At 65.1% G+C, this 114,590-nt stretch carries 92 protein-coding genes and 9 tRNA genes (1 of these 101 cut by a window edge); 42 read left to right on the forward strand and 59 right to left on the reverse strand.

The window, feature by feature from the left end; translation table 11 throughout:
• On the reverse strand, positions 1-101 hold the beginning of the coding sequence (locus CAG33_RS08270; RefSeq protein ID WP_085579669.1) for a LysR substrate-binding domain-containing protein. 760 nt of this gene lie to the left of the window's left edge; the window shows 101 of its 861 coding nt (coding positions 1-101); its start codon is at positions 99-101; its stop codon lies off the left edge, out of view.
• Positions 102-213: 112 nt separating this feature from the next.
• Here CAG33_RS08270 and CAG33_RS08275 point away from each other — a divergent pair, with 112 nt between their 5' ends.
• Together CAG33_RS08275 and phnX are read left to right on the forward strand one after the other, a co-directional pair.
• Positions 214-1,323 carry a 2-aminoethylphosphonate--pyruvate transaminase gene (locus tag CAG33_RS08275; protein ID WP_085637709.1) on the forward strand — a complete coding sequence of 370 codons (1,110 nt, stop codon included), beginning with the start codon at positions 214-216 and terminating at the stop codon, positions 1,321-1,323.
• A 141-nt stretch (positions 1,324-1,464) separates the two neighbouring features.
• Positions 1,465-2,292: a phosphonoacetaldehyde hydrolase gene (gene phnX / locus CAG33_RS08280; RefSeq protein WP_085579666.1), complete on the forward strand. Its 828-nt coding sequence runs from the start codon at positions 1,465-1,467 to the stop codon at positions 2,290-2,292.
• A 126-nt stretch (positions 2,293-2,418) separates the two neighbouring features.
• Here phnX and CAG33_RS28200 read toward each other — a convergent pair whose 3' ends face one another.
• Entirely contained in the window at positions 2,419-3,081 is a 663-nt protein-coding gene (locus CAG33_RS28200) for a hypothetical protein (protein WP_139831328.1), read from the reverse strand.
• A 322-nt stretch (positions 3,082-3,403) separates the two neighbouring features.
• On the opposite strand from CAG33_RS28200, the gene CAG33_RS08290 reads away from it, so the two are divergent.
• Positions 3,404-3,952, forward strand: a complete 549-nt coding sequence (locus CAG33_RS08290; RefSeq protein WP_085579660.1) for a cytochrome b — start codon at positions 3,404-3,406, stop codon at positions 3,950-3,952.
• Positions 3,953-3,985: 33 nt separating this feature from the next.
• On the opposite strand, the gene CAG33_RS08295 is transcribed toward CAG33_RS08290, so the two are convergent.
• Both CAG33_RS08295 and CAG33_RS08300 read right to left on the reverse strand, forming a co-directional pair.
• The gene (locus CAG33_RS08295; protein WP_085637712.1) at positions 3,986-4,909 is read right to left on the reverse strand and encodes a 1-aminocyclopropane-1-carboxylate deaminase/D-cysteine desulfhydrase; all 924 of its coding nucleotides are present in this window, start codon (positions 4,907-4,909) and stop codon (positions 3,986-3,988) included.
• Positions 4,910-5,256: 347 nt separating this feature from the next.
• Complete coding sequence (locus tag CAG33_RS08300) at positions 5,257-7,296, reverse strand: FAD-dependent oxidoreductase (RefSeq protein ID WP_085630612.1); 2,040 nt, start codon at positions 7,294-7,296, stop codon at positions 5,257-5,259.
• Between the two features lie 206 nt (positions 7,297-7,502).
• Between CAG33_RS08300 and CAG33_RS08305 the strand changes: the two genes are divergently transcribed.
• Together CAG33_RS08305 and CAG33_RS08310 are read left to right on the forward strand one after the other, a co-directional pair.
• Positions 7,503-8,633: a nitrilase-related carbon-nitrogen hydrolase gene (locus CAG33_RS08305; RefSeq protein WP_085637825.1), complete on the forward strand. Its 1,131-nt coding sequence runs from the start codon at positions 7,503-7,505 to the stop codon at positions 8,631-8,633.
• 2 nt (positions 8,634-8,635) lie between these two features.
• On the forward strand, positions 8,636-9,676 hold the full coding sequence (locus CAG33_RS08310; protein ID WP_085637715.1) for an AraC family transcriptional regulator: 1,041 nt from the start codon (positions 8,636-8,638) through the stop codon (positions 9,674-9,676).
• 286 nt (positions 9,677-9,962) lie between these two features.
• On the opposite strand, the gene CAG33_RS08315 is transcribed toward CAG33_RS08310, so the two are convergent.
• The 11 genes from CAG33_RS08315 to CAG33_RS08365 all read right to left on the reverse strand — a co-directional run bounded on the left by CAG33_RS08315 (position 9,963) and on the right by CAG33_RS08365 (position 20,451).
• Positions 9,963-10,838, reverse strand: a complete 876-nt coding sequence (locus CAG33_RS08315) for a DUF2242 domain-containing protein (protein WP_085630616.1) — start codon at positions 10,836-10,838, stop codon at positions 9,963-9,965.
• Positions 10,839-11,064: 226 nt separating this feature from the next.
• Complete coding sequence (locus CAG33_RS08320) at positions 11,065-12,936, reverse strand: SurA N-terminal domain-containing protein (RefSeq protein ID WP_085630618.1); 1,872 nt, start codon at positions 12,934-12,936, stop codon at positions 11,065-11,067.
• Between the two features lie 230 nt (positions 12,937-13,166).
• Complete coding sequence (locus tag CAG33_RS08325; protein ID WP_008077714.1) at positions 13,167-13,439, reverse strand: HU family DNA-binding protein; 273 nt, start codon at positions 13,437-13,439, stop codon at positions 13,167-13,169.
• Between the two features lie 148 nt (positions 13,440-13,587).
• Positions 13,588-15,984 carry an endopeptidase La gene (lon, locus tag CAG33_RS08330; RefSeq protein ID WP_085579648.1) on the reverse strand — a complete coding sequence of 799 codons (2,397 nt, stop codon included), beginning with the start codon at positions 15,982-15,984 and terminating at the stop codon, positions 13,588-13,590.
• 242 nt (positions 15,985-16,226) lie between these two features.
• Positions 16,227-17,510: an ATP-dependent Clp protease ATP-binding subunit ClpX gene (gene clpX / locus CAG33_RS08335; protein WP_085579646.1), complete on the reverse strand. Its 1,284-nt coding sequence runs from the start codon at positions 17,508-17,510 to the stop codon at positions 16,227-16,229.
• A 113-nt stretch (positions 17,511-17,623) separates the two neighbouring features.
• The gene (gene clpP / locus CAG33_RS08340; protein WP_085579644.1) at positions 17,624-18,259 is read right to left on the reverse strand and encodes an ATP-dependent Clp endopeptidase proteolytic subunit ClpP; all 636 of its coding nucleotides are present in this window, start codon (positions 18,257-18,259) and stop codon (positions 17,624-17,626) included.
• 92 nt (positions 18,260-18,351) lie between these two features.
• Positions 18,352-19,662 (reverse strand): trigger factor, encoded by a 1,311-nt coding sequence (gene tig, locus CAG33_RS08345; RefSeq protein WP_085579642.1) that lies wholly within the window; start codon positions 19,660-19,662, stop codon positions 18,352-18,354.
• Positions 19,663-19,971: 309 nt separating this feature from the next.
• Positions 19,972-20,047: transfer RNA gene (locus CAG33_RS08350), tRNA-His, on the reverse strand.
• Positions 20,048-20,124: 77 nt separating this feature from the next.
• Positions 20,125-20,209, reverse strand: a tRNA-Leu gene (locus CAG33_RS08355).
• Between the two features lie 57 nt (positions 20,210-20,266).
• Positions 20,267-20,342, reverse strand: a tRNA-His gene (locus CAG33_RS08360).
• 32 nt (positions 20,343-20,374) lie between these two features.
• Positions 20,375-20,451: transfer RNA gene (locus tag CAG33_RS08365), tRNA-Arg, on the reverse strand.
• A gap of 275 nt (positions 20,452-20,726) precedes the next feature.
• Between CAG33_RS08365 and folD the strand changes: the two genes are divergently transcribed.
• Entirely contained in the window at positions 20,727-21,581 is an 855-nt protein-coding gene (gene folD, locus CAG33_RS08370) for a bifunctional methylenetetrahydrofolate dehydrogenase/methenyltetrahydrofolate cyclohydrolase FolD (RefSeq protein ID WP_085579640.1), read from the forward strand.
• A gap of 228 nt (positions 21,582-21,809) precedes the next feature.
• A complete protein-coding gene (gene pbpG / locus CAG33_RS08375) occupies positions 21,810-22,748 on the forward strand; it encodes a D-alanyl-D-alanine endopeptidase (protein ID WP_085580083.1) in 939 nt (312 codons plus the stop codon).
• A gap of 52 nt (positions 22,749-22,800) precedes the next feature.
• Here the strand turns inward: pbpG and CAG33_RS08380 are convergent, their stop codons facing one another.
• From CAG33_RS08380 to CAG33_RS08395, 4 genes are all read right to left on the reverse strand, one after another.
• Positions 22,801-23,004 carry a hypothetical protein gene (locus CAG33_RS08380; RefSeq protein WP_085637720.1) on the reverse strand — a complete coding sequence of 68 codons (204 nt, stop codon included), beginning with the start codon at positions 23,002-23,004 and terminating at the stop codon, positions 22,801-22,803.
• Positions 23,005-23,102: 98 nt separating this feature from the next.
• A complete protein-coding gene (locus CAG33_RS08385) occupies positions 23,103-23,774 on the reverse strand; it encodes a hypothetical protein (protein WP_085579636.1) in 672 nt (223 codons plus the stop codon).
• A gap of 476 nt (positions 23,775-24,250) precedes the next feature.
• Positions 24,251-25,000, reverse strand: a complete 750-nt coding sequence (locus CAG33_RS08390; RefSeq protein WP_085579634.1) for a TerC family protein — start codon at positions 24,998-25,000, stop codon at positions 24,251-24,253.
• 28 nt (positions 25,001-25,028) lie between these two features.
• The gene (locus CAG33_RS08395) at positions 25,029-25,268 is read right to left on the reverse strand and encodes a hypothetical protein (RefSeq protein ID WP_085579632.1); all 240 of its coding nucleotides are present in this window, start codon (positions 25,266-25,268) and stop codon (positions 25,029-25,031) included.
• Between the two features lie 150 nt (positions 25,269-25,418).
• On the opposite strand from CAG33_RS08395, the gene nhaR reads away from it, so the two are divergent.
• A complete protein-coding gene (gene nhaR / locus CAG33_RS08400; protein WP_085579630.1) occupies positions 25,419-26,318 on the forward strand; it encodes a transcriptional activator NhaR in 900 nt (299 codons plus the stop codon).
• Here the strand turns inward: nhaR and CAG33_RS08405 are convergent.
• Positions 26,315-27,475, reverse strand: coding sequence for an MFS transporter (locus CAG33_RS08405; protein WP_085579628.1), 1,161 nt, complete (start codon positions 27,473-27,475; stop codon positions 26,315-26,317). The two genes, nhaR and CAG33_RS08405, sit on opposite strands and share 4 nt — an antisense overlap.
• A gap of 336 nt (positions 27,476-27,811) precedes the next feature.
• Here CAG33_RS08405 and sstT point away from each other — a divergent pair, with 336 nt between their 5' ends.
• Positions 27,812-29,044: a serine/threonine transporter SstT gene (gene sstT, locus CAG33_RS08410; RefSeq protein WP_085579626.1), complete on the forward strand. Its 1,233-nt coding sequence runs from the start codon at positions 27,812-27,814 to the stop codon at positions 29,042-29,044.
• A 156-nt stretch (positions 29,045-29,200) separates the two neighbouring features.
• Here the strand turns inward: sstT and CAG33_RS08415 are convergent, their stop codons facing one another.
• The gene (locus CAG33_RS08415) at positions 29,201-29,710 is read right to left on the reverse strand and encodes a DUF1993 family protein (protein ID WP_085630622.1); all 510 of its coding nucleotides are present in this window, start codon (positions 29,708-29,710) and stop codon (positions 29,201-29,203) included.
• Positions 29,711-29,835: 125 nt separating this feature from the next.
• On the opposite strand from CAG33_RS08415, the gene CAG33_RS08420 reads away from it, so the two are divergent.
• Positions 29,836-30,483 carry a YceH family protein gene (locus tag CAG33_RS08420; protein ID WP_085637723.1) on the forward strand — a complete coding sequence of 216 codons (648 nt, stop codon included), beginning with the start codon at positions 29,836-29,838 and terminating at the stop codon, positions 30,481-30,483.
• Between the two features lie 369 nt (positions 30,484-30,852).
• Here the strand turns inward: CAG33_RS08420 and CAG33_RS08425 are convergent, their stop codons facing one another.
• The gene (locus CAG33_RS08425) at positions 30,853-31,671 is read right to left on the reverse strand and encodes a shikimate 5-dehydrogenase (protein WP_085579620.1); all 819 of its coding nucleotides are present in this window, start codon (positions 31,669-31,671) and stop codon (positions 30,853-30,855) included.
• Between the two features lie 256 nt (positions 31,672-31,927).
• On the opposite strand from CAG33_RS08425, the gene CAG33_RS08430 reads away from it, so the two are divergent.
• The 3 genes from CAG33_RS08430 to CAG33_RS08440 all read left to right on the forward strand — a co-directional run bounded on the left by CAG33_RS08430 (position 31,928) and on the right by CAG33_RS08440 (position 32,987).
• Positions 31,928-32,275, forward strand: a complete 348-nt coding sequence (locus tag CAG33_RS08430) for a hypothetical protein (protein ID WP_085579618.1) — start codon at positions 31,928-31,930, stop codon at positions 32,273-32,275.
• Positions 32,276-32,507: 232 nt separating this feature from the next.
• Positions 32,508-32,702 carry a hypothetical protein gene (locus CAG33_RS08435; RefSeq protein ID WP_085579616.1) on the forward strand — a complete coding sequence of 65 codons (195 nt, stop codon included), beginning with the start codon at positions 32,508-32,510 and terminating at the stop codon, positions 32,700-32,702.
• Positions 32,703-32,804: 102 nt separating this feature from the next.
• Positions 32,805-32,987, forward strand: a complete 183-nt coding sequence (locus CAG33_RS08440; RefSeq protein WP_085579614.1) for a hypothetical protein — start codon at positions 32,805-32,807, stop codon at positions 32,985-32,987.
• On the opposite strand, the gene CAG33_RS08445 is transcribed toward CAG33_RS08440, so the two are convergent.
• On the reverse strand, positions 32,984-34,045 hold the full coding sequence (locus CAG33_RS08445; RefSeq protein ID WP_085579612.1) for an AI-2E family transporter: 1,062 nt from the start codon (positions 34,043-34,045) through the stop codon (positions 32,984-32,986). The two genes, CAG33_RS08440 and CAG33_RS08445, sit on opposite strands and share 4 nt — an antisense overlap.
• 158 nt (positions 34,046-34,203) lie before the next feature.
• Between CAG33_RS08445 and yegQ the strand changes: the two genes are divergently transcribed.
• On the forward strand, positions 34,204-35,541 hold the full coding sequence (yegQ, locus tag CAG33_RS08450) for a tRNA 5-hydroxyuridine modification protein YegQ (protein WP_085579610.1): 1,338 nt from the start codon (positions 34,204-34,206) through the stop codon (positions 35,539-35,541).
• Positions 35,542-36,148: 607 nt separating this feature from the next.
• Here yegQ and CAG33_RS08455 read toward each other — a convergent pair.
• A complete protein-coding gene (locus tag CAG33_RS08455; RefSeq protein ID WP_085579608.1) occupies positions 36,149-36,862 on the reverse strand; it encodes a FadR/GntR family transcriptional regulator in 714 nt (237 codons plus the stop codon).
• Between the two features lie 356 nt (positions 36,863-37,218).
• Here CAG33_RS08455 and CAG33_RS08460 point away from each other — a divergent pair, with 356 nt between their 5' ends.
• Entirely contained in the window at positions 37,219-38,565 is a 1,347-nt protein-coding gene (locus tag CAG33_RS08460; RefSeq protein WP_085637727.1) for an MFS transporter, read from the forward strand.
• 13 nt (positions 38,566-38,578) lie between these two features.
• Positions 38,579-39,922 (forward strand): glucarate dehydratase, encoded by a 1,344-nt coding sequence (gudD, locus tag CAG33_RS08465; RefSeq protein WP_085637730.1) that lies wholly within the window; start codon positions 38,579-38,581, stop codon positions 39,920-39,922.
• Between the two features lie 125 nt (positions 39,923-40,047).
• Here the strand turns inward: gudD and CAG33_RS08470 are convergent, their stop codons facing one another.
• Positions 40,048-40,920, reverse strand: a complete 873-nt coding sequence (locus CAG33_RS08470; protein WP_085579602.1) for a LysR family transcriptional regulator — start codon at positions 40,918-40,920, stop codon at positions 40,048-40,050.
• Positions 40,921-41,080: 160 nt separating this feature from the next.
• Here CAG33_RS08470 and ampC point away from each other — a divergent pair, with 160 nt between their 5' ends.
• Positions 41,081-42,247, forward strand: a complete 1,167-nt coding sequence (gene ampC, locus CAG33_RS08475; protein WP_085637733.1) for a class C beta-lactamase — start codon at positions 41,081-41,083, stop codon at positions 42,245-42,247.
• A 69-nt stretch (positions 42,248-42,316) separates the two neighbouring features.
• Here the strand turns inward: ampC and CAG33_RS08480 are convergent, their stop codons facing one another.
• On the reverse strand, positions 42,317-42,886 hold the full coding sequence (locus CAG33_RS08480) for a DUF4174 domain-containing protein (RefSeq protein ID WP_085579599.1): 570 nt from the start codon (positions 42,884-42,886) through the stop codon (positions 42,317-42,319).
• Between the two features lie 211 nt (positions 42,887-43,097).
• On the opposite strand from CAG33_RS08480, the gene CAG33_RS08485 reads away from it, so the two are divergent.
• The gene (locus tag CAG33_RS08485; RefSeq protein WP_085637736.1) at positions 43,098-43,562 is read left to right on the forward strand and encodes a GNAT family N-acetyltransferase; all 465 of its coding nucleotides are present in this window, start codon (positions 43,098-43,100) and stop codon (positions 43,560-43,562) included.
• Between the two features lie 24 nt (positions 43,563-43,586).
• Here CAG33_RS08485 and CAG33_RS08490 read toward each other — a convergent pair whose 3' ends face one another.
• Together CAG33_RS08490 and CAG33_RS08495 are read right to left on the reverse strand one after the other, a co-directional pair.
• Positions 43,587-44,372 (reverse strand): sulfite exporter TauE/SafE family protein, encoded by a 786-nt coding sequence (locus CAG33_RS08490; RefSeq protein ID WP_085580081.1) that lies wholly within the window; start codon positions 44,370-44,372, stop codon positions 43,587-43,589.
• Between the two features lie 201 nt (positions 44,373-44,573).
• Positions 44,574-45,311 carry a hypothetical protein gene (locus CAG33_RS08495; RefSeq protein ID WP_085637739.1) on the reverse strand — a complete coding sequence of 246 codons (738 nt, stop codon included), beginning with the start codon at positions 45,309-45,311 and terminating at the stop codon, positions 44,574-44,576.
• 273 nt (positions 45,312-45,584) lie between these two features.
• Here CAG33_RS08495 and CAG33_RS08500 point away from each other — a divergent pair, with 273 nt between their 5' ends.
• The 3 genes from CAG33_RS08500 (at position 45,585) to CAG33_RS08510 (ending at position 48,147) form a co-directional block, all read left to right on the forward strand.
• The gene (locus CAG33_RS08500; protein ID WP_085637742.1) at positions 45,585-46,733 is read left to right on the forward strand and encodes an aldose epimerase family protein; all 1,149 of its coding nucleotides are present in this window, start codon (positions 45,585-45,587) and stop codon (positions 46,731-46,733) included.
• A 92-nt stretch (positions 46,734-46,825) separates the two neighbouring features.
• Entirely contained in the window at positions 46,826-47,647 is an 822-nt protein-coding gene (locus CAG33_RS08505) for an aldo/keto reductase (RefSeq protein ID WP_085637746.1), read from the forward strand.
• A 29-nt stretch (positions 47,648-47,676) separates the two neighbouring features.
• A complete protein-coding gene (locus CAG33_RS08510) occupies positions 47,677-48,147 on the forward strand; it encodes a DUF1810 domain-containing protein (protein WP_085637749.1) in 471 nt (156 codons plus the stop codon).
• On the opposite strand, the gene CAG33_RS08515 is transcribed toward CAG33_RS08510, so the two are convergent.
• Positions 48,112-50,472, reverse strand: a complete 2,361-nt coding sequence (locus tag CAG33_RS08515) for a DNA polymerase II (protein WP_170929994.1) — start codon at positions 50,470-50,472, stop codon at positions 48,112-48,114. The two genes, CAG33_RS08510 and CAG33_RS08515, sit on opposite strands and share 36 nt — an antisense overlap.
• A gap of 218 nt (positions 50,473-50,690) precedes the next feature.
• On the opposite strand from CAG33_RS08515, the gene CAG33_RS08520 reads away from it, so the two are divergent.
• Complete coding sequence (locus CAG33_RS08520; RefSeq protein WP_085579584.1) at positions 50,691-51,131, forward strand: CBS domain-containing protein; 441 nt, start codon at positions 50,691-50,693, stop codon at positions 51,129-51,131.
• 508 nt (positions 51,132-51,639) lie between these two features.
• Here the strand turns inward: CAG33_RS08520 and CAG33_RS08525 are convergent.
• On the reverse strand, positions 51,640-52,263 hold the full coding sequence (locus CAG33_RS08525; protein ID WP_085579582.1) for a glutathione S-transferase N-terminal domain-containing protein: 624 nt from the start codon (positions 52,261-52,263) through the stop codon (positions 51,640-51,642).
• Between the two features lie 218 nt (positions 52,264-52,481).
• On the opposite strand from CAG33_RS08525, the gene CAG33_RS08530 reads away from it, so the two are divergent.
• Positions 52,482-52,922, forward strand: a complete 441-nt coding sequence (locus tag CAG33_RS08530) for a phage infection protein (RefSeq protein ID WP_085637755.1) — start codon at positions 52,482-52,484, stop codon at positions 52,920-52,922.
• A gap of 74 nt (positions 52,923-52,996) precedes the next feature.
• Here the strand turns inward: CAG33_RS08530 and CAG33_RS08535 are convergent, their stop codons facing one another.
• Complete coding sequence (locus CAG33_RS08535; protein ID WP_085637758.1) at positions 52,997-54,085, reverse strand: DUF1615 domain-containing protein; 1,089 nt, start codon at positions 54,083-54,085, stop codon at positions 52,997-52,999.
• A 151-nt stretch (positions 54,086-54,236) separates the two neighbouring features.
• Between CAG33_RS08535 and CAG33_RS08540 the strand changes: the two genes are divergently transcribed.
• Positions 54,237-55,766, forward strand: a complete 1,530-nt coding sequence (locus CAG33_RS08540; RefSeq protein ID WP_085637761.1) for an FAD-dependent oxidoreductase — start codon at positions 54,237-54,239, stop codon at positions 55,764-55,766.
• 204 nt (positions 55,767-55,970) lie between these two features.
• On the opposite strand, the gene hemB is transcribed toward CAG33_RS08540, so the two are convergent.
• Together hemB and CAG33_RS08550 are read right to left on the reverse strand one after the other, a co-directional pair.
• On the reverse strand, positions 55,971-56,945 hold the full coding sequence (gene hemB, locus CAG33_RS08545) for a porphobilinogen synthase (RefSeq protein ID WP_085579574.1): 975 nt from the start codon (positions 56,943-56,945) through the stop codon (positions 55,971-55,973).
• 194 nt (positions 56,946-57,139) lie between these two features.
• Positions 57,140-57,838, reverse strand: coding sequence for a glutathione S-transferase family protein (locus CAG33_RS08550; protein WP_085637764.1), 699 nt, complete (start codon positions 57,836-57,838; stop codon positions 57,140-57,142).
• 233 nt (positions 57,839-58,071) lie between these two features.
• On the opposite strand from CAG33_RS08550, the gene CAG33_RS08555 reads away from it, so the two are divergent.
• Positions 58,072-58,746, forward strand: a complete 675-nt coding sequence (locus tag CAG33_RS08555) for a histidine phosphatase family protein (protein WP_085637766.1) — start codon at positions 58,072-58,074, stop codon at positions 58,744-58,746.
• Between the two features lie 119 nt (positions 58,747-58,865).
• On the opposite strand, the gene mnmH is transcribed toward CAG33_RS08555, so the two are convergent.
• The 3 genes from mnmH to CAG33_RS08570 form a co-directional block, all read right to left on the reverse strand.
• Positions 58,866-59,969 carry a tRNA 2-selenouridine(34) synthase MnmH gene (gene mnmH / locus CAG33_RS08560; protein WP_085637769.1) on the reverse strand — a complete coding sequence of 368 codons (1,104 nt, stop codon included), beginning with the start codon at positions 59,967-59,969 and terminating at the stop codon, positions 58,866-58,868.
• Positions 59,969-61,003: a selenide, water dikinase SelD gene (gene selD / locus CAG33_RS08565; RefSeq protein WP_085637772.1), complete on the reverse strand. Its 1,035-nt coding sequence runs from the start codon at positions 61,001-61,003 to the stop codon at positions 59,969-59,971. The genes mnmH and selD overlap by 1 nt, the downstream gene beginning before the upstream one ends.
• A 195-nt stretch (positions 61,004-61,198) precedes the next feature.
• Positions 61,199-71,716: an autotransporter-associated beta strand repeat-containing protein gene (locus tag CAG33_RS08570; RefSeq protein WP_085637774.1), complete on the reverse strand. Its 10,518-nt coding sequence runs from the start codon at positions 71,714-71,716 to the stop codon at positions 61,199-61,201.
• 688 nt (positions 71,717-72,404) lie between these two features.
• Between CAG33_RS08570 and CAG33_RS08575 the strand changes: the two genes are divergently transcribed.
• The gene (locus CAG33_RS08575) at positions 72,405-73,364 is read left to right on the forward strand and encodes a nucleoside-specific channel-forming protein Tsx (protein ID WP_085637777.1); all 960 of its coding nucleotides are present in this window, start codon (positions 72,405-72,407) and stop codon (positions 73,362-73,364) included.
• 15 nt (positions 73,365-73,379) lie between these two features.
• Positions 73,380-74,417 (forward strand): purine nucleoside permease, encoded by a 1,038-nt coding sequence (locus CAG33_RS08580; RefSeq protein WP_085579559.1) that lies wholly within the window; start codon positions 73,380-73,382, stop codon positions 74,415-74,417.
• 63 nt (positions 74,418-74,480) lie between these two features.
• Here the strand turns inward: CAG33_RS08580 and asd are convergent, their stop codons facing one another.
• The 5 genes from asd to leuC form a co-directional block, all read right to left on the reverse strand.
• Positions 74,481-75,593: an aspartate-semialdehyde dehydrogenase gene (asd, locus tag CAG33_RS08585; RefSeq protein WP_085579557.1), complete on the reverse strand. Its 1,113-nt coding sequence runs from the start codon at positions 75,591-75,593 to the stop codon at positions 74,481-74,483.
• A gap of 66 nt (positions 75,594-75,659) precedes the next feature.
• Positions 75,660-76,742 carry a 3-isopropylmalate dehydrogenase gene (gene leuB, locus CAG33_RS08590; RefSeq protein ID WP_085579555.1) on the reverse strand — a complete coding sequence of 361 codons (1,083 nt, stop codon included), beginning with the start codon at positions 76,740-76,742 and terminating at the stop codon, positions 75,660-75,662.
• 57 nt (positions 76,743-76,799) lie between these two features.
• Complete coding sequence (locus CAG33_RS08595) at positions 76,800-77,567, reverse strand: class I SAM-dependent methyltransferase (protein ID WP_085637780.1); 768 nt, start codon at positions 77,565-77,567, stop codon at positions 76,800-76,802.
• Positions 77,568-77,874: 307 nt separating this feature from the next.
• A complete protein-coding gene (gene leuD, locus CAG33_RS08600; RefSeq protein WP_085579551.1) occupies positions 77,875-78,519 on the reverse strand; it encodes a 3-isopropylmalate dehydratase small subunit in 645 nt (214 codons plus the stop codon).
• Positions 78,520-78,521: 2 nt separating this feature from the next.
• Positions 78,522-79,952, reverse strand: a complete 1,431-nt coding sequence (leuC, locus tag CAG33_RS08605; protein ID WP_085579549.1) for a 3-isopropylmalate dehydratase large subunit — start codon at positions 79,950-79,952, stop codon at positions 78,522-78,524.
• 141 nt (positions 79,953-80,093) lie between these two features.
• Between leuC and CAG33_RS08610 the strand changes: the two genes are divergently transcribed.
• From CAG33_RS08610 to CAG33_RS08620, 3 genes are all read left to right on the forward strand, one after another.
• Entirely contained in the window at positions 80,094-80,984 is an 891-nt protein-coding gene (locus CAG33_RS08610) for a LysR family transcriptional regulator (protein ID WP_085579547.1), read from the forward strand.
• Between the two features lie 69 nt (positions 80,985-81,053).
• Positions 81,054-84,332, forward strand: coding sequence for a PAS domain S-box protein (locus CAG33_RS08615; protein WP_085637783.1), 3,279 nt, complete (start codon positions 81,054-81,056; stop codon positions 84,330-84,332).
• A 110-nt stretch (positions 84,333-84,442) separates the two neighbouring features.
• Positions 84,443-86,134, forward strand: coding sequence for a molecular chaperone HscC (locus tag CAG33_RS08620; protein WP_085637786.1), 1,692 nt, complete (start codon positions 84,443-84,445; stop codon positions 86,132-86,134).
• Here the strand turns inward: CAG33_RS08620 and CAG33_RS08625 are convergent.
• The 12 genes from CAG33_RS08625 to gltX form a co-directional block, all read right to left on the reverse strand.
• Positions 86,119-88,827 (reverse strand): DUF805 domain-containing protein, encoded by a 2,709-nt coding sequence (locus CAG33_RS08625; protein ID WP_085637789.1) that lies wholly within the window; start codon positions 88,825-88,827, stop codon positions 86,119-86,121. The genes CAG33_RS08620 and CAG33_RS08625 overlap by 16 nt on opposite strands.
• The gene (locus CAG33_RS08630; RefSeq protein WP_085579539.1) at positions 88,824-89,519 is read right to left on the reverse strand and encodes a DUF1266 domain-containing protein; all 696 of its coding nucleotides are present in this window, start codon (positions 89,517-89,519) and stop codon (positions 88,824-88,826) included. Before CAG33_RS08630 ends, CAG33_RS08625 begins: the two co-directional genes overlap by 4 nt.
• A 186-nt stretch (positions 89,520-89,705) precedes the next feature.
• The gene (locus CAG33_RS08635; RefSeq protein WP_085579537.1) at positions 89,706-90,152 is read right to left on the reverse strand and encodes an Hsp20 family protein; all 447 of its coding nucleotides are present in this window, start codon (positions 90,150-90,152) and stop codon (positions 89,706-89,708) included.
• Positions 90,153-90,271: 119 nt separating this feature from the next.
• Positions 90,272-91,231 (reverse strand): tRNA-dihydrouridine synthase, encoded by a 960-nt coding sequence (locus CAG33_RS08640; RefSeq protein ID WP_085637792.1) that lies wholly within the window; start codon positions 91,229-91,231, stop codon positions 90,272-90,274.
• Positions 91,232-91,322: 91 nt separating this feature from the next.
• Positions 91,323-91,772 (reverse strand): thioesterase family protein, encoded by a 450-nt coding sequence (locus CAG33_RS08645; RefSeq protein WP_085579533.1) that lies wholly within the window; start codon positions 91,770-91,772, stop codon positions 91,323-91,325.
• A gap of 48 nt (positions 91,773-91,820) precedes the next feature.
• A complete protein-coding gene (locus CAG33_RS08650; RefSeq protein ID WP_085579531.1) occupies positions 91,821-92,654 on the reverse strand; it encodes an alpha/beta fold hydrolase in 834 nt (277 codons plus the stop codon).
• A gap of 30 nt (positions 92,655-92,684) precedes the next feature.
• The gene (locus tag CAG33_RS08655; RefSeq protein WP_085579529.1) at positions 92,685-93,224 is read right to left on the reverse strand and encodes a TetR/AcrR family transcriptional regulator; all 540 of its coding nucleotides are present in this window, start codon (positions 93,222-93,224) and stop codon (positions 92,685-92,687) included.
• Between the two features lie 181 nt (positions 93,225-93,405).
• Positions 93,406-93,481 (reverse strand) — tRNA-Glu (locus tag CAG33_RS08660).
• Positions 93,482-93,558: 77 nt separating this feature from the next.
• Positions 93,559-93,634, reverse strand: a tRNA-Ala gene (locus CAG33_RS08665).
• A gap of 53 nt (positions 93,635-93,687) precedes the next feature.
• Positions 93,688-93,763 (reverse strand) — tRNA-Glu (locus tag CAG33_RS08670).
• A gap of 80 nt (positions 93,764-93,843) precedes the next feature.
• Positions 93,844-93,919 (reverse strand) — tRNA-Ala (locus CAG33_RS08675).
• Between the two features lie 214 nt (positions 93,920-94,133).
• A complete protein-coding gene (gene gltX / locus CAG33_RS08680; RefSeq protein ID WP_085584319.1) occupies positions 94,134-95,615 on the reverse strand; it encodes a glutamate--tRNA ligase in 1,482 nt (493 codons plus the stop codon).
• A gap of 231 nt (positions 95,616-95,846) precedes the next feature.
• Here gltX and CAG33_RS08685 point away from each other — a divergent pair, with 231 nt between their 5' ends.
• On the forward strand, positions 95,847-96,896 hold the full coding sequence (locus CAG33_RS08685; protein ID WP_085584321.1) for an HlyD family secretion protein: 1,050 nt from the start codon (positions 95,847-95,849) through the stop codon (positions 96,894-96,896).
• Positions 96,897-96,945: 49 nt separating this feature from the next.
• Positions 96,946-98,436 carry an MDR family MFS transporter gene (locus CAG33_RS08690; protein ID WP_170929998.1) on the forward strand — a complete coding sequence of 497 codons (1,491 nt, stop codon included), beginning with the start codon at positions 96,946-96,948 and terminating at the stop codon, positions 98,434-98,436.
• 266 nt (positions 98,437-98,702) lie between these two features.
• On the opposite strand, the gene uvrB is transcribed toward CAG33_RS08690, so the two are convergent.
• A complete protein-coding gene (gene uvrB / locus CAG33_RS08695; RefSeq protein WP_085584325.1) occupies positions 98,703-100,718 on the reverse strand; it encodes an excinuclease ABC subunit UvrB in 2,016 nt (671 codons plus the stop codon).
• Between the two features lie 337 nt (positions 100,719-101,055).
• Here uvrB and CAG33_RS08700 point away from each other — a divergent pair, with 337 nt between their 5' ends.
• From CAG33_RS08700 to CAG33_RS08710, 3 genes are all read left to right on the forward strand, one after another.
• Positions 101,056-102,252, forward strand: a complete 1,197-nt coding sequence (locus CAG33_RS08700) for an amino acid aminotransferase (RefSeq protein WP_085584327.1) — start codon at positions 101,056-101,058, stop codon at positions 102,250-102,252.
• 143 nt (positions 102,253-102,395) lie between these two features.
• Positions 102,396-102,596, forward strand: coding sequence for a hypothetical protein (locus tag CAG33_RS08705; protein WP_085584329.1), 201 nt, complete (start codon positions 102,396-102,398; stop codon positions 102,594-102,596).
• A 70-nt stretch (positions 102,597-102,666) separates the two neighbouring features.
• Positions 102,667-102,742 (forward strand) — tRNA-Asn (locus tag CAG33_RS08710).
• Between the two features lie 121 nt (positions 102,743-102,863).
• On the opposite strand, the gene CAG33_RS08715 is transcribed toward CAG33_RS08710, so the two are convergent.
• A complete protein-coding gene (locus tag CAG33_RS08715) occupies positions 102,864-104,384 on the reverse strand; it encodes a nucleobase:cation symporter-2 family protein (protein ID WP_085584331.1) in 1,521 nt (506 codons plus the stop codon).
• 255 nt (positions 104,385-104,639) lie between these two features.
• Here CAG33_RS08715 and CAG33_RS08720 point away from each other — a divergent pair, with 255 nt between their 5' ends.
• Entirely contained in the window at positions 104,640-104,924 is a 285-nt protein-coding gene (locus tag CAG33_RS08720) for a BrnT family toxin (protein WP_085637795.1), read from the forward strand.
• 3 nt (positions 104,925-104,927) lie between these two features.
• Positions 104,928-105,254 carry a BrnA antitoxin family protein gene (locus CAG33_RS08725; protein WP_085630676.1) on the forward strand — a complete coding sequence of 109 codons (327 nt, stop codon included), beginning with the start codon at positions 104,928-104,930 and terminating at the stop codon, positions 105,252-105,254.
• Between the two features lie 3 nt (positions 105,255-105,257).
• Here CAG33_RS08725 and CAG33_RS08730 read toward each other — a convergent pair whose 3' ends face one another.
• Positions 105,258-106,085 carry an arylamine N-acetyltransferase gene (locus CAG33_RS08730; RefSeq protein WP_085637798.1) on the reverse strand — a complete coding sequence of 276 codons (828 nt, stop codon included), beginning with the start codon at positions 106,083-106,085 and terminating at the stop codon, positions 105,258-105,260.
• A gap of 199 nt (positions 106,086-106,284) precedes the next feature.
• On the opposite strand from CAG33_RS08730, the gene CAG33_RS08735 reads away from it, so the two are divergent.
• Positions 106,285-106,875: a GNAT family N-acetyltransferase gene (locus CAG33_RS08735; protein ID WP_085584340.1), complete on the forward strand. Its 591-nt coding sequence runs from the start codon at positions 106,285-106,287 to the stop codon at positions 106,873-106,875.
• 18 nt (positions 106,876-106,893) lie between these two features.
• Here CAG33_RS08735 and CAG33_RS08740 read toward each other — a convergent pair whose 3' ends face one another.
• A complete protein-coding gene (locus CAG33_RS08740; RefSeq protein ID WP_085584342.1) occupies positions 106,894-108,465 on the reverse strand; it encodes a sensor domain-containing diguanylate cyclase in 1,572 nt (523 codons plus the stop codon).
• 501 nt (positions 108,466-108,966) lie between these two features.
• Positions 108,967-109,635, reverse strand: a complete 669-nt coding sequence (locus CAG33_RS08745) for a ribonuclease T2 (RefSeq protein ID WP_085584344.1) — start codon at positions 109,633-109,635, stop codon at positions 108,967-108,969.
• A 165-nt stretch (positions 109,636-109,800) separates the two neighbouring features.
• On the opposite strand from CAG33_RS08745, the gene CAG33_RS08750 reads away from it, so the two are divergent.
• Positions 109,801-110,283 (forward strand): hypothetical protein, encoded by a 483-nt coding sequence (locus tag CAG33_RS08750; protein ID WP_085584346.1) that lies wholly within the window; start codon positions 109,801-109,803, stop codon positions 110,281-110,283.
• 6 nt (positions 110,284-110,289) lie between these two features.
• Here CAG33_RS08750 and CAG33_RS08755 read toward each other — a convergent pair whose 3' ends face one another.
• Positions 110,290-111,144 carry a LysR family transcriptional regulator gene (locus CAG33_RS08755; RefSeq protein ID WP_085584348.1) on the reverse strand — a complete coding sequence of 285 codons (855 nt, stop codon included), beginning with the start codon at positions 111,142-111,144 and terminating at the stop codon, positions 110,290-110,292.
• A 102-nt stretch (positions 111,145-111,246) separates the two neighbouring features.
• Here CAG33_RS08755 and CAG33_RS08760 point away from each other — a divergent pair, with 102 nt between their 5' ends.
• The 3 genes from CAG33_RS08760 (at position 111,247) to CAG33_RS08770 (ending at position 114,588) form a co-directional block, all read left to right on the forward strand.
• Positions 111,247-111,888, forward strand: coding sequence for an FMN-dependent NADH-azoreductase (locus tag CAG33_RS08760; protein WP_085584350.1), 642 nt, complete (start codon positions 111,247-111,249; stop codon positions 111,886-111,888).
• A 101-nt stretch (positions 111,889-111,989) separates the two neighbouring features.
• A complete protein-coding gene (locus tag CAG33_RS08765) occupies positions 111,990-113,702 on the forward strand; it encodes a copper resistance system multicopper oxidase (protein WP_085637801.1) in 1,713 nt (570 codons plus the stop codon).
• Between the two features lie 10 nt (positions 113,703-113,712).
• Positions 113,713-114,588 carry a copper resistance protein B gene (locus tag CAG33_RS08770; protein WP_085637804.1) on the forward strand — a complete coding sequence of 292 codons (876 nt, stop codon included), beginning with the start codon at positions 113,713-113,715 and terminating at the stop codon, positions 114,586-114,588.
• Positions 114,589-114,590: the final 2 nt, after the last annotated feature.

Below are 114,590 nucleotides of genomic sequence, written 5' to 3' on the forward strand. Positions count from 1 at the left end.
CCGGTGACCGCCGGCTGACTGATGAACAGCCGTGCGGCGGCCCGGGTGAAACTGCCTTCCCGGGCCACAGCGTCGAAGGCCCGGAGCTGGAACAGGTTCATGGATAACCCTCGCTGATGACTGGCATAACAACAAACAATTTGATTGATGGGCCGCCGAATTGCAACGTATGCCCCGTAGCTTCAGCCCACAGCACCCGCGCGAGGACACCCCATGAGTACCGCCGCCCCGATCCTGCTCACCCCAGGCCCGTTGACCACTTCGGCCCGCACCCGCCAGGCCCTGCTGGTGGACTGGGGTTCGTGGGACGAAGGCTTCAACCGGCTGACCGCCAGCCTCTGCGAACAGCTGCTGGCGATCGTCAACGGTGCCGACACGCATCACTGCGTGCCCCTGCAAGGCAGCGGCACGTTCGCCGTCGAAGCCGCCATCGGCACGCTGGTGCCCCGCGACGGCAAAGTGCTGGTGCTGATCAACGGCGCCTACGGCAAACGTCTGGCGAAGATCTGCGAAGTCCTCGGCCGCCCGTTCAGCACCTTCGAAACCGCCGAAGACGAACCGACCACCGCCGCCGACGTCGACCGCCTGCTGCGCGCCGACGTCGCCATCACCCACGTGGCGCTGATCCACTGCGAAACCAGCACCGGCATCCTCAACCCGCTCGCGGACATCGCCGACGTCGTGCACCGCCACGGCAAACGCCTGATCGTCGATGCCATGAGTTCGTTCGGCGCCCTGCCGGTGGACGCGCAGCAGGTGCCGTTCGACGCACTGATCGCCGCCTCCGGCAAATGCCTGGAGGGCGTGCCGGGCATGGGTTTCGTGTTCGTCCGCAAGGAATCCCTGAGCGCTGCCGCCGGCAATTCCCACTCTCTGGCGATGGATCTGGCCGACCAGCACGCTTACAGGATGAAAACCGGCCAGTGGCGCTTCACCCCGCCGACCCATGTGGTCGCGGCGCTGCACGAAGCGCTGCTGCAATACAACGAAGAAGGCGGTCTGCCGGCGCGCCATGCGCGTTACGCCGCCAACTGCCGGGCGCTGCTGGACGGGATGGCCGGGCTGGGCCTGCGCAGTTTCCTGCCCGCCGCGATCCAGGCCCCGGTCATCGCCACCTTCCACGCGCCGAAGGATCCGCGCTACCGGTTCCAGGCGTTCTATGAACGGGTCAAGGCCAAGGGCTTCATCCTCTATCCCGGCAAGCTGACTCAGGTCGAGACGTTCCGCGTCGGCTGCATCGGCCATGTCACCCCGGCGCAGATGCGCGAGGCCGTCGCCGCCGTGGGCGAGGCGCTGCGCGAAATGGAAGTCTTCGACATCTGACCCTCACCCCACCGCCCTTGCAGGCGCGAGCCTGCTCGCGATGGCGGCCCGACATCCGCCGTCGGTGCCGACTGACCCGGCCCCATCGCGAGCGGTTCCGCGCCTACCTTTGAATCGCAACGCCAGCACAGGATTCCCATCATGAACTACACCGCCCCAACCCGCCTGCAAGCCGCCATCCTCGACTGGGCCGGCACCGTGGTCGACTTCGGCTCCTTCGCCCCCACCCAGATCTTCGTCGAGGCCTTCGCCGAGTTCGACGTCCAGGTCTCCATCGAAGAGGCCCGCGGGCCGATGGGCATGGGCAAGTGGGATCACATCCGCACCCTGTGCGACCTGCCGCAGGTCGCCGAGCGCTATCGCAAAGCGTTCGGCCGCGTCCCGACCGACGACGACGTGACCGCCATCTACAACCGCTTCATGCCGTTGCAGATCGAGAAGATCGCCGAACACTCGGCGCTGATCCCCGGCGCGCTGGATACCATCACCCACTTGCGCGGGCAAGGGATCCGGATCGGCTCCTGCTCCGGCTATCCGAAGCAGGTGATGGACAAGGTCGCGGCCCTGGCCGCCGCCAACGGCTACGTCGCCGACCACGTGGTGGCCACCGACGAAGTGCCCAACGGCCGTCCTTGGCCGGCACAGGCCCTGGCCAACGTGATCGCGCTGGGCATCGAGGACGTCGCCGCCTGCGTGAAGATCGACGACACCGTGCCGGGCATCCTCGAGGGCCGCCGCGCCGGGATGTGGACCGTGGCGCTGACCTGCTCCGGCAACGCGCTGGGGCTGGACTACGCAGGCTTCCGCGCCCTGGACAGCCAGACGCTCGCCAGCGAACGCAAGCGCATCCACGCCCTGTTCGAGGGTTCGCGCCCGCACTACCTGATCGACACCATCAACGACCTGCCCCCGGTGATCGCCGACATCAACCGGCGCCTGGCCAAAGGCGAGATGCCGCAGGGCCAATAAGCCTCAAAAAGCAAGAAGCACCACCCGAAACTTACATCGGGCGGTGCTCGTTAGTTGGTTTAAAGCCAAGTATCTTGTGATTTCGATTCGCTCTACAGAGAGGCTCAATCAAACCAGCAAGTTGCCTCAGCCGTCATAACCAAGACCCTCCGGATATTTGATGGAGCCATCGGCAAGTTGCTCTGTTCCATCAGCCCAGACAATGCGTCCATCGGGATATTCAACCGTATCGTCCGGCCAGACGATTCGTCCGTCAGGATACTCGACCCGTCCGTCCGCGTGCTGAACGATCCCGTCCGGACGAGTCACTGCACTCTGTTGCGCGTTGACCACACTGCCGTCGGTCAGCGTCACCGAGCCATCTTGGTTTTTCCGGCTGCCAAGGGCGTTGATCAAATTGATCACGGCCACCGGATCCACATTGACATTCAGTGTCGGCCACGGCATCGGTGGCCTGGCATTGACCGGCGCCACTGGCGGCTTGCCGCCCGGTGCCCCAGGCTTGACCGGCGCCGCAGGTTTGGCGGGAGGCTTGACCGGCGGCGCCGGCTTGACGGGGGCGGGTTTCACGGGGGTGGGTTTGACCGGCGGCTTCGTCGGGGGCACAGGCGGCTTGACCGGCGGCTTCGTCGGGGACACAGGTGGCTTGACCACCGGCTTGCTGGGCGACGTCACTGGGGGCTTGGGTGCAGAGCCCGTCGGCTTGGGCCGCGACAGCGGTGGCTTGGCCATCGCTCTTTTATGCAGAAGTTCCTTTTGTTTCTTATCGAGAAAGATACTGACAGTCATTTTAAAATCCCTTTATTTGATTAATGGCGCCTACGCTGGCGTCAATCCAATCAGTGCCAAACAACTTGCACCGACGACTGAGCACAACTTAATCGCTTGGCCGGCATCGTTCAAATCTCCCCATATACAAAACATGACCAACAACCTGTTACATCCAACATCATCCTAATATAACTGCCCCCTACAACTGACACTTCCTCCTGCCGGGCTTATGACAAAAACCTTAAACAATCTCAGGCGAAACCACGCCGACGCGATTACAGTTAAGGCATGCCGTCACAGAAAACGGCGCGCGTTGGCCCTGACCGTGAGGAAACAAGGTATGCCCTGGACAAGTTCCGAATCACGCTACAGCACTGTGTCAGTCCTGTTGCACTGGTTGATGCTCGCGCTGTTGGTGCTGGTCTACGCCAGCATGGAATTGCGCGGTTTCTTTCCCAAGGGCAGCGGCGGCCGCACGCTGATCCGCGAAGTGCACTACATGCTCGGCCTCACCGTGTTCGTGCTGGTGTGGTTCCGCCTGCTGGCCCGCAGCCTGGGCCCGGCACCGAAGATCTTTCCCGCGTCGCCGCAATGGCAGACCGCCCTCGCCCGGCTGATGCACTGGTTGCTGTACCTGTTCATGATCGCCATGCCGATCCTCGGCTGGCTGATCACCAGCGCCGAGGGCCATCAAGTGATGTTCTACGGTTTCGACCTGCCGCTGCTGGTGCATGAAGACAAGACGTTCGCCAAACAGGTGGAGCACTGGCATGTGCTGATCGGCAACATCGGCTACGGGCTGATCGGGGTGCATGCGCTGGCGGGGCTTTATCACCACTACGTGGTGGGCGACAACACGCTGCTGCGGATGATGCCCAAGCGCGGGTGATCGCCGCCGGGCGATTGCTTCGTTCGAAAGCGCTCAGCGCACCGCGAATCCCCTGCGCCCCTGCAATCCGCCGGTATGCACGAACACCAGCCGCGCGCCGGCGGGAAACCGGCCGGCCTCAACGGACTGTTCAAGCGCGAACAACGCCTTGCCGGTGTACAGCGGTTCCAGCGGAACGCCGCAGGCCTGCTCCGTGCGTTCGATGAACGCCAGCAAGGCCGCATCGACCTTGGCGAACCCGCCGCGGCTGGCGTCGATCAACGCGTAGAGCGGACTGTCCAGCCCGGCCTCGCGGACGATCGCCTCGACCTGCGGCGCCACGCCGTGATCGTCCGGTACCGCCAGCGCGCCGTGCACCGGTCGGGCACCCGCCTCGGCCAGCACCAGCCCGGCCAGGGTAGTGCCGGTGCCGCAGGCCAGCCACCACCCGTCGAAGCCGTCCCAACCGAGCGCGCCGAGCTGCGCGTCCACCTGTTCCTTCAACGCTGCGCAGCCCCGCGCGCCCGCCAGCCCTCCGCCGCCCTCCGGCACCGCCTGCAGCGTCGGATACTGCGCCCGCCATGGCGCCCAGAACCCCGGCTCATGCCGCGCCCGGTAACCGCCATAGCCGAGCCAGTGCAGTTGCATGCCGAAGGCCTTCAGATCGGTCACGGTGGGCGTGTCCTGCGGATGCCCGCGCAACAGGCCGACCGTGGCGAACCCCAGGCGCTTGCCCGCAGCGGCCAAGGCATGCAGATGATTGGAGTGGGCACCGCCGAGGCTGATGATGCCTTCGGCACCGGCCCGGTCGGCGGCCTTGAGGTGTTCGATGAGCTTGAACCACTTGTTGCCGCTGATCAGCGGGTCGATGCGGTCCAGGCGCAGGATCGCCGCCTCTATGCCGGCGCGGGCGAGCCAGTCGAGCTGCAGCCTTTGGAGCGGGGCCTGGGCGAGCCAGTCGGAGGGGGGAAGAAACATCGGTGCCGGTTCCGGAGAAAGAGCCGGCATCTTAAAGCAACTGTCTGGATCCTGCCGCGCGGCGCCCTCGCGGGCGAACCCACTTCCACAAGAGATCAGTGTTGCCCACGCATCTCATGGACGTCACGCAACCCTGTGGGAGCAACTGTCTTGCTTCTGTCCTGCGGCGCCTTGAATGACGCCTTCGCTGGCAAGTCGAGTCGTCGCACCGCAGCTCCCACAGGGAGCTTGGTGGATACAAAAATTGTGACCACTGCAAAACCCTGTGGGAGCGGGCTTGCCCCGAGCGGCGATCCGACGATGGCGTCAGCCCAACCAACCGCTGAGCTGAATGTCCGAACGCTCTGTCAGATCTCGGCCGCCAGGCGCGAGCCCTGGTTGATCGCCCGCTTGGCGTCCAGCTCCGCCGCCACATCGGCGCCGCCGATCAGGTGCACGCTCTGCCCCGCCTCGACCAGACCGTCGTGCAGCTCGCGCAGCGGATCCTGGCCCGCGCAGATCACCACGTTGTCCACCGCCAGCACCTGCGGCTCGCCGGTCTCGCCGATGCGGATGTGCAGGCCTTCGTCGTCGATCTTCAGGTACTCGACGCTATTGAGCATCTGCACCTGCTTGTTCTTCAGACCGGTGCGGTGAATCCAGCCGGTGGTCTTGCCCAGGCCGTCGCCGACCTTGGATTTCTTGCGTTGCAGCAGGAACACCTCACGGGCCGGCGCATGGGGCGCAGCCTTGATCCCGGCCACGCCGCCGCGGGCCTCCAGGTGCGCATCGATGCCCCACTCCTTCCAGAACGCGGCACGGTCCTGGCTGGTGGCCACGCCTTCGTGCACCAGGAATTCCGACACGTCGAAACCGATGCCGCCGGCGCCGATCACCGCGACGCGCTTGCCGACCGGCTTGCGCTCCAGCAGCACATCCAGGTAGCTCAGCACCTTGCCGTTCTCGACGCCCGGGATCGCCGGCACCCGCGGCGCAATGCCGGTGGCCAGGATGATCTCGTCGTAGCCGCCGTCCACCAGTTGCGCCACATCGACGCGGGTGTTCAGGCACAGCTCGACATGCGTGGTCTGCAGCTTGCGCTTGAAGTAGCGCAGGGTCTCGTAGAATTCTTCTTTGCCCGGCACGCGCTTGGCGACGTTGAACTGGCCGCCGATCTCGCTGGCCGAATCGAACAGCGTCACCTGATGCCCGCGCTCGGCGGCCACCGTGGCGGCCGACAGCCCGGCAGGCCCTGCGCCGACCACGGCGATCTTCTTGACCTGCCGCACCGGCACATAGTTGAGCTCGGTTTCGTGGCAGGCGCGCGGGTTGACCAGGCAACTGGTGAGCTTGCCGCCGAAGGTGTGGTCCAGGCACGCCTGGTTGCAGCCGATGCAGGTGTTGATCTCGTCGGCACGGCCTTCGGCGGCCTTGTTGACGAAGTCGGGGTCGGCCAGGAACGGACGGGCCATCGACACCATGTCGGCATCGCCCTCGGCGAGGATCTGCTCGGCGACTTCCGGGGTGTTGATGCGGTTGGTGGTGATCAGCGGAATGCTCACCGACCCGCGCAGCTTGGCCGTGACCTTGCTGAACGCGGCGCGCGGCACCTTGGTGGCGATGGTCGGGATCCGCGCTTCGTGCCAGCCGATACCGGTGTTGATGATGGTCGCACCGGCCTGCTCGATGGCCTTGGCCAGTTGGACGATCTCTTCCCAGGTGCTGCCGCCCTCGACCAGGTCGAGCATCGACAGGCGGAAAATGATGATGAAGTTCGGGCCGACCGCCTCACGCACCCGGCGCACGATCTCCACCGGCAGGCGCATGCGGTTCTCGTAGCTGCCGCCCCAGCGGTCGGTGCGGTGATTGGTGTGGGCCGCCAGGAACTGGTTGATGAAGTAGCCTTCGGAACCCATGATTTCCACGCCGTCGTATTCGGCGGTCTGGGCCAGCACCGAGCAGGTGACAAAGTCGCGGATCTGCTTCTCGATGCCTTCCTCGTCCAGCTCTTTGGGCTTGAACGGGTTGATCGGCGCCTGGATCGCGCTCGGCGCGACCTGCTTGGGGCTGTAGGCGTAACGGCCGGCATGGAGGATCTGCATGCAGATCTTGCCCCCCGCCTCGTGCACGGCGCGGGTGACGATGCGGTGCTTGAGCGCCTCTTCTTCGGTGGTCAGCTTGGCCGCGCCGGAGTACACGCCGCCCTCGTCGTTCGGACCGATGCCGCCGGTGACCATCAGGCCCACGCCGCCACGGGCACGCTCGGCGAAATAGGCCGCCATGCGCTCGAAACCGCCCGGCTTCTCTTCAAGGCCGGTGTGCATCGAGCCCATGAGGGTGCGGTTGCGCAACGTGGTGAATCCCAGGTCCAGCGGGGCCAGCAGGTGCGGGTAGTGAGCGGCGGTCATCGGTAACTCCACAGCGAGCGTTCACGGAAAAGTGCGGGAGCTCTGCGTCCCCCGTCAGTCATGTTCGACAGACTAAGAGTCGCATCCCTGTCACTCAATGACCGTAACTGACAAGTTATTGATCCAAATGCGCAGCGGCCCTTGGCAAGCACCGGCGCGGGCCCTACCCTAGTCGCACACCCTGCACCCGGCTGTCGTTGGTCTTCATGCGCAAACTTCTGTACCTGACTTTTTCCATGGTCATCATCGCCGCCCTTGCCTGGTACGCGATGTGGACCGCCGACCGCCCGATGGGCCATTACCTGTCGGACCTGCGCATCCGGCTGGCGGTCGACCAGGGCACCCCCGCCGACCGGGGCAACCTGCTGGGGATCCAGCCGGAGCTGTTCCCCACCGACTACCAAAGCACCGAGCGCCTGCACCGCAAGCTCGCCGCCTATCTGCAACAGGCCCAGGACCAAGGCCTGCTCAACGAGAAGACTGTGGTGGTGCTGCCCGAGCACGTCGGCACCTGGCTGATGATCAGCGGCGAGAAAGACGAGCTGTACCAGGCCGCCACCCTCCCCGAAGCCATGAACTGGCTGGCGGCGAGCAACCCCTTGCAGTTCGCCCGCGCCTGGCTCAGCGCCCGGGGCGACAGCCGGCTGGACGACGCCCACCTGCGCATGAAGTCCCGGGCCATGGCCCGGGACTATCAGGCCCTGTTCGGCGGCCTGGCCAAGGAGTTCCGCGTCACCCTGGTGGCCGGCTCGATCGTGCTGCCGGAACCCAGCGTCATCGACGGCCAGCTCAAGGCCGGCGGCGGCGCGCTGTTCAACAGCAGCGTGGTGTTCGGCCGCGACGGCGCGCCGATCGGCCAGCCGCAGCGGCAGATGCGCCCGATCTTCGAGCAGAGCGAAACCGGACCCTCGCAGGCCCCGTCACCGGTCACGGTGGTCGACACGCCCGCCGGGCGCCTCGGCGTGCTGATCGGCAACGACAGCTGGTATCCGGACAACTACCGCAGGCTCGACGAACAAGGCGCACAACTGGTGGCGGTGCCCGCCTTCGTCGTCGGCCATGGCGCCTGGGAACTGCCCTGGCGCGGCTATCAGGGGGCGGACGCACCGCACTCGGTGCCTCTCAAGCCCGGCGAGGTCAGCGAAGGCCAGGCCTGGCACCGCCTGACGCTCACCGCGCAGTCGCCCGGCAGCCGTGCGGCGGCCGGCATCAGCGTGTTCCTGCGCGGCCAGTTCTGGGACAAACCGGCCACCGGCCAAAGTTTCCTGAGCAGCAACGGCCAGCAATTCACCGACGGCGACGCCCGCGGCGCGCGCCTGCTCAACCTCTGGCTGTAGCCATGAAGCCGCTGCCGATGCGCCTCGGGGATCTGTCGGTGGGTTTCGTCCACAGCCTGGCCGACGCCATGCGCAGCCACGGCACCGACCCTCAGCCCCTGCTTGAACAGTACGGCCTGGATCCCGCCCGCCTCGCCGAGGCCGGCGCGCGCCTGTCGATCCCCCGCTACATGCGCCTGGGCCACGGGGCGATCCAGTTGACCGGCGATGCGGCGCTCGGCTTGCGCATGGGCCGGCTCAGCCGCCTCAGCCAGGCCGGGCTGGCCGGGGTCACGGCGGCCCAGGCGCCCACCGTGCGCGAAGCCGCCCGCTGCCTGATCCGCTTCGAAGCGCTGTACGGCTCCAACTACCGCGGCCAATCGAGCTTCCACGAAGACACCGACGGCGCCTGGCTGCGCTTCTACTCGATCAGCCCGTACAACGCCTACAACCGCTTCGTGGTGGACTCGATCATCGCCGGCTGGCTGCAGCAGCTCTCCAGCGTCAGCCCCGAACCGCTGCATGCGGAGCGGATCGAGATCGAGTTCGACGCGCCGGATTACCGTGAGGCCTACTCACAGCTCGGCGACTGTCCGATCCAGTTCGGCGCCCAGCAGAATCAGCTGCGCCTGAGCCTGGACAGCCTCGCCCGACGCAATCCGGAACACTGCCCGAGCACCTGGCGGCACCTGCTGCAATTGTGCGAAAGGGAGTTGGAGCAGCTGACCCGCACCCGCAGCCTGCGTGAACGCATCACGCAACTGCTGGGGCCGTTGCTCAATGGCGGCCGGGAACCCGACCTCGCAGAAGTGGCGGCACGCCTGAAGCTGCCGACCTGGACCCTGCGCCGCAAGCTGGCCGAGGAAGGCACGCAGTTTCGCGCCATTCTCAACGACACCCGCCGCGACTTGGCCATGACCTACATCCGCGACACCGAACTGGCGTTCGGCGAAATCGCCTACCTGCTGGGCTTCGCCTCAGCCGAAGCCTTCCAGCGCGCGTTCAAGCGCTGGACCGGCCAGACGCCGGGCGAGTTCCGCCGCAGTCACCGCAAGACGGCCTGAAGCGCCAGGCCGGTGCCTCAGAGCTCGGTGGCGTCTTCGGCCGGCTCCGGCGAGTCCAGTTCAAAGGCCTGCGACTCGAGCAGCTCTTCTTGATAGTCATCCATCGTGTGATCCCCCGCTTGCCGAAAATGGTCTGAAGAACAGACCCGTGCGCCGAGCTTAAAGTGCCCGCATGAAGGAAAAATGAAACACCGCCTTCATGAAACTAACGTAGCAGCCGGAGGGGAATTTATCGCGGTTTTTTGCGGCGCCGTTGCAGGAGCGGACCGACCCGCTCCTGCCCGTGTCACTGGCCGGCGGGCAGCGCCGAAATCGGCTCGGACGGCGGCGCCAGGTTTGCAGGGTTGGCCGGCGGCGTGACGGCCTCCGTGGCGGGCGCAGGTTCCGCGCTCGGCGACGGTGTGACCGGTGCCGTTTCGGCGGTCGGGGTCACCGGTTGCGCACTGACGGGCGTCGCCTCGGCCGGTGCTGGCGCCGCCTCAGGCGCAGCCGGCGTGGCCTGCACCGCCGGAGTGGGGGCCGGTGCCGCCACAGGCTCTGCGGCCGGTGCAGGCGTTTCGGCCGCCGGCGTCGTTTTGGCCTCAGGCACGCCCAGGTCGGTCTTCGGCTTCTCGGTGATGTGCGCTGCCTTCTTGGCGTCCGCCGGCAGGAACAGCTCGACCAACGTGAAGAAACGCTCATAGAACTTCTGCGACGACACCGTCTCGCTGGCCACCTTCACCATCGAATCGTCCGACGAGCCGATCGGCATCGACACCGAACCCAGCACGCCCACCCCCAGGCTGGCGGAGTTGTTGGTCTTCTTCAGCGCGTAGCGGTCCTGCAGGGCGTTGGCGAACACCGTCGCGTGATGGCCGACGCTGCTGTCTTCGGCGCACACGACGTTGAAGCTGATTTCCAGGTGGCTCTCGCCGGTCTGCTGGAAACTCTTGTGGCCGCTGACCAGTTTCGGGTCGCTGCTGGTGATGATGTAGCCCTGGCTGAGCAACGCACGGCGCGCCGCTTCGCAACTGGCGGTGTCGCTCACCGGATAGTTGCGCGAGAACGTGCCTGAGTCATCGAAGTTCTCATGCTCGTAAACGGGCTTGTCCTTGGAGCAGCCGGCAGCGGCGGTCAGCAACAGCGCCAACCCGAAGAAACGCACGGGTATTGAATTCAACATTGAACATCCTGAGGGAAAAACGGTCCGGGGCGTATTGTGCATCAGATCGCCACCCCGCGGCGCATGGATTAGTGTCTTGAATCGGTTACAACTGTACCGGTCATGGGTGGCCGGAAAAAGTCGCACCGACAAACGTACGATGAAAAAACTGTCATCCGCCGCCCGGCGGAAACGAAAAGGCCCCGGATTCTCATCCGGGGCCTGACGTTTTGCGCTCAACCGAACATCAGTAACGCTTGATGTCCGCCTGGCCTTCCAGCTGCTTGCGGTAAGCCGCGAAGTCTTGCTGGCCCTCGCGCGAGGCGAGGAAGCGGCGGTACTGCGCCTTCTCTTCTTCGGTCGGCGCGGCGCCTTCGTTCACGCCGTTCAGGCGCACGATGGTCACGCCGCCGTCCGGCAGGGTGATGCTGCTGAAGGTCGGCTTGTCCTTGGCGGCCGGCTTCGGCATGCGGAACAGCGCTTGCAGCACCGCCGGATCGACGCCTTCCTGGGCACGGGTGGCCGCTTCGGTCACTTTCCAGTTCTGACCGTCCACCGCCTTGTCGGCCGGTGCCTTGCCGTCACGCAGGCTGGCGATCAACTGATCGGCACGGGTCTTGGCGGCAGCGCTGGCATGCTCCTTGACCAACTGGGTGCGGATAGCCGCAGACACGCTTTCCAGCGGCAGTTGAGCAGGCTTGAGGTGCTCCTTGGCGCGCAGCACGATCACGGTTTCCGGATCCAGCTCGATGGCGGTGCTGTTGGCGCCGTCATCCAGCACTTCGGTGCTGAACGCAGCCGTCACCACGGCACGGTTGGCGGCAACGCCTTCACCGCCCTCACGGCCGAATGGCTTGGAGGTGTGCACGGTCAGCTTCAGATCCTGCGCCGGCTGGGCCAGGTCGGAGGATTCGAACGAAGAGTCTTCCAGTTGCTTGGTCGCCTCGACGAAACGCTGCTCGACCTGCTGGGCCTTCAGCTCGCGGGTCAGCTTGTCCTTCAGGCTCGCCAGCGTCGGCACTTCCGGCGCCTCGACGCCCAGCAGCTTGATCAGGTGGAAACCGAAATCGGTGCGCACCGGTGCGGACACCTGATCCTTGGCCAGCGAGTACAAGGCTTTCTCGAACGCCGGGTCGTAGACGCCGGGACCTGCATAGCCCAGGTCGCCGCCGTTGTTGGCCGAACCCGGATCCTGCGAGAACTCCTTGGCCAGCGCTTCGAACTTCTCGCCCTTGGCCAGACGTGCCTGAATGTCTTCGATCTTCGCCTTGGCCTGGGCCTCGGTGGTCTTGCCGTTGACTTCGATCAGGATATGCGCCGCACGACGCTGTTCCGACAGGTTGGCGATCTCTTTCTGATAGGCCGCCTGCAGGTCTTCGTCCTTGACGGACACCTGGTCGAAGAACGAGGCCTTTTTCAGTTCCAGGTAATCGATGACCACTTGATCCGGGGTCATGAATTCCTTGGCGTGCTCGTCGTAGTAAGCCTTGACCTCGTCATCGGTCAGCTTGACGGCAGCCGGGTCGGCCTTGACGCTCAGCGCCGCGAAGTCGCGGGTCTGCTTCTCCAGGCGGGCGAACGCCAGCACCTGGGCGTCGGTGACGAAGCCGCTGCCGGCGACGCCGGCGCGCAGTTGGCCGATCAGCATTTCCTGGGCCAGCATCTGGCGGAACTGCATGCGACTGTAACCCAACTGGCGGATCACCTGGTCGAAGCGCTCGGAGCTGAACTTGCCGTCCACCTGGAACTCAGGCGTCTGCAGGATCACCTGATCCAGCGCAGCTTCCGAAAACGCGAACTTCGACTGTTCAGCGCCTTGCAGCAGCAGCTTACGGTCGATCAGGCCCTTGAGGGCCGAATCGCGCAACAGTTTTTCGTCGAGCAGAGAAGCGTCGAAATCCTTGCCCAGCTGTTGCATCAGCTGACGGCGCTGCATGTCGACGGCTTGGCTCAGCTCGTTCTGGCTGATTTCTTCGCCATTGACCTTGGCTGCCTCATTCTTGTGAGTGGCAGCCTTGAAAATGGCGTCGAAACCGGTCAGAGCCATCAGTACGACGATGACTCCGATGATGGTCTTGGCAATCCAGCCTTGTGAATTGTCCCTGATGTTCTGCAGCATGCGTCCCCCAGAAACGGTTGTACTTCAGAGTGGGCAACCGTGGAGCGTGGGTAGAATCCGGATAGAAGAAAGGCGCACCCGAGGATGCGCCTTCTCGAAACTGGCGGAGCGGACAGGGCTCGAACCCTCGATCCCGGCGTGGCAGGCAACGCTTCGGCTCGCCTGCCCTACCGCCCCGCTGCCAAGTCAGGCATGACCCCGACCCGGATGGGTAAAAACCTGAATCGAACTCAGTTGACAGCTTCTTTCAGGGCTTTACCGGCTTTGAAACCTGGCTTTTTAGCAGCAGCGATTTGCAGCGTCTTGCCGGTCTGTGGGTTGCGACCAACGCGAGCTGGACGATCGGTCACGGAGAAAGTGCCGAAACCAACCAGAACAACGGAGTCGCCAGCCTTCAGAGCGCCAGTGACGGATTCGATTACAGCGTCCAGCGCACGGCCAGCAGCAGCTTTCGGGATATCAGCGGATGCAGCGATAGCATCAATCAGTTCCGACTTGTTCACTCTAAGTCCCCTTATATCTATTTGAGTATGATTCTAAGTTTTTTGGTGAAAGCAAAAACGAGTGCTGAATGGCCTACAGACACTTAAGAGCCGCTTTATAACAAGGGCTCTAAAAAGCTGTCAAGGAAGCCCCCCAGGCAAATGCGTACTAATGCGTGCTAATTCTTTCCTTAGAGTCAGACTCACGTTTTTCGTCCTTGGCAACTATCTCCGGAGCCACATCCGGCAAGGGCTCCGGCGCGTATTGCAGCGCAATTTGCAGGACTTCGTCAATCCATTTAACCGGTTTGATCTGCAGATCCTGCTTGATATTGTCCGGAATTTCCTTCAGATCGCGCACGTTCTCTTCCGGGATAATGACGATCTTGATTCCGCCGCGGTGGGCCGCCAGCAGCTTCTCCTTCAGCCCGCCGATGGCCAGCACCTGGCCGCGCAGGGTGATCTCGCCGGTCATGGCGACATCGGCACGCACAGGAATGCCCGTCAAAGCCGACACCAGGGCGGTGCACATGCCTACACCGGCGCTCGGGCCGTCTTTCGGGGTCGCCCCTTCCGGCATGTGGATGTGGGTGTCGCGCTTCTCGTGGAAGTCCAGCGGAATGCCCAGGCTCTTGGCGCGGCTGCGCACCACGGTCTGGGCAGCGGTGATCGATTCGACCATGACGTCGCCCAGCGAACCGGTCTTGATCAGCTGCCCTTTGCCCGGCACGACAGCGGCTTCGATGGTAAGCAATTCGCCGCCGACCTGAGTCCAGGCCAGGCCAGTCACCTGTCCGATCTGATCCTGCTGTTCGGCCAGGCCGTAGCGGAACTTGCGCACGCCCAGGAAATGCTCCAGCAGGTCAGCTGTCACTTTCACCGAGAAACGTTTTTCCAGCGCGTGCTCCTTGACCGCCTTGCGGCAGACCTTGGCGATCTGGCGTTCCAGACCGCGCACACCGGCTTCACGGGTGTAGTAACGGATGATGTCGCGGATCGCTTCCTCGTCGAACTCCAGCTCGCCCTTCTTCAGGCCGTTGGCCTGGATCTGCTTCGGCGACAGGTATTTGACCGCGATGTTGATCTTCTCGTCCTCGGTGTAGCCCGGCAGACGGATCACTTCCATCCGGTCCAGCAGCGCCGGCGGGATGTTCATCGAGTTGGAGGTGCACAGGAACATTACGTCGGAGAGGTCGTAGTCGACTTCCAGATAGTGGTCGTTGAAGTTGTGGTTCTGCTCCGGATCGAGCACTTCCAGCAACGCCGACGCCGGGTCGCCCCGCATGTCGCTGCCCATCTTGTCGATTTCATCGAGCAGGAACAGCGGGTTGCGGACACCCACCTTTGTCATCTTTTGAATCAATCTTCCTGGCATCGAACCGATGTAGGTTCGACGGTGACCACGGATTTCCGCTTCGTCACGCACACCGCCCAAGGCCATGCGCACGAACTTGCGGTTGGTGGCATGGGCGATCGACTCCGCCAGCGAGGTCTTGCCCACGCCCGGAGGACCGACCAGGCACAGCACCGGGCCACGGATCTTCTTCACGCGCTTCTGCACGGCGAGGTATTCGAGGATGCGTTCCTTGACCTCTTCGAGGCCGTAGTGGTCGGCATCAAGAATGTCTTCGGCGCGGGCCAGATCCAGGCGTACCTTGCTCTGGGCCTTCCACGGCACCTGCACCAGCCAGTCGATGTACGAGCGCACCACCGTGGCTTCGGCGGACATCGGCGACATCTGCTTGAGCTTGTTCAGCTCGGCGGTCGCCTTGGCCAGGGCGTCTTTCGGCAAGCCAGCGGCGTCGATGCGCTTCTTCAGGTCCTCGACTTCGTTGTGGCCTTCGTCGCTGTCGCCGAGCTCTTTCTGAATGGCCTTCATTTGCTCATTCAAGTAGTACTCGCGCTGACTGCGCTCCATCTGTTTCTTGACCCGGCCGCGGATGCGCTTCTCGACCTGCAGCAGGTCGATTTCGGCGTCCAGCAGCGCCAGGACGTGCTCGACCCGGGCCGACAGGTCGACGATCTCCAGGATCTCCTGCTTCTGCTCGATCTTGAGCGCCATGTGCGCGGCCATGGTGTCCACCAGGCGGCCCGGCTCGTCGATGCTGTTGAGCGACGACAGGACTTCGGCTGGGACTTTCTTGCCCAACTGCACATATTGTTCGAACTGCGACAGCAGGCTGCGCACGAACACTTCGGATTCACGCTCGGCGGCGTCGGTCTCTTCGATGAGCGACACTTCGGCGCGGCAGTGACCGTCGACTTCGCTGAAACGCTCGACGGTGCCGCGCTGCTCGCCTTCGACCAGCACCTTGACCGTGCCGTCAGGCAGCTTGAGCAATTGCAGAACGGTGGCGATGGTGCCTACGCGGTAGAGAGCCTCTTCGCCGGGATCGTCGTCGGCCGGGTTTCTCTGGGCCAGCAGCAGGATCTGCTTGTCGCCCGCCATCGCTGCCTCGAGGGCTTCGATGGACTTCTCGCGCCCCACGAACAGTGGGATAACCATGTGCGGATAGACCACGACATCACGCAATGGCAGGAGAGGCAATTCGATGGTTGTCTTCATGATTTCGCCTCTGCGTCGGCCAGATGGCCGTAAAAGGATGGAAGTAAGCTTGAAACCAAGATGGGGGCTGCATCCGAAAAATACAAGCGGATAAAGGATCGGCTTGAAAAATCACGACTTACGCATGCGCACGCAGGGATTGAGTGCCGTGGGGAACAGCCCGGCCCGCTTGCGCCGGATCGCCTGCACCCGAAAAAGCAAAGGGGCCCGAAGGCCCCTTCCTGATCCGGCACGGTGGACGCTTACGCGTCCGGCGCTGCCTTGGCGGTCGGCTCACTGTTCTCGTAGATGTACAGTGGCTTGGACTTGCCTTCAATGACGCTTTCGTCGATCACGACTTTACTCACGTCGGACTGCGACGGGATTTCGTACATCGTGTCGAGCAGCACGCCTTCGAGGATCGAACGCAGGCCGCGGGCACCGGTCTTGCGCTCCAGCGCACGCTTGGCGACGGACTTCAGCGCATCGGAGCGGAACTCCAGATCCACGCCTTCCATCTCGAACAGCTTGGCGTACTGTTTGGTCAACGCGTTCTTCGGCTCGGTGAGGATCTGCATCAGAGCAGCCTCGTCCAGCTCGTCCAGGGTCGCCAGCACCGGCAGACGACCGACGAATTCCGGGATCAGACCGAACTTGACCAGATCGTCAGGCTCGACCTCACGCAGGGATTCACCGACCTTCTTGCCCTCTTCCTTGCTGCGCACTTCGGCGTTGAAGCCGATGCCGCCCTTGGTGGAGCGGTTCTGGATGACCTTTTCCAGGCCGGAGAACGCACCGCCGCAGATGAACAGGATGTTGCGGGTGTCGACCTGCAGGAACTCCTGCTGCGGATGCTTGCGGCCACCCTGCGGCGGAACGGAGGCGACGGTGCCTTCGATCAGCTTGAGCAAGGCCTGCTGCACGCCCTCGCCCGACACGTCGCGGGTGATCGACGGGTTGTCGGACTTGCGCGAGATCTTGTCGATTTCGTCGATGTAGACAATGCCCATCTGGGCCTTTTCCACATCGTAGTCGCACTTCTGCAGCAGCTTCTGAATGATGTTCTCGACGTCCTCGCCCACGTACCCCGCCTCGGTGAGGGTGGTCGCGTCAGCGATGGTGAACGGAACGTTCAGCAGGCGGGCCAGGGTTTCGGCCAGCAGGGTCTTGCCCGAGCCGGTCGGGCCGATCAGCAGGATGTTGCTCTTGCCGAGCTCGACATCGTCACTTTTCTTGTCACGCTGGTTCAGACGCTTGTAGTGGTTATACACCGCTACCGCCAGAACCTTCTTGGCACGCTCCTGACCGATCACGTACTGATCAAGGATGCCGCTGATTTCTTTGGGCGAAGGCAGTTTATGCGCGCTGCTTTCGGCCTGTGCCTCCTGCACCTCCTCGCGGATGATGTCATTGCACAGGTCGACGCACTCGTCGCAGATAAAGACCGAGGGGCCGGCAATCAATTTGCGTACTTCATGCTGGCTTTTGCCACAGAAGGAGCAATAAAGCAGCTTGCCGTTGTCCTCGCCGTTGCGGGTGTCAGTCATTCGATCGATCCAAATCCGATAGGCTTGCAACACAAGATGAAGGCTATTGCGGGCTTTTTCAAGCCCGCAGGTGATCGGACCTGCCGACCTGCCTTGTTTTCGGGCTGCTTGTTTTAAGCGGGACGCTGCTCGATCACTTCATCGATCAAGCCGTACTCGCGCGCAGCGTGGGCGCTCATGAAGTTGTCGCGGTTGGTGTCGCGCTCGATTTCCTCGAGCGTGCGCCCGCTGTGCTTGGCCATCAGCGTGTTGAGGCGCTCGCGGATGAACAGGATTTCCTTGGCGTGGATCTCGATGTCCGAGGCCTGACCCTGGAAACCGCCCAGCGGCTGGTGAATCATCACGCGCGAGTTCGGCAGGCAGTAGCGCTTGCCCGGCGCACCGGCGGTCAGCAGGAAAGCGCCCATGCTGCACGCCTGACCGATGCAGGTCGTCGACACGTTCGGCTTGATGAACTGCATGGTGTCGTAGATCGACATGCCCGCGGTCACCGAACCACCCGGCGAGTTGATATAGAGATGGATGTCCTTGTCCGGGTTTTCCGCCTCAAGGAACAGCAGTTGCGCGCAGATCAGGTTGGCCATGTAGTCTTCGACAGGACCGACCAGGAAGATCACCCGCTCCTTGAGAAGACGCGAGTAGATGTCATAGGCGCGCTCGCCGCGAGCGGATTGCTCGACAACCATCGGGACCAGGCCGCCGGCGGCCTGGACATCAGAGTTCTGCTGAATATAAGAATTTCGGAACATGCTCTGCAGTCACTCCCAAATAGTTATGTCTTGAATGCACATAAGCCAGCGCGAAGGCTGGCTTATGTGTGTACTTCTTAACGCAGGAACAATCAGTCGGCTTTTGGAGCTTCTACCGGCTTGACCGCTTCTTCGTAAGAGACCGATTTGTCGGTCACGCTAGCTTTCTGCAGAACAGTATCCACAACTTGTTCTTCCAGCACAACCGAACGGACTTCGTTCAGTTGCTGCTCGTTCTTGTAGTACCAGGACACCACTTGCTCAGGCTCTTGGTAAGCCGAGGCCATTTCCTGGATCATTTCGCGAACGCGCGCTTCGTCAGGCTTGAGGTCGTTCTGCTTGACCACTTCAGCCACGATCAGGCCCAGCACCACACGGCGCTTGGCTTGCTCTTCGAACAGCTCGGCCGGCAGTTGGTCAGGCTTGATGTTGCCGCCGAACTGCTGGACGGCCTGCACGCGCAGACGGTCGACTTCGTTGGACAGCAGCGCCTTCGGCACTTCGATCGGGTTGGTGGCCAGCAGACCGTCCATGACCTGGTTCTTCACCTTGGACTTGATCGCCTGACGCAGTTCACGCTCCATGTTCTTGCGAACTTCGGTGCGGAAACCTTCCAGGCCCGATTCCTTGATGCCGAACTGGGCGAAGAACGCTTCGTTCAGCTCAGGCAGCTGAGGCTCGGATACGGTGTTGACGGTCACGGTGAACTCGGCGGTCTTGCCGGCCAGGTCCAAGTTCTGATAATCCTCAGGGAAGGTCAGGTTCAGAACGCGCTCTTCACCGGCCTTGGCGCCGACCAGGCCTTCTTCGAAGCCCGGGATCATGCGGCCGGAGCCCAGCACCAGCTGGGTGCCCTTGGCGGAACCGCCGGCGAACGCTTCGCCGTCGACCTTGCCGACGAAATCGATGTTCAGCTGGTCTTCGTTCTGGGCAGCGCGCTCGGCCACTTCGAAACGGGTGTTCTGCTTGCGCAGGATGTCCAGCATCTTGTCCAGGTCGGCGTCAGCCACGTCGGCGCTCAGGCGCTCGACGGTGATGCCGTCGAAACCGGCGACGGTGAACTCAGGGAACACTTCGAATACGGCTACGTATTCCAGGTCCTTGCCGGCTTCCAGGGATTTCGGCTCGATCGAAGGCGAACCGGCAGGGTTCAGCTTCTGCTCGACCACCGCCTCATAGAAGGAGGACTGGATCACGTCGCCCACCGCTTCCTGACGAGCGTCGGCACCGAAACGGCGCTTGATTTCGCTCATCGGCACTTTGCCTGGACGGAAGCCCGCAATCTTGGCCTTTTGGGCAGTCTGCTGCAGACGCTTGTTGACCTGGCTCTCGATGCGCTCGGCCGGCACGGTGACGCTCATGCGGCGCTCAAGAGCAGTAGTATTTTCAACAGAAACTTGCATGGATATTCCTCGTTGCACAGACGTTGGCCGGCCGTTTCCGACCCCAGAATCAAGGGCATGCATTCTAGTGGGTCAAACCCAAGAAGTCACCCTACTGAAATCAGGTGGAAACGCAGCAGGCGGTTTTCCGGTGCGGACGCACGGATGCGCCGCGCTCCGCAGGCGAATACAACAATCCCGCCAGGGGTTCGTGCCGACCATTCTATATATAGAAGAGGCGCGCCAGCATCTCCCTGACAGCCGGCCCGAAACACGGACCGCCGAAACAAAAAAGGCGCCAGACTGTTAAATCTGGCGCCTTTCGAAATATGGGGTGGACGATGGGGATCGAACCCACGACAACGGGAGTCACAATCCCGTGCTCTACCAACTGAGCTACGCCCACCATATTGCGTGTCAAAAAAGCCTTTCAGCCCCTTTGCGATACCTCAACCAAGCCAGCGGCATGAATGAAGCCTTGATTGGTGCGGATGAAGAGACTCGAACTCTTACGCCTCGCGGCGCTGGAACCTAAATCCAGTGTGTCTACCAATTCCACCACATCCGCGACTTGAAGCGGTTAAAGCAAAGGCGCCAGACCGTTAAATCTGGCGCCTTTTGAATATGGGGTGGACGATGGGGATCGAACCCACGACAACGGGAGTCACAATCCCGTGCTCTACCAACTGAGCTACGCCCACCATATCGCGCTACTTGTGCCAATGCTGCCTAATGGCGCACCCGGCAGGACTCGAACCTGCGACCATCCGCTTAGAAGGCGGATGCTCTATCCAGCTGAGCTACGGGCGCCTTGTTAATCTGTACCCTTGGAGGACTACAAACTAAGTGCTTTCCGGCCTTGCAGAACCTTGATTCCGCTCGACTTTCTTAACCAGTGCTAGGCTGTGCCCGACAAGTGCGACGAATAGTATAGAGACACCCGGAGACCGTCAAATCCTTTTTAAAAAAAATTCATTTAATTAAAGGGGTTAGGGGAATTTGCAGACCAAGCGCCTTTGCCCTCACCGCCTGACATGCGAGAATGCGTTCTCATTTTTTCCCCTCTCGATGGTTAATCACGCGCAATGACTGCACAACTAATCGACGGCAAATCCATCGCCGCCAGCCTGCGCCAGCAGATCGCCCAACGGGTCGCAGAGCGTCGCGAGCAAGGCCTGCGCACGCCGGGCCTGGCGGTGATCCTGGTCGGCAGCGATCCTGCCTCTCAGGTTTATGTCTCGCACAAGCGTAAAGACTGTGAAGAGGTCGGCTTCCTTTCCCAGGCCTACGACCTGCCTTCCGACACCACCCAGCAGGCGCTGGCCGACCTGATCGACCGCCTGAACGACGACCCGGCGATCGACGGCGTCCTGCTCCAGCTCCCGCTGCCGGAACACCTGGACGCCTCCAAGCTGCTGGAGCGCATCCGTCCGGACAAGGACGTCGACGGTTTCCACCCTTATAACGTCGGCCGTCTGGCCCAGCGCATCCCGCTGCTGCGCCCGTGCACCCCCAAAGGCATCATGACCCTGCTGGAAAGCACCGGCGTCGACCTGTACGGCATGCACGCCGTGGTCGTCGGCGCTTCCAACATCGTCGGTCGCCCGATGGCGATGGAGCTGCTGCTGGCCGGCTGCACCGTGACCGTCACCCACCGCTTCACCAAGGACCTGGCCGGCCACGTCGGCCGCGCCGACCTGGTGGTGGTCGCCGCTGGCAAGCCGGGCCTGGTCAAAGGCGAGTGGATCAAGGAAGGCGCGATCGTGATCGACGTCGGCATCAACCGCCAGGAAGACGGCAAGCTGGTGGGCGACGTGGTGTACGAGACCGCCCTGCCCCGCGCCGGCTGGATCACGCCGGTGCCGGGCGGCGTAGGCCCGATGACCCGCGCCTGCCTGCTGGAAAACACGCTCTACGCGGCAGAAACCCTGCACGGCTGAGGCGCGTTTTCCGCCCCCTGAGAACCCCGCCTTGCGCGGGGTTTTTCATGCCCTCGAAAAAACCTTTACCGTTCGCCGGAAACCCCTATTTTCACAGGGCTTTTCACGACTTTTTCATGGCTCTCGCACAACCATCGACAGTTCTTCGACCATACTCCTACAATGCGTCGTTTTTACGACACAAGCCGTTACAAAAGCGGCATTTCCAACCCTTATGAGTTCGCCCGCGTGAATATTCGCCTCTCCATCCTGAGCCTGGTTTTTGCATTTTCAGGCACACTCCTCACGCCAACGGCCGATGCCGCCGAAACCACCGCTGCCCCCCGAGACGCCTCGCAACTTAAGATCGCCTCCGGCAGCGCCCTGCTGATGGACATGCAGACCAATAAAGTCATCTATTCCAGCAACCCGGACGTGGTCGTGCCGATCGCCTCCGTGAGCAAGCTGATGACCGGCCTGGTGGTTGTGGAAGCGCGACAGAACATGGACGAATGGATCGACGTCGACATCAGCAATACCCCGGAAATGAAGGGCGTGTTCTCCCGGGTCAAACTGCGAAGCGAACTGCCGCGCCGCGAGATGCTGCTGATCGCGCTCATGTCCTCGGAGAACCGGGCGGCCGCCAGCCTCGCCCACCACTACCCGGGCGGCTACGCAGCGTTCATCGCCGCCATGAACGCCAAGGCCAAGGCCCTGGGCATGACCAGCACCCATTTCGTCGAACCGACCGGCCTGTCGGAGCGCAACGTGTCCACCGCCCGCGACCTGAGCAAACTGCTGGTGGCCGCGCACAAGCATCCGATCCTCAGCGAACTGACCACCACCAAGGAAAAGACCGTGTCGTTCCGCAAGCCCAACTACACCCTGGGCTTTCGCAACACCGATCATCTGGTGAACAAAGCGGACTGGGACATCAAGATCACCAAGACCGGCTTCACCAACCCCGCCGGGCATTGCCTGGTGCTGGTGACCCGCATGGGCAACCGCCCGGTGACCCTGGTGATCCTCGATGCGTTCGGCAAGTACACCCACTTCGCCGACGCCAGCCGCATCCGCAGTTGGGTGGAAACCGGCAAGAGCACCAACGCACCGGCGGCGGCGCTGCAGTACAAGGCGGCGAAGAACCTGAAGAACCGCCCCGGCAACGTGGTCGAAGCATCCAAGTAATCCGCGAAACGACAAAGCCCCGAACGTTCGGGGCTTTTTTTCGTCTGCGGTTTCAATCGTTGGGCAGCGGCATCTGGTCATCGTCGGGGATGCCGTCGCCGGCGCTGGGATCCCGCGTACGCGGCGTCACCACCGCCGGACGGGCCAACGGGTCGCGCAGCGGGCTTTCAGGATCCAGCACCGGATCCATCTCGGGTTCCGCCGTGGTCGGCACGCTGTCGGGTTTATGGTCATCGAAGCTCGAATCGGTACTCATGGGCACCTCGCATCCGGGATACGGCCCGGAACGACCGGGCCTCTGACCATAAGAAACCCGATGCATCACGCCGTGCCCGAGAGATGACGAACGGCGCCTTACTGCGCCCCCAGCGCCTTGCGCGCCTGGGCCGCTTCCTGCTCCTGCCCGGCCTGGGCCAGCTCGTCGGCGGCCTTCAGCCAGCGCTGGCGGTCGACCGAGGCCGGCACCTGCGAAGGCTTCTGGATCAGCACCGCCCAGCCGCCGGCCTTGTTCAGGGCCGACTCGAAGGCGTCGAAGCCCATCAGCTCGCGCCGGTTCATCCCGGCGCGCAACAGCACGGTCTGCTTTTTCCGGTCGTAGCCGGAGAGGATCGCGTAGCGCGGCTCGGCCCAGAAGGCCGAGCCTTCGCTGAAGCGCACCATCACCGGATAGCCTGCGGCGACCTGGGTCAGCAGCGCCGGCAGCCGGCTGTCCAGCGGATAGACCACCATGCCGTATTCCCGGGCGAGGTTCTGCAGGTTCTGCTGCAACTGGTCTTGCGCTTGGGGCAGGCGCAGCGGCTTCTCCAAAAGGCCCGGCGTGATCACGATACCCTGCTGCGACAACAGGCTGGCCAGCACCTGTGGCCCGCTCTGATTGGCCTCGCCACGGTAGAACGTGCCGCTGAGCTCGACCCGCTCCGGCAAACGCTGAACCTCCGGCGCCACACTGCCCGCGCACCCCGCCAGGGCGGCTGCGCAACCTGCCGCCAGCAGCGCCGCGCGGATCCGAGAAAATACCTGCACCATCGTCACTCTCTATCAAAGACGCCGGTCGTCGTGTTCCGGCTTGGCCGACGATCATAGGACGGCGCAGCGCCGGGGTATAGCCCGAAACGGCAGACGCTTGCCGGGCATAGAGCGAATCGGTCGGTCACCCTCGACCTTCGGTCAATGGCCTGAAACACACCAGCGTCTAGACTGAAGCCTGAAGACAGAGAAAGCGTGCGCCCGACGCAGGGCAAAAGAGGAGGCAACGATGAGCCTGACGATGACGATCATGATGCTGATAGCCGGCTGGCTGGCCGTGGCCGCCGCCATGTTGTGGGGCGTGCTGCGCATCGCCCGGCGCCACCACCCTCATCCGCCCCGTCCCGAACCTGCGCAGAAGACGCCAGGCACCGCACCCGCCACGCCACCGCGCACTGACTGGCGCCCGACAGCCCAAACGGAAAAAGGCCGCCCGGACTCGCAAGAGCCCGGGCGGCCTTTTCGTTCAGCGGCGCTTAGCCTTCGGCCGGCAGGCGCTTCTGCTTGGCCCGGCGCGACATCATGTTCAGCACCTCGATGGCCGCGGAGAACGCCATCGCCGCATACACATAGCCTTTGGGCACATGGGCGCCGAAGCCTTCGGCGATCAGCGTCATGCCGATCATGATCAGGAAGCCCAGGGCCAGCATCACCACCGTCGGGTTGTCGTTGATGAACTTGGCCAGCGGATCGGCCGCCAGCAGCATCACCAATACCGACACCAGCACCGCGATGATCATGATCGGCAGGTGTTCGGTCATGCCGACGGCAGTGATGATGCTGTCGATGGAGAACACCAGGTCCAACATCAGGATCTGCCCGATGGCGGCGGCGAAACCCAGGGTCACGGTGGAGCTGGCGGACTTCGGATCCTCCGGCGCCGGATCCATGCTGTGATGGATCTCCGTGGTGGCTTTCCACAGCAGGAACAGGCCGCCGGCGATCAGGATGATGTCCTTCCAGGAGAACGCATGGCCGAAGATCTCGATCACAGGCTCGGTCAGCTGGACGATGAACGCGATGGTGCTCAGCAGGCCCAGACGCAGGATCAGCGCCATGCCGATACCGATGCGCCGCGCCTTCTGACGGTGCTGCTCGGGCAGCTTGTTGGTCAGGATCGAGATAAAGATCAGGTTATCGATGCCGAGCACGATCTCCATCACCACCAGGGTGGCGAGCGCAATCCAGGCGGTGGGGCTGGCGGCGAGTTCCAACAGATATTCCATGGTTCAGTCCTGGTTCTTGTAAGACGTTTTAGATTTCCTGGGAGGACGATTCGGATTTTCCGTCGTCATCCTTCGATTCGTTCTTGCCGGTCAGATTGCCGGTGGCATCACTGAGCGCCTGCTCCGCCGCCTTGTGGGTGTCGTCGATGGCCTGCTTGGCGGCTTCCGCCGCTTGCCCCATCAGTTGCTGGGCGCTCTTTTCCGCTTGGTCGCATCCGGCCAACACCAGTAAAGACGCGATCAGCACCGCCGTGGTTTTGAGTTTCATCTTGTTTCCCTCGAATGGATCAGACATCTGGCCTGACAGGCCCGCCGTCGATGGCTGGGCATTCTAGGGAAGGTGACACTTCAGAAAAATTCGTATTTTTACCGGCTATACTTCGGTTTTTACGAACAAAACATTTCACAGAAGAACGCCATGCTCAATTACCGACAACTGCATTACTTCTGGGTGGTGGCCAAGACCGGCAGCATCGTGCGCGCCTGCGAGCAGTTGAACCTGACCCCGCAGACCATCAGCGGGCAGATTTCCCTGCTCGAAGAAACCTACGGCATCGAACTGTTCCGCCGGGTCGGCCGCCAGCTGGAGCTCACCGAAGCCGGGCGCCAGACCCTGCCTTATGCCGAACAGATGTTTCAGTTGGGCGGCGAGCTGGAACGGATGCTGCGCACCCAGCCCAACGAGCAGCAGATCCTGTTCCGCGTCGGCGTGGCCGATGTGGTGCCCAAATCCATCGTCTACCGCCTGATCGCGCCGACCATGGAACTGAGCGAGCCGCTGCGCATCACCTGCCGCGAAGACAAACTGGAACGGTTGCTGGCGGATCTGGCGATCCAGCGGCTGGACATGGTGATTTCCGACAGTCCGATGCCGTCGCACCTGGACATAAAGGGCTACAGCCAGAAACTGGGGGAATGCGGGATCAGCTTTTTCGCCACCGCCGAACTGGCGGCGCAATACGGAAACGACTTCCCGCGCAGCCTGCACGGTGCGCCGCTGTTGATTCCCGGCGCGGAAACCGTGGTGCGCAGCCGCCTGCAGCGCTGGTTCGCCGAACAGCAGATCCAGCCGAGGATCGTCGGCGAGTTCGATGACAGCGCGCTGATGCAGGCGTTCGGCCAGTCCGGCAGCGGGATCTTCATCGGCCCCAGCGTGATCGCCGATGAGGTGAAGCGTCAGTGCGGCGTCGAAGCGATCGGCCAGACCGACGCGGTGAGCGAATCGTTCTACGCGATTTCCGTGGAGCGCAAGGTCAAGCACCCCGGCATCGTTGCGATCACCGAAGGTGCCCGACGCGAGCTGTTCACCGCCCTTTAGGCCTCGGCGCAGGCCACCCGCGGCTTGAGCGCCATCAGTACCATGGCCAGGACGATCGACAGCAGGATGAAGCCGGCGGCGGCGAAGCCCACGAAGCCCAGGCCGGCGCTGTCGATCACCCGGCCGCCGACCATCGCGCCCAGGCCGATGCCCAGGTTGGCCCCGGCGATGTTCAGCGACGCGGCGAACGCCGGCGCCTCGGGCGCCGCCTTCATCAGGCGCACGTGACTGACCAGGAACAGCGCCGCCTGGGTCACGCCCCAGATGCCCATCGCCGCCGCCAGCCCGACCGGCGAATGGATGTTCGGCACCAGTGCCACCATGCCGGCGATCATGAAGGTGCAGAACATGATCGACGCCACCAGCGGATGACGGTCCACCGCGCGGCCACCCAGCGAGTTGCCGATCAGCCCCACCGCGCCGAAGCCCATCAGGCACCAGCCGACCACGGTGCCGTTGAACCCGGCCAGCCGTTCCAGGATGTCCGCCAGGTAGGTATAGGCGGTGAACATGCCGCTGAACACCACGATCGACAGCAGCACATGGCCCAGCATCAGCGGGCTGCGCAGAATCTTGAACTGCGAGGCGAAACTGACCTGATGCTGGTGCAGGTGGGTCTTGGGCAGGTAGACGAACAGCAGCAACGCCTTGGCGAACGCGATCACCGCCAGGATGGCGAACGCGCTGCGCCAGCCGAACGCGTCGGAAATCAGCGTGCCGACCGGAATGCCGAACACGGTGGCGCAGACGATGCCGAAGCCGATCTTGGCGATGGCGCGGCCGGCGTGGTCGGGGCCGACGATGTCCACCGCCGTTTCGCTGGCCAGGGCCCAGAACACCGGCAGCCCGAGCGCCGGGATCAGCCGGGCGACGGCCATCACCCAGATGTTCGGCGCCAGGGCCGCGAGGGTGTTGGCCAGGCCGAACATGATCAGGATGGTGATGAACAGCCGGCGCCGCTCGAACCGTGCGAAGAACGCCGTCAGGAACGGCCCGAACATCGCCACGGTGAAGGCGAACAGGGTCACCAGCAACCCGGCCTGCGGGATGGTGACGTCAAGGTCTCGGGCGATCGCCGGCAACAGGCCGACGATGATGAATTCCGTGGTCAGCACCGTGAAGCCGGCGGCGGACAACAGAAGGATCGGAAACAGCATGGGAAACTCCAGCGAAACGACGGCACCGGCGTTCGACCCGAAGGCCCGCCGGCAAATCTGAAAATGAGGATGGCGGATCTTAACAGAAGTGTTTGCGCCCAGGCTTGCACAAAGCTGCCGATCTTGCCGGCCGTTCGGGCGGCGGATCGTCACAGGCCTGAAGGAACGCGCCTGTGCTGTGGTAAAGTCCGCGCCCTGCAAAACGTACACCCTGTTCAGCGACCCGTTTGTCGGCGTCGTTGGCTCGCCGACACTTTCGGTTCGTGCGCCGGGCCTGCCCCCGCCTTGTCGTCCGCGCACGCGACCTGCTCCCCATAAAAATTCAGAGATGCCGTTATGACCGCTTCATCCCCTTCTCTATTGCAGCGCCTGAAAAACCTCAGCCTGGTCACGCAGATCCTGATCGGTCTGGTGGCCGGCATCGCCCTGGCGCTGTTCGCGCCGGAAGCGGCCAAAGGCACTGCGTTCATCGGCAAGGTGTTCGTCTCGGCCCTCAAGGCCGTGGCGCCGATTCTGGTGTTCGTGCTGGTCATGGCCTCGATCGCCAACCACAAGCACGGCCAGGAAACCCACATCCGGCCGATCCTGTTCCTGTACCTGTTGGGGACGTTCGGCGCCGCCGTGGTGGCGGTGATCGCCAGCACGCTGTTCCCGTCCCACCTGGTGCTGTCCACCGACAACGTCGCGGTGACCGCGCCCGGCGGCATCGGCGAAGTGCTGCAGAGCCTGCTGCTGAGCGTGGTCGACAACCCGGTCAGCGCCCTGATGAACGCCAACTTCATCGGCATCCTGGCCTGGGCCATCGGCATGGGCGTGGCGATCCGCCATGCCGGCGACACCACCCGCCAGGTGCTGGACGACCTGTCCAACGGCGTGACCCTGATCGTGCGGGTGGTGATCCGCTTCGCCGCGCTGGGCATTTTCGGCCTGGTGGCCTCGACCCTGGCCACCTCGGGCTTCGGCGCGCTGATCGGCTATGCGCACCTGCTGGCCGTGCTGCTGGGCTGCATGCTGTTCGTGGCGCTGGTGATGAACCCGCTGATCGTGTTCTGGAAGCTGCGCCGCAACCCGTATCCGCTGACGCTCAAGTGCCTGCGCGAAAGCGGCATCACCGCGTTCTTCACCCGCAGCTCGGCGGCCAACATTCCGGTCAACCTGGAACTGAGCAAGCGCCTGGGCCTGCACGAAGACACCTATTCGGTGTCGATCCCGCTCGGCGCCACCATCAACATGGCCGGCGCGTCGATCACCATCACCGTGCTGACCCTGGCCGCCGTGCACACCCTGGGCATCGCCGTGGACATCCCGACCGCGATCCTGCTCAGCGTCGTCGCGGCGATCTGCGCCTGCGGCGCCTCAGGCGTGGCCGGTGGTTCGCTGCTGCTGATTCCGCTGGCGTGCAGCCTGTTCGGCATCCCGAGCGAGATCGCCATGCAGGTGGTGGCCGTGGGCTTCATCATCGGCGTGCTGCAGGACTCGGCCGAGACCGCGCTGAACTCTTCCACCGACGTGCTGTTCACCGCCGCCGCGTGCCTGGGCGAAGAACAGAAGGCCCAGCGCCCGGCCTGACGCCAAACCTGTAGGAGCGAGCCTGCTCGCGATGGCGTTCCGGCCAGTACGGCCACATCGCGAGCAGGCTCGCCCCTACAGAAGAACGGCATGAAAAAGCCCGCCAAGGTTGACGCCTTGGCGGGCTTTTTCAATGGTTTTGCGAAGCCGGGCGGCTTAGAACGCGCCCATGTAATCGCGCTTGCCCACTTCCACGCCGTTGTGGCGCAGCAGCGCGTAGGCGGTGGTGACGTGGAAGAAGAACTGCGGCAGGCCGTAGGTCAGCAGGTAGGCCTGGCCGGTGAAGCGCTTCTCTTTCGGCGTGCCCGGACGGGTCACGATCTCGATGCCTTCCTTGCCGTTGATCTGCTCCGGCTTGATCTCGCCGATGAAGGCCAGGACTTTGCTCAGCAGGGCTTGCAGCTCGGCGAAGGTGGTTTCGCTGTCGTCGTACTTCGGCAGCTCGACTTCGGCCAGGCGGGCCGACACGCCCTTGGCGAAGTCCACGGCGATCTGCACCTGGCGCACCAGCGGGAACATGTCCGGGTACAGGCGCGCCTGGAGGAAGGCGTTCGGGTCGATGTTTTTCTCGGTGGCGTGGGCTTCGGCCTTTTTCAGCACATCGCTCAGGGCGTTGAGCATCTGCTGGAAAACCGGGACGGATGCGGCGTACAGGGAAATGGTCATGGCAGTCTCGCGTGGTGGCGGGTGGTCAAACGTGGGCGATTATAGCCATGCCTTGCGCCGGTGCGGCTTGTCTTTTGTCACGCAAGGATTAGGCTAGGCGCCTTCGACTGCACAGGGAGCCCGCGATGACCACCGAATCAGAGACCACTTTCGACGAACCGCAGCTCAACGCCACGGAAATCCGCATTCTGGGCTCGCTGATCGAGAAGCAGGCCACCAGCCCGGAAACCTATCCGCTGACCCTCAACGCGCTGGTGCTGGCCTGCAACCAGAAGACCAGCCGCGAACCGGTGATGAACCTGACCCAAGGTCAGATCGGCCAGAGCCTGCGCGCTCTCGAAAGCCAGGGCATGGCCCGACTGGTGATGGGCAGCCGCGCCGACCGCTGGGAACACAAGGTCGACAAGGCGCTGGAACTGGTGCCGGCGCAGCTGGTGCTGACGGGGCTGATGTTTCTGCGCGGCCCGCAGACCGTCAACGAACTGCTGACCCGCAGCGGCCGCATGCATGACTTCGAAGACGCCGAACAGGTGGTGCATCAGCTGGAACGCCTGATCGCCCGCGGGTTGGCGGTACTGATTCCGCGCCAGGCCGGCCAGCGCGAAGACCGCTACACCCATGCCCTGGGCGACCCGGCGGACATCGAGGCCATCATCGCGGCGCGGCAGAACGCCGGCGAGCGCAGTTCTGGCGGCGGCGTGTCGGTCGAGCGGATCGAGGAGCTGGAAGCACGGATCGCCGCACTGGAAGAACGCCTGGCCCGCCTCGAATAAACACTGCCAGCCCATGTGGGAGCTGCGGTGCGACGATTCGACTTGCCAGCGATGGCGATGGGTCAGGCGATGAAGAGGTTGGCTGTACCGGCCTCATCGCTAGCAAGCTAGCTCCCACAGGATCTGCGGTGGCCTGACATTTCCGCGATCACCGCCGAACCCTGTGGGAGCTGCGGTGCGACGATTCGACTTGCCAGCGATGACGGAGGTACAGACAACAGAAATGTCGGCTGTACCGACCTCATCGCCAGCAGGCTGGCTCCCACAGGATCTTCGGTGGCCTGCCATTTCTGCGAACGCCACCGAACCCTGTGAGAGCTTGCCTGCAAGCGATGGCGGCATGTCAGGCGATGAAGATCCCTGCCGATCTCAACTGCGGGCGAACGCCACCGCCGCCTCGAACTGCTCCGTCGTCGGCCGCACGCCGGTGTAGAGCACGAACTGTTCCAGCGCCTGAATGGCGATCACTTCAAGGCCCGTGATCACTCGCTTGCCTTCGGCCCGGCCACGCACGATCAGCGGCGTTTCCGACGGGATCGCCACCACATCGAACACAGTGTCCGCTGCCTGGATCACCTGCGGCGCGAACGCCAGTTGATCGGCTTCAGGCCCGCCGGTCATGCCGATGGGGGTGACGTTGATCAGCATCTGCGGCCGCTCATCGCCCAGCTCCGCCGTCCAGCGGTAGCCCAGGGAGTCGGCCAGCGCCCGCCCGGCGCGTTCGTTACGGGCGACGATCAGGCCGTTGCGGTAACCGCCGTCGCGCAGGGCGCTGGCCACGGCCTTGGCCATGCCGCCGCTGCCGCGCAGGGCGAAGGTCGAGTCCTTGGGCACCGCATGGGTCTGCAACAGTTGCGCGACGGCGATGTAGTCGGTGTTGTAGGCCTTGAGGTGGCCCTGGGTGTTGACAATGGTGTTGATCGACTGGATCGCCGCCGCCGACGCGTCCAGTTCGTCGACCAGTTCGATGCAGGCCTCCTTGAACGGCATCGACACGCCGCAGCCGCGGATGCCCAGCGCGCGGATCCCGCCTACGGCGCCCGGCAGGTCCTGGCTGCTGAACGCCTTGTAATAGAAGTTCAGGCCCAACTGCTCGTACAGGTGGTTATGAAAACGCAGGCCGAAGTTCCCGGGACGCCCAGACAGGGACATGCACAGTTGGGTGTCTTTGTTGGGGTTCATCTGCATGAAGAATCTCCTCGGAATGCACTTTCGGATGGACGGGATTAGCCAGGCCATCGGGTTCTGAACGATCATGGGCCGGTCTGTTCCGGGCACCGCAGCCGATGCCGCGAAACCGGGTAACCGAGCCGGTACAGACCTTACACAAAATTTACCCAGCGGCCGTGCCGATTTTCAGAAATTCGTTGTCATAGAGGTATCCCCGCGCCATCCCGTGCCTGCTGCAGGCCCGGACGCCGGGTCGAAGAACCGAGGAATTATCATGATTCGTAAACTCCCCATCGTGGCCTTGTTGATTGGTGCATTCGCTGTCACAGGTCAGGCAGAAGCCCACGGCGGTGGCTGGCAGGGCCCGGCGGTGTTCGGTGCGATCGTCGGCTCGGCCATCATCGGCTCGGCGCTCATCAACCAGGACCGGCCGGTCTACGTCCAACAGCCTGTTTACGCTCAGCCGGCGCCGGTGTACGTCCAGCAACCGCCGCCACCGGTCTACTACCAGCCGGCACCGGTGTATGTGCAACAGCCGGTGTACGTGCCGGGCCCTGTGTACTACGGCCCGCCCCGCGGCTACTACGGTCGCCCGCACTACTACGGCGGCCCGCGCTGGTAACCGCCCTGCAAAGAGCCCCGCTTTTGAGCGGGGCTTTTTTATGACCGTCCGTCGGCCGCGTCTGGATACACCGCGTCAAGGTCGCTCCGGAGACAGTCATGGCCGTTAAAGTCGGCATGATGGACAAGACCCGGAGCGCCCGGTCATCCGACGGTCATCCCTTTGTCATGACGGAGCCGCACTCTGAATCCGTCCGCAAACAACAAGGTTGAAAACAACAAGGACGACAGCCATGCCCACACAGAACCCGCACCGCATCGTCGGTCTATGCACCTCAAGCAAGGTCTACAGCGCCCTGACCGAGCTCAAGCACCTGGAAGGCCACCGCAGCGCCAAGTTCCTTTCGCTGCTGACCGAAAACCTGGTGCGCAAGGGCTTGCTCAACGAGCGGGAAGTGGTGCACATGCTCGATCAAGTGGTCGACTGAACAGCCCCCCGCCGGCGTCGATGTCCACTATCGAAAGCGTTGATTTTCCGCCGGGCCGACGATTGCATAAGGTAGCCCCATCGATTGATGGAGGTATCGGCAATGGCTCAGGTTCAAATCATGTCTGTCATCGGCAGCGCCGTCCCCGCCTCGCTCCGCGCCTTGGGGTTGCTCGCTTGCTGGTACGTGGTGCGCGACGGCGAACCGGTGAGCGGCCCGCTGCGCTCGCTGCCGGACGCCCAGGCGCTGTCCCGGGCCATGCTCGACGGCCCGCTCGGCGCCTAAGGCAATTGCACCTTGGGCCGGGTCTCGAGGTACAGCGCCCAGCTCGACATGAACAGCGCCGCGATCAGCGGACCGATCACAAAGCCGTTGAGCCCGAAGACCGCCAGGCCGCCTAACGTCGAGATCAGAATCATGTAGTCCGGCATGCGCGTGTCCTTGCCCACCAGCAGCGGACGCATGAGGTTGTCCACCAGCCCGATCACGAACACGCCGAACAACCCCAGCACCACGCCCTGCCAGATCATTCCGCTCAACAGGAAATACAGCGCCACCGGTGCCCAGACGAGGCCCGCCCCTACCGCCGGCAACAGCGAAAGGAACGCCATCAGCACCGCCCACAGCAACGCGCTGGGGATGTCCAGGAACCAGAAGATCGCCCCGCCCAGCGCCCCTTGCGTGATCGCCACCAGCAGATTGCCCTTCACCGTGGCGCGCACCACGCGGTTGAACTTCAGTTGCAGACGGCGCTTGTGCTGCTCCTCCAGCGGCACCGCCGCGCGTACCTTGCGCGCCAGTTCGGCGCCGTCGCGCAAAAAGAAGAACAGCAAGTACAGCATGATGAAAAAACCCGCCACGAACTCGAACGTGCCCTGACCGACACTGAACGCCTGTGTCGCCAGCGCCTGGCTGCCTTGCAGCGCGGCCTTGACGATCTTCTCGCGCAAGGCGTTGAGCTCACCGACACCCAAGCGGTCGAGCAAGTGCTGGAAGTACGGCGGCAGGCTGTGCTTGAACTGTGCAAGGTAGGCGCCGATGTCGATCTCGCCGCTGTCGATGCCCTTGTAGAGCATCGCCCCTTCCTGCACCAGTAGCCCCCCGATGACGATCACCGGCAAAATCGCGACGACCAGGCAGATGCCCAAAGTGCACAACGCCGTCAGGTTGCGCGGCCAGGCGAACCGCAACTGCAGGCGCCGCTGCATCGGTGCGAACAGGATGCCGAGGATCACCGCCCAGAACACCGCGCCGTAGAACGGCAGCAGGATCCAGATGAAGGCGACGGTCACCAGCGCCAGCAGCACCGTGAGGGATTTGAATTGCAGGCTCTTTCGGTTCATGTGCGATCCACGTCGGCCGGGGCGCCCCGTGCGCCCACCCGGACTTGGTCAGCCCGCTGCGGCACAAGTGCCCTTTTTGTTCATGGAGCATAGATCCAGATCAATGAATCCTCGCCGCCGTTGCCTTACCCTCCCGCGCTTTTGCCAGCGATGCCGCCATGACCGCCACCCTGCCCCTTACCGCCCCGGAACTGCTGGCCCCCGCCGGCACCCTGAAGAACATGCGCTACGCCTTCGCCTACGGCGCCGACGCGGTGTACGCCGGCCAGCCGCGCTACAGCCTGCGGGTGCGCAACAACGAATTCGACCACGCCAACCTCGCCCTCGGCATCCGCGAGGCCCAGGCCATGGGCAAGCGCTTCTATGTGGTGGTCAACATCGCCCCGCACAACGCCAAGCTCAAGACCTTCCTCAAGGATCTGGCGCCGGTGATCGAAATGGCGCCGGACGCGCTGATCATGTCCGACCCGGGCCTGATCATGCTGGTGCGCCGGCACTTCCCGCAGATGCCCATCCACCTGTCGGTGCAGGCCAACACGGTGAACTGGGCGAGCGTGGAGTTCTGGCAGCAGCAGGGCCTGAGCCGGATCATCCTGTCCCGCGAACTTTCCCTGGAGGAGATCGGCGAAATCCGCGAACAGGTGCCGGGCATGGAGTTGGAGGTGTTCGTCCACGGCGCCCTGTGCATGGCCTACTCCGGCCGCTGCCTGCTCTCGGGGTACATGAACAAACGCGACGCCAACCAAGGCACCTGCACCAACGCCTGCCGCTGGAAGTACTCGGCACAGGAGGCCACGCAAAACCAACTGGGCGAAATCGTGCAGACCTGCGAACCGCAGCCGACCCTCGGCCTGGGTGCCCCCACCGAACAGGTGTTCCTGCTGCAGGAGGCCAACCGTCCCGGCGAACTGATGCCGGCGTTCGAAGACGAACACGGCACCTACATCATGAACGCCAAGGACCTGCGCGCGGTGCAGCACGTCGAGCGCCTGACCCGCATGGGCGTGCATTCGCTGAAGATCGAGGGGCGCACCAAGTCGCACTTCTACTGCGCGCGCACCACCCAGGTCTATCGCCGGGCCATCGACGACGCGGTGGCCGGCCGCGAGTTCGACCGCAGCCTGATGAACGACCTGGAGTCGTTGGCCCAACGCGGCTACACCGAGGGTTTCCTGCGCCGCCATGTGCATGACGAGTACCAGAACTACCAGAACGGCAGCTCGGTCTCCGAGCGCCAGCAGTTCGTGGGCGAACTGACCGGCGAGCGCCGGGGCCGGCTGGCCGAGGTCAAGGTGAAGAACCGCTTTGCCCTGGGCGATCACCTGGAACTGATGACGCCCAAGGGCAACTTCCATTTCGACCTGCACCAGTTGCACAACCTCAAGGACGAAGCCATCGACGTGGCGCCAGGGGACGGGCACACCGTTTACCTGCCGATTCCGGATGCGGTGGACCTGCGCTTCGGGCTGTTGATGCGGGACATCGGCACGGCCTGAGCCTGACGGCGCCCTCACCGACGCCATCGCCAGCAGGCTGGCTCCCACAGGAGCTGCGGTGGCCTGCCATTTCTGCGAACGCCACTGAGCCCTGTGGGAGCTGGCTTGCCAGCGATGGCGGCGGAACAGACAACAGAGATGTCGACTGGACCGGCCTCATCGCTAGCAAGCTAGCTCCCACAGAATCTGCGGTGGCCCGCCATTTCCGCGAACAACGCCGAACCCTGTGGGAGCTGCGGTGCGACGATTCGACTTGCCAGCGATGGCGGCGGAACAGACAACAGAGATGTCGACTGGCCCGGCCTCATCGCTAGCATGCTAGCTCCCACAGAATCTGCGGTGGCCTGCCATTTCTGCGAACACCGCCGAACCCGGTGGGAGCTGCGGTGCGACGATGCGACTTGCCAGCGATGGCGGCGGAACAGACAACAGAGATGTCGACTGGACCGGCCTCATCGCTAGCATGCTAGCTCCCACAGAATCTGCGGTGGCCTGCCATTTCTGCGAACACCACTGAGCCCTGTGGGAGCTGCGGTGCGACGATTCGACTTGCCAGCGATGGCGGTATGTCGGGCAACGAAGATGTCAGCCGTACCTCTTCCCCGGTTCAGCCCTGAGCCAAAAACCGGTCCCGGCTGTTGGTCAGGTGCAGCCACATCGCCGCCCGGGCCGCGTCCGGATCCTGGCGCCTGATTGCATTGAGGATCGCCTCATGCTCCTGGCTGGCCAGTTCCCCCAGCTTGCTCAGGTCCACCGCGCCGCGTTCGGCGGCGTTGACCCGGGTGCGCGGGATCATCGCGCTCCCCAGCTGCTGCATGATTTCGGTGAAGCACACGTTGCCGGTGGCCTCGGCGATCAGCAGGTGGAAGCGCCGGTCGGCCTCGACGCAACTGTCGTTGTTGGCCAGCAGGCGCCGGTAATCGTCCAGGGCCTGACGCATCTGCGCCAGTTGCTGCTCGCTGCGGCGCTGCGCCGCCAGCGCCGCAGCCTGGGTCTCCAGGCCCATGCGCAGTTCGAGGATGCCGCGTACCCCCAGCGCGGTTTCGACATTGAGTCGCAAGCCCTGCTCCGGCGCCCGCTCGATCACGAACGTGCCGATGCCGTGACGCGTCTCCACCAACCCCGACGCCTGCAACTTGGAAATGGCCTCGCGCACCACCGTGCGGCTGACGCCATGCTCCCGGACGATGGAATTCTCGGACGGCAGCTTGTCGCCGGGCAGCATCTGGCCGAGCAGGATGCCCTGGGTCAGCTTTTCGACCAGGTCATGGGCCAGGTTGTGGGCGCGCTTGCGGGCGGGGGCGTCGAGTTCGTCTTGCATGGTCGGTTCCGGTGGCGGGGCTTGCGGATCGTAGCACTGCCATGGAGGGGCATTGAGCGAATTTTAGCTCACCACACGACCCAACTTGTATGACAACACTCAAATAATTCATTCATCCGAGCCAAAACCTCACTCCCCACCTCCCACAATCCACCAGACAAAACCGGCCGCAAAGCCACAAAAAAACCCAGCAACCACAGGAAAAAACCTACAAATTGAATAAAGGCACGCCTGCATCAAATCATTTCGTTGGTACTCACAGCTTGTCGGACAAAAAAATCTAGTTGTATGATGTCTATCAACAACGCAACACCCAGACATACCCCGCATAAAAATAACGAGTGGGAGAAAACCAAGTGAAACCAACCATCGCCGGGATGAACGAGGGCGCCGAAACGGCGCTGTCCTCGGCCATCGCCAAAGTCAAACGCCACGTCCTGCCGCTGTTCGTGATCATGTTCATCGTCAACTACATCGACCGGGTGAACATCGGCTTCGTCCGCACCCACATGGAACACGACCTGGGCATCGGCGCCGCAGCCTACGGGTTCGGCGCCGGCCTGTTCTTCATCGGCTACGCGCTGTTCGAAGTCCCCTCCAACCTGCTGCTGCAAAGGGTCGGCGCACGGATCTGGCTGACCCGCATCATGCTCACCTGGGGCCTGGTGGCCGCCGGCATGGCATTCATCCAGAACGAAACCCACTTCTACATCCTGCGTTTCCTGCTCGGCGTCGCCGAGGCCGGGTTCTTTCCGGGGGTGATCTACTACTTCACCCGCTGGCTGCCGGCCGCCGAACGGGGCAAGGCCATCGCGATCTTCCTCAGCGGTTCGGCGGTGGCCTCGTTGATATCCGGCCCGCTGTCCGGCCTGCTCCTGCAGATCAGCGGCCTGGGCCTGCACGGCTGGCAATGGATGTACTTCATCGAAGGGATGTTCTCGGTGGGCCTGTGCGTCTTCGTCTGGTTCTGGCTCGACGCCAAGCCCCACGACGCCCAATGGCTGAGCCGCGCCGAGCAGGACGCGCTGGTCAAGGCCATCGACGACGAGCAACGGGCGCGGGAAGCGGCGACCACCGTCAGGCCGTCGCTGGGCAAGCTGCTCAAGGACCGCCAGATCATCCTGTTCTGCCTGATCTACTTCTTCATCCAGCTGACCATCTACGCCGCGACCTTCTGGCTGCCGAGCATCATCAAGAAGATGGGCGAAATGAGCGACTTCCAGGTCGGCCTGTTCAACTCGATCCCGTGGTTGCTGTCGATCATCGGCATGTACGCGTTCGCTTCGTTCTCGGCCAAGTGGAAACACCAGCAGGCCTGGGTCGCCGCAGCCCTGCTGATCGCGGCGGCGGGGATGTTCCTGTCCACCACCGGCGGGCCGGTCTTCGCCTTCGTCGCGATCTGCTTCGCCGCGCTGGGGTTCAAGTCCGCGTCGTCGCTGTTCTGGCCGATTCCCCAGGCGTACCTCGATGCGCGCATCGCCGCAGCCGTGATCGCCCTGATCAACTCGGTGGGCAACCTGGGCGGCTTCGTGGCGCCGACCACCTTCGGCCTGCTGGAAGAACACACCGGCTCCATCCAGGGCGGGCTCTACGGCCTGGCCGCGACGTCGATCATCGCTGCCGTCATCGTGTTCGCCGCCCGCACCGCCCCCCAATCCTCGCCCGACGCCGTCACCGCCGACGCTGCGCCGAAACACGCCTGAAAGGACACCCGAAATGACCGTACACGACACCGCCAAAGCCCCGATCATCACCGACATGCAGGTCATCCCGGTGGCCGGCCACGACGGCATGCTGCTCAACCTGAGCGGCGCCCACGGGCCGTTCTTCACCCGCAATATCGTCATCCTCAAGGACAACGCCGGCCACACCGGCGTCGGCGAAGTGCCCGGCGGCGAACGCATCCGCCAGACCCTCGAAGACGCCCGCAGCCTGGTGGTCGGCAGCCCGATCGGCACCTACCAGAAGATCCTCAACCAGGTGCGCCGGACCTTCGCCGAACGCGACGCCGGCGGACGCGGCCTACAGACCTTCGACCTGCGCATCACCATCCACGCGGTCACCGCCCTGGAAGCCGCCCTGCTCGACCTGCTCGGCCAGCACCTCGACGTGCCGGTGGCCGCATTGCTCGGCGAAGGCCAGCAGCGCGACGAAGTGAAGATGCTCGGTTACCTGTTCTACGTCGGCGACCGTCGGCAGACCGACCTGGCCTACCGAAGCGAACCGGACGCCGACAACGACTGGTTCCGCGTGCGCCATGAGCAAGCCATGACCGCCGACGCCGTGGTGCGCCTGGCCGAAGCCGCCCACGCCCGCTACGGCTTCCAGGACTTCAAGCTCAAGGGCGGCGTGCTGAGCGGCGATGCGGAAATCGAGGCCGTGACCGCCCTGGCCGAACGCTTCCCCGAGGCGCGCATCACCCTCGACCCGAACGGTGCCTGGTCGCTCAAGGAAGCCATCCGCCTGTGCCGTGACCAGCATCATGTGCTGGCCTACGCGGAAGATCCGTGCGGCGCGGAGAACGGCTACTCGGGCCGCGAAGTGATGGCCGAATTCCGCCGCGCCACGGGACTCAAGACCGCCACCAACATGATCGCCACCGACTGGCGCGAAATGGGCCACGCGATCCAGTTGCAGTCGGTGGACATCCCCCTGGCCGACCCGCATTTCTGGACGATGCAGGGCTCGGTGCGCCTGGCGCAGATGTGCCACGAATGGGGGCTGACCTGGGGCTCGCACTCCAACAACCACTTCGACATTTCCCTGGCGATGTTCACCCACGTGGCCGCCGCCGCGCCGGGCGACATCACCGCCATCGACACCCACTGGATCTGGCAGGACGGCCAGCGCCTGACCAAAGCACCGCTGCAGATCGTCGACGGTTGCGTGAAGGTGCCGCACAAGTCGGGGCTGGGCGTGGAACTGGACATGGATCAGGTGGCCAAGGCCCATGAACTGTACAAAGGCATGGGGCTGGGCGCGCGGGACGACAGCGTGGCGATGCAGTACCTGATCCCCGGCTGGGCGTTCGATAACAAGAAGCCGTGCCTGGTGCGCTGAATCCCTGACCGGACCACAGCCCCTCTGTGGGAGCGAGCCTGCTCGCGATGACGGCGGCACGTCCGGCATCGAGGTGTCGGGCAGACCGCCATCGCCAGCAGGCTGGCTCCTACATGGGATGAGCGTCAGGCGGACATCTGCAGCAACCAGTGCCTGAACGCCGCCATCGCCGGGGTTTGCGGCTTCGACTGCAACCGCGTCAGCCAGTAGCTCCCCGTGGTGATCTCGATCGCGAACGGCTGACAGATCGCCTCCGTCGCCAATTGCCGGGCAAACATCAACGGCGGCGCCAGCGCCACCCCGCTCCCCTGCAAGGCCGCGTCCATCATCGCCAGCGATGAGTCGAACACGATGCTTTGGGGCGGTGCCGCGTGAGTCGCCAGACCCGCCGCCTGGAACCATTGCGGCCATTCATCGCTGCGGTAGGAACGCAGCAGACGCTGTTGCAGCAAATCCCCCGGCGCGTGCAGTTGCCGGGCGATCTCCGGCACGCACAGCACCGACAGCGGCGCCTCCAGCAGACGGGTCGCTTCGATCCCGTGCCACGCCCCCGCGCCGAAGCGGATCGCGTAATCCAGCCCTTCGGCGGCCACGTCCACCCGGTTGTTGTGGGTCGACAGGCGCAGATCGATCAGCGGATGCTTCGCCTGAAAGTCCGCCAGCCTGGGCAGCAGCCAGCCCACGGCGAAGGTGCCCACCGCCCCGACCGTCAGCGTCTCCCGGTACTGTCCGCCCGCCAGACGCTCCAGCATCTGCGCGATATGATCGAAAGACGTGGTCAACACCGGCAGCAGGGTTTCGCCTTCGCCGGTCAGCATCAAACCACGGGGCAGACGCTTGAACAGGATCACGCCGAGCTGCGCCTCCAGGCTTTTCACCTGATGGCTGACGGCGGCCTGGGTCACGCACAGCTCCACGGCGGCGCGGGTGAAGCTCAAATGACGCGCGGAGGCTTCGAAGGCGCGCAGCGCATTCAAAGGCAATTGAGGTCGAATCATGCCATGTCCCAAATTTTTCTAATGGCTCGTCCGAGTTTTCATCGTTTGCCGAATACCGCCGGACTGCCTAGATTTGGCGGCGCCGATCAGCCGGCCCGACGGAAAACGCTCGCAGTGTAGCGGGATTACACCATCAGCACTCATGGAGAGTGGTTCAACCATGCTTTCTATCAACCTGAACAAACTCAAGTCTTTCAGCGCTTTCGGACTTTTCTTCAGCGCCGCCAGTTGCCTGGCAGCCCCTCAGACCGACGATCAGCTGCAGTCGCTGGTCAAGGCCACCGTGACGCCGGTCATGCAGTTGGAGAACATCGCGGGTCTGGCCGTCGCCGTCACCGTCGATGGCAAGGCGCATTACTTTAACTACGGTGTCGCCGACAAGAAGACCGGGCAACCGGTGAGCGAAAACACCCTGTTCGAGGTCGGATCGGTGAGCAAGACGTTCACCGCCACCCTCGCCGCCTACGCCCAGGCCAACGGCAAACTGGACTTCTCCGACAAGGCCAGCCAGCACTGGCCGGAACTCAAAGGCAGCGCCTTCGACACCATCAGCCTGCTACAACTGGGCACCTACAGCGCCGGCGGCCTGCCGCTGCAGTTCCCCGCCGCCGCAGACGCTTCCGACAGGATGCTCGGCTATTACCGACAGTGGAAACCCACCTATCCCGCCGGCAGCCATCGCCTGTACTCCAACCCGAGCATCGGCCTGTTCGGCTATCTGGCGGCGAAAAGCCTCGGCCAGCCGTTCGACCAGCTCATGACCGATACCCTGCTGCCCAAGCTCGGGCTCAAGCACACCTTCCTTTCGGTGCCTGCGTCTGAACAGAAGCTCTACGCCCAGGGCTACGACAAGAACGACCAACCCGTTCGGGTCACCCCCGGCGCGCTCGACGCCGAAGCCTACGGCGTGAAAACCAGCGCCGCGGACCTTTTGCACTACGTCGAAGCCAACCTCGACACGGCCAAGCTCGAAACGCCGCTGCAAAAGGCCATCGCCCTCACCCACACCGGCTACTACACCGTCGGCGACATGACCCAGGGCCTGGGCTGGGAACGCTACACCTACCCGATCAGCCTCGACCGCCTGCTGGCCGGCAACTCGACGCCGATGGCCATGGAGGCGCACAAGGTCAACTGGCTCAACCCGCCGCAGCCGGAACCGGAAAACGTGCTGATCAACAAGACCGGCTCCACCGGCGGCTACGGCGCCTATGTCGCGTTCGTGCCGTCGAAGAAGGTCGGGATCGTGATCCTGGCGAACCGGAATTACCCGATTCCGGAGCGGGTGAAAATGGCGCACAAGATCCTCGGCGCGCTGACCGAGTAACGCCACAGGCAAAAAAAACGGGCGACCTCTTAAGGTCGCCCGTTTTCGTTTCGGCATCACAGGACGCCCTCAATCATCCGGCTGCTCCGGCGGTTTCGTCGGCTTGGCGGGTTTCGCAGGTTTGGTGCCCTTGGCGCCTTTGGCCGGGGCCGGTTCCGTGGCGGTCGGTGCGGTGACCACCGTCGCGGTCATTTCCTTCTCGGCGGCCGGCAGGGCGTCGATGGTGTCGAAGATCTTCTTCAGGTCCACCGTCTTGGTGTCATCCCCCGAACTCTCCAGCTTCTTTTCGCCGTCCTTGCCCACCAGGATCACCTTGGGCAACGCGCCGGCCCCTAGCTTGAGCGCGCGGATCAGGGCCATGGTGTCCTGCTGGCCGAGATCCTTGCCGTCGAGCTGGCCGGACATGTTCAGCACGGTGTAGACGCGGATGTTGCGGTCGCTGACGCCTTGCTTGTTGGCCGGATCCTCCAGGGACTTCTTCAGGCGCAGCCATTCGGAGTCGACGGTGCTGGAGGTGATCACGATCAGTGGCCGGGCGCGCCCCTTGTCGATGTCCAACGGGGAATCGCTGTCGGCGGCGGCGAACAGGGGGCCGGCGAACGCCAGCAAGGTTGTCAGGGTCAGTGACCTGATGAGCATGCGCATCTCCTTTTGATATCCACGCTCTACTGATTGCGCACCATGGCGATCGTTCCGGGTCGGCCCCGGTAAAAGTGTTTCGCCATGTCCCAAGCTTAGGACAGGGCCGACATTGCGCAACCGCACGGCGCCAGCCCCGATGCGAATTTGATTACCGGGCGTGTCCCCATTAGGGTGTCCGCTGCCCCCAACGAAAAGGAGTTCAAGCGGCATGCAGATCGATTACCTGTGCGACCACCCCCAACTGATCGGGGAACTGGCCGAGCTCAATTTCAAGGAATGGGGCCATTACCGGCCCGGCGACACGCTCGAAGCCCGCACCGAACGCATGCGGGCGGCCTGCGGCAAAGGCGCGGTGCCCAGCGTGGTGGTGGCCATCGAAGACGGGACATTGCTCGGCGGCGCCCTGCTGATCGACAGTGACCTGAACCTGCGCCCGCACCTGACGCCCTGGCTGGCCGGGGTCTACGTGAAGGCCGAGCACCGGGGCCGCGGCATCGCTTCGCTGCTGGTCAACCGCATCGTCGAAGAGGCCGCCGCACTGGGCGTGCCGGAACTGTTCCTGTACACCGACGCCTCGCAATCGCTGTACGCGCGGCTGGGCTGGGAGGTGGTCGAGGAGCTGGACTATGAGGGGTTGCCGGTGACGCTGATGAAGTACGCCCTCACCCGCTGAGCCCGCCGCGGCTTCGCGGCGGGGTCAGAACGCCAGCTTGTAGCCGATCAGCACCAGCATGGTCGCCAGGCACGGACGCAGCAGTTCATCGGAGACGCGGCCGGTCAGGTGGCTGCCCAGCCAGATGCCCGGCAGCGAGCCCATCAGCAGAAAGCCCAGCACGCCCCAGTCCATGTTGCCCATGCTGGCGTGGCCCAGGCCCGCGACCAGGGTCAGCGGCACGGCATGGGCGATTTCGGTGCCGACCAGGCGACGGGTCGGCAGCAGCGGATAGAGGATGAACAGCGCGACGGTGCCCAGGGCGCCGGCGCCGATGGAGGTCAGCGCGACCATGGTGCCGAGGATCAGCCCGGTGACCACGGTCATGGCATTGAGGCGCGCACCGCTTGGGTTGTAGTTGCCGCCGGCACGCTTGTGGGCGAAGTCCAGCAGGCGTTTCTTGAACAGGATCGCCAGCGCCGTGGCGAACAGCACGAAGCCCAGGGCCTGCTTGATGATGGCGTTCATCGCGTCCGGCGCGGCGTGGAGGGTGCTGAGGAACCACAGCGTCATCGCCACCGCCGGCACGCTGCCGAGGGTCAGCCATCCGGTGATGGCCCAGTCGATGTTGTTGTTCTTCTTGTGCACCAGCACGCCGCTGGACTTGGTGATGGCGGCGTACAGCAGGTCGGTGCCCACCGCCGTGGCCGGGTTGATGCCGAACCACAGCAGGATCGGCGTCATCAGCGAACCGCCGCCGACACCGGTCATGCCGACGATGAACCCCACCACCAGCCCGGCAACCACCAGGCCGAAATTTGCCAATTCCATGAAGACGCCCAGAAAAGCCACAGGAAAATATGGCCCGCAGCATAGCGAGTTTTCTTATAACTCCCTATATCGATGGGATCTATCGTTATGCCATTTCATTTCACCCTTTGCCCGAAGGAGCAAGCCTGCCCGCAATGAGGCCGTGCCAGCCAAATCATCGCATCTGACCGGGCAGGCTCGCGCCTGCGGGCGCAGGCGTTCCTATTGCACCGGCAGGAAGTTCAGGAACAACAGGCTCTGGGCGTAGTTCAGGCCGATGCGCCGGTAACGCTCGTCGAGCATCTGGGTCAGCAGGTCCAGGCGCGCCACGATCTTGCCGAACTCGGTGGCGAAGCTCAGGTTGCTGCCCTCCTCCGAGATCTCGTTGGAGAACAGCAGCGGCTGGCCTTCCTTGTTCTGCCGTTGGGCCAGGATCCAGGTGGCTTTCTCGATGTTGCGCGCGGCGTTGTGGACGAAGGTCGGGTTGATCGCGTCCGTCATGTAGAACTCGGTGCGGTTGCCGTGGGCGGTGACCAGCATGCTGCCGATGGCGTAGATGAACGCGCCGACCCGGTCGCCGAGAAACTCCGGACTCATGGCATAGCTCAGCGCCGCCAGATCCTTGCGGCCGCCGAGCACCGGCAGCGGTTGTTGCTGTTCGATGGCCAGGCGCACCTGTTTGACGGCGACGCCGATGTTCAGGAATCCCGATTTGCGCAGCTCGTCGGGGTTGCGCAGGTACAGCTTGCCCATCAACCGGTAGAGGCTGTTGAGGTTGTCGCGCATGGCCAGGGAGGCCATGCGGTCGACGCTGGTCTGGAGGAACTCCTGGGGTTGGCCATCGCGGATCTGGCTGATGAAACCGTTGCCGTCCTGGTGGCTGCAACCGCCGAGCGGCAGCGCCGCCAGGCAGGTCAGCAACAGGCACGGGGGTTGAATATGGGCGAACAAACGGGTCATCAATGCTTCGGCAGTCTCATTCCTGCGCGACGGGGCTCGCCGCAACCTGACCATGGATAGAGCCGGGGATCGGGCAAAAGTGCGATGCCTGCATTGCCCAGCCGACCTTTGGCATGTCGCGCCACACAGTCTAGTCAGACTTTTAATTGGACTAACGCAATTTTGCGGCTATAAATTTAACTTCTCGCTTATTTAGTATGACTAAATAAGCGAGTTCACCGAAAACCTTCACCGTTTGACGCCACCGCCAAAACAACAAAAAGGAAGGTCACCATGCTTCAATCCCGTCACCTGCTCCCCGGCCTCGGACTGTCCCTCATGCTCTCGACCCTGCCCGCCCACGCCGCCAGCCTTTCCGGCGAACACAAAGCCTTCGGCAAGACCGATGACGGCACCCCTGTCGAGCAATACATCCTGCGCAACCGCCACGGCATGCAGGCGACGGTGATCACCTACGGCGCCACCCTGCAGGCGCTGCGGGTGCCGGACCGCCACGGCAAGCTCGATGACATCGTGCTCGGTTTCGACGACGTGCAGGGCTACCAGCGCGGTACCGCGTACTTCGGCGCGACCATCGGCCGCTTCGGCAATCGCTTGGCCGACGGTGCGTTCGAGCTCGACGGCCAGCGCTACCAGGTGCCGCAGAACGACAAGACCAACGCCCTCCACGGCGGCCCACAAGGGTTCGACAAGAAGGTCTGGAAGGCCCGCGAGACGAAAGACAAGGATTCGGTGGGCGTGACCCTGACTTACCTGTCGGCGGACGGCGAAATGGGCTTCCCCGGCAACCTCACCACCGAGGTGACCTACCGCCTCACCGACGCCAACGAACTGCGCATCGACTACAAGGCCAGCACCGACAAACCCACGGTGCTCAACCTGACCAACCACAGCTACTTCAACCTGGCCGGCGCGGGCAACGGCGACGTCCTCAAGCAACTCGCCACCCTGCATGCCGGCCATTACACCCCGATCGACGCCAAGCTCATCCCCACCGGCGAACTGGCGCCGGTGGCGGGCACGCCCATGGACTTCACCCGGCCCACCGCCATCGGCCAGCGCATCAAGGACGATCATCCGCAGCTCAAGTTCGCCGAACCCAAGCAGGGCGGCTTCGATTTCAACTGGGTGCTGGACGCCAAGGGCGATGTGGCCAAACCGGCGGCCGAAGTCAGCGACCCGCACTCCGGCCGCCGCTTGCAGCTGTACACCAGCGAGCCGGGGGTGCAGTTCTACACCGGCAACTTCCTCGACGGCACCGTCAAGGGCAAGGGCGGCAAGGTGTACCCGCACTGGGGCGCTTTCACCCTGGAGACCCAGCACTATCCGGACTCGCCGAACCAGAAAGGCTTCCCCAGCACGCGGCTGGATCCCGGCCAGACCTACACCCAATCCGTCGTGTTCCGGTTCTCGGCGCAGTAAGGCCGATTCCCGCCGCAGACCTCCTGCCGGATCAGGTTGGGCTATCCTGCTGACCAACCAAAGTCCCGACCGCTCAAGAACAGGAGGTTTGCATGCGTACACTCGAACTCGCCGGCGTACAGGTGCCGGTGATCGGCCAAGGCACCTGGCGCATGGGCGAAGACCGCTCGGCGCACCGTAGCGAGGTAGCGGCGCTGCGTTTGGGGGTCGAGCTGGGCATGAACCTGATCGACACCGCCGAAATGTACGGCGAAGGCGGCGCCGAAACCGTGGTCGGCGAAGCCATCGCCGGCCTGCGCGACCAGGTGTTCCTGGTCAGCAAGGTCTACCCGCACAACGCCAGCCGCCAAGGCATTCCCCAAGCCTGCGAACGCAGCCTGCGCCGCCTCGGCACCGAGCGCATCGACCTCTATCTGCTGCATTGGCGCGGCCAGTATCCGCTGGAGGAAACCGTCGAGGCCTTCGAGCGCCTGCGCGAGGACGGCAAGATCGGCCGCTGGGGCGTGTCGAACTTCGATGTCGATGACCTCGAAGAGCTGTCGGTGCCGGCCTGCGCCACCAATCAGGTGCTGTACAACCTGGAGGAGCGCGGCATCGAATTCGATCTGCTGCCGTGGTGCCAGCATCAGCGCATGCCATTGATGGCGTATTGTCCGATCGGCCAGGGCGGCGCGCTGCTGGCGGCGCCCGCGCTGCAAGAGATCGCCGCTCGTCACGGCGTCACCCCCGCACAGGTTTCGCTGGCGTGGATTCTGCGTCAGGATGGCGTGATTGCGATCCCCAAGGCCGTGCGCCCCGAGCATGTGCGACTCAATGCGCAGGCGGCGCAGCTTCAACTGGACGCCGGGGATCTGGCGGCGCTGGACCGGGTGTTTCAGGCGCCACACCGCAAGCGGCGGCTGGCCATGGTCTGAGCCACCGCCGACTGGCCGAGGGCTTCGGCATGAGAAGCACAGATCAGTACGACCCGTTCAACCTGCAACGTTTCGTCCAGGCCCAGGATCCGGTGTTCGAGCGGGTGCAGCGCGAGCTCGACGAGGGCCACAAGCGCAGCCACTGGATGTGGTTCGTCTTCCCGCAGTTCGCCGGGCTCGGCGGCAGCGAGATGTCCCGGCGCTTCGCCATCGGTTCGGCGGCCGAGGCCCGGGCCTATCTGGCCCATGACCTGCTCGGCGCCCGGCTGCGCACCTGCACGCAGCTGGTGCTCAACGTTCCGCAGCGCTCGGTGGCGCAGATCTTCGGGCATCCGGACGATCTGAAGTTCCATTCCTCGACCACCCTCTTCGCCCAGTTCGCCGACGCCGGCAGCGTGTTCCATCAGGCCCTGGAGCGCTATTTCCATGGCATCCAGGACGAATGGACGCTGCAGCTGCTGGACTCAAAACAGGCCCATCTGCCCCCCGACCAGGGTTGAGAAGTCGTCGTCGACAAACGGCAGGATCGCATCCGCCACCGGTTGCAGCTGACGGGTGAGGTAATGGTCGTAATCGATGGCCGCCCGGCGCGCCTCCAGCGGCTCGGGGCCGGCCAAGGTGATGACGTAGCTGATCCAGCCGCCGTTCTGGTATTGCCGGGGCCGGCCGTGCTGCGCGTTGTAGTCGTCGGCCAGGCGCGCGGCGCGCACATGGGGCGGGACGTTGCGCTCGTAGTCGTCGAGGGTGCGGCGCAGGCGCTTGCGGTAGACCAGCCGGTCGTCGAACGCGCCGGCCAGGGTCTGGCGCACGTATTCGCGCACGTAATCCTGATAGGGCTCGCGCCGGAAGATCCGTTCGTACAGTTCCTGCTGGAACTGCCGGGCCAGCGGCGACCAGTCGGTGCGCACGGTCTCCAGGCCCTTGTAGACCATTTCCTCGCGGCCGTCGGGCCGGGTCACCAGGCCGGCGTAACGCTTTTTGCTGCCCTCCTCGGCGCCGCGGATGGTCGGCATCAGGAAGCGCTTGTAATGGGTCTCGAACTGCAGCTCCAGGGCGCTCTCCAGCCCGTACTGCTCACGCACGTGCCCGCGCCACCAGTCGTTGACCGACTGCACCAGCGCCCGGCCGATCTGCGCCGCCTCTTCCTGGCCGTGGGGCCGGCGCAGCCAGACGAAGGTGGAATCGGTGTCGCCGTAGATCACCGCGTGGCCTTGGGCTTCGATCAACTGGCGGGTGCGCAGCATGATTTCGTGGCCGCGCAGGGTGATCGACGACGCCAGCCGCGTATCGAAGAACCGGCAGCCGCTGGAGCCGAGCACGCCGTAGAAGGCGTTCATGATGATCTTCAGCGCCTGGGACAGCGGCGCGTTGCGTTCGCGCTTGGCCTGTTCCCGGCCCTCGGCAACACGCGCCACGATGGACGGCAGGCAATGCCGCGTACGGGAAAACCGCGCACCGCGAAAGCCCGGCACGGACTCGGCGTCGCCGGGCTGGCGCAGGCCTTCGATCAGGCCCACCGGGTCGATCAGGAACGTGCGGATGATCGACGGGTACAGGCTCTTGTAGTCCAGCACCAGCACCGATTCGTACAGCCCCGGCCGCGAGTCCATGACGAATCCGCCGGGGCTGGCCTGGGGCGGGTTGGTGCCCAGGTTCGGCGCCACGAAACCTTGGCGGTGCATCAGCGGCATGTACAGATGGGTGAACGCCGCCACCGAGCCGCCGCTGCGGTCGGCCGGCAGGCCGGTGACGCTGGCGCGCTCCAGCAGAAAGTCCAGCAGGTCGGTCTTGGCGAAGATCCGCGTCACCAGCTCGCAGTCCTTGAGGTTGTACTTGGCCAGCGACGGCTTGTCCTCGGCGAACATGCGGTTGATTTCGTCCATGCGTTGGTACGGGTTGTCGATGGACTTGCCTTCGCCGAGCAGGGTCTGGGCGACGTTCTCAAGGCTGAACGAAGGAAAGCTCCAGGTCGCCGAGCGCAACGACTCGATGCCGTCGATGATCAGCCGCCCCGCCGCCGAGGCGAAGAAATGGGTGCGGCTGCCGTGCTCGCGCCATTGCATCTCTTCCCCGCCGCGCCCCAGCTTGAGCGGCACGCCCAGGCGCCGCGCGTGTTCGTGGAGGATGCGCAGGTCGAACTGCACCAGGTTCCAGCCGATGATCGCGTCGGGGTCGTGGCGGGCGAACCAGTCGTTGAGTCTCTTCAGGATCAGGGTGCGCGAGTCGCAGTATTCGAGGTCGAAGTCGACGGCGCTGCCGTCGCCGTTCGGCGCGCCGAGCATGTACACCTGCCGTTCGCCGCAGCCTTCCAGGGCGATGGAATACAGCTCGCCCTGTTCGGTGGTCTCGATGTCCAGCGACACCAACCGCAGCGTGGGCCGATAGCCGGGGGCGGGTTTGAGGTGGGCGTCGGTCAGCACGCCATCGGCGTCCGGCGTGCCGCCGAACCGCACCGGTGCGGTGATGAAGCGCTCCATCAGGTAGCGTTCGGGCGGGCGCACGTCGGCTTCGAACACGTCGACGCCGGCGCGGTTGAGCGCGGTCTCCAGGCGCATCAGCTGGCCGTGCTGCTGGCAGTACAGCCCCAGCACCGGGCGGTGTTCGAAATCCTGCAGGGCCAAGGGGCGCAGTTCGACGTTCTTTTCGTCCGCCAGCACGCGCTCGGCCGGCCCCCGCTGTTCGGCCGGGATGAACGCCACCGACGGCTGGTGCGGCAGGCGCACGCGGCGCGGGCCGGCATCGGTCGCCAGCCAGAACTCGACTTCGGTGCCGGCCGGGGTGTCGCGCCAATGCCGGGTCAGGACGAAGCCCTGCTGTACATCCACCACTGCAACCTCGGGAAACGGAATCTGGCGGCCATTCTACCCGGCCCGGGGCGCAGGAGCTTGCTCCCGTTTCCCGGGACGGCCCCGTCACACCGGCAGAACCGGCCGTTTTTTTGCCGGATGACGTTTTTTGCGTGTTATCTGCCGTTTTGCGGCCTTGCCCTGCGCGCCGGCGTCTACGATGCTTCAGGAACAACGACAACCCCTGAGTAACCGCCATGAAGACCGTCGCCCAGCTGCTCAAGCTCAAAGATGAGAAAAACCAGAAAGTGCACACCATCTCGCCGGACGACATGGTGCTGCAGGCCCTGATGGACATGGCCGCGAAGAACGTCGGTGCGTTGCTGGTGGTCAAGGACGGCCGGGTCGAGGGGATCATCAGCGAGCGCGACTACGCGCGCAAGCTGGTGCTCAAGGGACGCTCGTCGGTGGGCACGCCGGTGCGCGACATCATGGTGTCACCGGTGATCACGGTGGACACCCACCAGACCGTCGACACCTGCCTGGGCATCATGTCCGACAAGCGCCTGCGCCACTTGCCCGTGGTGGAGAACGGCCAACTGATCGGCCTGCTGTCGATCGGCGACCTGGTCAAGGAAGCCCTGGCCGAACAGGCGGATCTGATCCGGCAGCTGGAGAGCTACATCCGCGGGGAATGAGCCCTCCACTGTGAGAGCCAGCCTGCTGGCGATGGCAGTGGATCAGCCACCACTGATACCGGCAGTGCCGGCCTCATCGCTTGCAGGCAAGCTCCCACAAGGTTTTGTGGTGTGCCTGCATCTTGGGGACACCGGCGATACCTGTGGGAGCTGGCTTGCCAGCGATGGCGGTGGATTAGACAACAGAGATGTCGGCTGTGATGGCCTCATCGCTGGCAAGTCGAATCGTCGCACCGCAGCTCCCACAGGATTTTGTGGTGTACCTAGATCCTGCAAACACCCGGGATACCTGTGGGAGCCAGCCTGCTGGCGATGGCGGTGGATCAGCCACCACTGATACCGGCAGTGCCGGCCTCATCGCTGGCAAGTCGAATCGTCGCACCGCAGCTCCCACAGGGTTTTGTGGTGTACCTGGATCCAGCAAACACCCGGGATACCTGTGGGAGCGGGCTTGCCCGCGATGGCGTTGGGTCAGCCACCGCAGTCGTCGGCAGGCAATCCCGCCCGTTCAGGCCGGCCAGTGCCGCGCAAACACCGGCGCCAGCACGGGGTGGCGGTCGATGCGCGCCAGCCAGGCATGGAATCCGGGGCGGGTCTGGCGCAGATGCTCGCGGGAGCCGGCCCAGCGGGTCACCACCGCCGCCAGCAGATCCAGCGCCCCCGGCTTTTCGTCGTCCAGGTACAGCTCGGCGGAAAACAGGTCGGCGAACACTTCCCACATCCAGTGCAGCCGTTCGCGGGCGCCGGCCATCAGGTTCTGCCGCGAGGCCTCGTCCGGCATCACCAGCCAGCGTTCCGGATAGTCGATGACGCCGATGGCCGCGTAGCAATTGCTGACGATGTACACCATGCCGCGGATCGCCTGATCGCGGTCGGCGGCATCGGCCGGCAGCAGGCCGGATTCCGGAAAGCTCAGGCCCAGGTGCACCAGGATCGCCGCGCTCTCGGTGATGACGCGACCGTCAGGCAGTTGCAGGGTCGGGATCTGCTTCAACGGGTTGAGCCGGGCCAGCTCCTGCGCCGCTTCGCTGCTGGCCTCCACGTCGATGAAACGGTAAGCGATCTGGCACAGCTCCAGCGCCGCCTCGATGGCCGCCGCGCCCGAATTCCTGTGCCCGTACAGTTGATACATGCGCCCTCCTCCGGCTGCCGGTTCCGCTTCACGCTTGCAGTGTAGAAGGCCCGGCGAATAACGCCGCCCTCGCGGCCCCATCACGCTGACCGACGGCCCGTGCGCCAAACCATCATCGGCGTCGATGTTCACCATCACGGCAATGAAGTTCTCTTAAAAAATCCCGGGCGTAACATCTGCTCCATACCAACCGACAACACCCTCTGGAGCACACGATCATGAAACGCCAAACCATCCTCGGCATCGCTTTCTCGGTACTTGCGCTGAACGCCTTCGCAGCCCCTTCCGCCCACACGATGATCGCCGAAGGCGGCTCGGACAAACTGATCGAAAGCCGTTTGGCCGAAGGCGGTTCGGATCGTCTGCTGGAACGCCGCGTCGCCGAAGGTGGCTCGGATCGTCTGCTGGAACGCCGCGTCGCCGAAGGTGGCTCGGATCGTCTGCTGGAACGCCGCGTCGCCGAAGGTGGCTCGGATCGTCTGATGGAACGCCGCGTCGCCGAAGGTGGCTCGGATCGTCTGCTGGAACGCCGCGTCGCCGAAGGTGGCTCGGATCGTCTGCTGGAGCGCCGCGTCGCCGAAGGCGGCTCGGACCGTCTGCTGGAACGCCGCGTCGCCGAAGGTGGCTCGGACCGTCTGATCGAACGTCGCGTGGCCTGATGCCTCGCCTCACCGCAACAGCCCAGGAAAAACCCGGCTCCCGTCAGCCGGTTTTTTTTATGCCTTTCAGTTCTTCATTGCTTGGCCATGCAGCGCCGGTAGCGCCCGTCCACCCGTTTGGCGAACCAGGCGGTGGTCAGTTTGCGGGTGATCTTCGGGCTCTGCAGCACGATCCCCGGCAACACCGCACGGGGCAGCGGCTTGCCCTCGGCCCGCTCCGCCAACTCGAACACCTTCCGGTACAGCCGGGTGTCTTCGAAAGCCAGCGTGTCGCCCTTCTCCAGTTGCTCGCGGATCGCCGGATTGCGCAGGCCCAGTGACTTGCCCAATGCCCGCACGGCCAACTCCGTGCTGCCGGGCATGATCGCCCCCGGCCGGATCAGGTCGCCGTCCAGCGCCAGCGGGATGCCTGACGCGCGGCTTACCGCATTCTGGAACGCCGCGTTACGGCTGGCGTACCAACCGGCGTTGAAATCGGCGAAGCGGTACAGCGGCTCGCGGTAGCTCACCGGATACCCCAGCAAATGGGCGATGCCGAAATACATGCCGCCCCGGCGACTGAACACTTCGCGGCGGATCGTCCCGTCCACCGAATAGGGATAGTCCTTGGCGTGCCGCTCGGCGAATTCGATGCTGACCTGCATGGGCCCGCCGGTGTGCACCGGGTTGAAGCCGCCGAACAGCGTGCGGCCCATCGGCACCATGCCGATGAAGTCATCGTAGATCCCGCTCAGCTCCTTTTCGCTGCGGGCGGCGCTCAAGCGGTCGCTGTAGGACTTGCCGTTGGGCGAACGCAGCGCCAGCGCACCGCTGACCAAGAGTCCCGGAATGTGGGCCTTGGCGGCACGGCGGTCGATTTCGTCACGAGCGATCTTGCCCAGGCCCGGCACCGGCGGATCCGCCTGGAAGGTCGACTCCTGCTCGGCCACGGCCAGCACCGAGCACAGGTTGGCGGTGCTCGGGTCAAGGTTCTGGGCGGCGAACGCAGCATAGATGTCGGTGGCCCAGCCCTGACGGTCGGCCGTGCCGGCCGGCAGCAGCCGCACGATCTGCGCCTTGACCTCGGCCGGCGTGCGTGCGGCCGGCCCTTCGCCGCGCTGGCCGGCGCAACCGGCGAGCACCGCCAAGACGGCAAGACCGATGAGCATTCGAAAGGTGGGCATAAGGTTCTGTCCAAGGATCCGGTGCTGGCTATGACTCCCGGCATTCTGCCCTGTTCCGTGGCGGGACTGCCCGGATTCCGTTGAGCAGCCCGACTGGCCACCCTCCCCGGCTGATCCATACTTGCCGTTGCACCTGCCTGGGAGAACCGCCATGAACCGCAGCGACGTACTGATCATCGGCGCCGGCCCCACCGGTCTGGTGCTGGCCCTGTGGCTGAGCAAGCTGTCGATCCGCGTGCGCATCATCGACAAGGCCTCCGCCCCCGGCACCACCTCCCGGGCGCTGGCGGTGCAGGCGCGCACCCTGGAGCTGTACCGGCAACTGGACCTGGCCGACGCCGTGGTGCGCAGCGGCCACCGGGTGCAGGCGGCCAATTTCTGGGTCAAGGGCAAGCCCGTGGCGCAGTTGCCGCTGCACCGCATCGGCGAAGGGCTGACGCCGTATGCGTTCCTGGAGATCTACCCGCAGGACGAACACGAACGGCTGCTGATCGAGCGCCTGGAAGACTACGGCGTGACCGTCGAACGCAACACCACCCTGGAAAGCTTCGAGGAGACCGGCGACGGCATCAGCGCCCACCTGCGCCTGCCCGACGGCGAACAGGAAACCTGCCAGGCCTGCTACCTGGCCGGGTGCGACGGCGCCCGTTCGGTGGTGCGCAAGAACCTGGACAGCGGGTTCCCCGGCGGCACCTATCAGCAGATTTTCTATGTCGCCGATGTCCAGGCCAGCGGCCCTGCGCTCAATGGTGAGTTGCACCTGGACCTGGACGAAGCGGACTTCCTCGCCGTGTTCCCGCTGGCCGGCGAAGGCCGTGCACGGCTGATCGGCACTGTGCGCGACGAGCGTGCGGAGCGCGCCGAGACCCTGCAGTTCTCCGATGTCAGCAGCCGTGCCATCGAACACCTCAAGGTGCACATCGACGACGTCCACTGGTTCTCCACCTACCGGGTCCACCACCGGGTGGCCGAGTTCTTCCGCAGCGGCCGGGCCTTCCTGCTCGGCGACGCGGCACACGTGCACAGCCCCGCCGGCGGCCAGGGCATGAACACCGGCATCGGCGATGCGATCAACCTGGCCTGGAAACTGGCGGCGGTGCTCAGCGGCGGCGCCACGCCCAAGCTGCTCGACAGCTACGAGACCGAGCGCATCGCCTTCGCCCGGCGCCTGGTGTCGACCACCGACAAGGTGTTCAGCTTCGTCACCGCCGAAGGGCGCATGGCCGACTTGCTGCGCACGCGGCTGGCGCCGTTCCTGATCCCGAAAATGGCGTCGTTCGAGACCAGCCGCGAGTTCCTGTTCCGCACCGTGTCGCAGATCACCCTCAACTACCGCGGCATGCCGCTGAGCGAAGGGCTGGCCGGCCATGTGCACGGCGGCGACCGCCTGCCGTGGGCCCACGACGGCGAGGGCGACAACTACGAACCGCTGCGCCACCCCGGCTGGCAGGTGCATGTGTACGGCGACACCAGCGACGAGATGATCGCCTGGTGCCACGCCCACAACCTGCCGCTGCACGTGTTCGACTGGCGCCCGGCCTTCGAGACGGCGGGCCTGGGGCGCAACGGCTTCTACCTGCTGCGCCCGGACACCTACGTGGCGGTCGCCGACAACAGCGCCGACCCGAAAGTGATCGAACGCTACCTGCGCGATCACGGGATCCGGCCGTTCTTCAACTGACCCGGCCCGGCGGCGCCTGGGCTGACGCCATCGCCAGCAGGCTGGCTCCCACAGGTATCCCGGGTGTTTGCAGGATCCAGGTACACCACAAACTTTGTGGGAGCTGGCTTGCCAGCGATGAGGCCAGTTCAGCCGACATCTCTGTTGCCTGACCTACCGCCATCGCCCGCAGGCCGGCTCCCACATCCAAGATGGAGGGGTCGGTCAGATCCCGGCCAGGGCCAGATCCATCGCGAAGTAGGTGAAGATCAGGTCCGCACCGGCCCGTTTGATCGCGCCGAGGCTTTCGCGCACCACGCGGTCTTCGTCGATGGCGCCGGCCTGGGCGCCGAACTTGATCATCGCGTACTCGCCGCTGACCTGGTACGCCGACAGCGGCAAGTTGGAGGCTTGGCGGATGTCGCGGATGATGTCCAGGTACGCGCCGGCCGGCTTGACCATCAGCGCATCGGCGCCTTCCTGTTCGTCCAGCAGCGACTCGCGCAGGGCTTCGCGGCGGTTCATCGGGTTCATCTGGTAGCTCTTGCGGTCGCCCTTGAGCGCGCTGCCGCCGGCCTCGCGGAACGGGCCGTAGAGGGCCGAGGCGAACTTGGTCGAATAGGCCATGATCGCGGTCTGGGCGAACCCGGCCTCATCCAGCGCCCGGCGGATCGCCTGCACCTGGCCGTCCATCGCCGCCGACGGCGCGATCACGTCGGCCCCGGCGCGGGCGGCGGCCACGGCTTGCTTGCCGAGGTTGATCAGGGTCTGGTCGTTGTCCACCTCATGGTTGTGCATCACGCCGCAATGGCCGTGGTCGGTGTACTCGCAGAAGCAGGTGTCGGACATCACGATCATTTCCGGCACGGCATCCTTGGCGATCCGCGACATGCGCGACACCAGCCCGTTCTCGCGCCAGGTGTCGCTGCCGTTGGCGTCCAGGTGGTGGGACACGCCGAACGTCATCACCGACTTGATCCCGGCGCGGGCGTAACGCTCGATCTCGCCGGCCAGCTTGCGCTCGGGAATGCGCATCACGCCGGGCATGCTCTTGATCGGCACGAAGTCGTCGATCTCTTCCTCGACGAAAATCGGCAGCACCAGATCGTTGAGGGTGAATTCGGTTTCCTGGAACAGGCTGCGCAGGCTCGCATTGCGGCGCAGACGGCGTGGACGTGCTTCGGGGAACTGACTGGACATGGGGCCTATCCTGAAAACGGCGAATGAGACGAAAGTCGTAGGGGGCGAAGCTTATGCCTTGCCCAGGGCGGCGCACAAACCTGGATCAATCAAGAGTGCGTTACCGCATGCGCAACAATGGGCTGCGGGAGTGAACCCGTTGCGGTGACGTCAGGGCCGTCATCGTGAGCAGGCTCGCTCCTACAGGGCGACCGTCAAGAAGGAATCGTGAGGCCCCGCACTACCGCCGGCCGCGCCAGGAAACGCTCCAGCACCCGGGTGACGTTGGGGAAATTGCCGATGCCCACCAGGTCCCCCGCCTCGTAGAAACCGATCAGGTTGCGCACCCACGGGAGCGTGGCGATGTCGGCGATGGTGTAGCGCTCGCCCATGATCCAGTCGCGGCCTTCGAGCCGCTGATTGAGGACGCTGAGCAGGCGCCGGCTCTCTTCGACGTAGCGGTCGCGGGGGCGCTTGTCCTCGTAGTCCTTGCCGGCGAATTTGTTGAAGAAGCCGAGCTGGCCGAACATCGGGCCGATGCCGCCCATCTGGAACATCAGCCACTGGATCGTCTCGTAACGCAACGCGCCTTCGTGGGCCAGCAGCTGGCCGCTCTTGTCGGCGAGGTAGATCAGGATCGCCCCGGACTCGAACAGCGGCAGCGGCTGGTCATCCGGCCCGTGCGGGTCGATGATCGCCGGGATCTTGTTGTTCGGGTTCAGCGACAGGAATTCCGGGGACATCTGGTCCTGGGTGTCGAACCCCACACGGTGCGGCTCGTAAGGCAGGCCGATCTCTTCAAGCATGATCGACACCTTGACGCCGTTGGGGGTCGGCAGGGAATACAGCTGAATCCAGTCGGGGCATTGCGCCGGCCATTTGCGGGTGATCGGGAACGCGGACAGATCGGTCATGGGAAGCATCCAGTCACAATTGAAGCCCCGATCATAATGGAGGCTCCGCCGAACCGTAACATCTTGTGGTTAGGCTGCCGGGGCACGGATCGAACCAACCGGGCCTCAGGGGACTCTGAGCGCACACACTTCGCAAGGAACGCCATTGAAGACAGGGAACACACCCGGCGCTGGAAGCCCGAGGTGCACAGGCTTGTCCGCCTTGACCGAATCCGCTGAAGAATCCTTTGCCCATGACGAACCTGATGAGCTTCGCCAAACGCTTCAAGCACCGCCCCTACGTGGCCCTGCCCTCCCTGCTGGCGGCCAGTGCGCTGTTCCTTTCGCTTGAGTCCAGCGAAAGCCGTGCGCAACCGGTGGACGGCACACAGACGCTGGTGTTCCTGCGCCACGCCGAAAAGCCCGCCGGCGGCCTGGGCCAGCTCAACTGCCAGGGCCTGAACCGGGCGCTCGAACTGTCGACCCTGCTGCCGGAGAAGTTCGGCAAGGCCGACTACGTGTTCGCCGCCAACCCCACGCGCAACGTCGAGGAAGGCGAGCTGGACAACACCTACAGCTACATCCGCCCGCTGATGACCATCAGCCCCGCCGCGATCCGGCTCGGCCTGCCGGTGAACATCGAGTTTTCCGCCAACGACACCAGCGACCTGGCCCGGGAGCTGATCGACGACAAGTACCACAACGCGACCATCTACACCGCCTGGTCCCACGGCTACCTGCCGGAGCTGATCAACAAGGTGGCCGGCAAGGCCGTGGGCGAGCGGCAGACCATCACCAACGACTGGGACGCCGGGGACTTCGACTCGCTGTACGTGCTGACCCTGACCTGGCACAACGGCAAGGCCAGCCTGCAGAGCCACAGCTACAAGCAGGGGCTGGACAACGGCAAGGCCACCTGCCCGACCTGAGTTCGCGGATCTGCGGCGCCCCCACTGACGCCATCGCCAGCAGGCTGGCTCCTACAGTTCTTGCCTGCGACACCGATCTGGGTGGGAGCCAGCCTGCTGGCGATGGGGCGGCCACACCATCAGCGCCGCTGACTCGCCCGCGCCTTCAAGTACTCAACCACCGCCTCCCGCTCCCCCGCGAACTCGATCCGCGCGCCCTTCTTCTCGCGCTGGAACACGTACATCGGATCGTAGTACTCGCGCAGCAAGCCCTCGATCCAGCCGCGGTGCAGTTCCACCGCGCCGCTGCGGCCCTGCTCGGCCAGGGCCTGCTCCATCAGTTCCAGCATCCGCCGGTGCCGCTCGCCGCCCAGGCGTTTGTGCACGTTGTTGAGGCTGTCCAGCAGGCGTTGCGAGAACAGCGCGAACCCCGCCTCGCCGTGCACCGCCGTGAACTCCGCCGACAGATCCACCACGTAATCGCGCAGGATGCGCTCCACGCGGTGGTCGAAACGGTCCTCCAGCCAGACCATCGGGTACTGCTGCATGCCCTGGTACAGCGGCAACGGCAGCGCGCAACTGCCGACCACCCGGCTCTCGTCCTCCAGCACGAACTGGCCGATGCCGGCGTCGCGCTTCTTGAGGATGTCGATGGCCAGGCGGTTCTCGAAATCGATGTTCGACGGCTGGCCGGTGGCGCGCTTGCCGAAGCTCGATCCCCGGTGATTGGCGTGGCCTTCCAGGTCCAGGCCGTTGTCGAGCAGCGCCAGCGCTTCGGTCTTGCCGGTGCCGGTCATGCCGCCCAGCAGCACGAAATCGCACTGGGCCACGGCCTGTTCGAGGGTGTCGATCAGAAAGGTACGCATCGCCTTGTAGCCACCGCCGACCCGGGGGTAGTCGATGCCGGCCTCGTCCCGTAGCCATTGCTGGGTGATCTGCGAACGCAGGCCGCCGCGGAAGCAATACAGGAGCCCGTCGGGGTGGGCCCGGGCGAAGTCGGCCCAGCCCTGGATGCGTTCGGCCTTGACCGCGCCGGAGACCAGGCGGTAACCCAGTTCGATGGCGGCCTGCTGGCCGTGCTGCTTGTAGCAGGTGCCGATCCGTTGGCGCTCGTGGTCATTCATCAGCGGCCGGTTGACCGCGCCCGGGAACGAGCCCTTGAGAAACTCGACCGGCGCGCGCGCATCCATCAGGGGCCGGTCGTTGAGGAAGATGTCGCGGTAATCGGTGCAGTCGAAGCGCATCAAACCACCTCGACCGCGTGGGTCTGTCGCTCGACCAGTTCGCCGATCGGCTCAAGGCTCAGGCCCAGTTCGGCCGCCACCGCGAGGAACTCGGCGTCGCCTTCGGGGGTGACGGCGATCAGCAGGCCACCGCTGGTCTGCGGATCGCACAGCACGCGCTTGTGCAGCTCCTGCAAGCGGCCGATCTTGCTCGAATAGCTGTCGAAGTTGCGCAAGGTGCCGCCGGGCACGCAGCCCTGCTCCAGGTAATGCTCGATGCCGGCCAGGCGCGGCACCCGGTCGTAGGCGATGCGCGCCGTCAGGTGGCTGCCGTCGGCCATTTCCACCAGGTGCCCGAGCAGGCCGAAACCGGTGACGTCGGTCATGGCCGTGACGCCGGCCAGTTTGCCGAAGCGGCTGCCGGGCTTGTTCAGGGTGCACATCCAGTCGCGGGCCAGGCCGATGTCGGCATGGCGCAGCTTGCCCTTCTTCTCGGCCGTGGTGAGGATGCCGATGCCCAAGGGTTTGGTCAGGTACAGCCGGCAGCCGGCGGTGGCGGTGTCGTTGCGCTTCATGTGGCGCTTTTCCACCAGGCCGGTGACGGCCAGGCCGAAGATCGGCTCCGGCGCGTCGATCGAGTGCCCGCCGGCCAGCGGGATGCCCGCCGCGTCGCACACCGCGCGCCCGCCGCAGATCACTTCCCGCGCCACTTCCGCCGCCAGCACATTGACCGGCCAGCCCAGGATGGCGATGGCCATCAGCGGGTCGCCGCCCATGGCGTAGATGTCGCTGATGGCATTGGTGGCGGCGATGCGGCCGAAGTCGAACGGGTCGTCGACGATCGGCATGAAGAAGTCGGTGGTCGAGACCACGCCGCGCTCGGCGTCGATCTCATACACTGCCGCGTCGTCGCGCGAGGCGTTGCCGACCCACAGTTTCGGATCGAGGTTCTGCGCCCCGCTGCCCGCCAGGATCACTTCCAGCACCTGGGGGGAAATCTTGCAGCCGCAACCGGCGCCGTGGCTGTATTGGGTCAGACGAATCGGCTCGCTCATGGACAATTCTCAGGCTGTGGATGGGGCGGATTCTAGCAGAGGCGCCCGCCGCAAATGTTTCACGCGCTGCCCGACCTGTGCTCGGCTCAGGGCCGCTCCGCGCCCCGGCGGGAGCAAGCTCCCTCGCCACAGCAGCCAGAAACAGGCAAAAAAAAGCCGCCCTTGCGGGCGGCTGAAGCGCTCCGGCCATGAAAGTCAGAAGCCTAGGCTGAAGCTGATGGTCATCGCATGGTCGTTGCCGTCGCCGGACAGTTGCCCGGAGTAGCCGATCCCCAGTTTGCCGGTCGGGCTGATCTGGAAGTCCACGCCGGCCTCGACGATGGCGCTGTCCTCGGCGATCGGCACGCCCTGGGTGCTGAACGAGGCGCCACCGTCGATGAAGGTCAGGTCGGCGTCGGGCTGGGTGTCGCCGAAGGCATGCCGCCAGCCGATGGCCGCCCGCGGCGTGAACTGCCCGCCGTTGGCCAGGGTGATCAGCTTGCCGGCGCGCACGCCGAGGGTGGAGAAGGTGATGTCCTGGTCGGCATCGGCCTTAAGCCGCCCCACCCCGCCCTTTTCCTTGGCCGAGTCGGTGTCGTAGTTGACGTAGGCCAGCCCGGCGAACGGCTCCAGCGCAATGCCGGCGGCCTCGAGCGTGTAGCCGACTTCGCCGAACACCTGGGCGCTGCGCGCGTCGTAATGGGCCTTCAACCGGTCGTTGTAGTTGCCGACGCTGACGTCGCGCTTGGTTTCGATGTCGTGCCAGCTGTAGGCCGCGCCGAGGCGCACCGCCAGGGCATCGAACTGCGAGCTCAGGTACGCCGCCAAGTGGTAGCTCTCGACCGTGGCGTCCGAGCGCCGGTCGTGGGCGTCGAGGTCGCTGCGGGTGTAACCGGCGGCCATGCCTGCGCGCCACTGGTCGTCGAGCTGCTTGTCGGTGCCGAGCAGGAAGCCCGAGAGGTTGCGGTCGAGCTTGGCGCTGTTGCTGTCGCCGTCCGACTCGCCCCACGCGCCGAGCGCGCGGATCCAGCCGACCATCTCGCCGTGGCAGCCGTTGCTGCTCAACTGGTTGTCGCTCGGCGCCAGGGCCCGGCGCGGATCGTCCGCTGCGCTGCACGACGGCTGGCGCATGCGGTCGTTGACCGCGTCGCGCACATAGCGCGAATCCTCCAGCACGGCGCTGGCGGTGCTGGCGTGGATCTCCCCGGACAGGCTGTCGAACGCGTTGCGCGCACCGGCCACGCTGAGGTTGACGATCTCGTTCTGCAACGCCGCCCCCGCCGCACCGTTGCGCGACAGGGCCGCTGCCGTGCTGCGCTGGTTGCCGGTGGCCGCCACATCGGCGAACGAATTGCCGTTGCGGCTGACCGCCAGGTTCACCGCATTGGCGCTGTACACCAGGCTGGTGTTGAGGAACGCGTACTGCGGCAGGTCCGCCGAGCTGAAGGTGCCGGTGACGCCGCCGCCCGCCGTGATCAGCGAATACACGGTGCTGCCGGAGAACGGCGCCAGGCTGTTGACCAGCAGGCCGCCGCCGAGGGTCGCGGTGCCGCCGACGGCCAGGGGCGTTGCGGTCGGCGAGCTGACCGTCAGCGCCAGCAGGCCGTCGGCGGCGTTGGTCAGGTTGCCGGTGACGCTCAAGGTGCCGTCGGTGCCGCCGGAAGCCACCACACCATGGTTCACGATCGCGCCGATGCTGCCGTTGCCGCTCAGCGCGGCGCCGTTGGCCACGGTGACTTGCCCGGCCAGCGAGGCGCGTGCCGCGCGGCTGCCGACCTGCAGCACGCCTTGATCCACCGACACCGCGCCGCTGAACGGCTGGTCACCGGTCAGCAGCAAGCGGCCGGTGCCGCGCTTGGCCAGCGCGCCGATGCCGCTGAGCCGGCCGCTGAACTGGCCGTCGACGTTCTGCTGGAACACCAGCGAAGCGTTGTCGAGGATGTTGCCTTGCAGGCTGGTGCTGTTGCCGATCAACGTGCCGCCGCTGACCGTGGTGCCACCGCTGTAGGTGTTGGCGCCGCTGAGCACCAGCGTGCCGGCGTCGAGTTTTTCGATGCCGCCGGTGCCCACCAGCGGCGCGGAGATTTCCGCGCTGCCCCCGGCATTGACCCGCACCGGCGCCAGGCTGCCGTCCGGCCCGTTGACCGGGGTCAGGCTGCCGCCGGCACCCGGCGTCAGGCTGTAGCCGCCGACCAGGAACTGCAGGCCGGTGAAGGCTTGGTTGCCGACCACGCTGACCGTGCCGCCCTGCCCGCCGAACACCGCGAACTGGCCGTTGGCGCCCAGCGCCTGGGTGCCGGTGGGGTCGGTCCAGTTGGTGCCCGGGCCCCACACGCCGCTGCCGCCGCCGATGCTGCCGTCGGGGTTGGTCTTGCCGCCGTTCCAGAACTGCACTTCGCCCGGCGAGCCCTGCACCAGCAGGTTGATCTGGTTGGCGAAGGCGGTCTGCAGCGACAGGTTGCCCGTCGGCACCGGCAGGCTGCCGTAGGTCAGGCCGTTGTCGGTGAGGGTGCCACCGTAGCTGAACAGTTGATAGATCCCGGTGCCGAAGCCGCCGGCGTTGGTGATGTTGAGGGTGCCGTCCAGCGTGAGGTTGCCGGCGACGTTGACCACCGTGGTGGAACTGGCGGCCGAGCCGAGGGTGAAGTCCAGCACGCTGCCGGAGGACAGCGCCAGCGATCCGACCGACAGCGGCGTCGCCGTGCCGCCGCCCAGCAGGGTCGCGCCGTTGGCCAGTTGCACGTTGCCGCCGAACTGCCCGCCGCCGCCGATCTTCGCCCCGCTCGCGACATTCACGCTGGCGCTGTTGAGCACGCCGTTGACCCGCAGCGTGCCGGCCTGCACGTCGGTGTTGCCGGTGAAGCCGTTGGTGCCGGTCAGCAGCAAGGCGCCGGTGCCGGTCTTGGTCAAGGTGCCGGCACCGGTGAGGTTGCCGGTGTAGGTGCCGTCGCTGTTCTGCTCGAAGGTCAGCGCCGCGTTGTTGACGATGGCCCCTTGCAGGCTGCTGGTGTCGCCCCGGGTGCTGCCGCCGTTGAGCGTGGTGCCGCCGGTGTAGCTGTTGGCGCCGCTGAGCACCAGGTCGCCGCTGCCGTTCTTCACCAGGCTGCCGTTGCCGCTGATGGCGCCGATCAGGCTGGTGTTCTGGTTGCCGGCCAGGGTGAGCTGCGCGCCCAGGCCGATGGCGTTGGCCAGTTGCAGTGCGCTGGCGCTGTCGAGGGTGGCGTTGCCCAGGACGCTGAGCGCGCCGCTGCCGAGTGCGCTGTTGTTGCCCAGGATCAGCGAACCGCCGGACAGTTGCGTGCCGCCGCTGTAGGTGTTGTTGCCGTTGAGGGTCAGGCTGGCGGCGCCGGCCTTGGACAGGCTGCCGCTGCCGCTCACCGTGCCGTCGAGGGTCAGGGCGTTGCTGCCGGCGATGGCCAGCCCGCCGTTGAGCACCACGGCGTTGGCCAGGGTGACGGCGGTGTTGCTGTCCAGCGCCGTGCCGCCTGCGGCGGTCAATGTGCCCGTGCCGAGGGCCGCGTCGTTGCCCACCACCAGTTTGCCGCCGTTGAGGGCGGTGCCGCCGGTGTAGCCGTTGGCGGCGTTGAGCACCAGGGTGCCGGCGTCGTATTTGCCCAGGGTGCCGCTGCCGTTGAGCGCCACGCCGAGGGTGGCAGTAGCGTTCGGGGCGACCCGCACGGTGGCGTTGCCCAAGGAACCGTTGACCAGATTCAGCGAACCCGCCGTGCCGTTCTGCAAGCTGTAGCCGTCGGTGACGAACTGCAGGCCGGTGACGGTCTGCGCGCCGTTGACCGTCACGGTGCCCGCACTGCCCTGGAACACCGCGAAGCTGTTGCCCCAGGCCTGGTTGACGGTGCCGTTGACGTCGGTCCAGTTGGTGGTGCCGCTGCCCCAGGTGCCGCTGCCGCCTTCGATGGTGCCGTTGCCGGTCAACTGGCTGCCGTCCCAGAACTGCACGGTGACGCCTGGTGCTGTGACCAGCAGGTTGATCTGGTTGCCGACGCTGGTCTGCAATTGCAGGTCGCCCGGGGTGACGCTGCCCGGCAAGGTGCCGAACAGCAGGCCGTTGTCGGTCAGGCCGCCGGTGTAGTTGATGATCCGGTAGACCCCGCTGCCGAAGCCGCCCAGGTCGCTGACGTTGAGGGCGCCGTCCAGGGTCAGGTTGCCGTTGACGTTGAGCAGCGCGCTGCCGCCGCCGGACACCGGCGCGCCGAGGCCGACATCCAGGTTCGAGTTGCCGCTGAGCGCCAGCGAGCCCACCGACAGTGCGCTGCCGGTGGCCAGGGCCAGGTGCCCGCCGTCGGCCACGGTGACCGCGCCCGCCAGGCTGCCGGAGCCGCCCAGGGTGCCGCCGCTGTTGACCTGCACATTGGCGCTGTCCAGCGAACCGTTGACCCGCAGGGTGCCGGCGCCGACCGTGGTGTCGCCGGTCAGGGTGCTGGCGCCGCTCAGGGTCAGGGTGCCGGTGCCCAGTTTGTTCAGGGCGCCGCTGCCGGTGAGGAGGCCGTCGAAGGTGCTGCTCAGGTTGTTGCCGCCGATGCTCAGCGACTGGCCGGCGCCGAAGTCGGCGGTGCCGCTGCCGGTGAGGCTGGCGATGGCCGCCGAGCCGCCGAGGTTGAGGGTGGTGCCGCCCGCGAGGTTGACCCCGGCGTTGTTGCCCAGCGCCGCATTGCCGACGGTGGTGAGGCTGCCGGCCTGCACGTCGAAAGTGCCGCTGAAGGTGTTGGCGCCGGTCAGGGTCAGGTCGGACGCGCCGTTCTTGGTCACCGTGCCGGCCCCGGCGAGCACGCCGCCCAGGGTCAGGTCGTTGCTGCCGGCCACGGTCAGGTTGGCGTTGACGTTGACGTCGTTGCCCAGCACCAGTGTCGAGGTGTTGTCGAGAGTCGAGGCGCCCGCCACGGTCAACGCACCGGAACCCAGTGCGCCGGCGGTGCCGAGGGTCAGGGTGCCGGCGTTGAGCGTGGTGCCGCCGCTGTAGGTGCCGGTGCCGTTGAGGGTCAGGTTGGCCGCGCCGTTTTTCACCAGCCCGCCCGTGCCGCTGATGGCGCCGCCCAGGGTCAGGTTGTTGCTGCCGGCCACCGTCAGGTTGGCGTTGAGCACCAACGCGTTGCCCAGGGCGAACGCGCCGCTGCTGTCGAGGCTCGAAGCGCCGGCCACGGTCAGGTTGCCCAGGCCCAGGGCGGTGGCGCTGCCGACGGTCAGGGTGCCGGCGTTGAGCGTGGTGCCGCCGAGGAAACCGTTGGCGCCGGACAGCGTCAGGTTGGCCGTGCCGTTCTTGGTCAGGCTGCCGGCGCCGTTGATGGCCCCGGCCAGCGTCAGGTTGTTGCTGCCGGTGACGGCGAGGTTGCCGGCCAGGTTCACCGCGTTGTTCACCGAAACGGCGCTGGCCGCATCCAGCGTGGTGCCGCCGGCCGCGTTGAGGGTGGCGGAACCGAGCGCCGCGTTGGACGCCAGGATCAGCCCCCCGGCGTTCAGCGCCACCGGCCCCAGGAAGGCGTTGTTGCCGCCGAGGGTCAGGTTGGCCGCGCCGTTCTTGATCAGGCCGCCGGTGCCGCCGATCACACCGTTGAGCGTCAGCGCATTGCTGCCCGCCACGGTCAGGTTGCCGTTGAGGGTCACGGCGTTGCCCAGGGTGACCGCCGCGTTGCTGTCCAACTGCGTGCCGGTCGCCGCCGTCAGCGTGCCGGTGCCCAGCGCGGTGTTGCTGCCGACCACCAGTTTGCCGCCGTCCAGCGCGGTGCCGCCGCTGTAGCTGTTGGCGCCGTTGAGGACGAGGGTGCCGCTGTCGAGCTTGTTGAGGATGCCGCTGCCGTTGATGCCGACGCCGACCGTCGCGGTCACGCCCGGATCGACCCGCACCGCCGTGGTGCCGCCGGTGCCGTTGACGGCGGTCAGTTGCCCCGCCGTGCCGTTGACCAGGCTGTAGCCGTCGGTGGTGAACTGCAGGCCGGTGAACAGTTGCGTGCCGTCCACCGTCACGGTGCCGGCCGTGCCCTGGAACACGCCGAAATCGCCGGCCCAGGTCTGGTTCAGGGTGCCGTTGACGTTGGTCCAGTTGGAGCCGACGGCGTTCCAGGTGCCGCTGCCGCCGTCCACCGAGCCGTTGGGCACGGTCTGGCTGCCGTCCCAGAAGCGGATGTTGGCGTTCGGCGCCGACACCAGCAGGTTGACCTGGTTGCCGACCGAGGTCTGCACCACCAGGTCGCCGAGGCCGAAGCCGACCGGCACGCTGGCCACGTCCAGGCCCAGGTCCGTCAGGCTGCCGGTGTAGCTGATCAGGCGGTACACGCCGACGCCGAAACCGCCGGCGTCGGTGACGTTGAGGTTGCCGTTCAGGGTCAGGTTGCCGCCGACGTCGATCAGCGAGGTGGTCGACGGCGCGGCCAGGGCCACGTCGAGGTTGCCGCTGGCGCCGAGGATCAAGCCGCTCGCCGACAGTTGGTTGCCCGAAGACAGGGCCAGGTGGCCGCCGTTGGCGACGTTCAGCTGGCCGAGGACTGTGCCGTTGCCGGTGAAGGTGGCGCCGCTGCCGACATCCACCTGGGCGCTGGCCAGCGAGCCGCTGAGGTTCAGGGTGCCGCCGCTCACCAGGGTGTTGCCGGTCAGCCCGCTGATCCCGGTGAGGTTCAGGGTGCCGGTGCCGACCTTGGTCAGGCCGCCGCTGCCGCTGACGTCGCCGTCGAAGGTGCTGGTGGTGCTCACCCCGCCCACGGTCAGGGTGCTGCCGGCGCCGACCTGCACGCTGCCGCTGCCGCTCAGGCCGCCCACGCTCGCGTCGCTGCCCAGGTTGAGGCTGGCCCCGGCGCTGATGGCCGCGCCCGAGGTGTTGCCCAGCGCGCCGCTGCTCAGGGTCGAGACACTGCCGGCGAGGATGTTCAGCGCACCGGTGAAGGTGTTGCTGCCCATCAGCGTCAGGTCGTCGAGGCCGCTCTTGATGAGGTCGCCGGCGCCGCTGACCACGCCGCTGAGCACCAGGCTGTTGTTGCCGGCCACGGTCAGCCCGGCGTCGAGGGTGATGTCGTTGCCCAGCACCAGGGCCGAGCTGTTGTCCAGCGTCGCCGCCCCGCCGACGGTGAGCGCTCCGCTGCCCAGCGCCGCCGGGGTGCCGAGGGTCAGCGTGCCGGCATTGAGGGTGGTGCCGCCCTGGTAGGTGTTGATGCCGTTGAGCGTCAGGTTGGCCGTGCCGTTCTTCACCAGCGAGCCCGTGCCGCTGATCACGCCGCCCAGGGCCAGGTTCTGCGAACCGGCGACGGTCAGGGCGGCATTGAGGGTGACGGCGTTGTTCAGGTTGACCAGCGCCGAACTGTTGTCCAGGGTCGCGGCCCCGGCGACGGTCAACGCGCCGCTGCCCAGCGCCGAGCTGTTGCCGACGGTGAGCGTGCCGGCGTTCAGCGTGGTGCCGCCCGCGTAGGCGTTGGTGCCGTTGAGGGTCAGGTTGGCCGTGCCGTTCTTCACCAGGCTGCCGACGCCGTTCACCGCACCGCCCAGGGTCAGATCCGCGGTGCCGCCGATGTTCAGGGCGCCGGCCACGTTCACGGCGTTACCCAGACTGACGGCGGTGTTGGTGTCCAGCGTGGTGTTGGCCGCCGCGTTCAGCGTGCCGCTGCCCAGCGCGGTGCTGTTGCCGACGATCAGTTTGCCGGCGTTGAGCGCGGTGTTGCCGAAGTAGGTGTTGGCGCCGTTGAGGATCAGGTCGGCGGCGCCGTTCTTGATCAGCCCGCCGACGCCGGACACCGTGCCGGTGAAGGTCAGCGCATTGCTGCCGGCGACGGTCAGGTTGCCGCCCAGGCTGACGTTGTTGGCCAGGCTCGTGGCCGTGCTGGCGTCCAGCGTGGTGCCGGCCGCCGCGTTCAGGTTGCCGACGCCCAGCGCCGTGGCGGAGCCGACGATCAGCGTGCCGGCGTTGAGCGAGGTGGAGCCGGTGTAGGTGTTGTTGCCGGTCAGGGTCAGGCTGGAAGTGCCGGTCTTGATCAGCCCGCCGGCACCGTCGATGACGCCGCCCAGGGTGAGCGCGTTGCTGCCGCCGGCCGAGAGGTTGGCGTTGAGGGTGATGGCGTTGCCCAGAGTGACCGCACCGCTGCTGTTGAGGGTGCTCGCCCCGCCCACGGTCAGGGCGCCGCTGCCCAGCGCCGCCCCGTTGCCGACGGTCAGGCTGCCGGCGTTGAGGGTGGTGCCGCCGCCGTAGGTGTTGCTGCCGTTGAGGGTCAGGTTGGCCGTGCCGTTCTTGATCAGCCGGTTGGCGCCGCTGACCACGCCGTCCAGGGTCAGCCCGTTGCTGCCGCCGATGCTCAGGTCGGCGTTGAGCACCACGTTGTTGGCCAGTGCCACGCTGGTGCTGCTGTCCAGGGTCGCGGCGCCGGTGACCGTCAGATCGCCGCTGCCCAGCGCGCCGGCGTTGCCGACGGTCAGGGTGCCGGCGCTCAGGGTGGTGCCGGCCAGGAAGGTGTTGGCGCCGTTGAGGATCAGGTTGGCGGCGCCGTTCTTGGTCAGCCCGCCGCTGCCGCCGACCACCCCGCCGAGGGTCAGGTTGGCGCTGCCGCCGACGTTCAGGTTGCCGCCCAGGGTGACCGCGTTGCCCAGCGACACCGTGGTGTTGGCGTCAAGCGTGGTGCCCGCCGCCGTGCTCAGGCCGCCGCTGCCCAGCGCCGTGTTGGCGCCGACGATCAGCGTGCCGGCGTTGAGCGAGGTGCCGCCGGCGAACCCGTTGCTGCCGCCCAGGGTCAGGGCGGCGGTGCCGTTCTTGACCAGCCCGCCGGCACCGTTGACCACGCCGTTGAGGGCCAGGGCCTGGGTGCCGCCGATGACCAGGTTCGCTGCCAGGTTGACGGCGTTGGCCAGGCTCACGGCGGTGGTTGCGTCCAGCGTGGTGCCGGCCGCCGTGTTCAGTGCGCCGGTGCCCAGGGCGGTGTTGCTGCCCACGAACAGCGTGCCGGCGTTGAGGGCGGTCGCGCCGCTCTGGGTGTTGTTGCCGGTCAGGGTCAGGCTGGCCGCGCCGCTCTTGGTGAGGCCGCCCGTGCCGGAGAGCACGCCGCCCAGGGTCAGGTTGTTGCTGCCCAGCACGGTGAGGCTGCCGGTCAGGCCGACGTTGTTGTTCAGGGTGACGTTGGCGGTGCTGTCCAGGCTGGTGCCGGCGGCCGCGTTCAGGGTACCGCTGCCCAAGGCGTTGTTGTTGCCGACCCGCAACGTGCCGGCGCTCAGGGTGGTGGTGCCGCTGTAGCCGGTGTTGACGCCGCTGAGGGTGAGGCTGCCGCTGCCGGTCTTGGTCAGGCCGCTGGCGCCGGTGAGCGCGCCGCTCAGGGTCAGCGCCCCGGCGCCGCTGGCGGTCAGGGTGCTGTTGAGGGTGATGGCGTTGGCCAGGTTGACGGTGCCGGGCGCTGTCAGGGTCGCTGCGCCGCCGATGGTGACGGTGCCGCTGCTGAACGCCTGATCGTTGCCCACCTGCACGCTGCCGGCGTTGATCGTGGTGTTGCCGGTGAAGGTGTTCGCCGCCCCCAGGCTCAATTGGCCGGCGCCGGACTTGGTCAGGCCGCCGGCGCCGGACAGCACGCTGGTCAGGCTCAGGTCGTTGGCGCCCTGCACCGTCAGGCCGCCGGCGCCCAGGGTGATCAGGTTGCCCAGGCTCAGGCCGGCGCTGCTGGCCTGGAGGATCCCACCGTTCGAGGTCAATACGCCGCTGCCGAACGCCGCGTTGTTGTTGAACTGCACCACCCCGCCGTTGAGGGTCGAACTGCCGCTGACCACCGGCCCCTGCAAGGTCCAGGTGCCGCTGTTGACGGTGAGGTTGTTGAAGTTGACGTAGGTGGCGCTGGACACCGTGCCGCTGCCGCTGGTGCCGCCGCCTACGCCGAGGGTGTTCTGCAGCACCAAGGCGTTGGTGCCGCCGGCGCCGCCGTCGATCTGCCCGGTCGGGGCGAACGTCAGGTTGACCCCGATCAGCCCGCCGAGGCCGACGGTGACCTGCACGCCGTCGCCGACGTTGACGCTGGAACCGGTCACCGCGGTGAAGGTGTTGGTGCTGTTCGCCCCCATCGACACGCTGCCGGTGATGCTACCGGTGTTGGTGAACGTGTTGCCGGCGGCGGACGTCTCGAACGCCACCCGGCCCTGCACGCTGCCGTTGTTGGTCATGCTCACCGTCGAGCCGCCGTACACGCCCACCACCGGGGTATCGGCCAGGCTGATGCCGCCCACCGACAGGCCGGTGGAGGTGATGGTGCCGTTGTTGGTGATGCTGGTGGTGCCGGCGGCGGCGTTGTTCACGCCGATGCCCAGGCCGTCGATGCTGGTCAGGTTCAGGCCCAGCAGCATGCCGGTGCCGCGGATGATGCCGCTGGCGTTGTTGAGGACGTTGACCGTGCTCGCCGCGCCGGTGCCGATGAACGCGCCGCCGCTGAGCACCGACACCAGCCCCAGCAACGCGGGGTCCAGGGTGCCGGAGTTGTTCAGGGTGATGTTGACCCCGGTCAGATCCAGCACCCGACCGCCGAGGGTGGCGTTCATCTGCGCGCCGGCGTTGACGTTGACCGTCAGGCCGTTGGCCGCGCTGGCGTAGTTGTTGAGGAACAGCGGCAGGCTCGGCACGCCGGTGCAGGTCACGGTGGAGCCGGCCACCGAACAGGTGGCGAGCGCCGGTTGGCTGACGCCGCCGAACAGCAATCCGGCGACGCTCAGGTGCACGGCAAGGGACAGTGGGGAAAAACGCGAAACGAGGGCGATAGCGGACCTTGCGTGCACGGGCTACTCCTTGTCGTGGCCAAAATCTTCCTTGAGGGGCGTGCTGGCGCATCGCTTATTCCGCACGCGAATCAAGACTGCGACGGTCATCACAAAACCGTGACATTCCCGACACACGCTAGTTGATGCCCCGCGATGGGGCATTCTTCAAATGGTGTTAATACTTTGGCGCTAGATGCTTTTGAAATATGGATCCAGATCCACGGCCTGCGCGGGGTTCGGGCCTTTTTTGGGGAGCCTGCCTGGTGGCGATGGCGGTATGTCAGGCAACAGAGATGTCGGCCGTCCCGGCCTCATCGCTGGCAAGCCGGCTCCCACAGGTTTTTTGTGGTGGGCACAGACCCTGCCAGCACCCCGGAGACCTGTGGGAGCCAGCCTGCTGGCGATGGCGGCCTGTCAGGCAACAGAGATGTCGGCCGTCCCGGCCCTATCGCTGGCAAGCCAGCTCCCACAAGGTTTGTGGTGAACGTAGATCCTGCAAACACCCAGGATACCTGTGGGAGCTGGCTTGCCAGCGATCGCGGTGGATCAGGCACCGGCGATGCCGGGTTGGGATGCCAGATCTGCGGGCTCTTTGAAAACTGGTACGGCTTGTGCAAACGTTTGCGGGCCGTTTATCCCGGCCATTTCGACCCAGAACCGTACAAGCCCGGAATTCCGGGCCTGGATCCGCAAAAAAGGACTTTGAATGCACGTTCCCTCCTGCCGCCCTGCCCGCGGCGCGCGCACGTTTGCCGTTTCCCTGCTACTGGCCGGCGTTACCGGACTTCTCAGCGACAGCCTTCTGGCGCAGCCTGCGCAGGGCGAAGAGTCGGCCCAGGGCGAAACCCTCAGCCCCGAAGCCAGCCCGCCGAAAAAAGGCGCCTACCTGTCGGACTGGTACAACCAGAACCTGACCCTGATCGGCAGCAAGGACATCAGCTTCGGCCCTCGTCCGGCCGACGACATCTACCTGGAATACGAGTACTTCGGCCGCAAGGGCCCGTTCGAGCTGTACGGCTACATCGACATCCCGAAGATCTTCAACATCGGCAACAGCCACGACAAAGGCGTGTGGGACCACGGCTCGCCGGTGTTCATGGAGCACGAACCGCGCATCTCCATCGACTATCTGGCCGGCCGCAGCCTGGCCATCGGCCCGTTCAAGGAGTGGTACGTGGCCTTCGACTGGATCTACGACCACGGCAGCAACAGCGCCAACCGCGCCAACACGCTCTACAGCGGCCTGGGCACCGACATCGACACCCATTCGCGGGTCAACCTGTCGGCCAACCTGTACGGCCGCTACCAGTGGGAGAACTACGGCGCCAGCAACGAGTACTCGTGGGACGGCTACCGTGCGCAGCTCAAGTACATCGTGCCCATCGACCGCTTCAGCAACGGCGCGTCGCTGACCTACATCGGCTTCACTAACTTCGACTTCGGCTCGGACCTGCACAAGGACAACCCCGCCCGCACCGCCAACGCCACGGTGGCGACCAACGTGCTGCTGTACTCGTTCACCCACCTGCGCTTCACCCTGGTGGGCCGTTACTTCCACAACGGCGGCAACTGGGAGGACGGCAGCGAGCTGAACTTCGGCAACGGCGACTTCCGTGCACGCTCAAACGGCTGGGGCTACTACGCCGGCATCGGTTACCAGTTCTGATCACAGGAGGCTTTCATGAAGGCAATGACGCGTGTTTCCCTGGCCGCTGCGGCCCTGCTCTCTTCCACCGCCTGGGCGGCGACTGCGCCTGCCCAGCCCGAGCCGCTGCGGCCCAAGGTGGTGCTGATCACCATGTTCGCCCCCGAGGCGCAGCACTGGATCGACCGCCTGCACCTGACCCAGGAAGTCCGCGTGCCGGGGCTGTCGGCCGAGTACCCGACGGTGCGCTGCAATGCCCGGCAGGTGTGCCTGATGGTCACCGGCATGGGCCAGACCAACGCCGCCGCCTCGACCCTGGCCTTGGCGCTGTCGCCGCAGTTCGACCTGCGCAAGAGCTACTTCCTGATCGCCGGGATCGCCGGCATCAGCCCCAAGCACGGCACCCTCGGCACCGCCGCGTGGGCGCACTACCTGGTGGAGTTCGGCACCCAGTGGGAGCTGGACGCCCGTGACGCGCCCAAGGACTGGCCGACCGGCTACCTGGGCATCAACACCCGCGGCCCGAACGAAAAGCCGCCGCTGGACTACAAGACCGAAGTGTTCGAGCTCAACCCGAGGCTCCAGGCCAAGGCCTTTGCCCTGAGCCGCCACGTCGCGCTCAGCGAAAGCAAAGAGTCGGCGGCCTGGCGCCTGAAGTACCCGCAGGCCCCGGCCAACCAGCCGCCGACGGTGACGCAATGCGACACGCTGGCGGGCAACACGTGGTTCTCCGGCACTCGCCTGAGCGAGCGGGCCGAGGTCTGGACGCGGTTGCTGACCGACGGCAAGGGCGAATACTGCACCACCCAGCAGGAGGACAACTCCACCTACGAGGCCCTGCTGCGCGCCAGCCGCGAAGGCCGGGTGGACGTGCAGCGCCTGGCGGTGGTGCGGGCCGGCTCGGACTTCGACCGCCCCGCCCCGGGCGGCAGCGAAGTGGACAACCTGCTCAAGTACGCCGATCAGGGCGGTTTCGCGCCGGCTCTGGAAAACCTCTACCGCACGGGCAATCCGTTGGTGCAGGACATCCTCGAACACTGGCCGGTGTGGGAAAAGGGCGTGCCGGACGCTTGATCGCCGAGCAAGAAAAAACCCGCACCTTTGGCAAGGTGCGGGTTCGTTCGTTTCAGCGTCGGATCAACGCTCCAGCAGGATCCGCAGCATGCGGCGCAGCGGCTCGGCCGCGCCCCACAGCAGTTGGTCGCCGACGGTGAACGCGCCGACGAACTGCGAACCCATGTTCAGCTTGCGCAGACGGCCGACCGGGATGTTCAGGGTGCCGGTGACCTTGGTCGGGCTCAGCTCCTGCATGCTGATGTCGCGGTTGTTCGGCACCAGCTTGACCCAAGGGTTGTGCTGGCTGATCAGCCCTTCGATGTCGGCGATCGGCACGTCCTTGTTCAGCTTGATGGTCAGCGCCTGGCTGTGGCAGCGCATGGCGCCGATGCGCACGCAGATGCCGTCGACCGGGATCGGGCTCTTGAAGCGGCCCAGGATCTTGTTGGTCTCGGCCTGGGCCTTCCACTCTTCGCGGCTCTGGCCGTTCGGCAGTTCCTTGTCGATCCAAGGGATCAGGCTGCCGGCCAGCGGCACGCCGAAGTTCTCGGTCGGGTAGGCTTCGCTGCGCATGGTTTCGGCCACGCGGCGGTCGATGTCCAGGATCGCGCTGGCCGGGTCGGCCAGTTGGTCGGCCACGGCGGCGTGGGTCGCGCCCATCTGCTTGATCAGCTCACGCATGTTCTGCGCGCCGGCGCCGGACGCCGCCTGATAGGTCATGGCGCTCATCCACTCCACCAGGCCGGCCTCGAACAGGCCGCCCAGGCCCATCAGCATCAGGCTGACGGTGCAGTTGCCGCCGATGTAGTTCTTGGTGCCCGCGTCGAGCTGCTGGTCGATGACCTTGCGGTTGACCGGGTCGAGGATGATCACCGCGTCGTCGTTCATCCGCAGGCTGGACGCCGCGTCGATCCAGTAGCCCTGCCAGCCGGCTTCGCGCAGCTTGGGGAAGACTTCGTTGGTGTAGTCGCCGCCCTGGCAGGTCAGGATCACGTCGAGGGTCTTGAGCTCTTCAATGCTGTAAGCGTCCTTGAGCGGAGCAATGTCCTTGCCCACGGACGGGCCTTGGCCACCGACATTGGAAGTGGTGAAAAACACCGGCTCGATAAGATCGAAATCCTGCTCTTCCAGCATCCGCTGCATGAGCACGGAACCGACCATGCCGCGCCAACCGATCAGACCTACACGTTTCATCGCAACTACACCTTCTTGAAAAGTGGGCCGCTGCTTCGCATTGAATTTCGCAGCGGGCCCGAGAGATTACAGATTCCGCAGCGCGGCGACTACTGCGTCACCCATTTCCTGCGTACCGACTTTAGTGCAACCGGTCGAAAAGATGTCGCCGGTGCGCAGGCCCTGGTCCAGGACCACGCTGACGGCCTTCTCGATCGCATCGGCCGCGTCCTGCAGATTGAAGCTGTAACGCAGCATCATCGACACCGACAGGATGGTCGCCAGCGGGTTGGCGATGCCCTTGCCCGCGATGTCCGGCGCCGAACCGTGGCAAGGCTCGTACATGCCCTTGTTGTTGGCGTCCAGCGAGGCCGACGGCAGCATGCCGATGGAGCCGGTGAGCATCGACGCTTCGTCGGACAGGATGTCGCCGAACATGTTGTCGGTGACGATCACGTCGAACTGCTTCGGTGCGCGCACCAGCTGCATGGCGGCGTTGTCGACGTACATGTGGCTCAGCTCGACGTCCGGGTAGTCCTTGGCCACCTGCTCGACCACTTCGCGCCACAGCTGGCTGGAGGCCAGGACGTTGGCCTTGTCCACCGAGCACAGTTTCTTGCCGCGCACGCGAGCCATGTCGAAGCCGACGCGGGCGATGCGGCGGATCTCGCTTTCGCTGTACGGCAGGGTGTCGTAGGACTGACGCTCGCCGTTCTCCAGTTCACGGGTGCCACGCGGAGCGCCGAAGTAGATGCCGCCGGTCAGCTCGCGGACGATCAGGATGTCCAGGCCGGCGACGATCTCAGGCTTCAGGCTCGACGCGTCGGCCAGTTGCGGGTAGAGGATCGCCGGGCGCAGGTTGCCGAACAGGCCCAGTTGCGCGCGGATCTTCAGCAGGCCGCGCTCAGGGCGGATGTCACGCTCGATGGTGTCCCACTTCGGGCCGCCCACGGCGCCCAGCAGCACCGCGTCGGCGGCACGGGCGCGCTCCAGGGTCTCGTCGGCCAGCGGCACGCCGTGCTTGTCGATGGCGGCGCCGCCGATCACGTCGTGGCTCAGCTCGAAGCCCAGGCCGTACTTGTCGTTGGCCAGTTCCAGCACCTTGACCGCCTCGGCCATGATTTCCGGACCGATGCCGTCACCCGGGAGAATCAGAATCTGCTTGCTCATGCTTTCCTCATGTCTTCAGTCGGTGCGCCGCTGACCGGCGCGCCCGGAAAAATGTATTCAGCGTTCGGCCATCAGCACCAGTACATCTGTACTGAACGAACCGTCGGCCTCAATCTCAAAATATTCGCGCACTTCGTCGCCCATCGAGCGCTGCAGCTCGCGGATCGCGGCGCGCATCACCTCAGGGGTGCGCATGCGCTCGACCCAGCTGTTGTATTCCAGACGCAGGCGCTGACGCGCGGTGCTACGGGTGTGCAGACCGGCCTCGCTGACCTGGCGCAGCCACTCGCCGGCCGAATAGTCGCGCACATGGCTGGTGTCGCGCAGCACTTCGACGCTTTGCAGGTACGTGTCGAACAGCGGACTGCCGGGCGACAGCACATCGATGAACGCCGCCACGCCACCGGGCTTGAGCACTCGCCGGACTTCGCGCAGGGCCAGCCCGAGGTCGCTCCAATGGTGCGCCGAATAGCGGCTGAACACGAAATCGAATTCGCCGTCGGCGAACGGCAGGCGCTCGGCGGCGCCGTTCACCGTGACGATGTTGCCCAGGCCCCGGTCGACGGCGGCGGCCGCGACCACGTCGAGCATCTGCTGCGACAGGTCGTAGGCCACCACTTCTTTGGCCAGGGCGGCGACATGAAAGCTCACATGGCCCGCGCCGCAGCCCAGATCCAGCACCCGCGCCCCGCCCTGCCCGGCCAGTTCGGCCTGCAGCAGCGCGAACTCGGCGCCTTGGGCGTGAACGGCGCTGCTCAGGTAAGCGGCGGCCTGTTCACCGAACTGCTTCTGTACGACCTGGGTGTGCTGGGCGAAGCGGGTCATGGTGGAGTTTCCTTTGATCTTGTTGTGCCTGTTACGGCCTCATCGCTGGCAAGCCAGCTCCCACAGGTTTAGCGGACACTGCCAACCACTGTGGGAGTTTCCCTTGATCTTGTTGTGCCTGTTCGGCCAGTTCCCACAGGTTGGGTGAACACCGCAAATCCCTGTGGGAGTTTCCCTTGATCTTGCTGTGCCTGTTCGGCCAGTTCCCACAGTTTTGCGGACACCGCAAATCACTGTGGGAGTTGCGGTGCGACGATTCGACTTGCCAGCGATGAGGCCGGCCCAGGCAACATGAATCCCGAATCAATTACGCGTCGCGGAACAACCACGGCTGGCTCTTGCGGTGCGCCGCTTCGAACGAGGCGATGGCGTCGCCGTCCTGCAGGGTCAGGCCGATGTCGTCCAGACCGTTGAGCAGGCAATGCTTGCGGAACGCGTCGATCTCGAAGCGGTGCACCTTGCCGTCCGGACGGGTCACGGTCTGCGCCTGCAGGTCGATCTTCAGCTGGTAGCCCGGTTCGGCCTCGACTTGCTTGAACAGCTCATCGACCTCTTCCTCGCTCAGGATGATCGGCAGCAAGCCGTTCTTGAAGCTGTTGTTGAAGAAGATGTCGGCGTAGCTCGGCGCGATGATGCTGCGGAAACCGTACTCGTCCAGCGCCCATGGCGCGTGCTCGCGGCTGGAGCCGCAGCCGAAGTTCTCCCGGGCCAACAGCACGCTGGCGCCCTGGTAGCGCTCGGCGTTGAGCACGAAGTCCTTGTTCAGCGGCCGCTTGGAGTTGTCCTGGTACGGCTGGCCCACGTCGAGGTAGCGCCATTCGTCGAACAGGTTCGGGCCGAAGCCGGTGCGCTTGATCGACTTGAGGAATTGCTTGGGGATGATCTGGTCGGTGTCGACGTTGGCACGGTCCAGCGGCGCGACGAGTCCCTGGTGTTGAGTGAAAGCCTTCATGGTTACTGTGCTCCCTGGATCAATTCACGAACGTCGATGAAACGACCGTTCACCGCCGCCGCAGCGGCCATGGCCGGGCTGACGAGGTGGGTGCGGCCACCGGCGCCCTGACGGCCTTCGAAGTTGCGGTTGGAGGTCGAAGCGCAGTGCTCGCCGGACTCCAGCCGGTCCGGGTTCATCGCCAGGCACATCGAGCAGCCCGGCTCGCGCCATTCGAAACCGGCCTCCAGGAAGATCTTGTCCAGGCCTTCGGCTTCGGCCTGGGCCTTCACCAGGCCCGAGCCCGGCACCACGATGGCCTGCTTGATGGTCGAGGCCACCTTGCGGCCCTTGGCGATCTCGGCCGCCGCGCGCAGGTCTTCGATCCGCGAGTTGGTGCAGGAACCGATGAACACGCGGTCGAGCTGGATGTCGGTGATCGCCTGGTTGGCGGTCAAGCCCATGTATTTCAAGGCGCGGACGATGGAGTCGCGCTTGACAGGATCCGCTTCCTTGGCCGGGTCCGGCACGTTCTGGTCAACGGCCAGCACCATTTCCGGCGATGTGCCCCAGCTGACCTGCGGCTTGATCTGCGCGGCGTCGAGCTCGACCACCGTGTCGAAACGGGCGTCGGCGTCGGACACCAGGTCCTTCCACGCCTCGACAGCCTGCTCCCACTGCGTGCCCTTGGGCGCGAACGGGCGGCCTTTGACGTATTCGACGGTCTTTTCGTCCGCTGCCACCAGGCCCACGCGGGCGCCGGCTTCGATGGACATGTTGCAGATGGTCATGCGGCCTTCGATGGACAGGTCGCGGATGGCGCTGCCGGCGAACTCGATGGCGTGGCCGTTGCCGCCGGCGGTGCCGATCTTGCCGATCACGGCCAGGACGATGTCCTTGGCGGTCACGCCGAACGGCAATCGGCCGTCGACGCGCACCAGCATGTTCTTCATTTTCTTGGCGACCAGGCACTGGGTGGCGAGCACATGCTCGACCTCGGAGGTGCCGATGCCGTGGGCCAGCGCGCCGAACGCGCCGTGGGTGGAGGTGTGGGAGTCGCCGCAGACCACGGTCATGCCCGGCAAGGTCGCGCCCTGCTCGGGGCTGATCACATGCACGATGCCCTGACGCACGTCATTCATCTTGAATTCGACGATGCCATATTCGTCGCAGTTGTCGTCGAGGGTCTGGACCTGCAGGCGCGAGACCTGGTCGGCGATGGCGGCGATGCCGCCCTTGCGCTCCGGCGTGGTCGGTACGTTGTGGTCCGGGGTCGCGATGTTGGCATCGATGCGCCACGGCTTGCGCCCGGCCAGACGCAGGCCTTCGAAGGCTTGCGGCGAGGTCACTTCATGGATGATGTGACGGTCGATGTAGATCAGCGCCGAACCATCGTCGCGCTGCTTGACCAAATGCGAATCCCAGAGCTTGTCGTAGAGCGTTTTGCCGGCCATCAGACGGTTTCCTCATCAGCTTGTTTCTATGCCCTGGGCTTATCGATAACCCTTTGGCTTGTGAGGCCGATCCTATGGCGTTAGATTGAATAACTCAAATTCATATTTTTTATGCTTTGAATAACCAACTGGAATACGAAAATGGACCTGGCCAACCTCAACGCCTTTATCGCGATCGCCGAGACCGGCAGCTTCTCCGGCGCCGGGGAACGCCTGCACCTGACGCAACCGGCGGTCAGCAAACGCATCGCCGGCCTTGAACAGCAATTGAAGGTGCGCCTGTTCGACCGGCTGGGCCGCGAAGTCGGCCTGACCGAGGCAGGCCGGGCCCTGCTGCCGCGGGCCTACCAGATCCTCAATGTGCTGGACGACACCCGCCGGGCCCTGACTAACCTGACCGGCGAGGTCGGCGGCCGCCTGACCCTGGCCACCAGTCACCACATCGGCCTGCACCGCCTGCCGCCGCTGCTGCGCGAATTCACCCGCCGCTACCCGCAGGTCGCGCTGGACATTCAGTTCCTGGATTCGGAAGTGGCCTACGAGGAAATCCTCCACGGCCGGGCCGAACTGGCAGTCATCACCCTGGCGCCGGAGCCCCACGCGCTGGTCAAGGCCACGCCGGTGTGGGACGACCCCCTGGATTTCGTGGTCGCCCCGGAGCATTCGCTGCTCGGCAACGGCGCCGTCAACCTGGCGGACATCGCCGGCCATCCGGCGGTGTTCCCCGGCGGCAACACCTTCACCCACCACATCGTGCAGAAGCTGTTCGAGGCCCAGGGCCTGACGCCGAACATCGCCATGAGCACCAACTACCTGGAAACCATCAAGATGATGGTCTCCATCGGCCTGGCGTGGAGCGTGCTGCCGCGCACCATGCTCGACGATCAGGTAGCGCGCATACCTTTGCCGGGCATACAGCTCAGTCGCCAGCTAGGCTATATCCTGCACACCGAACGGACGCTGTCGAACGCCGCGCGGGCCTTCATGGCCCTGCTGGATGCACAAATCGATCTGCCAGGGACTCACGGCTAACTTGTGCTACTCCTATAGAGCCGCCTTTCCCTGTGCCTAACGCCCAAATCAGCTCAAGGCCCGTCAACAATGCCGAAATCTGTCGACCGTATTCCGCCGATGCCACGCATTCAGGCCATTGACCCGCGGCGTTCCGAGCAGAGCTGGGAAAGCGCGCCGCAGCTGTTGGCGGCGCTCAACGGCGCGCGGCTGGGCGCCTGGTACTGGGACATCGAGCGCGGCAAGATCAGCTGGTCGCGCGGCACCCAGGCGCTGTTCGGCTTCGATCCGCGGCAACCGCTGCCCGAAGACCTGGAATACCTCGACCTGCTGCCGCCGGAAGACCGGGCCAAGACCGTCCGCGCCTTCCACGCCGTGATCGCCGGCGCGCCGCTGGAACAGGCCATGCACCACCGCATCCGCTGGCCCGACGGCAGCCTGCACTGGCTGGAGATCAACGGCAGCCTGCTGCCGGACAAGCACGGCCGGCCCCGAATGATCGGGGTGATCCGCGAAATCACCCACCAGCGCCAGCGGGAACAGGCCCTCACCAGTTCCGAGAAACGTTTCGCCACACTGTTTCACCTGTGCCCCAACATGGTGCTGCTGACCCGCCAGGAAGACGGCCTGATCAGCGAGGCCAACCAGTATTTCGAAAGCCTGTTCGGCTGGCCGGTGCAGGACGCCATCGGCCGCACCACCCTGGAGCTGGGCCTGTGGGTGCACCCGGAGCAGCGGGCGGAGCTGGTCAAGGCCACCAAGGCCAAGGGCGAGCTGGTCAGCCGCGAGGTGCAGTTCCGCGCCAGCAACGGCCAGATCCACGACGGCATCCTCAGCGCGCAGAAGGTCGAGCTCGAAGGTCAGCCGTACCTGCTCAGCACCTTCCTCGACACCACCGAACGCAAAGCCGCCGAGCACGCCCTCAAGGACAGCCAGGAACGCCTGGATCTGGCCCTGGACTCGGCGCAGCTGGGCACCTGGGACTGGGACATCCCCACCGGCATGCTCTACGGCTCCGCCCGGGCGGCGCAACTGCACGGCCTGGAGCCCAAGCCATTCCACGAATCGTTCGAGGAATTCTTCGAAGGCGTGCCCGGCGAAGAGCGCGACAGCATGCGCGACGCCTACCGCAGCCTGCGCGAAGGCCCGGCCGGCAATTACCAGCTGACCTACCGCGTGCAGTTGCCCGACGGCAGCTCCCGCTACCTGGAAAGCCGCGCCCGCCTCTACCGCGACGAAAACGGCGTGCCCCTGCGCATGGCCGGCACCCTGCTGGACATCACCGACCAGGTCGAACGGGAACAGCGCCTGGTGGCGTCCGAGGAGAAATTCGCCACGCTGTTCCAGGTCAGCCCCGACCCGATCTGCGTGACCCGCCAGGAAACCGGGGAATTCATCGAGATCAACTCCAGCTTCAGCCAGACCTTCGGCTGGAGCGCCGCCGACGTGATCGGCCGCACCGCCGAGGACATCGGCCTGTGGGACGCCTCGGCGAAAAGCCTGCAACGCATCGAGCGGGTGATCCGCGAGCAGGGCCTGAGCAACGTGGCGATCATCGTCCAGCACAAGGACGGCCAGTCCCTGACCTGCGTGATCTCCAGCCGCCAGATCAGCGTCGGCAACCAGCCCTGCATCGTCACCACCCTGCGCGACATCACCCAGCAGCAGCGCTCTGAAGCGGCGCTCAAGGCCAGCGAAGAGAAATTCGCCAAGGCGTTCCACTCCAGCCCCGACGCCATCACCATCAGCGAGCGCGACACCGGGCGCTACCTGGAGGTCAACGACGGCTTCTGCCGCCTCACCGGCTACCGCGCCGACGAAGTGATCGGCAAGACCATGTACCAGGTGGGCATCTGGGCCGAAGAGAAACAGCGCTCGGCCCTGTTGGCCGAACTGCAGATCAAGGGCCGCGTGCACCACCAGGAAATGCTCGGGCGCAACAAGCGCGGCGAACTGTTGACGGTGGAGGTCTCGGTGGAGCCGATCACCCTCAACGAAACCGCCTGCCTGCTGCTGACCGCCCGGGACGTCAGCCTGCTCAAGAACGCCGAGGCGCAGATCCGCCACCTGGCCTACCACGACCCGCTGACCAACCTGCCCAACCGCGCGCTGCTGATGGATCGCCTGAGCCAGCAGATCGCCCTGCTCAAGCGCCACAACCTGCGCGGCGCGCTGCTGTTCCTGGACCTTGACCACTTCAAGCACATCAACGATTCCCTCGGGCACCCGGTCGGCGACACGGTGCTCAAGATCATCACCGCACGCCTGGAGGCCAGCGTGCGCATGGAAGACACTGTCGCGCGCCTGGGCGGCGACGAGTTCGTGGTGCTGCTCAGCGGCCTGGAAGGCACGCGCAACGAAGTCAGCAGCCAGGTGCGGGAGCTGTCCGACACCATCCGCGAGCTGCTGTCGGAGCCCATGTTCCTCGACGGCCAGCGCCTGCAAGTGACGCCGAGCATCGGCGTGGCGCTGATCCCCGACCACGGCTCGACCCCGACCGACCTGCTCAAGCGTGCCGACATCGCGCTGTACCGGGCCAAGGACTCCGGCCGCAACACCACGCAGATGTACCACAACACCATGCAGAAGGCGGCCAGCGAGCGCCAGCGCATGGAAACCGACCTGCGCCTGGCGCTGTCGCGCAACGAATTCACCATGCACTACCAGCCGCAGATCGACGCCAAGGACAACCGCATCATCGGCGCCGAGGCCCTGGTGCGCTGGAACCACCCGGAGCTCGGCGCGCAGTCCCCCGCCGAATTCATCAAGGTGCTGGAGGACAGCGGGCTGATCCTTGAGGTCGGCACCTGGATCCTCGACGAGGCCTGCGACGCCTTCAAGCAACTGATCGCCGAAAACCTGATCGACCCGCTCAATTTCACCCTGTGCGTGAACATCAGCCCGCGCCAGTTCCGCCAGAACGACTTCGTCGAACGCATCGAACAGAGCATGACCGGCCACGGCCTGCCCTGCTCGCTGCTGAAGCTGGAGATCACCGAAGGCATCGTGATCCAAAACCTGGAAGACACCATCAGCAAGATGCGCCGCCTCAAGAAGCTCGGCGTGACCTTCGCCATGGACGACTTCGGCACCGGCTATTCGTCCCTGACCTACCTCAAGCGCCTGCCGGTGGACACGCTGAAGATCGACCAGTCGTTCATCCGCGACGCCACCAGCGACCCCAACGACGCCGAGATCATCCGCGCCATCGTCGCCATGGCCCGCAGCCTGGCGCTGGAGATCATCGCCGAGGGCGTCGAGACCCCGGAACAGCTGGAGTTCCTGCAAGGCTTGGGCTGCCACCTGTATCAGGGTTACCTGTACAGCCGGCCGTTGCCGCTGGAGGCGCTGAAGACGTTGCTCAAGTGAGGTTCGGGAGCGTTTTGTAACCGCCTGCGTCTGCGCCGGGCCGGCATTTGCCAGTGCCTGCCGCAACCTGTAGGGTCGCGGTCTTTCACCCGGCTCCAACGAGATCGATCATGCAGGATGCAACCCTCCCCCGCCCGGCCATGCTGGGCATTGACCTTGGCACCACCAACAGCCTCATCGCCGTCTGGCAGGACGGCCAGGCCCGGCTGATCCCCAATGCCCTGGGCGATGTGCTGACCCCGTCGGTGGTCAGCCTCGACGAGGACGACAGCGTCCTGGTGGGCAAGGCCGCCCGCGCCCGCCTGACCACCCATCCGCAGCGCACGGCGGCGGCCTTCAAGCGCTTCATGGGCAGCGAAAAGCGCCTCGAATTGGGCGACCGCTCGTTCAGCCCCGAGGAGCTCTCGGCCCTGGTGATCGGCGCGCTCAAGCAGGACGCCGAAGCCTGGCTCGGCCATCCCGTTGACGAAGCGGTGATTTCGGTGCCGGCGTACTTCAGCGACGAACAACGCAAACGCACGCTGTTTGCCGCCGAACTGGCCGGCCTGAAAGTGTCGCGGTTGATCAACGAACCCACCGCCGCCGCCATGGCCTACGGCCTGCATGAGCAGGCGTTCGAGCGCACGCTGATCTTCGACCTGGGCGGCGGCACGTTCGACGTGACGGTGCTGGAATACGCGCTGCCGCTGATCGAAGTCCACGCCTCCACCGGCGACAACTTCCTGGGCGGCGAAGACTTCACCGAAGCGTTGCGGCAGGCCTGCCTCAAGGACTGGCAGCTCACGCCGGCGCAGATCGACGCCCAGGCCATGGCCAGCCTCGGCGACGCCCTGGAACAGCTCAAGCGCAAACTCGCCGACGGCCCGCAGTCACTGAGCTGGCGCCATGGCGACACACCGTACGAATGGACGCTGGACGAAGCCGGCGCACTGAAAGTCTGGGAGCCGCTGCTGGCCCGCCTGCGCGCCCCCATCGAACAGGCCCTGCGCGACGCACGCCTCAAGCCCCGCGACCTCGACAGCCTGGTGCTGGTGGGCGGCGCGACGCGCATGCCGGCGGTGCAGCAGATGGTGGCGACGCTGTTCGGCCGCCTGCCCCACCGCCACCTGGACCCGGACACCATCGTCGCCCTGGGCGCCGCCACGCAGGCGGCCTGCAAGGCCCGCGACGGCGCCATCGAAGAGCTGATCCTGACCGACGTCTGCCCTTACACCCTGGGCATCTCCACCCGCCGCAGCGACGAAATCACCGGCGCCTTCGCGCCGATCATCGAGCGCAACACGGTGATCCCGACGTCCCGGGTGCAGAGGTTCCACACCACCCATGCGTATCAGAGCGCGATCCGCATCGAGGTGTACCAAGGGGAACGGCCATGGGTGCGCGACAACATTTTCATCGACACCTTCGATGTGGAACTGGCACCCAGCGAACAGAGCCAGGAACTGGATGTGCGCTTCAGCTACGACATCAACGGCCTGCTGGAAGTGGACGTGACCCTGCTCGCCACCGGCGAGCGCCACAGCCACAGCATCGACCGCAGCCCCACCGGGCTCGACGAACAGGCCAGACAGGCCAGCCATGAACGGTTGACCGCCCTCAAGACTCACCCCCGCGACACGCTGCCCAACCGGACGCTGCTGGCCCGCCTGGAGCGGGCCTGGGCGCAAAGCCTGGGGGACGAGCGCCAACGGATCGCCGATTGGCTGGACGCCTTCACCACCGTGCTCGCCGGCCAGCGACCGTCAGAGATCGCCAGCCAGTGCAACCGGCTCAACCAAGCGCTGGATCAGTTGTGCCTCTGACCGCCCAGCTGCCGTAACGCGGCCTGCAGACCGCCGGCCAGTGCGTCGTCACCCGCGCTGTCCGGCGCAACGCCGTAACGGTTGGGCAACTTGTCGCCGGGGAAGGCAAACAGGATCAGCGGCAGAAACGGAAAGAACGGCGACAGGCAGGCGAGCACCAGCAATGTCGGAATGCCACGCCCGATGTCGTGCAGGCGCCGGAGCACGGCGCCGACCAGAAAGGCCAGGCCCAGCAGCGACACGGCGATCCCGGTCAGCGCCACACCGCTGAACAGCGCGGCCAACGGCGTGACCAGCAGCGTACCGATCACCTGCCCGATGAACGCCCCACGCCCCAACCGGGTACCCAACCGCCAGAAGGCGCCGGCGGGCACCGGACGGCTGTCGGCCTTGGCCAGCAGCAGGCATTCGCACCGGGACAGCAACGCACTGAAGGCAAACCGCAGGCCGAGCCCGAGCGCCGGGTTGTCCTTGGCCTGTTGCAGGCGCAGCAGGGTTTTCTGGCGCGGCACGCCCGCGCCGCCGTATCGCACCAATCCCTTGAGCGCATCGAGCGCCAGATAGAACGCGTCGCTGGCGACCCCTTCGTCTTCCAGCGCCTGACGTGGCGGACGCGGCGGCTCGCCCTTGATCAGGCCGTGGCGGAATTCGTCGAACCAGTCCTGGGGGTTCACCACTTCGGTGATCCTGTCGAGCAGGAACCGGCGCTGCTGCGCATCGAACAACGGGTCGTGGTACAGCACGGCGGTGAGCAGCATGCGCCCGAGCAAGTCATCGTCGAAAGCATGGATGTCACTGCGCAGGCATTCGAGCAAACGGTCGTTGCCCAGCAACCGGGGGCTGCCCAGCGCCTGCCGGACACCCAGCAACCGCCGGGCGAGCGCGGCGTGCACCGGATCCGACGGCTGCAGCCAGGCGAACAGCGCGCTCAGGTCGCCGTGCTCGCGCTTCAGGCGGCTCAGCAACGGCTGCACCCGGCTGACCGGGTGGGCGGGGTCGAACGCCAGGCGGTCCAGGCACGGCGCATCGACCATGCCCAGCCATCGCTCCGGCTGCTCCAGCAGCGCCAACAGGAACGCCGTTTGGGCGTGCCACTGCCACACGGCCTCGCCCTGCCCCGACGCCGGCAACAGGACATCGCTCTCGCTCAGTTCCAGCAACAGGCTCAAGGTCGACAGATCGCTGTCGGCCTTCGGGTCATTGAACTTGAACGCCTGGGCGATGCGCTCCAGGCCGACGCGGCTGTACGGACGCCAACGCCGCAGCCACACCCGGCAGATCTTGTGCGCTTCGCCTTTTTCGAGCGCGGCCGGCAGCGGGCCGGGCGCCCCGCTCCCATCGACGAAGCGTTCCATCGCCAACGGCACGGGCGCCCGGGTCAGCCAGCGCACGTGCTGTTCGGCCTGATGCTGCAACCCGTTCAGCACCAGCCCTTCAAGGGCATCGATGGGTTCCGGTTCATCCAGCACCTGGCGCAGCAACGCAACGTCACCCCGGTGCAGCGCCCAGGCGTGCCGGTACAGGCGTTGCAGCCGGGCGTCGTCTTGATGGCCGAGCAACAGCGCCAGCAGCGGCCACTCATCGCCGCCCGTGCGCCAGTCGACGAAGCACTGGGCCAACCCTTGCAGCGGCAGCCGACCCGCGCCCATCCAGCGCGCCAGGGTTTCGGGGCGTTGGGACGGGCTGCCGTATTCCTGGCTGACGTGACCGAGGTCGGCCGACCATGCGCTGAAATCCCCCAGCCGGTCAAAGCCCTGGATCAACAGCGGCAAGACATCCGGCTGGCGCTTGGCGCACAGCGCCAGCAACTGGCTCTCCGCCTTGGGATGACGATGTTCCCGCCACAGCCGCACCCAATGGGGCAGCGCCTGATCGTCCTGCCCCAGCAGGGTGTGCTGGCAGGCGAGCAGATACAGCCCGTCCACGTCATCCGGCGCTGCGCGCCAGTGTTCGAGGCACATCTGCAGCAAATCCGCGCCGCCGATGCCCGCCTGGGTGAACTGCACCAGCAGGCGCCGGATGAACCCAGGGTCGTTGGGCAGCGGCAGGCAGGTGTGCTGACGGGCGAAATACTCGAACTCATGGAGCGGACGCTGGTTGAAAATGAAGTCGAGGGTGCGCGCGTACCAGAGGCTTTCGATCTGCGCGGGCGCCGACCAGGTGTCCATGACTGTGGTATCGAACGGCGCGGGATCGTCGAGCCGCACCAGGTAATCCTCGACGTCCCGGGCATGATCGAAGCCCAGCTCCAGCAAATGCCGATCCCAGGCCATGCGCCGGGCCAACAGCCCTGCGCCGGAGGCGGAGAACGGACCGTTTTCCCTCAGCTTGCGGAACAGGCCCCAACGCAGGTCGTCCAGTTCGCCCAGCGGCAACCGGTCCAGGCTTTGGACAAAGGCTTGCCAGGCATCGGCGTTGAAGCGTCGCGCCGGATCCTTGAGCAACCCGTCGAAGTCGATGAACACCTGCCGTACGAGTGACGAATCCGGCGTCGTGTCCGGTGTCGTGTCCTCGACATCTTCCGGCTCATCATCGCGGGCCAGCCGGATCGCGCTTTCGTAGGCCTGGCGCAGGGCCTGGAAACCCTCCGGATCGGTTTCCGGATGATGGGCCGGCAGGCGTGCCCGGTACGCATTGCGAATCAGCGTTTCATCGGTGGTGGGATCGATGCCCAAACGTATCCAGCAACTCATGACCAGTCGAATGCCTCAAGCGATGCCGGGCGTGGCGGCAAGTCCAGATCCAGGTGCCAGGGCAAATCCGCGAGGAAGACCGGCATGTTTTGCCCCAGGCCCTTGGCGATCAATGCGGTATTGGCGTTCTGCCCCTGCCGGTCCAGCTCGTGGGCCAGTTCATCGTCAGGGTTGTCGAGGCAGCCCCAGAACGAGCGCCCGACCATGAAACCGTTGAAATAGGCCAACCAGCTGCCGTAGTGAAACTGCGCCCGCACCGCCAGCCGACTGTGCAGCCAGAGGCTCTCGGCCTCGTCGATCCAGAGGTTGCGCACGCCGCAGCGCAGCAGGAAGCCCATGCGCCCGTAATCCCAGGACAGGATCCCGCCCGGCCCGCAACTGCCGAACGTGCGGCTGGCGAACTCGTGAAGAATGCGTTCACGGGGCTCAAGGGTGTCGAGCAGCGCCTGCCATTCGCTCGGCAGGCAACGTTGCCAGGCACGGTAGGCCGGGGCGAGATGCCGCGCATGGCCGCCGTCGGTCATGCCGTCGAGCATGTCCAGCAATTGTGCGCGGTCGTTGATCCTCCAACTGCGTTGCAGGTCGATGTATTGATCGTCGCAGAACGCGGGATCCGCGTACCCGGCACCGGGGTTGAGCGCCGCCATCGGCGCTGAAAGGGCGAACAGCCAGCGCTGTTGAATCTCGTCCATGAAAAGAGGCTCCAGACCGACCGTAAGGAATGGGGTCGGCAAAACTGCGCGGATTGTAGAGAAACCGCCGGGAGGCGGCAAAGCGTGCGCAGATCTTTCGTGCGCATGCAAAAAGGCCCCGACAGTGTCGGGGCCTTCATCGCACGGCTTATCGTCCGTCTGGACGAAAGTGTGTCAGCACATGAATCAGTGCTGCAGGGCCGGCTTCTGCGCGCCGTTGATCGGGATGCGCTTGGCTTTCGCCTCTTCCGGGATCACGCGCAGCAGGTCGATGCTCAGCAGACCGTTGCTCAGGCCGGCGGCCTTGATCTCGATGTGGTCGGCCAACCGGAACGACAGCTTGAACGCACGCTGGGCGATGCCCTGGTGCAGGAAGGTGACGCCTTCGTTGGCGTCACGCTTGCCGCCGCTGATGGTCAGCACGCCCTTCTCGACCTGCAGGTCCAGGTCTTCTTCCTGGAAGCCGGCGGCGGCCACGACGATGCGGTATTGGTCGTCACCGTGCTTTTCGACGTTGTAGGGCGGGTAGGTGCTGCCGGGCTCGTTGCGCAGGGCGGTTTCGAACAGGTCGTTGAAACGGTCGAAACCCACCGAGGAACGGAACAGCGGGGCAAGGGAAAATGCAGTACTCATGGTTCAAATCTCCTGAAAACAATCAGCAAGTTTTTTGACTCCGCGACCCGAATTCGGCATCGCGTAACCCTTAGATAGGGACCGCCGTTTGCATTTCAAGAGAACTTGCGAAGATTTTTTCAGGCCGCCTCGGCCACCGGCACACCCAGCAGGCGCGAGACCTGATCCACGTCGGTCTCGCGGCGCAGGACGGAAAACAGCTCCACCGCCTCGGGGTAATTGCGCGTGAGCATGGCCAGCCACTGCTTGAGCCGGCCCGGCGACTGGCGGGGCGTCATCTGCGCCTTGGCCTGCAGCCAGAAGTCCTGGATCAGCGGCATCAGCTCGGCCCAGGTCATCTCGACCACTTCTTCACCGGCCCGGGCGGCGGCGATCTGCTTGGCCAGGTCCGGGCGCGAGACCAGGCCGCGGCCGAGCATGATGTCTTCCACGCCGCTGATTTCGCGGCAACGGCGCCAGTCCTCGACGCTCCAGATGTCGCCGTTGGCGAACACCGGCACCTTGACCACGTCCTGCACGCGGGGGATCCATTCCCAGTGGGCCGGCGGCTTGTAGCCGTCGGTCTTGGTGCGGGCGTGGACGACGATGTGTTCGGCGCCGCCTTCGGCCAGCGCCGTGGCGCACACCAGCGAACCGTCCGGGCTGTCGAAGCCCAGGCGCATCTTGGCGGTGACCGGAATGTGCGCCGGCACCGCGCGGCGGACATGCTCGACGATCTGGTTGAGCAGTTCCGGCTCCTTGAGCAGCACCGCCCCGCCCCGGGACTTGTTGACGGTCTTGGCCGGGCAGCCGAAGTTGAGGTCGATCACCTCCGAGCCCAGCTCACAGGCCAGCGCGGCGTTTTCCGCCAGGCACACCGGGTCGGAACCCAGCAGTTGGACGCGCAGCGGCACACCGGCCGCGGTGCGCGCGCCGTTGAGCAGTTCAGGGCCGAACTTGTGGAAATAGGCCGGTGTGAGCAGTTGGTCGTTGACCCGGATGAACTCGGTCACGCACCAGTCGATACCGCCGACACGGGTCAACACATCGCGCAGGATGTCGTCGACCAACCCTTCCATCGGCGCCAGGGCAATTTGCATGGAAAAACACACTCAAGGAAAAACGTGCGGCAGTTTACTGGATTATCGAAGGGTTCTGCAGGTGCGGGAGCACGCTCGCTCCCGCAAAGCATCAGCTTTGCAGGCTTTCCGACGCCTGGATCGCCGGGCCGTAGCCTTCGATGAACTCCGCCGGCATGCGCTTGGGCCGACCGGTGGAAAGTTCGATGCAGGCGAACGTGGTGCGGGCCCGCAGCAGCGTGGTGTTATCGCTGGGGCGGATCAACTGGAACTGCCGGGTCATCCTCAGGCGCTGGTCCCAATCGACGATCCAGGTCGCCAATTGCAGTTCGTCGCCTTCGTAGGCGGCGGCCAGGTAGTCGATCTCATGCCGCACCACCGCCATCGCCCGGTCCAGGCGCCGGTACTCGACCAGATCCAGCCCCAGCCGCTGCGAGTGGCGCCAGGCGCAACGTTCGAGCCAGGTCACGTACACCGCGTTGTTTGCGTGCCCCAGCCCGTCGATGTCCTCGGCGCCCACTTGCAGATCAATCGTAAACGGCGTTGCCCGATCCCAGCCCATGCCCCTCTCCCGGTCAGATGTGTTCGACCGGGGCAGTGTAACGGATGCCTAGGCCGATTGCCGCGCCTGAAGGCTGCGCCCGGCCAGCAGTGATAGCACCCCATCAATCACCCGGGGGTCGGCCAGCACGCGCTGATGGCCGCCGTCCGTAAGGCGCAACAGGCGGCTGTCGAACCAGGCTTCGTGGATCATCTGCGATTCCTTGACCGGGACAAACGTGTCGTCCTCGGCATGGACGATCAGGCCCGGCATGTCCAGTTGATAGTGGGCGACATCGAGGGTGGCGGCGCGCATGCCGACGTCCCGCTCGACCTGACGGATGAACGCCGAGCGGGCCCTGGGCGGCATGCCGACGTAACGGGCGAAGCCGCGCAGCACCCCCAGGATCCGCGCCGGGGCGGCGATGCTCACCAGCGTCTCGGTGCGCAGGCCCAACTGCACCGCGAGCATGGCGCTGGCGCCGCCCATCGAGTGGCCGATGACGGCCTGCAGCGGCGGCAGTTCGGCGGCGGCTTCGAGCATGGCCCGGGCGAACAGCACGACGTTGGCTTCACGTCCCGGCGAACGGCCGTGGGCCGGGCCGTCCAGCGCGACCACCGTGTAGCCGGCATCGACCAGCGCGTTGATCAATGACGCGAACTGAGTCGGCCGCCCTTCCCAACCGTGCATCAGCAGCACGGTCGGACCTTGGCCCCAGCGCAAGGCCGACAGGCCGAAGCGCAGCGTGATCCGTTCGGACTTCGCCAGCAGCGGCAATTCCCAGTCCCGCGGCGGATGTTCCCGTGGCGTCATGAACGCCAGACGCATTTTGTTCGCCACCAGTTTCGGTGCGAACCAGCCCAAGGTGCCGTTAACGCCGCGAACCCACTTCAACGCGTTCATCGCTCTCTCCTCAGGCCTGTCGCCTTCAGGTCAACGCACCGCCGACTTGGCGGCGCGCAGCAATCGATCGGATAAGTCCCCCGGCCCCAAGGCCCTCGCCAGCGCGAGGCCGCCGACCATCAGGGCCATGTCGGCCAAGGCCTTGTCGGTGTCTTCTGGGCTTGAGGCCAACTGCGCCACCATCAACTCCATGTGTTCGTTCAGTGCGATCCGGAAAGCCTCCGGCAACCGTCCCAACTCGCCGATGGAGGCCGGGATCGGGCACGCTGCCTCGCTGGAATCGCGGTGCTTGCGCGACAGATAGAAGGCGGCGACCAGGGCGCGGCGTTCTTCGCCGGTCAACTCGGCGTCCATGTCGTCGATCAGGTCACGGCGCCGCCCCAGGAGTTGCTTGAACGCTTCGAGCATCATGGCGTCCTTGCTTTCGAAGTGGGCGTAGAAGCCACCGACGGTCAGGCCGGCCGCGCCCATCACTTCACCCACGCTCGGTTCCGCCGGGCCGCGCTGGATCAGTGCGGCGCTGGCAGCCTTGAGGATGCGTTCGCGGGTTTGAGCTTTCTTGTCGTTCATCGTCGCCTCCGAATATTACGATTAGAATATTATTCTCATAATAATATTCTGCAAGTCACAGATATGACCGCTGGTCTGAAGCACAGTGTAAGGAAAAAGGAGAAATGGCCAAACGCCAGACAAACAAAAGGGCCATTCAATGATTGAATGACCCTTAAAAATCCCGCAAGGCGGGTAATCGTGGCGTCCCCTAGGGGACTCGAACCCCTGTTACCGCCGTGAAAGGGCGGTGTCCTAGGCCACTAGACGAAGGGGACGCAAACCCTTCTACAACTGATCAGTGCTGAGTGCTGATCGCTTCAAGGCCGGAGTGGCCAGACCTTGAAGTGTAAATTGGTGGAGCTAGACGGGATCGAACCGTCGACCTCTTGCATGCCATGCAAGCGCTCTCCCAGCTGAGCTATAGCCCCAGATTTTTCGCCTCGCGGCGGAGCGGCATCTTGCGACATCGCTTCTGTGAAACTGGCGTCCCCTAGGGGACTCGAACCCCTGTTACCGCCGTGAAAGGGCGGTGTCCTAGGCCACTAGACGAAGGGGACGCAAACCCTTCTGTACATCTGATCAACGCTGAGTGTTGATCGCTTCAAGGCCCAATTGGCCAGACCTTGAAGTGTAAATTTGGTGGAGCTAGACGGGATCGAACCGTCGACCTCTTGCATGCCATGCAAGCGCTCTCCCAGCTGAGCTATAGCCCCTCAATGTCGCTTCGTTGTTGCTTCGTCGTTGAGGACGGGGCGAATCTTAAGGGCGTATCGGAAGCCTGTCAAACTTATTTTTCAAAAATTTTAAAATTTTTTGTCGGCATAACAATCACTTACCGCCCTCCCCCCGAAAATACGGGGGGAAACCGCCGCAGGGCAGGATCAAAAGATCGCAACCCCCGGCGGCTCCACCGAACGCCAACCGCGATTAAGCGATGGCGCCCAGCAGTTTTTCCCACTCTTTGTTTTCTTTCTTCGAGACACCGCCCAGCAAATCAATGGCTTGGCGCAACCGGAAGCGGGTCAGGTCCGGCCCGAGGATTTCCATCGCATCGAGCACCGACACCGAACTGGCCTGGCCGGTGATCGCCGCGAACATCAGCGGCATCGCGTCACGCAGCTTCAGCTCAAGGGATTCGACCACCGCCTGGATCGTCGCGGTGATGGTGTCCTTCTCCCACTGACGCAGGCTTTCCAGCTTCCACAGGATCAGTTGCATCAGTTGCCGGACCTGGTCGCCCGACAGCTTCTTGGATTCGAACAGCTTGGCATCCGGGCTCACGCCGCCGGCAAAGAAGAACCCGGCCAGCGGTGCGACCTGGCTGAAGGTTTCGACGCGGCCCTGGACGTGCGGCGCGATCTTCATCATGTAGTCGGCATTGAATGCCCATTTCTGGATGCGCGCGGCGAACTCTTCCACCGGCAGGTCGCGCAGCCATTGGCCGTTGAGCCACGACAGCTTCTCGATGTCGAAGATCGGCCCGCCCAGCGATACGCGCGACAGGTCGAAGTTGTCGACCATCTCCTGCAGCGAGAACTTCTCGCGCTCGTCCGGCATCGACCAGCCCATGCGGCCCAAGTAGTTGAGCATCGCCTCAGGCATGAAGCCCATGCGCTCGTAGAAGGTCACCGAGGTCGGGTTCTTGCGCTTGGACAGCTTGCTCTTGTCCGGGTTGCGCAGCAGCGGCATGTAGCACAGGGTCGGCTTTTCCCAACCGAAGTATTCGTACAGCAGGATCAGTTTCGGCGCCGACGGCAACCACTCTTCGCCGCGCAGCACGTGGGTGATGCCCATCAGGTGATCGTCGACCACGTTGGCCAGGAAGTACGTCGGCAGGCCGTCGGTCTTCATCAGCACTTGCATGTCCATGCGGTCCCACGGGATCTCGACATCGCCGCGCAGCATGTCCGGCACCACGCAGACGCCTTCGGTCGGCACCTTCATGCGGATCACGTGAGGCTCGCCGGCGGCCAGGCGACGCGCGACCTCTTCCTTGGACAGCAGCAGCGCACGGCCGTCGTAGCGCGGGGTTTCGCCGCGGGCCATCTGCTCGGCGCGCATCTGGTCCAGCTCCTCGGCGGTGCAGAAGCACGGGAACGCGTGGCCCATGTCGACCAGTTGCTGGCAGTACTGCTTATAGATGTCGCCGCGCTCGCTCTGCCGGTACGGGCCGTGCGGGCCGCCGACGTCCGGGCCTTCGCTCCAGTCGATGCCGAGCCAGCGCAGGGCGTCGAAGATCTGCTGTTCGGACTCGCGGGTCGAACGCAACTGGTCGGTGTCTTCGATCCGCAGGATGAACTCACCGCCGTGCTGCTTGGCGAAGCAGTAGTTGAACAGTGCGATGTAGGCAGTGCCGACGTGGGGATCCCCGGTAGGCGATGGCGCGATGCGAGTGCGGACGGTGGTCATGGCATGTCTCGAAAAGAATGAAAAGCAAAGAACAATCAAGCGGCGAATGGTAACAGGCGACACCCGCCCCGCTCCAGCAGGCAGGGCATTTAAGCCAAGGTTGCGCCTATAACGCCTTTTGCCCCGCCTGAATGACCGCCTATCAGCCGATGGCATTTACCGCTTGTCGGCTATCTGCCAGATTCGACCCCTGATAATTTTCCTTACAATTCCTCGACTACAGTTTGCCCCATGCCTGCCCAACTCAAGCGTCGCCTGTCCCTGTTCCTGCTGCTGGTCCTGCTGATCGCCGGCGGACTATTCGCCCACTGGTTCTTCAAGGGGCGCTTCTACGAGAGCACCGACAACGCCTACGTGCAGGGCGAAATCACGCGCATCTCCAGTCAGTTGAGCGCGCGTGTCGACGAAGTCCTGGTGCAGGACAACCAGCACGTGGAAAAGGGCCAACTGCTGGTGCGCCTCGAAGGCGACGATTTCCGCCTGGCGGTGGACCGCGCCAATGCCGCCCTCGCCACCCGCGAAGCCGAACGCCAGCAGGCCCAGAGCAAGCTGACCCAGCAATCCAGCCTGATCGCCGCCAGCGAAGCGCAGGTCGCCACCACTGAAGCCACCCTGGGCCGCTCGCAGATCGACCTGAACCGCGCCCAGGCCCTGCGCAAGCCAGGCTTCATTTCCGAGGAACGGGTGACCACCCTCTCCGCCGACGCCCACATCGCCCGCTCGCAAGTGGCCAAGGCCCAGGCTGATGCCCAGAGCCAGCGCCAGCAGGTCAACGCGCTGACGGCGGAGGTCAAGCGCCTCGACGCCCAGATCGCCAACGCCCGGGCCGACCTGGCCCAGGCCCAGCTGAACCTCACCCGCAGCGAAATCCACGCCCCGATCAGCGGGCTGATCGGCCAGCGCGCCGCACGCAACGGCCAGGTCGTCCAGGCCGGCGCCTACCTGCTGTCGATCGTGCCGGACGAGGACATCTGGGTGCAGGCCAACTTCAAGGAAACCCAGATCGGCCGCATGCAGCCGGGCCAGAAGGCCGAGCTGACGTTCGACGCCTACAGCGACACGCCCATCGAGGCGCGGGTCGACAGCCTGTTCGCCGCCTCCGGCGCGCAGTTCAGCCTGTTGCCGCCGGACAACGCCACCGGCAACTTCACCAAGGTCGTGCAGCGGATTCCGGTCAAGCTGACGTTCAAGGCCGACAATCCGCTGCGCGGCAAGATCCGTCCGGGCATGTCGGTCACCGCCACCGTGAACATCAAAGACGCCCCGGACAATGGCCGGTGACCCGCTGATCCGCCCGGTCGGGGAACCGACCCGGCGAGACTGGATCGCGGTGATGAGCGTGATGCTGGGTGCGTTCATGGCCGTGCTCGACATCCAGATCACCAACTCTTCGCTCAAGGACATCCAGGGCGCGCTGTCGGCGACCCTGGAGGAAGGCTCGTGGATCTCCACCTCCTATCTGGTGGCGGAAATCATCATGATTCCGCTGACCGCCTGGCTGGTGCAGCTGCTCTCGGCGCGGCGGCTGGCGGTGTGGGTGTCGCTGGGCTTTCTGGTGTCGTCGCTGCTGTGCTCGATGGCCTGGAGCCTGGAGAGCATGATCGTGTTCCGGGCCATGCAGGGCTTCACCGGCGGCGCGCTGATCCCGCTGGCGTTCACCCTGACCCTGATCAAGCTCCCCGAGCACCACCGCGCCAAGGGCATGGCGATGTTCGCCATGACGGCCACGTTCGCCCCGTCCATCGGGCCGAGCCTGGGCGGCTGGCTCACGGAGAACTGGGGGTGGGAGTACATCTTCTACATCAACATCCCGCCGGGGCTGATCATGATCGCCGGGCTGATGTACGGGCTGGAGAAGAAGGAAGCGCATTGGGAGCTGCTCAAAAGCACCGACTACGCCGGCATCCTCACCCTCGGCGTCGGCCTCGGCTGCCTGCAGGTGTTCCTGGAGGAAGGCCACCGCAAGGACTGGCTGGAATCGAGCCTGATCGTCACCCTCGGCAGCATCGCCCTGCTGAGCCTGATCACCTTCGTGATCGTGCAGGTCTCCAAGCCCCATCCTCTGATCAACCTGGGCATCCTGCGCAACCGCAACTTTGGCCTGTCTAGCATTTCCAGCCTCGGCATGGGCGTCGGGCTGTACGGCTCGATCTACCTGCTGCCGCTGTACCTGGCGCAGATCCAGAACTACAACGCCCTGCAGATCGGCAATGTGATCATGTGGATGGGCGTGCCGCAGCTGTTCCTGATTCCGCTGGTGCCGAAACTGATGAAGTTCGTCTCGCCGAAATGGCTGTGCACCCTCGGCTTCGGCCTGTTCGGGTTCGCGAGCTTTTCGTCCGGCGTGCTCAACCCGGATTTCGCCGGGCCGCAGTTCAACCAGATCCAGATCATCCGCGCCCTCGGCCAGCCGTTGATCATGGTCACCATCTCGCTGATCGCCACGGCCTACATCCTGCCGCAGGATGCGGGGTCGGCGTCGAGCCTGTTCAACATCCTGCGCAACCTCGGCGGCGCCATCGGCATCGCCCTGCTCGCCACCCTGCTCGATGCGCGCACCAAGACCTATTTCGATTACCTGCGCGAATCCATCGTGCCCACCAATCCGCAGGTGGCCGAGCGGCTGGCGTCGATGGCCGACCGGTTCGGCAGCGATACGGCGGCGCTGGGCAAACTGAATGAGATCGCCCACCAACAGGCCTTGATCATGGCCTACAACGATGCGTTCCATTTTGTCGGGATTGCGTTGGGGATCAGCATGCTGGCGATCCTGCTGACCAAGAAACTGCCGGCGGGGCTGAAGGCCGGAGAGGCGCACTAGCCAACATCCTTCCCTGTGGGAGCCAGCCTGCTGGCAATGGCGGTGGATCAGGCAACAGCGATATCGGCAGTGCCGGCCTCATCGCTTGCAGGCAAGCTCCTACACGGTTTGGGTTCAACCCCGCATCTGAGAACGACTTGGAACCTGTGGGAGCCAGCCTGCTGGCGATGGCGGTGGGTCAGGCAACAGAGATGCCAGCAGTGCCGGCCTCATCGCCGGCAAGCCAGTTCCCACAATGGACCGATGCATGCCGTGCCGCTGCGGGCTCAGACGTTCAGCAAGCGCTCGCGCAGTTTGGCGATTTCGTCGCGCATCTGCGCCGCCGCTTCGAACTCCAGGTCCCGGGCCAACTGGTACATCTTCTCTTCCAGCGCACGGATGCGCTTGGTGATCTCGCTCGGCGAGCGCAGTTCGGCCTCGTACTTGGCGTTTTCCTCGGCGGCCTTGGCCATGCCCTTGCGCTTCTTGCTGCGCGAGCCGGGCACGTTGGCGCCTTCCATGATGTCGGTGATGTCCTTGACGACGCCTTTGGGCACGATGCCGTTGGCCGCGTTGAACGCGATCTGCTTGTCGCGGCGCCGTTCTGTCTCGCCGATGGCGCGCTCCATCGAACCGGTGATCTGATCCGCGTACAGGATCGCCCGGCCGTTGAGGTTGCGCGCCGCCCGGCCGATGGTCTGGATCAGCGAGCGCTCGGAGCGCAGGAAACCTTCCTTGTCGGCATCGAGAATCGCCACCAGCGACACTTCCGGCATGTCCAGCCCTTCACGCAGCAGGTTGATCCCCACCAGCACATCGAACGTGCCCAGGCGCAGGTCGCGGATGATCTCGACCCGCTCCACGGTGTCGATGTCCGAGTGCAGGTAGCGCACGCGGATGCCGTGGTCGGCCAGGTAATCGGTGAGGTCCTCGGCCATGCGCTTGGTCAGGGTGGTGACCAGCACGCGCTCCTCCAGTGCCACCCGTTTGGTGATTTCCGAGAGCAGGTCGTCGACCTGGGTCAGCGCCGGCCGCACCTCGACCTGCGGATCCACCAGGCCGGTGGGCCGCACCACCTGCTCGATCACCCGTCCGGCGTGCTCGGCCTCGTAGTTGCCGGGTGTCGCGGAGACGAAGATCGTCTGCGGGCTCACCCCTTCCCACTCGTCGAAACGCATCGGCCTGTTGTCCAGCGCCGACGGCAGGCGGAAGCCGTACTCCACCAGGGTTTCCTTGCGCGAGCGGTCGCCCTTATACATCGCCCCGACCTGCGGCACGCTGACGTGGGATTCGTCGATCACCAGCAAGGCGTCGGCCGGCAGGTAATCGTAGAGGGTCGGCGGCGGCGCCCCGGCGGGCCGGCCGGACAGGTAGCGCGAGTAGTTTTCGATGCCGTTGCAGTAGCCCAGCTCCAGGATCATTTCCAGGTCGAAGCGGGTGCGCTGCTCCAGGCGCTGGGCCTCGACCAGTTTGTTGCTGTTGCGCAGGTATTCCAGACGCTCCTGCAGCTCGACCTTGATGCCCTCGACGGCATCGAGCAGGGTCTCGCGCGGCGTCACATAGTGGCTCTTGGGATAGAACGTGAAGCGCGGCAGCTTGCGGATGACTTCGCCGGTCAGCGGGTCGAACGCGCTGATGCTCTCCACCTCGTCGTCGAACAGCTCGATGCGGATCGCCTCAAGGTCCGATTCCGCCGGGTAGATGTCGATCACGTCGCCGCGCACCCGGAAGGTCGCCCGGGCGAAGTCCATGTCGTTGCGGGTGTACTGCAGGTCCGCCAGGCGCCGCACCAGCGCGCGCTGGTCGAGCTTGTCGCCGCGGTCCACGTGCAGCACCATCTTCAGGTAGGTTTCCGGGCTGCCCAGGCCGTAGATGCAAGACACCGTGGTGACGATGATCGCGTCCTTGCGCTCCAGCAGCGCCTTGGTGGCGGACAGGCGCATCTGCTCGATGTGGTCGTTGATCGAGGCGTCCTTCTCGATGAAGGTGTCGGACGACGGCACATAGGCTTCGGGCTGGTAGTAGTCGTAGTAGGAAACGAAGTATTCCACGGCGTTGTTCGGGAAGAACGACTTGAACTCGCCGTACAGCTGCGCGGCCAGGGTCTTGTTCGGCGCCAGCACCAGCGTCGGGCGCTGCACCTGGGCGATCACGTTGGCGATGCTGAACGTCTTGCCCGAACCGGTCACACCGAGCAGCGTCTGGTGCGCGAGCCCGGCTTCGATGCCTTCGACCATCTGGCGGATGGCCTCCGGCTGGTCGCCGGCCGGCGCGAAACGGGTGACAAGCTGGAATTCGGACATACACACCTCTGGCAGCGCGGCGTTCCGGGCAAACCGGAGCCTCACGGGGAAGACCGTCAACGACCGGTGTCGTTCAAGGAAAAACGGAGAATGTACCCAATGTGAAGGCTAATTCTTCACGTTTCAAGGCAAACGTCCTACATCCCGCGCAGACCCGGCCACGACCGTTCGACTGCCGGTCGAGAAATAATCGGAAAAACTTAAGCGAAATGCCGATTCGCCTGTCGCCACGGGTCGCCGATGGCCTCTATACTAGCTCCCCGTTTGTGCACCGCTCTAGTGCATTCGGCTGGAGCGTGACACGTCCCTCCATACTCCATTCAGAGCCGCCGTAATAATGAGCCTGTTCTCCGCTGTCGAAATGGCACCCCGCGATCCAATCCTGGGCCTCAACGAAGCATTCAACGCCGATACCCGCACCGACAAGGTCAACCTGGGTGTAGGTGTCTACTGCAACGAAGAGGGGCGAATTCCACTCCTGCGCGCCGTCATCGAAGCCGAAACCATTCGCGCCGCTCAGCACGCTTCCCGTGGCTACCTGCCGATCGACGGCATCGCCGCCTACGACCAGGCCGTGCAAAAACTGCTGTTCGGCAACGACTCGCCGCTGCTGGCGGCCGGCCGTGTGGTCACCACCCAGGCCGTCGGCGGCACCGGCGCCCTGAAGATCGGCGCCGACTTCCTCAAGCAACTGCTGCCGAACGCCGTCGTGGCGATCAGCGACCCGAGCTGGGAAAACCACCGCGCGCTGTTCGAGACCGCCGGCTTCCCGGTGCAGAACTACCGTTACTACGACGCCGCCACCCACGACGTGAACCGTGCCGGCATGCTCGAAGACCTCAACGCCCTGCCGAACGGCTCGATCATTGTGCTGCACGCCTGCTGCCACAACCCGACCGGCGTTGACCTGAACCCGCAAGACTGGAAGAACGTCCTGGAAGCCGTCCGCGCCAAGGGCCACATTCCGTTCCTCGACATGGCCTACCAGGGCTTCGGCGACGGCATCGCCGAAGACGCCGCCGCGGTGCGTCTGTTCGCCGAGTCCGGCCTGACCTTCTTCGTGTCGAGCTCGTTCTCCAAGTCGTTCTCGCTGTACGGCGAGCGCGTTGGCGCCCTGTCGATCGTCAGCGAGTCCAAGGAAGAAAGCGCGCGCGTGCTGTCGCAGGTCAAGCGCGTGATCCGCACCAACTACTCCAACCCGCCGACCCACGGCGCAAGCATCGTGGCCGCCGTGCTGAACAGCCCGGAACTGCGCGCCCAGTGGGAAGCCGAACTGGCGGAAATGCGTCTGCGCATCCGCGGCATGCGCGACCAGATGGTCGACCTGCTGGCGCAGAAGGCGCCGCAGCACGACTTCAGCTTCGTCGGCCGCCAGCGCGGCATGTTCTCCTACTCGGGCCTGAGCGTCGAACAGGTTCACCGCCTGCGCAACGAGTTCGGCATCTACGCCCTGGACACCGGCCGCATCTGCGTGGCCGCGCTGAACCAGAACAACATCAAGGTCGTGACGGACGCCATTGTCCAGGTCATCTGATCCGGCCTTGCGCTGAAGAACGGGAAGCCTTCGGGCTTCCCGTTTTTTGTTGGCGCGGAATAATCCTCCACACCCTCTAGACTGCACATATCGCCCGCTCCCTCGGAGCCCTGCGCATTTCTTGAATCCCAGCGAGAACCGACATGAAAAACGACGACCTGCGCGCCGACCGCGACGAGCTCGACTACTATCCTCCACGTGCTTCCGGCAAGCGCGAGCGCAGCCTGGTGCTGCAAGTGGCGGCCGGGGTGTTTCTCGGCGGCCTGGCCCTGTGGCTGGTGCAGTTGGGGGCCACGGCGCTGTACGCCAAACTGCTGATGGGCACCCTGACCTTCGGCGGCTGATGCGCCCTGGCCAAAAAGTTTCATGCGGATGCTTGACTAGTCCAATTAAATCAGTAAGATACGCACCAATTCCGCAATAGCTCAGTTGGTAGAGCAAGTGACTGTTAATCACTGGGTCCCTGGTTCGAGTCCAGGTTGTGGAGCCAAATAGCAAAGCCCCTGAATCGAAAGGTTCAGGGGCTTTTTTGTGGCCGACGGAAAAGCTCCGCCAAGCAAAACGCCGCGCCGTCCTTTCGACAGCGCGGCGTTGTTCATTTCAGGCGCCGGTCAGACGTGCTCACCGCTTTTGCTGTGCGCCTTCGGGGCACCGTGCCCATGGTCATGATCCGCTTCGACCACCGGCACTTCATTGCCGTCGCAGTCATGCAGCTTGCCGTCGCTGAAGTAGTCCCCTTCACGCAGCGCCGCCAGGTCCTGATAGCGCAGCACCCGCTCGGCCGCCGCCGCGAACACCGACTGCTGATCCGAGTTGCCGACCGTGAAGTGGTTGAAGGTCAGGTTCAGCACGATCGCCATGATCGCCGAGGAACTGATGCCGGAATGGAAAATGGTCGCGAACCAGCTCGGGAAGTGATCGTAGAAGTTCGGCGCAGCGATCGGGATCATGCCGAAGCCGATCGAGGTGGCGACGATGATCAGGTTGACGTTGTTGCGGTAATCGACCTTGGACAAGGTACGGATGCCGCTGGCCGCCACGGTGCCGAACAGCACGATGCCGGCGCCGCCCAGCACCGAGGTCGGCACCGCTGCGATCACCCGGCCCATGAACGGCAGCAGGCCCAGGATCACCAGGAACAGGCCGCCGGTGGCCACCACGTAGCGGCTCTTGATGCCGGTGACCGCCACCAGCCCGACGTTCTGGGCGAACGCGCTCTGGGTGAAGGAGCCGAAGATCGGCGCGAGCACGCTCGACAGCATGTCCGCCCGCAGGCCGTTGCCCAGGCGCTTGGAGTCGACCTTGGTGTCGATGATCTCACCGACCGCCAGAATGTCCGCCGAGGTCTCCACCAGCGTCACCATGACCACGATGCACATCGACAGGATCGCGGCGAAATGGAACGTCGGCATGCCGAAATGGAACGGCGTCGGGAAGCCGAACATCGGCCCTTGGCTGACGCCGGAAAAGTCCGCCATGCCGAGGAACACCGCCAGCACCGTGCCGATCACCATCGCCAGCAGGATCGACAGGCGCGAAATGGTCGCACTGCCGATCTTGCTCAACAGCAGCACCAGCACCAGCGTCACCGCCGCCAGGCCGATGTTCTCCATGCTGCCGAAGTTCTCCGCATGGCTGTTGCCGCCCATCGCCCAGCGCGCCGCCACCGGCATCAGCGTCAGGCCGATGGTGGTGATGACGATGCCGGTGACCAGTGGCGGAAAGAACTTGGTGATGCGTGAGAACACCGGGGTGATCAGCAAGCCGATCAGCGACGCCGCGATCACGGCGCCGAGCACCGACTGAAAGCCGCCCTCCCCGCCGCTGCTGACGATTGCCACCATGGTCGCGACGCCGGAGAACGACACGCCCTGCACCAACGGCAACTGGCAGCCGAAGAACGGCAGCCCCAGGGTTTGCAGCAACGTGGCCAATCCCCCCGCAAACAACGACGCAGCAATCAACAAACCGATGTCCGCCGGCGAGAGCCCGGCCGCCTGGCCGATGATCAGAGGCACCGCGACGATACCGCCATACATGGTCAAAACATGTTGCAGGCCGTAAGCCATATTCGCGCCGACCCCGAGATTTTCGTCCTCGGGCCGTGGGTGTGAGACATGGGGCGTTTTCATGGTGGGGGGATTCCCTGGTTTTTGTTGTGCGCACACTGTATTCAAGAGTCGTGACAAATGTCCATAGACTTGTATACAACTTGCCGGTCACAAAATGGTTCGGCAGCCACCCGACCTTGTGGCCCGGTGCTTTCACCCCCCACAAATCCGGCAATACATCCGCGCCGGGCTCCTCTCGTTATCACTCTAGGCTGAAGTGTTCATGGCGACCGGCGGTAGCGCCGTTCACTTCTATATACATATAAAGTATGCATAATGAGTTCATTCGAGATTCAATACGACAAAGCCAAGAACGCCGCCAACAAACTCAAGCACAAGGGCATCAGCCTTGCCGAGACGGAACCGGTGTTTCACGACGAACGCGCACTGACGCTGGAAGACAACGACCATGACGAACCGCGCTGGATCACCCTCGGCCTCGATGGCACGGGCCGGCTGCTGGCGGTCGCGTACAGCTACCGGGAACCGAATGTCGTTCGAATCATTTCTGCGCGCACCGCAACGCCGAGCGAGCGGCGCCAGTACTTTTGGGAGACTTGAACCATGAAAGACGAATACGACTTCAGCGAGGCCAAACGGGGATCCGTCGCCGCCTCCAAAGGCAAGACGCGCATCACCATCATGCTCGACGACGCCGTCATCGACGCCGCCCGCACGGTGGCCGAGCGCGAGGGCTACGGCTACCAGACGGTGATCAACAACACCCTGCGCCACAGCTTGCTCGACGGCAGCAGCACATCCGCCCAGGCCGGTGACGGCGGGCGCCTGAAGCCAGGCATCAGTGCCGCCGACCTCAAGGCCCTGGAAAAGAAACTGGCGGCGGCCGCAGGCGAGATCCGCCGGGTGCTGGAGCCGGACGCCAAGCCCTAGGGCTCACGACGGCCGGATCAGCCTTTCGAGCGCCGGGCGCAGTTGCTCGTGCATGGGCACCCGCAGGCCAAACTCGCGCTCCAGCAGCCCGATCAACTCATCGACGTCCGTCACCTCGCGGCGCTCGCTTTCGGCACCGATGCGGTGGATGGCGAAGCTGCCGTTGTTCAACGTGCGCCGCCAGCCGTCCCCGGTGCGCGCAACCATCAGCCGCTGGGCGAACGGCGAGTCGGGGTGGGTCGAGACGTACCAGTTGCCGAGGGTGTAATCGATGTCTTCCTGGCGCTGCAGGTCGAACAGGTACATCGACCGCCACTCGCCGGCGACATTGGCTTGCAGCATGTAGCCGTCGGCCTGCACCTCGATGCGGTAGGGTTCGTGGGGCGTGCGCTGCTGCGCTTCGGTGTCGAGCGCCAACGGCGCGGTGGGCACCATGCCGCCGAAGCCGACGTCCGTGATGTAGCGCACACCGTCGAGGGTCACCAGGCTCAGGCGGTGGGTCCGCGCCGTCCAACTGCCCTCGGGTTGGTTCATCACCACCCGGCCGCTGATGCCGCGGGCGTCGAAGCCCAGCTCCAGCAGCAAGGCCAGGAACAGGTTGTTGAGTTCATAGCAGTAGCCGCCGCGCCCTTCATGCAGAACCTTGCGCTCCACCGACGCCAGGTCGATCGGCACCGGTCGGCCGGCGATCGTCGACAGGTTCTCGAAGGGAAAGGCGCCGGTATGGCGCAACTGCAACTGGCGCAGGGTCTCGAGGGTCGGCGCCGGGGGCGCCTCGAAGCCCAGGCGCCGCAGATACAGGGTCGAATCGCTCAGGCGTGGCTCGGTCATTGCTGGGTCCTTATGCATGGGGCCGCGGATCATTCCGCCGATGGCCGACATGTATACGGGATCCCGACCTGGGATCGACAATTGATTTCGCCAATCGCTTCGGGCGCTCTTTCAGGGTCCGATCCACCTCCCCGCTTGCATGAGGCCCGCCCGGTGCGGCGTAATGGTCGCCCGCCCGAACCGCCGAGAGCCACCCGCCATGCAAACCACCCTGGAAGGCCGGGGCATCGTCCTGCGCCCTCTCCAATACGCCGACGCCGACGCCCTGCTCCAGGCCGCCGCCGACGGCGAACTGTGGAACCTGACCGTCACCGTGGTGCCTTCGGCGCTCACCGTCGACGGCTACCTGAAGAAGGCCCTGGACGGGCGCGACGCCGGCACCGTGATGCCCTTTGCGATCGTGCTCAAGGCCACCGGCCAGGTGATCGGCTCGACCCGCTTCTGGAAGATCGACCCGCTCAACCGCAAGCTGGAGATCGGCAGCAGCTGGATCGCCGCAACCTGGCAGAAGACCTTCGTCAACACCGAAGCCAAATACCTGATGCTGCGCCACGCCTTCGACGTGCTCGGCTGCGTGCGGGTGCAGTTCACCACCGACGAGACCAACCAAAAGTCGCGCAACGCCATTCTGCGCCTCGGCGCACAGCAAGAAGGCATCGTGCGCCACGAGCGGATCATGCCCGACGGCCGAAAGCGCAACTCGGTTCGCTTCAGCATCATCGACGACGAATGGCCGCAGGTGCGCCTGAACCTGGAAAAAAGACTGGCCGGCTACGCCGTCGGCGACTGAACCGGCCCCTGCACGCGATCAGCGATCCGAGCGCATCAGCTCGCCGATGCCGCCGTCGTAGGAGAACACCGCCGCACGGTTGCGCCCGGCGTTCTTGGCCTGGTAGAGAGCGGCATCGGCGCGCTGGATGAACGTTTCGATGCTGTCCCGGCCATTGGGGATGAAGGCGTAGCAGCCCAGGCTCACCGTCAGGTAGCCGGTGGGCGAACCGCTGTGGGAAATGTTCCGGTCCATGACGGCGCGCCGGATCTGTCCGGCAATCGCCAACGCCCCGTTGATGTCGGTGTCCGGCAACAGCACCGCGAATTCCTCGCCGCCGTAGCGCACCGCCAGATCAGATTTGCGCTGGCAGCAGCCCTTCACCGCCTGGGCGACCTGCGCCAGGCAATGATCGCCCGCCACATGGCCATAGGCATCGTTGTAGCGCTTGAAGAAGTCGATATCGAGCATGATCAGGCTGACCGGGCTCGACTGCCGCGCGCCCCGGGCGAACTCCACCGCCAACGATTGCTCGAACAGGCGCCGGTTGGCCAGCCCGGTCAGGCTGTCATGGGTGGCGATCTGCTCCAGCGCACGCTGTGCCTTGCGCAGGTTCTTCTCGATCCGCTCGCCGTCGCGCACCTGATGGATGAACACCCAGCCGAACAGGCCGACGCCGAGTATCACCAGCGCGACGATCACGCTGGACTGAAAGGCCCGGGCGTGCCAGCCCTCCAGGATCGTGTCCCGCGAGGACGACGCCGCGACCACCAGCGGAAAGGCCTGCAACTGCCGATAGCCGTAGAGCCGCGTCACGCCGTCGATCACCGAATCGATCATCGCGGTGCCCGCCGGCGCGTTGGGCAACAGCCGCTGATAGATTTCGCCCTGGGCCAGCGACGTGCCGATCAAGGCGTCATCGAACGGCCGGCGGGCGAGCAAGGTGCCGTCGGTCAGGCCGAGGAACATGGTGCCGTTGTCGTCGAGGCTGAAGCTTTTGAAAAAGCGGTCGAAGTACGACATCTTGATCCCGGCCAGCAGCACGCCCTGGAAGTTGCCGAGCCGGTCGTTCACCCGCTTGGAGATCGGGATGATCCACTCGCCGTTCTCCCGGCTGCGGATCGCCGGGCCGATGTGCGCCACCGTCGACTCGTTCTGCTGGTGAAACTTGAAGTACTCGCGGTCCGCCACGCCATTGCCCCGGGGCAAGTCAGGGAACGAGGTGATGACCCACTGCCCCTGGCGGTCGAACAGAAACAGCCCGTGCAGTTGCTCCAGTTGCTGCACCCGCCGGGCGAGGGTCTTCTGCAGCCTCGGCCGCTGGGCCGCGCCGTAGCCGTCATCCTGGATCCAGTCCACCAGGCTGGTCAGCACCAGGTCCGCCGCCTGGAAGGTGTCTTCGGCCTGCTGGGCCATCGCCCGCGTCAGGTTGGCCGAGGCCATCTGCGCGATCGCCAGGTCCTGGCGACGCGACTGTTCCAGTTGCAGGTACAGCAGGCCGAACAGGCACAGGCACACCGCGACGATGAACAGCACCGCCGCTTTGCGCAGCGGCAGGCGTTTCAACGTGCCGCCGGGCGGCTGGTGCGGGTCGTGGATTGGGATTGGCAAAAACGTGTCCTGGGCAGGTACTGCAAGGGCGCGGGCCCGAAACCCTTGGTTTCCGTGAGCGTAGTCCACCCGATTGTAAGGGGCAACCGGGTGCTACCGGCACAATCCCGGCCCGATGGATATCGGCACATAACGGTTTTGGATAACCGTTGCGCGTCGATTTATTTTTCTTGAGCGGTGATGCGAAGGGAACTGTAGGAACCGGCCTGCCGGCGGTGGTGGAATGTCTGACGCATCTAGGCTGGATGGGCTGACGCCATCGCTGGCAAGTCGAGTCGTCGCACCGCAGCTCCCACAGGTATCGTGGATCACCGAAAACCACTGTGGGAGCGAGCTTGCCCGCGATGAGGCCGACACTGCCGACATCTCTGCTGCCTGACACTCCGCCATCGCCAGCAGGCTGGCTCCCACACGGCGTTGCGGTGGCCGCAGATTCGGCATTCACCCAAATTCTCTGTAGGAGCCAGCCTGCTGGCGATGGCGGTCTGTCTGGCGCCCGGATCAGCGCGACGGCGGCACGCGGATGTCACCGGAGCGGCACTGGGTCTTCACGCCCTTGCCGCAGGCGCCGAACTGCAGGTCCTTGCCCATGCACACCCGTACTTCCGACAGCTCCGGGCCGCTGCAGATCACGGCGATGCCGTTCGCCGGGATGCCCGGGTTGCTCTTGCGGAACAGGTCGGCGATCTCCTGCGCCTCGAAGTAATACGACTTGCTGAACGGCTGCAGCTCTTCAGGAATCTTCACCGCGGCCACAGCCTTGTCCGCCGCATCCAGATAGCCCATCGCGCCGAGGCCGCTGCAGGTGCCGTGCTTGGCCCATTCGTGGTTGAGCAGCTTGGGCGTCGGGAACAGGGTCATGCCCTTGGCGGTTTCCGCCGCCGACAGTGTCGTCACCGGCGGGCATGACTCCGGCCAGCCACCCCCGGCGTACTGCGGCCACAAGCCATGCAGGACGAAGCCGTAGCCCTTGCCGGAGCATTGCGCATCGTCCTTGTGGGTCAGGCAGAAGGTCGGCGACCACGACAGCGTCAGCAGGTAGTAGTCGAACACCCCCGCCACCGACTCCGTGGCCGCCTGCTTGCTGGCATGGCTCTGGCGCGCCGAAGCCGTCTGCAGGCCACCGGCCGTCAGCGCGATCAGCGCCAGAATTGTAAAAAGCTTTTTCATGTTCCCGCTCCTTGGGACGTCTGCGTCCGTGGTTTTGGTGAGCTGACCCGGTTCGGGCCAGGAGTCGATTGGGGCACGCTTGTGTTGCAAGCGCATGACGCAGGGCAAAACGTGCATTACTTTGAAAGGACTACGATTGAGCTGACATCACCACAGGGAACCGACATGAGTAAAGCAGACGAACTGGCCGCGAAACTCAAACAGACCCGGCACACCCATGCAGACGAAATCACCTGCGCCGAACTGGAGATCGACTGCTGGCCCGCGCAAGTCTATGCCCTTTACCACCGCATCGAAGGCTGGCTGCAACCGGTGGCGGAAGTCGGCCTGAAGATCCGGCGCAACCCCACCCATGTCTGCGAAACCTCGCCCGACGGCGAAACCCACGACTACGCCATCGACCAACTGGTGATCGACGCCAACCAGCACAGCTTGACGTTCGACCCGATTGCGCGGTTCACCGAAGACGGCGCCGGCCGCGTGCAGATCAACCTGCCGGGCAAGGAGACCTCGCTGCTGCGCACCGTCGATGAGCACGGCGAAAGCCATTGGTGGCTGCAGACCCTTGAAACCGGACAGCAATTGGACGCCATCGCCCTGACGGAAAACAACCTGCTGCTGGTGGTTCAGGAAGGGCTGGGGCTGTAGGAAACCTCAACGCCGCCGCGACGAACAGTGTTCGACGATCACCCGGGAAACCGCCTCGATCATCTGCGGGTCGGCATGATCCGCGGTGTACAGGCGAAACTCCGCATCCGGCAGCGGCGGCAACCCTAACCTGGCATCCAGCGCCTCCAGCCCCGGCCCCAACTGGCTGGCGGCCATGGGCGCCACGGCAAATCCAGCCAACGCGGCGGCGCGCAGCCCGGCGGTGCTGGTGCAGAGCATGGCGGTGCGCTGGGCGATGCCGGCCTGGGCCAGGCGGGTCAACGCCGCTTCGCGGTACGGGCAAGGTTCGGGAAACAGCGCCAGCGGCAACGGCGTCGGCAACTCAACGACCGCCTGCGCCGACCAGGCCCACACCAACGGCTCCTGCCACAGCAGCAAACCCGGCTCGCGGGACTCGCACAGCGAACCGATCACCAACTCCAACTCGCCTCGCTTCATCTGGCCCAGCAGCGTGCCGGGAATGTTCACCTGCATATCGATCACCATGCCCGGATGCTGCGCGGCGCAGTCCTGCAACGCACGCAGCAGCCGGGGCTCGACGAAATCCTCCGAAACACCGATCCGCACCCGCCCCCGGAACGGCGTGCGCGTGAGCTGCGCCCAGGCATCGCGGTTCAACGCCAGAATCGTGCGCGCATAGGCGATCAGGCGTTCGCCGTCCGCCGTCAGGCGCTGGGAACGGGTGGTACGGACCAGCAACGGCTTGCCGAGCTGCTCTTCCAGGCGGCGCAAATGGCCGCTGACGGCGGACTGGGTCAAATGCAGTTTTTCGGCGGCACGGCTGAAGCCGTCCTCATCGACCACGGTGACGAAGGTCTTCAACAGCAAGGCATCGAACATAGTTTGCTTTGTGATCAATCGACTGAATATTCGCGATTTATAGTTTCAATCCAGCTATGTTGCAATGGCTCGAGTTCTCCCACCCGGATTTCGAGGCCTACCGTGACCACCCTTCTGCACATCGAATGCTCGCCCCGCAAACAACGTTCCGCATCGCTGGAAACCGCCCGCCACTTCATCCACCGCTTCCAGCAGCACCGGCCGCAGACGGAAGTCGAAACCCTGGACCTGTGGAGCCTGCCGCTGCCGGAGTTCGACGAAGAGGCGATGAACGCCAAGTACGCCGGCCTCAACGGCACGCCCCTGACGCCGGCGCAGCAAACCGCCTGGGACGGTCTGAAGGCGCTCGCCGCCCAACTGCACCGCGCCGACGTGCTGGTGCTGTCGGTGCCGCTGTGGAATTTCAGCATCCCGTACAAGCTCAAGCATTTCATCGATCTGGTGTCGCAGAAGGACATCCTCTTCAGCTTCGACCCCGAGCGCGGCTTGCAGGGTTTGCTGGAGGGCAAGACCGCCGTGGTGGCCTATGCGCGCGGCATGGACTTCTCCGCCGGTTCGCTCACGCCCGCCGACACCTTCGACTTTCAGAAGCCCTACGTGGAAGCCTGGCTGAACTTCATCGGTGTCACTGACGTGCACGGATTGACCGTCGAGAAGACGATCCTGGGCGAAGACGTCGACCGCGCCTCGCGTTCGGTGGCGGCGCAACAGGCCCGTGCGCTGGCGGACGCGCTCAACCGGTGAAGCTGTCAAAACTGTAATCCGCCCCTCAGCCAACTGAAAGCTGCCGGCCGCTAGCCTCCCCGTCATTGCCGAACCAGACGGCTCGACGGGGATTTCCGCGCATGCATTCCAACACCTCCAGACGCACTTTCGTAAAGGGACTGGCCGCCGGCGGGCTGCTCGGCGGCCTCGGGCTGTGGCGCACGCCGGTCTGGGCCCAGGGCGACGCGGGCCTGCCCAACGCCTTGAGCGGCAGCGAATTCGATTTGTTCATCGGCGAGACCCCGGTCAATTTCACCGGTTCTCCCCGCACCGCCATGACCATCAACGGCGGCCTGCCCGGCCCGCTGCTGCGCTGGCGCGAGGGCGACACCGTGACGCTGCGCGTGCGCAACCGGCTCAAGGACAGCACCTCGATCCACTGGCACGGCATCCTGCTGCCGGCCGACATGGACGGTGTGCCGGGGCTGAGCTTTCACGGCATCGAGCCCGGCGGCGTGTACGTCTACCGGTTCAAGCTGCGGCAGAACGGCACCTACTGGTATCACAGCCATTCCGGGTTCCAGGAACAGTCCGGCGTCTACGGCCCGCTGATCATCGACGCCAAGGAACCGGAGCCGTTCCGCTACGACCGCGACTTCGTGGTGATGCTCAGCGACTGGACCGACGAAGACCCGGACAGCCTGATGAAGACCCTGAAGAAGCAGTCCGACTACTACAACTTCCACAAACGCACCGTCGCCGACTTCATCCACGACGTCAGCGACAAGGGCTGGGGCGCCACCGTCGCCGACCGCACGATGTGGGCGCAGATGAACATGAACCCCACCGACATCGCCGACGTCAGCGGCGCCACCTACACCTTCCTGATGAACGGCCAGGCGCCCGACGCCAACTGGACCGGCCTGTTCCGCCCCGGCGAAAAGCTGCGCCTGCGCCTGATCAACGGCTCGGCCATGACTTACTTCGACGTGCGCATTCCGGGGCTGAAGATGACCGTGGTCGCCGCCGACGGGCTGCACGTCAAACCGGTCACGGTGGATGAGCTGCGCATCGCCGTGGCGGAAACCTACGACGTCATCGTCGAGCCCGCCGCCGAGGCCTACACCCTGTTCGCCCAGGCCATGGACCGCACCGGCTACGCCCGCGGCACCCTCGCCGCCCGCGCCGGCCTGTCGGCGGCGGTGCCGGCGCTGGATCCGCGGCCGCTGGTGACCATGGACGACATGGGCATGGGCGGCATGGACCACGGCAGCATGAACATGGACGACATGGCCGGCATGGATCATTCGGCCATGGGCATGGGCCCGATGCAGGCCCACCCCGCCAGCGAAAAGGACAACCCGCTGGTGGACATGCAAGCCATGACCACCGCCCCGAAACTCGACGACCCGGGCCTGGGCCTGCGCAACAACGGACGCAAGGTGCTGACCTACGCCGACCTGCGCAGCGCCTTCGAAGACCCCGACGGCCGCGACCCCGGCCGCACCATCGAGCTGCACCTGACCGGGCACATGGAGAAGTTCGTCTGGTCGTTCAACGGCGTGAAGTTCTCCGACGCCGAGCCCCTGCGCCTGAAGTACGGCGAGCGCATCCGCCTGGTGCTGGTCAACGACACCATGATGACTCACCCCATCCACCTGCACGGTCTGTGGAGCGACCTGGAGGACGAGAACGGCGACTTCCAGGTGCGCAAGCACACCATCGACATGCCCCCCGGCACCCGCCGCAGCTACCGGGTGACCGCCGACGCGCTCGGCCGTTGGGCCTACCACTGCCATCTCCTGTACCACATGGAAATGGGCATGTTCCGTGAAGTTCGCGTGGAAGAATGAGGGGCCGACCATGATCCGATTCGCAGCGTTACCCGTTTTGCTCACCAGCACCCTGTCCACGGCCATGGCCGCCAGCGACATGGCCGGCATGGACCACAGCCAGATGCCCGGCATGGACGCATCCGCCCTGCAGTCGATGGATGACGGCGGCATGCAACCCGCCGCGCCGACCGAAAGCCGCACGCCGATCCCGGCCCTGACCGACGCCGACCGCGCCGCCGTGTTCAACAGCCCCGGCGGGCACAAGGTGCATGACAGCGCCGTCCACAGCTATTTCCTCGCCGACAAGCTCGAATGGCAGGACGCCGACGACGCCAGCGTGCTGGCCTGGGACGTATCCGGCTGGATCGGCGGCGACACCGATCGGCTATGGCTGCGTTCCGAGGGCGAGCGCAGCAACGGCCGCACCGAAGACGCCGAGCTCCAGGCCCTCTGGGGTCACGCGATCTCGCCGTGGTGGGACGTGGTCAGCGGCGTGCGCCAGGACTTCAAGCCCGGCGCCCCGCAGACCTGGGCCGCGTTCGGCCTGCAAGGCATGGCGCTGTACAACTTCGAGGCCGAAGCCACGGCGTTCCTCGGCGAGGGCGGCCAGAGCGCCATCCGGCTGGAGGGCGACTACGACATCTTGCTGACCAACCGCCTGATCCTGCAGCCGACCGCCGAGCTCAACATCTACGGGCAGAACGACCCGCAGCGCGGCATCGGCGCCGGGCTCGCCAACACCGAGGCCGGCCTGCGCCTGCGCTACGAGATCCGCCGTGAGTTCGCGCCGTACATCGGCGTCACCTGGAACCGCACCTACGGCAACACCGCCGATTTCGCACGGGAGGAAGGCGAAGACCGCAGCGAAACGCGCCTGGTGCTCGGCGTGCGGCTGTGGTTCTGACC

It is taken from the genome of Pseudomonas sp. B3(2017) (assembly GCF_002113595.1).
Taxonomy (GTDB): domain Bacteria; phylum Pseudomonadota; class Gammaproteobacteria; order Pseudomonadales; family Pseudomonadaceae; genus Aquipseudomonas; species Aquipseudomonas ekonensis.

Excerpts from the sequence above, each read along its gene's own strand:
- CAG33_RS08275 (WP_085637709.1), top strand. The coding sequence starts at position 214 with ATGAGTACCGCCGCCCCGATCCTGCTCACCCCAGGCCCGTTGACCACT.
- phnX (WP_085579666.1), top strand. The coding sequence starts at position 1,465 with ATGAACTACACCGCCCCAACCCGCCTGCAAGCCGCCATCCTCGACTGG.
- CAG33_RS28200 (WP_139831328.1), bottom strand. The coding sequence starts at position 3,081 with ATGACTGTCAGTATCTTTCTCGATAAGAAACAAAAGGAACTTCTGCAT.
- CAG33_RS08290 (WP_085579660.1), top strand. The coding sequence starts at position 3,404 with ATGCCCTGGACAAGTTCCGAATCACGCTACAGCACTGTGTCAGTCCTG.
- CAG33_RS08295 (WP_085637712.1), bottom strand. The coding sequence starts at position 4,909 with ATGTTTCTTCCCCCCTCCGACTGGCTCGCCCAGGCCCCGCTCCAAAGG.
- CAG33_RS08300 (WP_085630612.1), bottom strand. The coding sequence starts at position 7,296 with ATGACCGCCGCTCACTACCCGCACCTGCTGGCCCCGCTGGACCTGGGA.
- CAG33_RS08305 (WP_085637825.1), top strand. The coding sequence starts at position 7,503 with ATGCGCAAACTTCTGTACCTGACTTTTTCCATGGTCATCATCGCCGCC.
- CAG33_RS08310 (WP_085637715.1), top strand. The coding sequence starts at position 8,636 with ATGAAGCCGCTGCCGATGCGCCTCGGGGATCTGTCGGTGGGTTTCGTC.
- CAG33_RS08315 (WP_085630616.1), bottom strand. The coding sequence starts at position 10,838 with ATGTTGAATTCAATACCCGTGCGTTTCTTCGGGTTGGCGCTGTTGCTG.
- CAG33_RS08320 (WP_085630618.1), bottom strand. The coding sequence starts at position 12,936 with ATGCTGCAGAACATCAGGGACAATTCACAAGGCTGGATTGCCAAGACC.
- lon (WP_085579648.1), bottom strand. The coding sequence starts at position 15,984 with ATGAAGACAACCATCGAATTGCCTCTCCTGCCATTGCGTGATGTCGTG.
- clpX (WP_085579646.1), bottom strand. The coding sequence starts at position 17,510 with ATGACTGACACCCGCAACGGCGAGGACAACGGCAAGCTGCTTTATTGC.
- clpP (WP_085579644.1), bottom strand. The coding sequence starts at position 18,259 with ATGTTCCGAAATTCTTATATTCAGCAGAACTCTGATGTCCAGGCCGCC.
- tig (WP_085579642.1), bottom strand. The coding sequence starts at position 19,662 with ATGCAAGTTTCTGTTGAAAATACTACTGCTCTTGAGCGCCGCATGAGC.
- folD (WP_085579640.1), top strand. The coding sequence starts at position 20,727 with ATGACTGCACAACTAATCGACGGCAAATCCATCGCCGCCAGCCTGCGC.
- CAG33_RS08380 (WP_085637720.1), bottom strand. The coding sequence starts at position 23,004 with ATGAGTACCGATTCGAGCTTCGATGACCATAAACCCGACAGCGTGCCG.
- CAG33_RS08385 (WP_085579636.1), bottom strand. The coding sequence starts at position 23,774 with ATGGTGCAGGTATTTTCTCGGATCCGCGCGGCGCTGCTGGCGGCAGGT.
- CAG33_RS08390 (WP_085579634.1), bottom strand. The coding sequence starts at position 25,000 with ATGGAATATCTGTTGGAACTCGCCGCCAGCCCCACCGCCTGGATTGCG.
- CAG33_RS08395 (WP_085579632.1), bottom strand. The coding sequence starts at position 25,268 with ATGAAACTCAAAACCACGGCGGTGCTGATCGCGTCTTTACTGGTGTTG.
- nhaR (WP_085579630.1), top strand. The coding sequence starts at position 25,419 with ATGCTCAATTACCGACAACTGCATTACTTCTGGGTGGTGGCCAAGACC.
- CAG33_RS08405 (WP_085579628.1), bottom strand. The coding sequence starts at position 27,475 with ATGCTGTTTCCGATCCTTCTGTTGTCCGCCGCCGGCTTCACGGTGCTG.
- sstT (WP_085579626.1), top strand. The coding sequence starts at position 27,812 with ATGACCGCTTCATCCCCTTCTCTATTGCAGCGCCTGAAAAACCTCAGC.
- CAG33_RS08415 (WP_085630622.1), bottom strand. The coding sequence starts at position 29,710 with ATGACCATTTCCCTGTACGCCGCATCCGTCCCGGTTTTCCAGCAGATG.
- CAG33_RS08420 (WP_085637723.1), top strand. The coding sequence starts at position 29,836 with ATGACCACCGAATCAGAGACCACTTTCGACGAACCGCAGCTCAACGCC.
- CAG33_RS08425 (WP_085579620.1), bottom strand. The coding sequence starts at position 31,671 with ATGCAGATGAACCCCAACAAAGACACCCAACTGTGCATGTCCCTGTCT.
- CAG33_RS08430 (WP_085579618.1), top strand. The coding sequence starts at position 31,928 with ATGATTCGTAAACTCCCCATCGTGGCCTTGTTGATTGGTGCATTCGCT.
- CAG33_RS08435 (WP_085579616.1), top strand. The coding sequence starts at position 32,508 with ATGCCCACACAGAACCCGCACCGCATCGTCGGTCTATGCACCTCAAGC.
- CAG33_RS08440 (WP_085579614.1), top strand. The coding sequence starts at position 32,805 with ATGGCTCAGGTTCAAATCATGTCTGTCATCGGCAGCGCCGTCCCCGCC.
- CAG33_RS08445 (WP_085579612.1), bottom strand. The coding sequence starts at position 34,045 with ATGAACCGAAAGAGCCTGCAATTCAAATCCCTCACGGTGCTGCTGGCG.
- yegQ (WP_085579610.1), top strand. The coding sequence starts at position 34,204 with ATGACCGCCACCCTGCCCCTTACCGCCCCGGAACTGCTGGCCCCCGCC.
- CAG33_RS08455 (WP_085579608.1), bottom strand. The coding sequence starts at position 36,862 with ATGCAAGACGAACTCGACGCCCCCGCCCGCAAGCGCGCCCACAACCTG.
- gudD (WP_085637730.1), top strand. The coding sequence starts at position 38,579 with ATGACCGTACACGACACCGCCAAAGCCCCGATCATCACCGACATGCAG.
- CAG33_RS08470 (WP_085579602.1), bottom strand. The coding sequence starts at position 40,920 with ATGATTCGACCTCAATTGCCTTTGAATGCGCTGCGCGCCTTCGAAGCC.
- ampC (WP_085637733.1), top strand. The coding sequence starts at position 41,081 with ATGCTTTCTATCAACCTGAACAAACTCAAGTCTTTCAGCGCTTTCGGA.
- CAG33_RS08480 (WP_085579599.1), bottom strand. The coding sequence starts at position 42,886 with ATGCTCATCAGGTCACTGACCCTGACAACCTTGCTGGCGTTCGCCGGC.
- CAG33_RS08485 (WP_085637736.1), top strand. The coding sequence starts at position 43,098 with ATGCAGATCGATTACCTGTGCGACCACCCCCAACTGATCGGGGAACTG.
- CAG33_RS08490 (WP_085580081.1), bottom strand. The coding sequence starts at position 44,372 with ATGGAATTGGCAAATTTCGGCCTGGTGGTTGCCGGGCTGGTGGTGGGG.
- CAG33_RS08495 (WP_085637739.1), bottom strand. The coding sequence starts at position 45,311 with ATGACCCGTTTGTTCGCCCATATTCAACCCCCGTGCCTGTTGCTGACC.
- CAG33_RS08500 (WP_085637742.1), top strand. The coding sequence starts at position 45,585 with ATGCTTCAATCCCGTCACCTGCTCCCCGGCCTCGGACTGTCCCTCATG.
- CAG33_RS08505 (WP_085637746.1), top strand. The coding sequence starts at position 46,826 with ATGCGTACACTCGAACTCGCCGGCGTACAGGTGCCGGTGATCGGCCAA.
- CAG33_RS08510 (WP_085637749.1), top strand. The coding sequence starts at position 47,677 with ATGAGAAGCACAGATCAGTACGACCCGTTCAACCTGCAACGTTTCGTC.
- CAG33_RS08520 (WP_085579584.1), top strand. The coding sequence starts at position 50,691 with ATGAAGACCGTCGCCCAGCTGCTCAAGCTCAAAGATGAGAAAAACCAG.
- CAG33_RS08525 (WP_085579582.1), bottom strand. The coding sequence starts at position 52,263 with ATGTATCAACTGTACGGGCACAGGAATTCGGGCGCGGCGGCCATCGAG.
- CAG33_RS08530 (WP_085637755.1), top strand. The coding sequence starts at position 52,482 with ATGAAACGCCAAACCATCCTCGGCATCGCTTTCTCGGTACTTGCGCTG.
- CAG33_RS08535 (WP_085637758.1), bottom strand. The coding sequence starts at position 54,085 with ATGCCCACCTTTCGAATGCTCATCGGTCTTGCCGTCTTGGCGGTGCTC.
- CAG33_RS08540 (WP_085637761.1), top strand. The coding sequence starts at position 54,237 with ATGAACCGCAGCGACGTACTGATCATCGGCGCCGGCCCCACCGGTCTG.
- hemB (WP_085579574.1), bottom strand. The coding sequence starts at position 56,945 with ATGTCCAGTCAGTTCCCCGAAGCACGTCCACGCCGTCTGCGCCGCAAT.
- CAG33_RS08550 (WP_085637764.1), bottom strand. The coding sequence starts at position 57,838 with ATGACCGATCTGTCCGCGTTCCCGATCACCCGCAAATGGCCGGCGCAA.
- CAG33_RS08555 (WP_085637766.1), top strand. The coding sequence starts at position 58,072 with ATGACGAACCTGATGAGCTTCGCCAAACGCTTCAAGCACCGCCCCTAC.
- mnmH (WP_085637769.1), bottom strand. The coding sequence starts at position 59,969 with ATGCGCTTCGACTGCACCGATTACCGCGACATCTTCCTCAACGACCGG.
- selD (WP_085637772.1), bottom strand. The coding sequence starts at position 61,003 with ATGAGCGAGCCGATTCGTCTGACCCAATACAGCCACGGCGCCGGTTGC.
- CAG33_RS08575 (WP_085637777.1), top strand. The coding sequence starts at position 72,405 with ATGCACGTTCCCTCCTGCCGCCCTGCCCGCGGCGCGCGCACGTTTGCC.
- CAG33_RS08580 (WP_085579559.1), top strand. The coding sequence starts at position 73,380 with ATGAAGGCAATGACGCGTGTTTCCCTGGCCGCTGCGGCCCTGCTCTCT.
- asd (WP_085579557.1), bottom strand. The coding sequence starts at position 75,593 with ATGAAACGTGTAGGTCTGATCGGTTGGCGCGGCATGGTCGGTTCCGTG.
- leuB (WP_085579555.1), bottom strand. The coding sequence starts at position 76,742 with ATGAGCAAGCAGATTCTGATTCTCCCGGGTGACGGCATCGGTCCGGAA.
- CAG33_RS08595 (WP_085637780.1), bottom strand. The coding sequence starts at position 77,567 with ATGACCCGCTTCGCCCAGCACACCCAGGTCGTACAGAAGCAGTTCGGT.
- leuD (WP_085579551.1), bottom strand. The coding sequence starts at position 78,519 with ATGAAGGCTTTCACTCAACACCAGGGACTCGTCGCGCCGCTGGACCGT.
- leuC (WP_085579549.1), bottom strand. The coding sequence starts at position 79,952 with ATGGCCGGCAAAACGCTCTACGACAAGCTCTGGGATTCGCATTTGGTC.
- CAG33_RS08610 (WP_085579547.1), top strand. The coding sequence starts at position 80,094 with ATGGACCTGGCCAACCTCAACGCCTTTATCGCGATCGCCGAGACCGGC.
- CAG33_RS08615 (WP_085637783.1), top strand. The coding sequence starts at position 81,054 with ATGCCGAAATCTGTCGACCGTATTCCGCCGATGCCACGCATTCAGGCC.
- CAG33_RS08620 (WP_085637786.1), top strand. The coding sequence starts at position 84,443 with ATGCAGGATGCAACCCTCCCCCGCCCGGCCATGCTGGGCATTGACCTT.
- CAG33_RS08625 (WP_085637789.1), bottom strand. The coding sequence starts at position 88,827 with ATGAGTTGCTGGATACGTTTGGGCATCGATCCCACCACCGATGAAACG.
- CAG33_RS08630 (WP_085579539.1), bottom strand. The coding sequence starts at position 89,519 with ATGGACGAGATTCAACAGCGCTGGCTGTTCGCCCTTTCAGCGCCGATG.
- CAG33_RS08635 (WP_085579537.1), bottom strand. The coding sequence starts at position 90,152 with ATGAGTACTGCATTTTCCCTTGCCCCGCTGTTCCGTTCCTCGGTGGGT.
- CAG33_RS08640 (WP_085637792.1), bottom strand. The coding sequence starts at position 91,231 with ATGCAAATTGCCCTGGCGCCGATGGAAGGGTTGGTCGACGACATCCTG.
- CAG33_RS08645 (WP_085579533.1), bottom strand. The coding sequence starts at position 91,772 with ATGGGCTGGGATCGGGCAACGCCGTTTACGATTGATCTGCAAGTGGGC.
- CAG33_RS08650 (WP_085579531.1), bottom strand. The coding sequence starts at position 92,654 with ATGAACGCGTTGAAGTGGGTTCGCGGCGTTAACGGCACCTTGGGCTGG.
- CAG33_RS08655 (WP_085579529.1), bottom strand. The coding sequence starts at position 93,224 with ATGAACGACAAGAAAGCTCAAACCCGCGAACGCATCCTCAAGGCTGCC.
- gltX (WP_085584319.1), bottom strand. The coding sequence starts at position 95,615 with ATGACCACCGTCCGCACTCGCATCGCGCCATCGCCTACCGGGGATCCC.
- CAG33_RS08685 (WP_085584321.1), top strand. The coding sequence starts at position 95,847 with ATGCCTGCCCAACTCAAGCGTCGCCTGTCCCTGTTCCTGCTGCTGGTC.
- uvrB (WP_085584325.1), bottom strand. The coding sequence starts at position 100,718 with ATGTCCGAATTCCAGCTTGTCACCCGTTTCGCGCCGGCCGGCGACCAG.
- CAG33_RS08700 (WP_085584327.1), top strand. The coding sequence starts at position 101,056 with ATGAGCCTGTTCTCCGCTGTCGAAATGGCACCCCGCGATCCAATCCTG.
- CAG33_RS08705 (WP_085584329.1), top strand. The coding sequence starts at position 102,396 with ATGAAAAACGACGACCTGCGCGCCGACCGCGACGAGCTCGACTACTAT.
- CAG33_RS08715 (WP_085584331.1), bottom strand. The coding sequence starts at position 104,384 with ATGAAAACGCCCCATGTCTCACACCCACGGCCCGAGGACGAAAATCTC.
- CAG33_RS08720 (WP_085637795.1), top strand. The coding sequence starts at position 104,640 with ATGAGTTCATTCGAGATTCAATACGACAAAGCCAAGAACGCCGCCAAC.
- CAG33_RS08725 (WP_085630676.1), top strand. The coding sequence starts at position 104,928 with ATGAAAGACGAATACGACTTCAGCGAGGCCAAACGGGGATCCGTCGCC.
- CAG33_RS08730 (WP_085637798.1), bottom strand. The coding sequence starts at position 106,085 with ATGACCGAGCCACGCCTGAGCGATTCGACCCTGTATCTGCGGCGCCTG.
- CAG33_RS08735 (WP_085584340.1), top strand. The coding sequence starts at position 106,285 with ATGCAAACCACCCTGGAAGGCCGGGGCATCGTCCTGCGCCCTCTCCAA.
- CAG33_RS08745 (WP_085584344.1), bottom strand. The coding sequence starts at position 109,635 with ATGAAAAAGCTTTTTACAATTCTGGCGCTGATCGCGCTGACGGCCGGT.
- CAG33_RS08750 (WP_085584346.1), top strand. The coding sequence starts at position 109,801 with ATGAGTAAAGCAGACGAACTGGCCGCGAAACTCAAACAGACCCGGCAC.
- CAG33_RS08755 (WP_085584348.1), bottom strand. The coding sequence starts at position 111,144 with ATGTTCGATGCCTTGCTGTTGAAGACCTTCGTCACCGTGGTCGATGAG.
- CAG33_RS08765 (WP_085637801.1), top strand. The coding sequence starts at position 111,990 with ATGCATTCCAACACCTCCAGACGCACTTTCGTAAAGGGACTGGCCGCC.
- CAG33_RS08770 (WP_085637804.1), top strand. The coding sequence starts at position 113,713 with ATGATCCGATTCGCAGCGTTACCCGTTTTGCTCACCAGCACCCTGTCC.